Here is a 113648-nt window from a genome sequence, read left to right as displayed (position 1 = left end):
GCGTTGTAGCCGTAGGCCTCGAGCGAGATCCGGTGCAGGCCGAGTCGCTCGAAGCCGTACCCCACGATCAGGCGGGTCGCCTCGGTGCCGAGCCCCCGGCCGCGTCCGCGCGGGCCCACGAGGGTGCGGAAGGTGCAGCTGCGGGCGGCGGGATCCCACTCGTACAGGACGACCTCGCCGACGAGTTCGCCGGTGGCGCGGTCGGTGACGGCGAGGTCGAGGCGGTCGGACCGGTCCGACCGGGAGCCGTACCAGGACCGCAGCCCCTCGGGGGTCGGTTCGTCGGCGGGGGCTCCGGTGAAGTGGCGGACCTCGGGGTCGTCGATGATCTCCCCCATCACCTCGGCGTCCGCCTCCGTGAACGGCCGCAGCACGGTCCGTTCACCGGTCAGCACAGGTTTGACGGAGAAGTCGCTCATGGCCCGACTGTGCCAGACACCGGCTCCTCGCGGCCCGGGATTTTCCGGGGGGGGCGAGGTGCCCGCGGGGGAGCGGGCACCCGGGGTCGTGGCGCGGGTCTGCCGTCAGTCCTCTCTGCGCCCCCGGTTGCCCGGTCTGGACGCGACCCACGTGCGCACGGTGTCCGCGTACCAGAAGGGCTTGCCGCCCTCGACATGGTCGGGCGGCGGCAACAGCCCGTGCTTGCGGTACGACCGCACGGTGTCCGGCTGCACACGGATGTGCGCCGCGATCTCCTTGTACGACCAGAGCCTTCGGTCGGTCATGTGGTGCACCTCCTCGCGCGCACCACGGCGGCGACCGGGAACGGCCGTCGGGGGTACCGGGCGCTGCGCTGGCGATCACAAAGCCTGTGCCCCGTGAACGACACGCGGTGACCGTCGGTCAGGGCCTGTGTGCCGGGTGTGACGGGGAACCCGCGTACACGCGACATGTGTGACACGGAGGGGGCGTTTGTTACAGAGGTGACGCAAAGGCGCACGCGGGCGCGAGGGCGCGGCGCGTTGACTTACGGCCCTGGAGGCCGACCGCGCTGCGCAGTCCGCCGTCCACGACGTGCTTGATCTGCCGCTCGCCGCGCCGGGAACGGTCGGTGAGGCGGGCGAGGAGGTCGGGTGGCACGGGCCGGTCGAAGTGCACACGAAGTCGCCCGTGCCGGAACGCTGACCGCCGCCACTGACATCGCACTTCGCCCGGGTGGGCCGGGCCCGCTGCGTCGGGCCCGGCCCACCGGCCTCCCCCGGACGCACACAGCGTGCGATCAGGCGGGCCCGCCGGTCTTGGAGAAATACGAGAAATCCGCTCCGCCTTCCGTTCCGCCTTCCGCTCCGCCTTCCGGAGCACCGGACGCGAGGACCAGGCTGGTCGCCTCCCCGTCCATCCGGTCCCGGGGCGGTGCGGCGGCGAACGGCAGCCGCCGGGCCGTGGTGAACTCCCGTGGCGTGCACCCCGTCATCGCCTTGAACTCACCACTCAGATGCGCCTGGTCGTAGTACCCGCAGGCCGCCGCGGTGTCCGCCTGCCCGTGCCCCGCGGCGAGCAACCGCCGGGCCCGTTGCAACCGCAGGACGCGCGCCGCCGCCTTGGGCCCCAGCCCGATCTGTTCCCGGAACCGGTTCTCCAGGTGCCGCACGCTCCACCCCACCTCCTCGGCGAGCAGCCGCACCGGCATGGCCCCACCGGTCCGCACGAGCTCGGCCCAGGCCCGCACGACCCGCGCCGAGCAGGGCGTACCGACCTCCCACCACCGTGCGAACACGTCGTCCAGCAGCCGGAACCGCTCCTCCCACGAGGGCAGCACGGCCAGTGCACCGGCGAGTTCACCGACGCGCCGGTCCAGGGCATGGGGGAGCACGTCGGGATCGACGGTCCGGTCGGCGAGCTCGTACTGAGGCGTCCCGAAGAGAGTGAAGGCCGCCCAGGGCGCGAGCATCACCTCGATGCCGGAGAGCCGTCCCCCGTGTTCCCCGACGGCGGGAGTGGTCGTGGGCCCGCAGTAGACGGAGACGAGGGTGTCCGGCGGCCGGCCGGCACGCGTGATGCGCACCGGCTGCTCGAACCCCAGCAGCAAGGTCGCGGCCCCGACCGGCGTCTCGAGCCGCCGTCGAGGCCGGTCCATGGCCAGCCGGACCCCGCGGTAGCTCAACACCCCGGGCCGCAGCCGAGGGTGAGGCGCCCCGAGGGCGAACTCCCACGAACCACCTGGCCCACTCCCGGTACGGACCAACGCCATCGCCCCAGCTTTGCAGCGAAAGGGCCGCACCGACACCCTTCGGGGGTGCGGGGCCGTATCGGCATGCGGCTTGGCCGCGTGGGCGCGACCAGCCCCCACGCACGCGCGGTCCCAGCCCTCACGCACGCGCAGTCCCAGCCCTCACGCACCCGCAGCCACAGCCCTCCCACGCACCCGCAGTCGTTCGACTACGCACCCGCAGTCGAACGACTACGCGCCGCAGGACCTCAGGAACGCCCTGGTCCGCTGAGCGATCGGCAGCGGCCGATCCGGCTCGCACGGATACATGTCCTGCTCGACGATCGCGAACAGGTCCACGTCCAGCTTCTGCGCCGCCTCCAGCACAGGACCCAGCGCGGGCACGCCCGAAGGCGGCTCGCACATCACGCCCTGGGCCACGGCCGGCCCGAACGGCGTCCCCTTGGCCCGCACATCGGCCAGGATCTCCGGATCCACCTGCTTGAGGTGCAGGTACCCGATCCGCGACCCGTACGTCTCGATCAGCTTGACGCTGTCGCCGCCGCAGTACGCGTAGTGCCCGGTGTCCAGGCACAGCGACACCAGGGAGGAGTCGGTCGCGTCCAGGAAGCGGACCACGTTCTCCTCGCTGTCGACGTGGGTGTCGGCATGCGGGTGGACGACGATCTGCAGGCCGTACTCGTCCTTCACCCGCTGCCCCAGCCGCTCGGTCAGCGAGCTGAGGTTGCGCCACTGCTCGGGCGTGAGCGTGTCGGACTCCAGCACCTCGCCCGTCTTGTCGTCCCGCCAGAACGACGGGATCACGACCAGGTGCCTGGCCCCCATCGCCTGCGCGAGCACCGCGTTGTCCGCGACATGGGCCCAGGTCTTCTCCCACACGGCCTCACCGTGGTGCAGGCCGGTGAAGACGGTGCCGGCGGACACCTTCAGGCCGCGCCGGGTGACCTCCTCGGTGAGGACGACGGGGTCGGTGGGCAGGTACCCGTACGGCCCCAGCTCGATCCACTCGTAACCGGAGTCCGCGACCTCGTCGAGGAAGCGCTGCCAGGGGACCTGCTGAGGGTCGTCGGGGAACCACACGCCCCAGGAGTCGGGAGCCGAGCCGATCCGGATGCGGGACAGTGAGGGCTGAGGTGCGGGCGCTGTCATGCCGGTCAGCTTCGGTTCGGACAGCAAGCGCTGTCAAGGTCTCGTCCGAATGTCTGGACAAAACATTGACAGGGCTCGGCGTACGGGGCTACAAACGCCCAGAGAGCCGACGCAGGTACGAAGGGAAGCCGATGGCGTACGACCTGATCACCATGGGGCGGATCGGTGTGGACCTGTATCCACTCCAGACCGGTGTCCCGCTGCCGCAGGTGACGTCCTTCGGCAAGTTCCTCGGGGGCTCGGCGACCAACGTCGCGGTCGCCGCGTCACGCCTGGGACGGCGGACCGCGGTGATCACCCGCACCGGCGACGACCCGTTCGGCACCTACCTGCACGAGGCCCTGCGGGACTTCGGCGTCGACGACCGCTGGGTCACCCCGGTCCCGGGCCTGCCGACCCCCGTCACCTTCTGCGAGGTCTTCCCGCCGGACGACTTCCCGCTGTACTTCTACCGGCAGCCCAAGGCCCCGGACCTGGAGATCGACGCCCACGAGCTGGACCTCGACGCGATCCGCGAGGCGAGCATCTTCTGGGTCACCGGCACCGGGCTGAGCGAGGAGCCCAGCCGTACGGCCACGCTGGCGGCCCTCGCCCACCGCGCCAAGGCGGGCACGACGGTCTTCGACCTGGACTGGCGGCCGATGTTCTGGAAGGACCCGGCCGAGGCCCGCCCCTTCTACGTCGAGGCCCTCAAGCACACCACCGTCGCCGTCGGGAACCTCGACGAGGTCGAGGTCGCCACCGGAGTGCGGGGGCCCCGCGAGGCGGCCCGGGCGCTGCTGGACGCCGGTGTCGAGCTCGCGGTCGTCAAGCAGGGCCCCAAGGGCGTCCTCGCCGTCGACAGCAAGGGCGAGGAGGCCGAGGTGCCGCCCCTGCCCGTGAACGTCCTCAACGGCCTCGGCGCCGGTGACGCCTTCGGCGGCTCCCTGGTCCACGGCCTCCTCGCCGGCTGGGACCTGGAGAAGATCATGCGCCACGCCAACGCGGCCGGCGCCATCGTCGCCTCCCGTCTGGAGTGCAGCTCGGCGATGCCGACCACCGACGAGATCGAGAGCGCGGTCGCGGCGGGAGCGGTCAAGTGAGCGTCGACATCACCGAACTCGTGCGCCTGCGCGCGGAACGCCCCGAGGCGATCGCCGAGGCGGCCGCCCGCCGCCCCCGCAGGCCGCTGCTGAACGACAGCGGCCGTCTGATGATCGTCGCCGCCGACCACCCCGCCCGGGGCGCGCTCGGCGTCGGCGGCAACCGCATGGCCATGGCCAACCGCGGCGACCTGCTGGAGCGCCTGTGCCTGGCGCTGTCCCGCCCCGGCGTGGACGGCGTCCTCGCCACCGCCGACATCCTGGACGACCTGCTGCTGCTCGGCGCCCTCGACGGCAAGGTCGTCATGGGCTCCATGAACCGCGGCGGTCTCCAGGGCGCGAGCTTCGAGCTCGACGACCGCTTCACCGGCCACCGCCCCGAGGACATGGAGCGGCTCGGCTTCGACGCCGGCAAGCTGCTTCTGCGCATCGACTACGACGACCCGGGCTCCCTGACCACCATGGAGTCCACGGCCCGCGCCATCGACGACATGGCCGCACGCAGGCTCCCCGTCTTCGTCGAGCCCTTCATCAGCGGCCGCACCACCGAGGGCAAGGTCAGGAACGACCTGTCCGCCGAGGCCGTCACCAAGTCGATCGCCATCGCCTCGGGCCTGGGCGGCAGTTCGGCCTACACCTGGCTCAAGGTCCCGGTCTGCGACAACCCCGACGACATGGGCGAGGTCATGTCCGCCTCCACGCTGCCCGCCGTGCTCCTGGGCGGCGAGGTCGGGGACGACCAGGACGGCGCGTACGAGAAGTGGCGCGGCGCCCTGCAACTCCCCACCGTGCGCGGCCTGGTGGTCGGGCGCTCGCTGCTGTACCCGGCGGACGGCGACGTGGCCGCCGCCGTGGACACCGCCGTAGGACTGCTGTGAGGGCCGCCGCATGACACAGAACGAGCTGTACGTCCCCAAGGGTGCCTCCACCAACGCCCAGTACGCGGTGGACATCGACCCCAAGCGGGCCGGCTGGACCCACAGCAGCCTGCGCATCGTCGAGCTGGCACCGGGTGGCACCCACACCTTCACCTCCGGTGACAGCGAGTGGATCGTGCTTCCGCTGGAAGGCGGCTGTACCGTCCACGTAGGTACCGAAGAGCTCCAACTCCTGGGCCGGGAAAGCGTGTTCGCCGGAGTCTCGGACTTCGCGTACGTGCCCCGGGACGCCCAGGCATCGATCGCCTCCGGCGCGGGAGGCCGCTTCGCCCTGGCAGGAGCGAAGTGCGAGCGACGACTCCCCGCCCGCTACGGCCCCGCGCCGGAGGTCCCCGTCGAACAGCGCGGCAGCGGCACCCAGTTGCGGCACGTCCGCAACTTCGCCTCCGCCGACGCCTTCGACTGCGACAAGCTCATCGCCGTCGAGGTGGTCACCCCCGGCGGCAACTGGTCCTCCTACCCGCCGCACAAGCACGACGAGCACCGGCCGGGCGTGGAGGCCGAGCTGGAGGAGATCTACTACTTCGAGATCGACGGCCCGAACGGTTTCGGCTATCAGCGCGTATCTCCCTCCCGTGAGGGCGGATCCGACGTCCTCGCCGAGGTCCGCTCCGGTGACGCCGTCCTCGTCCCCGACGGATGGCACGGCCCGTCCATCGCCCAGCCCGGCCACGACATGTACTACCTGAACGTCATGGCGGGACCGGGTGAGACGCGGGAGTGGCGGATCTGCTTCCACCCGGACCACACGGAGGGGTACCGATGACCACCCGCCTGACCGTCGCACAAGCGCTGGTCCGCTTCCTGGCCGCCCAGTACACCGAACGCGACGGCGTACGACAGCGGTTGATCTCCGCTACCTGGGGCATCTTCGGCCACGGCAATGTCGCGGGGCTCGGCCAGGCGCTCGTCGAGTACGCCGACGACATGCCGTACCACCAGGGCCGCAACGAGCAGTCCATGGTGCACGCGGCCGTCGGCTACGCCCGCCAGTCGAACCGCCTCTCCACGCACGCGGTGACGACCTCCATCGGCCCGGGCGCCACCAACCTGGTGACGGGCGCCGCCCTCGCGACCATCAACCACCTCCCGGTCCTGCTCCTGCCGGGCGACATCTTCGCCACCCGCGTCGCCGACCCGGTCCTCCAGCAGCTCGAAGTGCCGTACGCGGGCGACATCAGCGTCAACGACTGTCTGCGGCCCGTGTCGAAGTACTTCGACCGTGTCACGCGGCCCGAGGCCCTGATCCCGGCCGCCCTCCAGGCCATGCGCGTCCTCACCGACCCCGTCGAGACCGGCGCGGTGACGCTCGCGCTGCCCCAGGACGTCCAGGCCGAGGCGTACGACTGGCCCGAGGAGTTCTTCGCCGAGCGCACCTGGGTCGTACGGCGTCCCGGCGCCGACCCCACCGAACTCGCCGAGGCCATCGCCCTGATCAGGTCGGCGCACCGCCCCCTGGTCGTCGCCGGCGGCGGAGTCCACCACAGCCGGGCCGAGGACGCCCTCGCCGAGTTCGCGGCCGCCACCGGCTTCCCGGTCGCCTCCACCCAGGCCGGCAAGGGCTCCCTGCGCCACGACCACCCCCAGGACGTCGGCGGCGTCGGCCACACCGGCACCGCCACCGCCAACGAACTGGCCCGCCAGGCCGACCTGGTGATAGGCGTCGGCACCCGGTACACCGACTTCACCACGGCCTCCGGCACCCTGTTCGCCGACGAGAACGTCCGCTTCCTCAACCTCAACATCGCGCCCTACGACGGCCACAAGCTCGCGGGTCAGCCCCTGGTGGCGGACGCCCGCAGCGGCCTCCAGGAGCTCACCGAGGCCCTGCAGCTGCACGCGCACCGCGTCCCGGGCGGGTACATCGACGAGTACACCCTCGACAAGGAGCGCTGGGAGCAGCGCGTCGACGCATGCTTCGAGGCCGACGAGCCCGACATCAGGCCGACCCAGCCGCAGGTCCTCGGCGCCCTCGACGCGCTGGTCGACGAGTCCGACGTGATCATCAACGCGGCCGGCTCCCTCCCCGGCGACCTGCACAAGCTGTGGCGCGCCCGGTCGAGGGACCAGTACCACCTGGAGTACGGCTACTCCTGCATGGGCTACGAGATCCCGGCCGCCATCGGTGTGAAGATGGCCGCTCCCGACCGCAACGTCTGGGCGCTGGTCGGCGACGGGACCTACCTGATGATGCCGACGGAGATCGTCACGGCCGTGCAGGAGGGCATCGCGATCAAGATGCTCCTGATCCAGAACCACGGCTACGCCTCCATCGGCGGTCTGTCCGAGACGGTCGGGGGCGAGCGGTTCGGAACGGCGTACCGCTACCAGTCCGAGGACGGCACCTACACGGGCGCTCCGCTGCCCGTGGACCTGGCCGCCAACGCGGCCAGCCTCGGTATGCGCGTGCTGCGCGCGAAGACCGTACGAGACCTCCGCGCCGCCCTCGAAGAGGCGCGGGCCGCCGACACTCCCACATGTGTCTACGTCGAGACGCAAACGGCAGACACAGTGTCGGGCGCGCCTCCGGCGCAGGCCTGGTGGGATGTACCTGTGGCCGAGACCGCGACCCGACCGTCCGCGGTGAAGGCCCGAGAGCTGTACGAACGGCACGTCTCTACCCGACGCCGCCATCTGTGAAGGAGTACTCGGTCATGACGAAGATCGTCAACCACTGGATCGGCGGCAAGACCGTCGAAGGCGCGTCGGGGAACTACGGGCCGGTCACCGACCCGGCGACCGGCGCGGTCACCACCAACGTGGCGTTCGCCTCGGTCGACGAGGTCGACGCCGCCGTAGCCGCCGCGAAGGACGCGTTCCAGACCTGGGGCACCTCGTCCCTCGCCAAGCGCACCACCATCCTGTTCAAGTTCCGGGCGCTCCTGGAGGCGAACCGGGACGCGATCGCCGAGCTGATCACCGCCGAGCACGGCAAGGTGCACAGCGACGCGCTCGGCGAGGTCGCGCGCGGTCTGGAGATCGTGGACCTGGCCTGCGGGATCACCGTGCAGCTCAAGGGCGAACTGTCGACCGAGGTCGCCAGCCGCGTGGACGTCGCGTCCATCCGCCAGCCGCTCGGTGTCGTCGCGGGCATCACGCCGTTCAACTTCCCGGCGATGGTCCCGATGTGGATGTTCCCGATCGCCATCGCGACCGGCAACACCTTCGTGCTCAAGCCCTCCGAGAAGGACCCGTCGGCCTCCGTCAAGATCGCCGAGCTGCTGGCCGAGGCCGGTCTGCCCGACGGCGTGTTCAACGTCGTGCACGGCGACAAGGTGGCCGTCGACCGCCTCCTGGAGCACCCGGACGTCAAGGCCGTCTCCTTCGTCGGCTCGACCCCGATCGCCCGCTACATCCACACCACGGCCTCCGCCAACGGCAAGCGCGTGCAGGCCCTCGGCGGTGCCAAGAACCACATGCTGGTCCTGCCGGACGCCGACCTGGACGCCGCCGCCGACGCGGCCGTGTCCGCGGCCTACGGCTCGGCCGGCGAGCGCTGCATGGCGATCTCCGCCGTCGTCGCGGTCGGCTCCATCGGTGACACGCTGGTCGAGAAGATCCGCGAGCGCGCCGAGAAGATCAAGATCGGCCCCGGCAACGACCCGGCCTCCGAGATGGGCCCGCTCATCACGAAGGTGCACCGCGACAAGGTCGCCTCCTACGTGACGGGTGCGGCGGCCGAGGGCTGCGAGGTCGTCCTGGACGGCACCGGCCACACGGTCGAGGGCTTCGAGGACGGCCACTGGATCGGCATCTCGCTCCTCGACAAGGTCCCCACCACGGCGAAGGCCTACCAGGACGAGATCTTCGGCCCGGTCCTGACCGTCCTGCGCGTCGACACCTACGAGGACGGCCTGGCGCTGATCAACGCCTCGCCCTTCGGCAACGGCACCGCGATCTTCACCCGGGACGGTGGCGCCGCCCGCCGCTTCCAGCTGGAGGTCGAGGCCGGCATGGTCGGCGTGAACGTCCCGATCCCGGTCCCCGTCGGCTACCACTCCTTCGGTGGCTGGAAGGACTCGCTCTTCGGCGACCACCACATCTACGGCAACGACGGCACGCACTTCTACACCCGCGGCAAGGTCGTCACCACCCGCTGGCCCGACCCGGCCGACGCCCCCACGGGCGTGGACCTGGGCTTCCCCCGCAACCACTGAGGCTCTTCCGGGCGCCGGGCACGCACACGCGTGTCCGGCGCCCGGCCGTGCTCACTGCTTGGCGGAAGCGTCCTTCAGGGCATCGCTCAGATCACCGGTCTCGGCGGCCGGCGGCGCCTTGACCACGGCCGTCCTCCCGAACTTCTCGAAGTCCATGGTCACGGTCATCGTGCCGATCCTCTGCTTCAGCCGCACCGGCAGGTCCTTGCCGCCGACCCAGATGTCCATGGTCATCGAGGTGGCTCCGCCGGTGATCGAACCGGCGAGGCTGTCCGCGTCGCCGTAGGCGTCCTTGAACTTCCCCAGCTGCGCCTGGTCGAGCTCGGCCCGGTAGTGGGTCGTGCTCTGCCCGTCGACGGTCTCCTTGCCGAGATCCTTGACGTTCTTGGCGTACTTGAGGCTCTTCATGGAGGCCGCCGGGCTCCCGCCGCCACCCCCGCTGAACGCCTGCGCGCCCTTCTCGCCGAACACGGCCGACGCGTCTACCTTCATCCACTCCTTGCCCTTGAGCGGGCCGGAGCGCTGCGGGTCGACGTCGTAGTAGTAGGCGCCGTCCACGAACAGCATGCGCATGGTCGGGGCGTCCTGGAGCAGCTGCATCTGTGCGGCCTTCGTGTCCATCTCGACGTCGAAGGCGTAGCCGGCGCCCCAGGAGTAGGTGCCCTCCATGGTGATCGGAGCCGTGCCCGCGGTCGCCGTGGAGATCCTCACCTCGGCGGACCCGAGGTTCTCCGTCCGGTCGGTCGCCCGCGCGAGCGCCGCCATGATCGCGTCCGACTTGTCGACGACGTCCGCCGCCCGCTGCACGCCGTCCGAGCCGCACCCCGTGACCGCGACCATCGCCGCCGCCGTCAACCCCACGCAGGCAGCGGTGTACTTGAGCTTCATGTGCCCCCCTGTGAACCATCTGTGAGCTGTGACTTTAGCGGTACGTTTTTTCACGCCGCCACTGCGATTCCCGCACCCCGGAAATCGCGGAACCCATAACGCGGAACTGTCGTATTCACCCTTCTCGTGGCTCACGATCTACGGATTTCGCAGCAGGACACCTATTGACGCGCTGGTTTTCGTCGGGGTTCCATGCAGCACCATGACCGACACCCTCCGCCCTGCCGACACCGCCGTCCCAGAGGCGCGGGAGCACGGCCACGCCAGGCTCAACCGCTCCATCGGCGTGGTCGGCGGCACCCTGCTGACCCTGTCCTGCGTGACCCCGGCCTCCACGCTCTTCGTGGTCGTCCCCGATCTCTTCGGCACGCTCGGCACCGCCACCGCCCTGACGATCGCCATCGGCTCCCTCCTCTGCGTCGCCGTGGCGTTCTGCTACTCGGAGCTGGGCACCCTCATCCCCAGCGCGGGCGGCGAGTACGCGATGGTCTCGACGCTGGCGGGACGGCTCGCGGGCTGGCTCGTCTTCGTGCTGTCCCTCCTGGTCGTCATGATCGTCCCGCCGGTGATCGCGATGGGCACCGCGGACTACCTGGCCCCCGTGATCCACCTGGACCCCTCCCTCGCGGGCGCCGCGGTCATGCTCCTGGCCACCCTCGCCGGCCTCCTCGACCTGCGCGCCAACGCCTGGATCACCGGCATCTTCCTGGTCCTTGAGGTGATCGCGGCGGCGGTGGTGGCGCTGCTGGGCTTCACCCACGCGGAACGCGGCCCGGGCAGCCTGCTGTCCATGCAGGTGGCGGGCGCGAACGGCGGCACGGACGCGGTGACGGCCATGCTGATCGTCTCCGGCCTCGCGATCGCCCTCTTCGTCACCCAGGGCTTCTCGACGGCCGTCTACCTCTCCGAGGAACTGGAGAACCCCCGCCGCAACGTGGCCCGTACGGTCCTGGCCACCCTCGCCATCTCCACCGTGATCATCCTGGTCCCGGTGGTCGCGATCACCCTGGGCGCCTCCGACCTGTCCGAGCTGACCGGCGGCGACATCGGCACCATGGTCACGGCCTGGTCCAACTCGGCGGTCGGCACCTTCGTCAGCCTCTGCGTCGCCCTCGCGATCATCAACGCCGGCATCGTCATGGTCATCCAGAACTCCCGGGTCCTGTTCGCCTCGGCCCGGGACAAGGCCTGGCCGTCCCCGGTCAACAGCCTCTTCTCGAAGCTCGGCCGCTTCGGCAGCCCCTGGGTGGCCACGCTGGCGGTGGGCGTCCCGGGCGCCGCCCTGTGCTTCGTGAACCTCGACACGCTGTACGGCGTGACAGGCGTCTCGGTGACCGGCATGTACCTCCTGGTGGCGGTCGCGGCCCTCCTCTCCCGCCGCCCCCACCACAAGCACACCCCGGCCTGGCGCATGCCCCTGTGGCCCGCGATGCCGATCCTGCTGATAGCCGTACTGGCCTACATCCTGACCCAGCAGGAGACGGAGTACCTGCTGTGGACGGGCGGCATCACCGCGGCGGCGACCCTGTACTGGGCCCTGTACCTGCGCCCCCGCAGGGACACGAGGTGGCTGGTCTCGATTCCGAGTGAGTAGACCTGCCCAGGGGCGCGGGGCTGCATCGATGTGCGGCTCCGCCGCGTGGGCGCGACCAACCACAACGGCGCAGCAGCCGGCACACGACAGAAGCCCCCGAGCTCATGGCCGTACCGCACCTGCTGTACGAGACGCGACCGAGTCCACCCCCAGGATGGCCCGGAGTTCAGCCCTCGGTCGACAACTCCCCGACAGTTTCACCCCGTACCGTTGAATCATGGATCTTCGACGCCTCCGGAGGCCGCGGTGGATCGCCGCCGCGGCCTCCGTCGTCGTCCTCGCCGCTGCCGGGACATGGACGGCCGCCGCTTCCGACGACCCACCCCCGGTGCACCGCGACGACCAGATCATGGCGATCGACGGCGTCCGCATAGACACCTCGTTCTTCACGACGAACGGCACCGAAAGGCGCCCGGCGGTCCTCCTGGGCCACGGCTTCGGCGGCAGCAAGAACGACGTACGCCAACAGGCACAGGACCTCGCGAGAGACGGCTACGCGGTCCTGACCTGGTCCGCGCGCGGCTTCGGCAGGTCGACCGGCAAGGTCGGCCTCAACGACCCCGACGCCGAGGTCAAGGACGTCAGCAGGCTGATCGACTGGCTCGCGAAGCAGCCCCAGGTCCGGCTCGACAAGCCCGGTGACCCCAGAGTCGGCGTGGCGGGCGCGAGCTACGGCGGCGCGATCTCCCTCCTCGCCGCCGGCCACGACGACCGCGTGGACGCGATCGCCCCCTCGATCACGTACTGGAACCTCTCGGACGCCCTCTTCCCGAACGGCGTCTTCAAGAAGCTCTGGGCCGGCATCTTCGTCAACTCCGCGGGCGGCTGCGACAAGTTCGAGCCGCAGATCTGCGCGATGTACGAGCGGGTGGCCCAGTCCGGCGTCCCGGACGCGCAGGCCGAGAAGATGCTGGAGGAACGCTCGCCGTCGGCCGTCGCCAAGGACATCAAGGTCCCCACCCTCCTCTTCCAGGGCCAGACGGACTCCCTCTTCCCTCTGAACCAGGCCGACCAGGCGGCGAAGGCCATCCGGGCCAACGGCGCCCCCGTCGACGTCGACTGGATCGCGGGCGGCCATGACGGCGGCGACCTGGAGACCAGCCGCGTCCAGTCCCGTGTGACGCACTGGTTCGACCGCTATCTCAAGGACGACAAGAGCGCCGACACCGGCCCCGCCTTCCGCGTCACCCGCACCCTCGGCACCGGCACCGGCGACGGCGAGACCCGCCTCGCAGGGGTCACCGCCGACACGTACCCGGGCCTGGAGGGCGACGACCGCAGGATCGCCCTGACCGGCCGCGAGCAGGACTTCGCCAACCCGGCCGGAGCGGCACCGCCCGCCGTCTCGGCCCTCCCCGGCCTGGGCGGGGGCGGCCTCTCCCAGCTCTCCTCCCTCGGCGTCGGCGTCTCCCTCGACTTCCCGGGCCAGTACGCCGCGTTCGAGTCGGCACCGGCCAGGGACGACCTCCAGATCACCGGTTCGCCGACCGTCACCGTCCACGTGAAGTCGACCAGCGACGACGCGGTCCTGTTCGCCAAGGTGTACGACGTCGACGCGAACGGCCGGCAGACGCTGCCCTCCCAACTCGTCGAGCCGATCAGGGTCGAGGGAGCCAAGGCCGGCAAGGACGTCACGATCACGCTCCCCGCCATCGACCACGAGATCGAGGACGGCCACCGCCTCAGGCTGGTCCTCGCCTCCACGGACCTCGGCTACGCCTCCCCGACAGCCCCGGCGACGTACACCGTCTCCCTGAAGAGCGACCTGTCCGTCCCGACCGCGCTCAGCGAGAAGAACACGCAGGCCCCCCTGCCTGCCTGGGTGTGGTGGCTTCCACTGGCCGGCGCCGTGCTCGCGCTGATCCTCGTGGTGACCGGCCGCCGCCGTACGACGGCCCCCGCCGCCCCCGAGCCCGAGCTGGCGGAAGTCCCCCTGCAGATCACCGACCTGAGCAAGCGGTACGCCAAGTCCGCCGACCGGTACGCGGTCCGCGACCTCTCCTTCCGCGTCGAGAAGGGCCAGGTCCTCGGCCTGCTCGGCCCGAACGGCGCGGGCAAGACCACCACGCTGCGCATGCTGATGGGCCTGATCAAGCCGGACGGCGGCGAGATCCGCGTCTTCGGCCACGCGATCGCCCCCGGCGCCCCCGTGCTCTCCCGCGTCGGCGCCTTCGTCGAGGGCGCGGGCTTCCTGCCGCACCTGTCGGGCCGGGAGAACCTGGAGCTGTACTGGCGGGCCACCGGCCGCCCGTCCGAGGACGCCCACATGGAGGAGGCACTGGAGATCGCCGGCCTGGGCGACGCCCTGGCCCGCGCGGTCCGCACCTACTCCCAGGGCATGCGCCAGCGCCTGGCCATCGCGCAGGCCATGCTGGGCCTGCCGGACCTGCTCATCCTGGACGAGCCGACCAACGGTCTCGACCCGCCGCAGATCCGCGAGATGCGCGAGGTGATGATCCGCTACGCGGCGGCCGGCCGCACGGTCATCGTCTCCAGCCACCTCCTCTCCGAGGTCGAGCAGTCCTGCACCCACCTCGTCGTCATGGACCACGGCAAGCTGGTCCAGGCGGGCCCGGTCGCCGAGATCGTCGGCTCCGGCGACACCCTCCTGGTCGGCACGGCCGTACCGGTCGAGGAGCCCGTGGCCGAGAAGGTGGCGGCCCTCCCGGGCGTGGCCTCGGCGATCACCACCGACGACGGCCTTCTCGTACGGCTCGACGCGGACGGCAGCGCGGCACACCTGGTCGCCGAACTCGTCCGGCTGGAGGTCCCCGTGGAGTCGGTGGGCCCCCACCGCCGCCTCGAGGACGCCTTCCTCACCCTGATCGGAGACTCCGCATGAGCACGGTGACCGACCGCGCGGCGCCCGTCGAGGTGGCCGACGGCTACCGCGCGGGCCGCACGCTGCCGATCCGGGTCGAGCTGGTACGGCAGTTGAAGCGCCGCCGCACCCTCGTCATGTTCGGCATCCTGATCGCCCTGCCCTTCGTCCTGCTGATCGCCTTCCAGCTGGGCGGCGGCCCCGGCTCGGACAACACCCGGGTCAACCTGATGGACACGGCGACGGTGTCCGGGGCGAACTTCGCCGCGGTGAACCTGTTCGCCTCCGCGGGCTTCCTCCTGGTCGTCCCCGTCGCACTGTTCTGCGGGGACACGGTCGCCTCGGAGGCCAGCTGGTCCTCCCTGCGCTATCTCCTCGCGGCACCCGTGCCGAGGGCCCGTCTGCTGTGGTCGAAGCTCGTTGTGGGCCTCGCCCTCAGCCTGGCCGCGATGCTCCTGCTCCCGCTGACCGCCCTCGCGGTCGGCACCGCCGCCTACGGCTGGGGCCCGCTCCAGCTTCCCACCGGCGGCGCACTGGAACCGGGGACAGCGGCGCAACGCCTGCTGATCACGGTGGCGTACATCTTCATCTCCCAACTCGTCACCGCAGCCCTGGCGTTCTGGCTCTCCACCCGCACCGACGCCCCCCTCGGCGCGGTCGGCGGCGCGGTCGGGCTGACCATCGTCGGCAATGTGCTGGACCAGGTGACGGCCCTCGGCGACTGGCGCGACTTCCTCCCCTCGCACTGGCAGTACGCCTGGCTGGACGCCGTGCAGCCGACGTTGCGGTGGTCCGACATGATCCAGGGCACCTCCCTGTCGATAACGCTCGCCCTGGTGCTGTTCGCCCTGGCCTTCCGGGGTTTCGCCCGCAAGGACGTGGTCTCCTAGGTCAACGGAAGATCACCCACCGGTCTCGACGGGCCGTCTCCGTGCCCCCTTCGATACCCATCCGCAACGCTCCGTGGCGCACGTTCCGGCCCCCCGGCCCGTCACAGTCGCAGAAGCCGACGTCAACGGGCCCAGGGGGTAGGGACGATGGAGCGACAGCGGACACGACAGGTGGTGCTCGCCCTCGCAGTGGCGGGCGGCCTGCTGCTCACCGGCTGCGGCGGGGGCGAGGACAGCGGAGGCAAGAGCAGCGCGGACGGCTCCAGGGGCGGTTCGTACGGCTCGGCCTTCCCGGCCCCGGACCAGCCCCGGGGCGAACAGGACTCGGACGAGTCCCGCGACCACGACTCCCCGGACCGGGAGACACCCGACCTCCTCTCCACCTTCGCCCTCGACGTCGACACCGCCTCGTACGGCTACGCCCGCCGCACCCTCGCCGAGGGCCGCCGCCCCGACCCGTCGACGATCCGCCCCGAGGAGTTCGTCAACAGCTTCCGCCAGGACTACGACCGCCCCGACGGCAACGGCTTCACGGTCACCGTCGACGGCGCCCGCACCGACCGCGACGACTGGTCCCTGATCCGCGTGGGCCTCGCCACCAGGAGCGCCGAGGAGGACTCGGACCGGCGCCCGCCGGCCGCCCTGACCTTCGTCATCGACATCTCCGGCTCCATGTCCGAACCCGGCCGGCTCGACCTCGCCCAGCAGTCCCTCACCACCATGACGGACCGCCTGCGCGACGACGACTCCGTCGCCCTCGTCACCTTCAGCGACGAGGCCGAGACGGTCCTGCCGATGACCCGCCTCGGCGGCCACCGCGAGCGGATCCAGGAGGCCGTCGACAGCCTGGAGCCGACGTACTCCACCAACCTCGGCGCCGGCGTCGAGACCGGCTACCGCACCGCCGTGGACGGCCTGCGCGAGGGCGCCACCAACCGGGTCGTCCTCATCTCCGACGCCCTCGCCAACGACGGCGACACCGACCCCGACTCCATCCTCGACCGCATCGACACCGCCCGCCGCGAGCACGGCATCACCCTCTTCGGCGTCGGGGTCGGCAGCGACTACGGCGACGCCCTGATGGAACGCCTCGCCGACAAGGGCGACGGCCACACCGTCTACGTCTCCGGCGCCGACGACGCCGAGAAGGTCTTCTGCGAACAACTCCCGCAGAACATCGACCTCACCGCCCGCGACGCCAAGGCCCAGGTCGCCTTCGACCCGCGGACCGTCCGCCAGTTCCGCCTCATCGGCTACGACAACCGTCGCGTCGCCGACGACGACTTCCGCGACGACCGCGTGGACGGCGGCGAGGTCGGCCCCGGCCACACCGTCACCGCCCTCTACGCGGTGCGCACCGAGCCCGGCGCCGACGGCCACCTCGCCACCGCGACCGTCCGCTGGCAGGACCCCGACACCCGCGCCCCGCACGAGAGGTCGGCCGCACTGGAGACCATCGACGACTCGCTGCGCGAGGCGAACCCCCGCTTCCAGGTCGACGCGGTCGCCGCCTACTTTGCCGACGCCCTGCGCGACACCTCCACCGACGACCGCCTTCCGGGACGGCCGTCCATGCGGGAACTCGCCGACTGGGCAGACGAGTTGGCGGACCGGACCGAGGACGGCACGGTACGCGGACTCGCCGACACCATCCGGCAGGCCCGGCACCTCGCGGACTGACACCGCACCCATTGACCTTTTCTTACTTGAGAGTAAGTTAGCGGCCCAGTCGGAGCCGACCGGGGAGCCACCATGGGCGTACGCAGGGATCTGAAGAGGGCGAAACACCTGGCGGGCCGCACCAGGGTCGAGGTCGTCAAGGACGAGGGCGGTGTCGTACGGGAGGCCCGCACACCGCCCCTCGCCCCGCCCCCGACCACGGGCAGCATCGCCGACCTCCCGTTCACCAATGCGGCCGAGACACCCGACGCCGTGGTCCTGCACCGCAAGGAGAACGACACCTGGCGGCCGGTCACGGCGGCCGCCTTCGCCCGTGAAGTCACCGCCGTGGCCAAGGGGTTGATTGCGGCAGGCGTCGAACCGGGCGGCCGGGTCGCCGTGATGTCCCGCACCCGCTACGAGTGGACGGTCCTCGACTTCGCCATCTGGGCGGCCGGCGGCCAGACCGTCCCCGTCTACGCCACCTCCTCCGCCCAGCAGGTGGAGTGGATCGTCCGCGACTCCGGCGCCCGCCATGTCGTCACCGAGAACGCCGAGAACGCGGCGACCGTGGCCACCGGCACCGCCGACCACGAAGCCCCGCCCCGCGTCTGGCAGTTGGACGCGGCAGCCCTCGACGAACTCACCGCCCTCGGCCACGGCCTCCCCGACGAGGAGGTCACCAAGCGCCGAGCCGCCCTGACCCCCGACACCATCGCGACCGTCTGCTACACCTCCGGCACCACCGGCCGCCCCAAGGGCTGCGTCCTCACCCACGCCAACCTGCACGCCGAGGCCGCCAACACGGTCGAACTCCTCCACCCCATCTTCAAGGAGGTCACCGACCAGACCGCCTCCACCCTCCTCTTCCTCCCGCTCGCCCACATCATGGGCCGCACCCTCCAGATCGCCTGCCTGATGGGCCGTATCGAGATCGGGCACTGCCCGAGCATCAAGCCCGACGAACTGCGCCCGGCACTCAAGGAGTTCCGCCCGACCTTCCTCGTCGGCGTGCCGTACCTCTTCGAGAAGATCCACGCCACCGGCCGCGCCACCGCCGAGAAGATGGGCCGCGCCGCTTCCTTCGACCGCGCCCACCGCATCGGCGTCCGCTTCGGCGAGGCGTACCTGAACAAGTTCCTGGGCCGCGGCAAGGGGCCAGGACCCGGCCTCTACGCCGCCTGGGGCCTGTACGACCTGCTGGTCTACCGCCGTATCCGCAAGGAGCTCGGCGGCCGCATGCGCTACGCCCTCAGCGGCGGCTCCCCCCTCGACCGTGAGCTCAACCTGTTCTTCGCCGCGGCCGGGATCATCATCTACGAGGGCTACGGCCTCACCGAGACCAGCGCCGCCGCCACCATCGTCCCGCCGCTGAGCCCCCGCCCCGGCACGGTCGGCCAGCCGATCCCCGGCACCGCGATCCGCATCGCCGACGACGGCGAGGTCCTCATCAGGGGCGGGGTCGTCTTCGGCGCCTACTGGAACAACCCGGAGGCCACGGACGCGGTCCTGAAGGACGAGTGGTTCGCCACCGGCGACCTCGGCGCCCTCGACGAGGACGGCTATCTCACCATCACCGGCCGCAAGAAGGACCTCATCGTCACCTCCGGCGGCAAGAACGTCTCCCCGGCCGTCCTGGAGGACCGGCTGCGCAGCCGGGCCCCCGTCGGCCAGTGCCTCGTCGTCGGCGACAACCGCCCCTTCGTCGCCGCCCTGATCACCCTCGACCCCGAGGCGATGACCCACTGGCTGTCGGTGCGAGGGTTGCCCGCCGACACCCCGCACGCCGAACTGGTGCAGGACGAGCGGCTGCGGGCCGACATCCAGAAGGCCGTCGACCACGCCAACCTCGTCGTCTCCCGCGCCGAGTCGATCCGCGCCTTCCGGCTGGTCGAGGGGGAGTTCACCGAGGACAACGGCCTGCTCACCCCGTCCTTGAAGATCAAACGGCACGTGGTGACGGCGGCCTACGCGGAGGAGATCGAGGCGATCTACCGCAAGTGAGCCGACCGTTGGCCCCAGGACATGCGAAACGGCGGGCCACCGGAGAACCGGTGACCCGCCGTCGCGGGGGAGCCGAGGCTCAGCCGTTGCCGGCGCCGTTGCCGGACAGGGCCGAGATGTCGTCCAGGATGTGCGACAGCGGCTCGTCGCCCTTGGCCTGGGTCGAGTTCTCGACGCACTGCTGGTTCTGCGGGGCCGACAGGACGGGGATGTCCTGGACGCCGACGTTGACGAGCGCGAGGATCGACTGGGCGTTGACCTTCGCCGGCAGGCCGACACAGGGCTTGTTCAGCGAGCCCTGGACCAGCGAGAGCTGCGGGCTCATGTCACCGAACGTGGCCGAGTTGCCGAACTCCTGCGAGGCGCCGTTGCCGCTGGCGGACGTGGTGCCCTTGTCGTCACCGATGGCAAGCGCCTGGGGGGCGGCCGCTCCGGCGAGACCGGCGACGGACGCGGCGACAGCCGCGGTTGCCCACAGCTTCTTCATGTTCATTCCCTTCGAAAAGCGGACTCCGGGGAGGAGCTGCATGATCGAGAACGCCCGAACCCCCACCGGGGTTGCGGGCTTTGCCCCGATTGGCCCAGCGCGCGCACGACCCCCCGCGAGCGCCCCTCATCTGCAGGCGTAAGCACTCCCTCGCACCGTGACGGAACGCATCAGCCGCGGCGGGTCGTACGGCTTCGGATGCGCCCCCGCCCTCAGCAGCGGACGGTCCTCGCGCAGCTTCCCGAACATCGCGTCCGCCTTCGCCCGGTCCCAGGCCAGCGTCGAGCCGACGTCCGGCCGGGTCTCGTTGAACCCGGCGACCGGCACCGCCGCGAACTCGGTGTTCCTCGCCGGCACCTTGTTCAGCGCGGCCGCCAGCTCCACCAGGTCCCGGGCGCCGAAGCCCTGGTCGACCTGCCCGGAACCGAGCAACACGCGCACCAGCCGGGCCGTCGCCGCCGGGTCGGTCAGCAGGCCCTTCGCCCGGAGCCCGCGCAGCGCCTGGACCAGGAAGCGCTGCTGCCGCTGGATCCGGCCGAGGTCGGCCGCGCGGTCCACGTGCCGGGAGCGGACGTACTGCAGCGCGGGCCCGCCGGCGAGCCGGTGGGCACCCGGCTTCAGATCCAGCTTGGTGGCCCGGTCCTTCAGGCGCCGCGGAGTGCACACCTCGACGCCGCCGACGTCGTTCACCGCGTCGATGAACCGCCGGAAGTCCAGCTGGAGAAAGTGGTGGATGTTCAGCCCGGTCATGGACTCGACGGTGGCCACGGTGAGCCGGGGGCCACCCTCGGCGTACGCGCCGTTGATCTTCGAGGGGTGCGAGGGGCGCTTCGCGCCGGTGGCCTCGTCGCGGTACGCCGGAATGTCGGCGTAGGAGTCCCGCGGCAGGGCGACGACGCTCACGCGGTCCCGGCGGGCCGACACATGGACCACCATCAGCGTGTCCGTGCAGTCGCAGGCGATGCCGCCGGCGTGGTACTTCCGTTTCTCCGCTGCGGAGATGGTGTCCCGGCCGTCCGTGCCCATCACCAGGATGTTCGTGCCGTGCGGGGCGGAAGTAGCCCCACCGGGGAGGACGGCGGCGCCCCCGAGCAGCAGGGCGGAGGTCGCCAGGACGACCGAGGAAAGGGTTCTCTTCATCGTCACGCGACGAAAAGTAGGTCAGCGGGCCGCCGTGGATACGGCGGCCCGCTGACGAGGGCTCAGAAACCAGCCCCAGGGCTCATCGGCCCGCGGTGAGCGAGGGCTCAGTGGTTGCCGGTGCCGTTGCCGGACAGGGCCGAGATGTCGTCCAGGATGTGCGACAGCGGCTCGTCGCCCTTGGCCTGGGTCGAGTTCTCGACACACTGCTGGTTCTGCGGGGCCGACAGGATCGGGATGTCCTGGACACCCACGTTGACGAGCGCGGCGATCGACTGGGCGTTCAGCTTCGCCGGCAGGCCGATGCAGGGCTTGTTGAGGGAGCCCTGGATGAGCGCCATCTGCGGGCTCATGTTGCCGTACGTGGCCGAGTTGCCGAACGACTGCGAAGCGTGGTTTCCGCTGGCCGACGTGGTGCCCCCGTCGTTGCCGATGGCCATGGCGGGGGAGGCGACACCCGCGACGGAAGCGGCGACCGCGGCAGAGGCCAGAACCTTCTTGATCACTTGCTAGTCCCTTCTGAGGAAACCCCGTCCACCGGAGCGTTCTGGTCAACTGCTGCGGCCCCGCATGGTTCCTGCCATTCACTCCGATGGCCCATAGGGGGTTTTGGTCGATTCCGCACCCGGTGCGGGCCGTTCGGGTGAAGCGTCGAAACCAATCCCCTTGCCACCGGTTGATGCGGAGGCAGGAACAGTGCGTCTTGTGCCCCAGGAAAGGAAAGCGAAATGCTGAAGAAGGCAATGGCCGTGGCGGCGGTCGCCGCGTCCGTCGTCGGTGCCTCGGCGGCGGCTGCCCCGCAGGCGCTTGCCATCGGTGACGACAGCGGCACCAAGTCGGCCAGCGGCAACGGTGCCCACAGCGCGTTCGGCAACCAGGTGACCAAGGGCGACATGAGCCCGCAGGCCACCCTCGTGCAGAGCTCGGTCAACAAGCTCTGTGTCGGCCTGCCGGCGAAGGCCCAGGCCCAGTCGATCCTCGCGCTCGTCAACGTGGGTGTCCAGGACATCCCCGTTCTGTCGGCCCCGCAGTACCAGCAGTGCGCCGAGAACTCCACCCAGGCCAAGGGTGACGAGCCGGCCTCGCACATCCTGGACGACATCTCGGTGCTCGCCGGCAACGGTGCGGCCAACGGCTGACCCTTCGTCATGAAGTCGCCCGGGCGTTCGCCCGGGCGATTTTTTTCGCTGATACACCGTCAAAATGCCTGTGACTAGTCAAATGAAGCGTTTCTTTCAAGGCGTTCGAGTGAATTACCTCGCGACACACGTTCCGTAGTTTCTTCTGCTGTCTATTCCTCGTTCTACAGCCTGCAGGTCATGGTGCGAGCCGTTCCGACTGTGCTCGCTCGGTTTCGACCGTCATAGAGGCATGACCGCAGAGAAGGGAAAGTTCATGAAGAAGACCGCTGCTGTCGTCGCGGGCGCGATCATGGCCCTCGGCATGGCCGCCCCGGCCTTCGCCGACGCCGGTGCCCAGGGTGCCGCGATCGGCTCCCCGGGTGTCCTGTCCGGCAACGTGGTTCAGGTTCCGGTGCACATTCCCGTCAACGTGTGCGGCAACACCGTGAACGTCATCGCCCTGCTGAACCCGGCGTTCGGCAACGAGTGCGTCAACGACTGACGACGTAACGCGCCAGCCGCCCGGCTGTGCCATGGCCGGCCTCGGACGTCTTCCATTCGTTCGGGGCCGGCTTTTCCCACTTCTTCAAGCAGGAAGACAACGAGATTGCGACAGACCCTGAGCAAGGGAATGGTCGCGGCCGCCGCCGCGACGAGCATTCTGTCCCTGTGCGGCAGTCCCGCGATCGCCGACTCGCACGCGGGCGGGGCAGCCAAGGACTCGCCGGGCGCGCTGTCCGGCAACACCGTGCAGGCGCCGCTCCAGGTGCCGGTGAACGCCTGCGGTGACTCCGTGGACGTGATCGCCGCGCTCGACCCCGCGTTCGGCAACTCCTGCGCGAACGCCCCGGCCGCGCACAAGGGCGGCTCCCACGGCCGTCACGGCGGTCACGGTCACGGCTACGGCGATGACCACGGCTACGGTGACGACGAGTGCGACACCGACGGCGGTTACGGCGGCTACGGCGAGGACTGCGGCGGCGAGACGACGCCGCCGACGAAGCCTCCGCACACGGGGCCTCCGCACACGACGCCTCCGACGGGGCCGCCGCACACGACGCCTCCGCACACCACGCCTCCGACGGGGCCGCCGCACACGACGCCTCCGCACACCACGCCTCCGACGGGGCCGCCGCACACGACGCCCCCGCACACCACGCCTCCCACGGGGCCGCCACACACGACGCCCCCGCACACCACGCCTCCCACGGGGCCGCCACACACAACGCCCCCGACAGGGCCGCCGCACACCACACCCCCCACCACGCCGCCGCACCTGCCCCACACCGGCAGCAGTGGTGAGGCCATGCTGGCCGCCTCGGGTGTCAGCGCCGCGATGATCGTGGCCGGCGCCGTTCTGTACCGACGAGGCCGAGCCGCGTCCCGCCGGTAGTACGTCGCCGGGTGCCGGGCCTCGACCGCCCGGCACCCGGCGCCGGTGTTTCCCCTCAGCGACTGCTCGCCTTCTCGTCACCGGGGAGGTCGGCCGGCTCTGCCGGTGGGGTCAGGCCGGTCAGGGAAGCCACCGGCGCTGCCGCCTGGCGCACCACGCGCGCGGCTCCCCGGTTCCCGCGCCGCACGCACAGCCGGCGCAGTCTGCCGAGCAGACGCCGGCACACATGGCGGCCCCACAGCGCCCACATCGCCCAGCCGGGCCCCCGATCGTCGGCCGCGTGCCAGGCCAGCTCGCGCCCGCCGGACGCCGGGCGCAGCGCGGTCAGGGGCGCGTAGTTCTCCACCACGAAGGCCCGCCCGGCCGACGCCACCCCCTCCGGCAGCGCCCGGTGCGTCAGGTCCAGGTGCAGCGCGCGGACGACGTCCAGGCCCGCGCTGTCGGTGAAGAGCCGGAACTGGGCTCCGGGCCGCGGGTTGAAGTCCAGCAGGTGGTAGTCGCCGGTCGTCCCGCAGCGCCGGAAGTCGAGGTCGAGGATGCCGCGGTAGCCCAGCGCCCCAGCGAGCCGCTCGGCGAGTGCCCGCACCTTCGGGTTGGGCCGCCAGTGGCCCACCGCGGTCAGGCCGGCGCCGCGCGGCCAGGACCGCTCCTTGACGCCGGGGCCGCCCGCGCGCAGCACGCCGGCGCGGTCGGCGTACCCGTGGAAGAACCAGTCGTGGTCGGGCCCCGGCGGCAGGAACTCCTGGAGCAGCAGCCGGCTCCCCGCCTCCTCGGTGCGCAGATACAGCTCGCGCGCCTCCTGCGGGGAACGCACGACCACCGTGCTGCGCAGCCCGCCGTCCGTCGGCAGCAGCCAGGGCCGGCTCCACTTCGCGACCACCGGCAGCCCCAGCCGCCAGGCCAGCGCGGCGGCCTGCTCGGCGCTCTCCGGGACCAGCGTCACCGGATGCGGCACGCCCACCGCCGCGCACACCTCGGCCAGTTGCGCCTTGTCCGCGACCCGCTCCGAGAGCGCGGCGGGCTGCTGCGGCAGCAGATAGGAGGGGGCCAGCTCCTCGCGCAGCGCTCCCACCGCGACGGCGCTCGCGTCGTCCATGGGGATCAGCACGGCGGGGTGCGGGACGCGGGCGGCCACCCGGCGCAGCACGGCGGCGATGTCGCGCGGGGACGCGCCCGGGGGCGGCGGGGGGTGCAGCTGCCGGGCGAAGCGGGAGACCCGGACCGGACTGCCCGCGCAGTCGGCGACCACATGCACGTCCACGCCGGCCCGGCCGAGCGAGCGCACGGCACCCAGGGTGCCGTGGTGAAAGGGATTCCGGTCGATCCGCAGCAGCACGGCGGGGACTCGGGTGTCGAACAGCGACACGGGCTATTCCTTCGGGTCGGTTCACTCGTGCGGTCCATCGCGGCACTCGAAAGCCGTAGGCGCGGTGGCAGAACGCATGGCGATATGACTGAGTGTCAGTTAGTCGAAAAGACGTGTCGTAGGACTGTCCGGAAAGCGCATGAGTGGAGAAAGGAGCAGGAATGGACTCACAGCAGAGACGGGCTCGTGCCGGACGGCTGGCGTTCATCGCGGCGACAGTGGCCGCGTCGGCCGCCCTGGCGTCGGGTCCGGGTTTCGCCGTGGGGGCGGTCGGAGATCCTCCCGCTCCGACGCCCTCGGTCACGCCCGTGCCACCCGTTCCGCCCGTGGCGCCGGTCGAACCGGTCGCACCCGTGGAGACGGTGGAGCCCGTCGCACCCGTCGAGCCGGTCGCGCCCGAGGCCATGCCCGCCTTCGGCGCCTACCTCGACTACGGCCCCCGGGGCGTGACCCGCATGGCCGAGCTCAGCCGCTGGCTGGGCAACGCCGACCTGCGCGTCGGCCACACCTATCTGCCCGGCGACCGCTGGAGCAACATCGAGGGCAGGCCCAACTTCCTGGAGACCTGGGCCGGGTGGCGCAACGAACGCGCCGACCGGATGTTCGTCCTCAACGTCCCCATGCTGGAGCGCAACGAGGACCACGTCTCCGACGCCGAGGTCCGTCTCCTGCTGCGCCGGGGCGCGGCCGGCCAGTTCGACGAGCACTACCGCACCCTCGCCCGGCGCCTGGTCGACCTGAAGGTGCCGGACACGGTGATCGTGCTCGGCTGGGAGATGAACGGCATCACGTACACCCATCGCTGCGGTCCGGACCCGGCGTCCTGGAAGAAGTACTGGAACCGGATCGTCACCACCATGCGGTCGGTCCCGGGCCAGAAGTTCAAGTTCGACTTCACCCCCACCCGCGGCCGGGACGCCGTTCCGTGGACCGAGTGCTATCCCGGGGACGACACCGTCGACATCGTCGGCATGGATTCCTACGACCAGCCGTCGGGCCTCACTTTCGACCAGCAGGTCAAGGAGCCCTACGGTCTCCAGGAACACGTCGATTTCGCCAAGGCGCACAAGAAGCCCATCTCGTATCCCGAATGGGGGCTTTTCCGCAACGGCGACAATCCCGAGTACATGAAGCGCATGCTCGCCTGGATGGACGAGCACAAGCCGCTGTACAACACGCTGACCGACTACTGCCCGCACGGTGTGTGGCAGTGCGAGGACAACCCCAAGGCGTCCGAGGTCTACCGGTCGGTGCTCTTCGGCCGCACCGGTGAGCCGACCACGGAGCCGACCAAGCCCACCGAACCGACCACACCGCCCACCGAGCCGACGAAGCCGCCCACCACGCCGCCCGCTCCGACGACCCCGCCGAACTGCTCGCCCGTGGAGCTGGGCGAGTGGGTGGAGTACTGGATCGGCGGGAAGCTGTGCCTGCGCTTCGACTGGTTCTCGCGCCACCGGTAGCCGCCGCGACCGGTGGCGGCAGGCCCTCTCAGGACCTGCCGCCACCGGCACGCTCCCTCCGCTCCTTCCAGCGCAGCAGCAGTTCCTTGCCCCGCCGCCGCGCGGCCACGTCACAGACGACCGCGCCCAGCAGCGGGGCGGTGCGCTTCCGGGCCAGCAACAGCCGCTGGTTCAGGACGGGTTCGGGCCGCCAGTGGTGCTTGTACGGCTCGTTGCCGCGCAGCAGGCTCAGCGTGCCCGGACCGGCCTCGCGGGTGTGCTCGGCGCACGCGTCGAGCAGCATCACCGCCACGTCCGCCTTGCGCTCCCGCAGCCGCGGATGGGCGCCGTACAGATAGCCGCCCGCCAGTCGCCGCGACAGCAGCGTCAGATCCACGGCCACCACGTCGTCGTCCAGCCGGAACTCGGTGACCACCGCGTCCCCGGACCGCACCATCGGCCCGACCGAGCGCACCAGGTGGTCGCAGAACCGCGGCCGCAGATGCTCCGACGTCACCTTCCGCCCCTGCCACTGCAGTTGATGCAGCTCGATGAGCCGCCGCAGCGCCGAGTCCACCTCGTCCGGCCGTACGACATGACGCTCGACGCCGAGCGCGGCCAGCTTGCGCAGCTTGGCGCGCACCCGCTGCTGGGCCTTGGTGGACGGCAGCCGGGCAACCAGCTCGTCCATCGGTACGGCGGGCAGCTCCAGGCACACCGAGTCGCCGACCCGGCGCCGGGGCCCGCTCCAGTGGTCGTAGATCCGCTCGGCCGCGCCGCCCGGGCGCACCTCGCGGAAGTCGACCAGCGCGGTGCGGGCGGCCCGGGCCAGGCCCCCGGTGAGCGCGGCCACCGCCTCCTCGTCGCAGGCGTCGTCCAGCAGCACGTCGCCGTAGTCGGAGATCGCGCCGCCCAGGGGCACGAGGGACGGCACCGGGCGGCCCACCCGCATCAGCGGGGCCGCGGCGACCAGCTCGCCCTCGTGCCGGACCAGCACCAGCCTGAGCCGGCCGGGCCTGCCGTACGACAGCCACCAGGAGTGCAGCCAGGCGTGGCTCTGGAACGGGGTCGCGGCCTCGCACCTGCGGTACAACCCGGCCCACTCCGGGCCCAGTTCGGCGAAGGCCCGCTCGTCGGTGACGAGGTCGGTCGTGTACGTCACAGCTGGCCGTGGGCTTCGGCGGCCGCGGCGGGCGCGGGCACTGACGCCGGACGGCCCCCGTCCCGGTCCGCACCGGACCGTCGCGGCCGGGCCAGCAGCACAAGGCCGCCGAGCAGCCCGCCAGCGCTCGCCCCCACCAGGCCCGTCACCGCGGGGGAGGCGGAGGACGGCTCGGTGGGTTTGGTGGCGCGGGCGAACTGCTGGAGCTCGACGTTGGTGGCGCTCTTGGTGTCGTTCGCGTGTCGGGTCAGGGCGCGCGAGACCGCGTTGGCCATGTCGGCTGCCAGATCCGGGCGCGAGGACGTGGCCGTGATCGAGACCATCGGCGCGTCCGGCGACGTCGCCGTCTGCACACTGGACTTGAGCGTCCGAACCGGCACGCCGGCCCACACCTGGGCGTCCCCGAGCACCGCGACCTGCGTGGCGACCCGGCCGTAGGCCTGCGCGAAACCGAGCGCGGACGCCGAGTCGGACTTCTCGGTCGGGACGGCGACGACATAGGCCGTGGCCGTGTAGGCGGGCGGCTGGGCCAGGCCGTACACCCCGCCGAGCAGCCCGCCGGCGAGGACGCCGGCCGCGATCAGGGACCAGGGCGGAAGGGCCTTGGCGCGGGCCAGCGGGGAGGGGCGGCGGGGGCTGTCTTCGGTTACGGAGGTCATGGGGAACTTGCTCCCTGGGGTGACGGGGACACGGAAGGGGCGGCCACGGCGGCCGCGTACACGTCCATCAGCTGGGCGGCACTGCGGGTGATGCTGTAGTGGTGGGCGGCGTCGGGCGCGGTGCGCGGGCCGCAGCCGCGGGTGCGGGCGGCCGCGATGGCGCGGGCAAACGCGTCGATGTCGCACGGCACTTGACGGGCGGCGCCGCTCGCGCGCGACGGGAGGTCCTCGATCGCCGGGCAGGACGCGTAGAGCACGGGCAGCCCGGCCGCCAGCGCCTCGACGGCCGCGAGCCCGAACGCCTCCTCGGGGGAGGGGGAGGCGAACAGGTCCATCGCGGAGGTCAGGGAGGGCAGATCGGATCCGTGGGAGCCGCCCGCGTCGTAGGGACGTTCACCGGTGAACAGGACCCGGTCGGCGACGCCCGCCTCGTGCGCGGTGCGCCGGAGGACGTACTCCTCGGGACCCCCGCCGACCAGCAGCAGATGGCAGATGTCGGGGAGTTGGGCCAGGGCGCGGATCAGGACGTCGAACCGCTTGCCCGGGTGGAGGCGCCCGATGCCGCCGATGACGTACGCCGTCTCGGGCAGGCCGAGCCGCTGCCGGGTGAGCAGCCGTCGCGCCGGGTCGAAGCGGAACCGGTCCAGGTCGATCCCGTTCGGGACGACCTCGATCCGGGGCTCCGGCACACCCCAGCGCCGCAGGCGGGCGGCGACCGTGGGGGAGACGGCGACCGTGGCCCGGCCCAGGCGCTCGCTGGCCAGGTAGAGCCCGCGCACCCCCTCGGTGAGCCTGCGGCCCTCCATCTGCGAGTCGCCGAGGGAGTGCTCGGTGGCCACGATCGCGCGGACCCCCGCGAGACGCGCGGCGAGACGGCCGTAGACGCAGGCCCGGTAGAGGTGGGTGTGCACCAGGTCGTAGCCGCCGGACCTGATGTGCCGGACCAGCCGGGGCAGGGCGCCCAGGTCCCGGTTCCCGGCCATCCCGAGGTGCGTCACCCGTACGCCGTCGGCGACCAGCCCGTCGGCGACCGCGCCCGGGTTGGTCAGCGTCACGACCTCGCAGTCGACCGGGAGATGCCTGAGCAGCAGCCGCAGTTGCTGCTCGGCACCGCCGACGCCGAGGCCGGTGATGACATGGAGGGCCCTCACCTCAGATCCCCTCCACCGGACGGCGGCGCAGCCGGTGCAGCCGGTACTTGAGAAAGAGGCGTACGGCGGTGTCGCTCTGCCCGATGTGGACGCGGGGGAGCGCGAGCGGGCTGTCGATCGAGCCGGGGTCGATGGCGCAGGCGTAGGCGTACCCGGCGTCCCGGACGGTGTCGACGGCGCGTCGGTCGAGACTGCCGTACGGGTAGCAGAAGCCCTCGACGGGGGCGCCGGTCAGCTCCTCCAGCACCGCCCGGCTCTCGACGACCTCCGACTTGAGCAGGACGTCGTCCGCGGTCGTCAGGTCCACGTGGGTCAGCCCGTGCGAGCCGATCTCGATGCCGGCCTCGGCCGCCTCGCGGATGCCGCCGGCGCTCAGCAGCGGCTTGCGCGGGCCCAGCGGATCCCAGGCGTTGTCGCCGCCGAGCAGACCGGGCAGCACGAAGAGGGTGGCGCCGAAGCCGTGGCTGCGCAGCGCGGGCAGGGCGTGGTCGAGGAAATCGGCGTAGCCGTCGTCGAAGGTGAGCCCGACGAGGCCCTTGCGGCTGGGCGCGGCCAGGAGGTCGGACACGGAGACACCGCGCAGCCCGCGGCGGCGCAGCCAGGCCAGCTGGCCGTCGAGGCGGTCGGGGGTGACGGTGACGCGGTAGGGGTCGTCGGAGCGGTCGCCCACCGAGTGGTACATCGCGATCCACGGGGTGGATTCAATGGGTGCGGCCATGAGCGAGCCTTCGTGTGACGGAGCGGACGGACTGGAGGACGGGGGCGAAGCCCTGGGAGCCGAGAGCCCGGGCGAGCAGGCAGAAGACGATGAGGACGGTCGTCGCGCCGATGACCAGGCCGGTCAGGGGGGCTTCTGCGATGCTCGCGGCACAGGCGCCCGCCAGGGTCGCGACCGCCGCCGCCCGTAGCGGTCTGCTCAGCTCGGCCAGCACCGGCCGGGTGCGGATCGGGACGCTGCGGCGGCGCATCCCGGCGAGCAGCAGGGCGGCCGTGACGGTGATGCCGCAGGCGTTGGCGGCGGCGATGCCGAGGACGCCCCAGGGGGCCACGGTCCAGGCGCCGACCCAGGAGGTCACGACGATCCCGGCGGCCATCGCGGCGACCGGGTACCAGCTGGGCCGGCCCGCCGAGAAGTACGAGCGGACCAGGCAGCCGGTCATGGTCTGGCCGAGCAGTCCGAGGGCGTACACCCGCATCACGTCCGCCGTGGCCGCCGTGTCCCGGGCGGTGAACGCGCCCCGCTGGAAGAGGAGTTCGATGATCTGCGGGGCGCACGCGATCACCGTGGCGGCGCCGAGCAGCACCATGCAGGCCGCGAGCGCCAGGTCCCGTTCGACCCGGTTGCGGGCTCGCTCGACGTCCCCGTCGGCGAGGGCGCGGGCGACCACCGGGAAGGTGACCGTGCACAGCATCAGCGACAGCGTCATCGGGATCTGGGCGACCTTCTGCGCGTAGTTCAGGTGCGAGATGGCGCCGGCGGGGAGGGTCGAGGCGAGGAAGCGCTCGATGAGGACCTGGGACTGGCGGCACAGCGCGAAGAGCAGGACGGTCGCGACGAGGGCGGCGGTCACCGCCCGCTCGGTGCTGGCCACGGGCTCCGTCCGGGTCACCCGCTTGCGACACAACTGCCTCACGAAAGAGGGCAGTTGAATGAGGACCATCAGTCCGCTGCCCACCGCGACCCCGATCGCCGCCGATCGCACGCCCCAGTGCCCGCCGAGGACGAACATCGCCGTGATGATGCCGGTGTTGTACGCCACGTAGATCGCCGCCGGCGCCAGGAACCGGCGGTGGGCGCGCAGGGCCGCGCTGCAGTAGCCGGTGAACCCGAAGCCCAGTACGCACAGGGCGGTCAGGCGTGTGCAGTCGACGGCGAGCGCGGGGTCGGGCAGGCCGGGAGCGAGTGCCGCCACGAGGTAGGGGGCGGTGGCGACGATCAGCGCGGACACTGCGACGAAGGCGAGCGACAGCCGGGGCAGGGTGCTCGCGACCAGCGAGCGGACCGGGTCGCCGGGGGCGCCCTGGGCCCGCCGGGCCAGTGCCAGACTGAACGCCGGGATCAGCGCGAACGCCAGCCCGTCCTCGATCAGCAGCGTCGAGGCGAACTCCGGGACGGTCCACGCGACGAGAAACGCGTCGGTCTCGCTCCCCGCCCCGAACAGCCGGGCCAGCGCCTGGTCCCGGACCAGTCCGAGCAACGCACCGGCGATGGACAGCACGGCGGTGACGAGCGTGGCCTTGGCGAGGAACCCGCGTGAGACGGGGGCGAGCTCGGTGTCCTGCCCGGCGAGCGGGCCGGTCTCGGCGGAGCGGGCGGGGGGAACGGGGGCGAGCACGGAGGACGGGGCGGGGCCGGCGGCGGACGGACGAGCGGACCCGACACCTCGAACGGTGCGGCCGGTCGGCGCAGGCGGTGCTTGGGCGGTCACGTCGGCTGGTTCCCAGGAGGATCCGTGGGCCGGTCCCTGGGAGGTCCCGCGGGCCGACTCCCGACCGGTCCCACGAGGGGGGCCGGCGGCGCTCGGCGCAGTGGGCTCTACGGTCGTACGGGCCCCCGGGGTTGCCCCCGATGCCTGCGTGTTCCGGGGCGGCTGCGAAGCTCGCGGGTCCTGGGCTGGGTGCGAGGCCTGCGCGTATCGGGCTGGATTCGAGGCCCGCGTGTTCTGGGGTGGTTGCGAAGGCTGCGGGTCCTGGGCGGGGCTCGAAAGCTGTGTGTCCGGGGCGAGGTCCGACGCCCGCGTGCGCTGAGGTGGCTGTGCAGCCCGCGTGGCCGGGGGTGCCCCCGATGCCTGCGCGTCCCGGGGCGGCTGCGAAACCCGCCGGTCCCGGGCTGGGTCCGATGCCTGTGCGTCCCGGGCTGGGTTCGAGGCCCGCGTGCTCTGGGGCGGTTGCGAAGGCCGCGCGCTCGGGGCTGCCCCCGATGCCTGTGTGTCCCTGGGTGGCTGTGAAGGCAGCGGGTCCTGGGCTGGGTCCGAGGCCCGACCGTCCCGGGCCGCCTCCGACGCCCGTGTGCTCGGGGCTGCCCCCGATGCCCCCGCGTCCCGCGGCGGCTGCGATGCCCGCGTGTCCCGGGTCGGCTCCGAGGGCTGCGCGTCCGGGGCTGGGACCGACGCTCGCGTGCCCTGGGATGGCCCCGCGTCCCGGGGCGTCCGTGGGCGTGTCACCCTCATCGGAGCGTGGCCTTCTCGGCCGGTTCGCGGAGCGGGGGGCTGGGAGCGGTCCGGGGTGCCGGGGCGGGTGAGGACAGGGACCACCATGCCGTCAGGCCGAGGCACACCGCCGTCAGTACGGTCGAGGGGCCGCCGATGTCGGCGTAGGCGAAGTCGGTCAACTGCCAGACGAGCAGCCCGCAGGCGACCAGCCCGCAGTCCAGGCCCGACCCCGACCGCCGCCGTGCCCGCAGCAGCCGCCGCAGCCCGCACACCAGCAGCGCGAGCCAGCCGCCCGCGAGGGCCAGCAGCCCGATCAGGCCCTGCTCGGCGAGGATCAGCAGGTACATGTTGTGCGGGGACAGCAGCGGCTGCCTGCGGAACGCGGCGCCCGCGCCCTCCGTGTCGCTGCCCGCGGACAGCGCCAGCGAGGCGTGCGCGTCCCGGTGCTCGGGGAAGCCCTTCAACCCCACACCGGTCAGCGGGTGTTCGCGCCACATCCCGACCGCCGCCGCCCACATGGTGTAGCGGTCGGTGACGGACTGGTCGGGCGCGTCGGTGACCTGCGTGATGCTGTCGACCCGCTCCTGCAGCATCGCCGAACCGACCCCGAAACCGCCGACGAGGATCACGCCCAGGGCGGCCACCACGGCCCCCACCTTCAGCGCCCGCCGCAGCCCGGCCAGCACCAGCTGCACCACGATCGTCACCACGGTCGCGATCCACGCGCCCCGGCTGAAGGACAACGCCAGGGGCACCAGCAGCGCGAGCGCGCAGCAGGCGGCAACAATCCGTTGCCGTAGGGGATTGAGGCCGAGCGCGAGACCCACCGCGCACACCAGTCCGAAGGACACGACGGTCGCCATGCCCATCACGTCCTGCGCGCCGAAGGTGCCGACCGCCCGGATCTCCTCGCCCTGGTAGGAGGCGCCGGTCCCGGTCAGGAACTGGTGCACCCCGAGCGCCCCCTGCCCCAGCGCGAGCCCCACGAACGCCCAGGCCAGCAGCCGGAAGTCGGCCCGGCCCCGGATCAGCAGCAGCACGGCCGCGGGGACCAGCACGAAGATCTGGAGGTAGCGGCCCATGCCGGTGAGCCCGGCTCCGGCGGACGAGGCCCCCATCGCGGCCACGGCCAGCCCGGCCACCGGCAGGCCCAGCAGCACCGCGGCCGTACCGGACAGGGGCCGCCGCCGCTCCCGTACGAGCCGCAGCACGCAGTACAGCACCACCAGTGCGGAGACCGCGTCGGCGGGCCCCGCGCCGCCCTCACCGCCAGGACCGAGCGGCAGCGCGAGCAGGGCGACCACCGCTAACACCGGTAGCACCGGGGGCATTTCGCGCACGCGGGACAGCAGTGGCGGGGTTGGGGGCGGGGCAGGCTCGGCCGCTGCCCCGGGCGCGTGGGTCATCGCGGCTCAGCTCCCCGTCGGACGCACGAGCGCTGCCGCGGTGCGCAGCAGGATGCAGATGTCCTGCCACAGCGACCAGTTGTCGATGTAGGCGTTGTCGAAGCGGGCCCGGTCCTCGATGGAGGTGTCCCCGCGCAGCCCGTTGATCTGGGCGAGACCGGTGATGCCGGTCCGCATCCGGTGCCGGGCCGCGTAACCGGGGTAGGTCTGGCTGAACTTCGCCACGAAGTAGGGGCGTTCGGGCCGCGGACCGACCAGGCTCATGTCGCCCCTGAGGACGTTCCACAGCTGGAGCAGCTCGTCCAGCGAGGTCTTGCGCAGGAAGCGGCAGAACCACGACATCCGGATCTCGTTCGCCACGCTCCAACGGGTCGCGGCCTCGTGCTCGTCGACCGGGCGGTGGGTGCGGAACTTCAGCAGCGTGAACGGCTTGCCGTCCTTGCCGATGCGCTCCTGGCGGAACACGACTCCGGGCCCGTCGATCAGCCGCAGCGCCACCGCGCACACCAGCAGCAGCGGACTGACCAGCAGCAGCAGCGTCCCGGACACGGCCACGTCCAGCAGCCGCTTGCCGACGCTGCCGTGTCGCCGTACACCCAGGTCCAGGCGGCGGCAGGAGAAGCCGGCCAGCTGGTGCCGCGTCTCGTACGACGGCGAGTCCGCGTCCACCTCCCACACCGTGCAGCCCGACTCCGCGAGCGCCCTGAGCAGCGGCCCCTGTTCGGACCGTACGGAGGGATGGACGGCCAGGACGTCCCGTACGCCGTTCTGGATGAGGGCGCGCTCGACCTCCTCGCCCGCGGTCAGCACCGGCAGACCGTCGCCGCCGTCCGGCTCGTCGGCCACCACGCCCACCGGCCGTACCCCGCACTGCGGATGGCGCTGCACGGCGGCGGCCACCCGCTGCGCGGTGCGCGCCGGGCCGACCACGAGTGCCGCGCGCGGGCGGGTCAGCCGGGCGATGCGGCGCCGACCGTGCACGATGCCGCGGCCGGTGCACGCCACCACCGACTGGATCAGGAAGCCGGTGGCGAGCGTGGTCGCGCTCAGCGCGTGTTCCGGCGCGTGCGCCGCCACGAGCGCCGCGACGGCGAGCCAGGCCACCGCGATCCGGCCGCAGACGGTGGGCAGTTCGTCCAGGACGCCCGGCACCGGCCGGGACAGGTGCGGGCGCAGCAGCGCCGACACGGCGACCAGCAGCGCCACGAGAAGCGGATGGCGCAGGATCGCGCAGGTGCCCAGCAGGGCGGCGAAGACGTCGGCCGCGAGCAGCGGCACCGGCGAGGCGGGCCGGGCCGGGGGACGGCGCAGCGGGAACCGGAAGCCGGTGGTGGTGCCGCGCGGCGCCATGACCGAGACGGGCGAGAATCTCAGACCCCGTGGCTGCCCGCCGGGCGAGGGGACGGTACTTTCCGCGGTCACGAGTGGATGGACTCCCTGTACTCGGTGGGCGCGAGGCGCCCTGCGTCGCCGCCGAGGAGCTCGCGGTACACGTCCGCCACCGCCCCGGCCGTGTGCCGTACGTCGTGCGTGGCCAGCACGTGCCGCCGCCCCTGATGGCCGAGCGACTCGCGCAGCAGCGGGTCGAGCAGCAGATCGGAGACGGCCCGCGCGAGGGCGGCCGGACTGCCCGGCGGTACCAGGCAGCGCGGCGCGAGACCCGGGGGCAGGCTCTCCCGGGCGCCCGCGACATCCGTCAGCACGACCGGCCGCCCGCACGCCATCGCCTCCAGCGGCGCCAGCGCCATGCCCTCCCAGCGCGAGGGCAGGACGACCAGGTCGGCGGCCTGGTACCAGGGCGCGGTGTCGTGGACGGCGCCCGCGAACACCACGGACCCGGGTGCCCTGGTCCTGAGGGCGTCGGCGTCAGGACCGTCACCGACCAGCACCAGCCGCGCCCCCGGCACCCGCGCCAGGATGGCCTCCCAGGCCCGCAGCAGCAGGTCCTGGCCCTTCTGCCGGCACAGCCGGCCCACGCACATCACGAGCGGGGCGGCCGGATCGACCTCGGGCAGCAGCGCCGCCCGTACGGTGCCGACGGCGGCGGGGTGGAAGCGCTCGGGCTCGATGCCGTTGGGGATCACGCTCCAGCGGCCGGAGATCCCGGCGCGCACGCCGGTGGTGCGCTCCGCCTCGCTGACACACACCACCCGGTGCGCCCAGCGCGCCCCCTCCCGTTCCCACCGCAGCGCGAGTGCCGCGGTGAGGCCGCCGACCGCCTCGAAGGACCAGGCGTGCGGCTGGAACACGGTCGGGATGCGCCCCCGCACCGCGAGCCGGCCCGCGAGTCCGGCCTTCGCGCTGTGCGCGTGGACCAGATCGGGCCGTACCGCGTCGATCAGCCGGGAGATCCCCCGTACCTCCTGAAGGAGCGCGGGGCCCGGGGAGCGCGTCGCCTGCCAGTCCCGCACGTCGGCGCCGAGCGCCCGGAGCGCGGGGGCGAGCGGGCCGCCCGGGCAGCCGACCGTGACGTGCAGACCCGCCGCGAGCTGGGCTCGCGCCAGGTCCGTCACCACCCGGGCGACCCCGCCGTCCACCGGCTGGGTGAGGTGCAGGACCCGTGGCCGAGGGTCGGTGGCTGACTGGTGCATGCGCGGTTTCCTCGCTCACGGGTGGTGCTCAAGAGGGGCGGGAACGCGCCTCACTTGCGGGCGTCGACAGCGGCGAAGAGCACGCCGGCCCACGCAACGTCGCGCTGGGAAACGAGCCGGAAGGCCAGCTGGTCACCGCCCGACCCGGGCGCCTTGCCGGGATCGAACACATCAAAGGAGTGGCCGTGGGCGTTCGAAGCGGAGGGCACACCCCGCGAGGGCGCTGGTCGGGGCTCACCGGTGGTCGAATTCGGTACGCCCGTACGGGGGTTGGCGGCGTCGGCAGGAGCGACACCCACCCGGCGGTCCGTCGAAAGGGTGAGCGAGTCACCCGTGTGGCGGCGGATGCAGGTGGTGGCCATGACCGATGTCGCCCTTCCGGAAAGTGCGGTCCCATGGGTGCGATTTGCTGCCTATAGGGGGGTCGGGAGGCCCGCCACACTAGCCGCTATGCGTATTAATCGGGTGAAAGGCGACAAGTGTGTCGAGTCGCTGAAGCGGCGGCTCTCCCGAGATCACCCCTTTGGGGGCACAACCCGGGGGCGCGTTGCGCGTTGACACAGCGCCGGGCATCCCCGCCCGGGTGTTTGTGTCAACCCCCAAGGAGCACCTCTCCATGTCGCGTATCGCGAAGGGCCTGGCCCTGACCACCGTTGCGGCCGCCGCCGTTGCGGGCACCGCCGGCATCGCCGCCGCCGACGCCGGCGCGCAGGGCGCTGCCGCCCACTCCCCGGGCGTGCTGTCGGGCAACGTCGTCCAGGTTCCGGTCCACGTGCCGGTCAACGTGTGCGGCAACACCGTCAACGTGATCGGTCTGCTGAACCCCGCGTTCGGCAACGAGTGCGCCAACGACTGACGTCGGCGTCACCCCCTTTGCCGGCCGGGCTCCCGTGACTCCATCACGGGAGCCCGGCCGGTTCTCGTTTCCCCGTTACCCCGAACGGGGGGCAGGTGTTCGAAGCGGTCGATCGCGTTTGTCATGGCCCTCACCAGCGGGAACGCCGGGTTGACGCGATCGGGGCGCTCGCGTTCCGTAGTCGATCGGTTGCAGTGCGCGATGGGCGCTTTCACGGTGGGCACAAGATCCTCGTGCATCGAAAGGAACACCCATGCGTGGTCTGCCCGTCCGGCGTATCGCCGCCTCCGCCCTCTGTGGTGCCCTCCTGGTGGGGCTCGCCGGGCCGGCCGCGGTGGCGGCCGAGACCGAATCGGCGCGGGAGCGCGTCCACACGGCCTCCGCGGCGCCCGTCCCCGGCGCCGACGCGCTCCTGGCCCAGGTCCAGGGCCTGGGCAACCTGGGAGCCGTGCTCACTCCGGTCACCGACCTGCTCAACGCCGTACTGAAGGCGGACGACGGCCAGCTCTCGCCCGAGGAGGCGACCAAGCTCGGTGACGCCGTGAAGAGCGCCCTGTCCAAGATCACCGCGGCGGCTCCGGCAGCCCCGGCGACCCCGGCGGTTCCGGCGACCCCGGCGGTTCCGCCGGTCACGCCGGCCCTTCCGCAGGTCCCGACGAGTTCCCTGCCGACGAGTTCGCTCCCCACGGCCGCCCTGCCCACCGGCTCGCTCCCGACGCTTCCCTCCCTCGCGAGGGGCGGGGACGACTCCAAGGCCCTGTCGACCTCCTCCGCGAAGCTCCCGGCCGACCTCGTGGCCGACGCGTACGCCGCCCTCTCGAAGGCGGTCGACACGCTGCTCGAAGCCGTCACCTCCGGCGATGTCGCCAAGGTGGTCCCGGCCGTCACCGGCGTGCTGACCGGCCTGGTCAACGTCCTGGCCGCCACGCTGCTGAGCGGGAAGCTGCCGCTGCCCAACCTGCCAGGACTGCCCGCGCTGCCGGCTCCGCCGGCGCTGCCCGGACTGCCGGCGAGCTCGTTGCCGACCGGCTCCCTGCCGACCGCCGGGGTGCTGCCCGCGTCGTAGCGCGAGCGGGTTCGAGCCGTTCCGTTGTGCCGGCCTTTTCCGAGGCCGGCACAACGGCTTTTTCATGAAAGCCCAATTACTCGCGGCGGGGTTTCCGTACCGGGCGGAGATCGTTGGACAAGTCGCCCGAATTCCCTCTGGCGACGTGAGTTGCCGAAAGAAAGGAACCCGATGAAGTCCCTGAAGGCTGCCGCCGTAGTTGCCGGTTCCCTGGCCCTCGCCGGTGCCGCCGCGCCCGCGTTCGCCTACAACACCGCCGACATCACGCCCACCAGCCTCAACGGTGCCGTGAACACGCTCACCAGCGGCCGGATGCAGCCCGCCGACGTGATGCCGCTCCAGCACCAGTCGGACGCGCTCGACACCGAGAACAAGGACTCCGTCCTCAACACCGTGAAGGGCGCGACCACGACGCTGAACTCCAGCGGTCTGCTCGGCGGTCTGCCCCTCCAGCACTGACGTTCCTTTCGCGCTCTCGGGGCCGGTTCCACCCCGCACGGAACCGGCCCTGTCAGCCTGTTCGAGGCGCTTCCCTCGATCGTGTGGAGCGGGCGCGGGCGCTCGCCCGGTCGGGTGAGAAGGCGGCCGGCGGCCGACCGGCGCGTCGATAAGGTCGCGCGGTGACCTCAACCTCAAGCGAAACCCGCCCCTTCCACGCCCCCGACCTGGGCACGCTCGTCGTGATGGCCTGGAGCGGCGAAGCCCCCGACGGCGACATGCCCTACCTCCTCGCCTACTCCCTCGGGGACGGCGCGGCCGGCCCGGAGGGCTCGACGGCCGCCGTGGAGGCACTGCTGGAGAACAACGACCTGCCGGTCGGCGGCGACCTCGTCGACGGCAAGGCGCGGCCCAGCCTCCCCGTCAGCCTGCTCGTCGAGTCCGGTGCCGCCGTCGTCACCATGCCGGGCTTCAACGCCCAGTGCGTCCCGCCGCAGGAGTGGCTCGACGCGGTCGGCGAACGCGGCTTCGCCTACTTCGTGTTCACCACCCGCCCCTGGCCCGAGGCCGAGCCGGGCAAGCCCGTCGACCCCGAGGCGCTGGCCGCCTTCGCCGGTGCCGAGGAGACGCTGAACGCGGCGGCGCACATCGTGCTGCCGGCCCGCAGCCTGCGCGGCTGATGGAGCGGACCGCAGGCGGCAGTCGCGCGTTCGCCGCGCTGCTGGTGATCACGGGAGCGGCCGGACTCCTCGCCTCCTGGGTGATCACCCTCGACAAGTTCAAGCTGCTCGAGGACCCGGACTTCACCCCGGGCTGCAGCCTGAACCCGGTGGTGTCCTGCGGCAGCGTCATGAAGAGCGACCAGGCATCGGCCTTCGGGTTTCCCAACCCGATGCTGGGCCTGGTCGCCTACGGCATCGTCGTCTGCGTCGGCGTCGGTCTGTGGACCGGCGCCCGCTTCCCCCGCTGGTACTGGGTGACCTTCGACGCCGGCTGTCTGTTCGGCGTCGGGTTCGTGTCCTGGTTGCAGTTCGAGTCGCTGTACCGGATCAACGCCCTGTGCCTGTGGTGCGCCCTGGCATGGGTCGCCACGATCGTCCTGTTCTGGTACGTGACCTCGTTCGACGTACGCCACCGATTCCTGCCCGCGCCGGGCGCGTTGCGGTCCTTCCTCGCCGAATTCACCTGGCTGCTGCCGCTGTTGCACATCGGGATCGTCGGAATGCTGGTCCTGACGCGCTGGTGGGACTTCTGGACGAGCTGATTGGCGTAAGTCCGACTACTGCGGCAGTCGGGGGAATCTTGCGCTGTCCCCGCCCCGGAATCGTTACGAGGTACGGACGTTGAGCTCGCCGATTCCTGAAAGGGACCGTACCTGAGATGAAGTCGACCACCCGAGGAACCATTGCCGCCGTCATCACGGGCGTAGCGGCCGCGGTGGGCGCCGCGACCCCCGCCGCCGCGGTGGACACGGTCCCGGTCCCCGTGCCGCTCGAGGGCGTCGAGAACTCCCTCAACATGCAGCTGCCGAAGCTGGGCGCGGAGCTTCCGCTGCTGACGCCGGGCGCGCCCGAGGGCCCGCAGTACGTCGAGGGGCGGCTCATCCCGGAGCGGGTGCTGCCGCAGGTGCCGATCGGCGGTGCGCTGCCCGGCGCGGGTCTGCGCGCCCCGCTGCCGCACGTCCTCGGTGACGACTTCGACCACGTCGGCCTCGCCGCCCCCGCCTCCGACCTGCGGACCCTGGCGCCGGGACTGAGCGTGGACGCCCCGCTCACCGCGCCCAACCCCGACAACTACGGCCTCCCGGACACCAAGCTCCCCCAGGTGGGCGTCCTGGCCCCCGTCCTCCGGACGGTTCCGGGCGCGGACCTGGTGACGGGACCGGGCCTGTAGAACCCAGTCGCCCCGAAGGGCCCGGGTGCCGTCGCCCCGGGCCCTTCGGCATGCTGCGCGCCGCCCGTTCACCTTCCCGGCCCTCCGACGGTGACCGAGTGGGGGGTGCGGCGGTTACCGGTAGGGACAACCCGAACCGGAGGAGCAGCGATGGTCGTGAGTGTCGAAGTGGCGGCGGTGGGGACGGCGCGCAAGAGAGGCGGGCCCGCACGGGTGAGCCGGCGGGACGTCCTGCTCGGGCTGTTCGGCCCGGCGGCCGTGGCCGCGGCGTTCGTCCCGGTCGTCGCCGCCACCCGCTCGATCCGCGCGGCCGAACCGCCCGCGGACATCGTCTTCGACGAGACCTACCGGGGCCGCCGCATCCGCGGCATCCGCACCTCCGCCAGCTCCGCCGGCCGGGTCCTCGGCGACGCCCAGTGGCAGGTGACCGTCGACGGACGGCCCCTGCATCTGATGCGCCGCGCCGACGGCACCTGGCTGAGCATGATCGACCACTACAGGTCGTACGACACACCGCTCGCCGCCGCCCGGGCCGCGGTCGACGAGCTCGGCCCCGGGCGGCAACTGCGCGAGGGAGGACCGGAACACATGGGGGGAGACCATGGCGTACACGCGTAAAGATGTCAGCACACTGACCGCCGCCGAGAAGCGGCGGTTCGTGAAGGCGATGCTGGAGGTGAAACGGCGGGGCGAGTACGACGAGTTCGTGCGCACCCACATCGAGTACTACACCTCCGACGGCGAGGGCGGCCTGCGTACGGCCCACATGGCGCCGTCCTTCCTGCCCTGGCACCGCCGCTTCCTGCTGGACCTGGAGCGGGCGCTGCGCCGGGTGGACTCGTCGGTGACGGTGCCGTACTGGGACTGGACCCGCGACCGTACGACGACGTCCGCGCCCTGGACCGCGGACCTCCTCGGAGGCAACGGGCGGCGCTCGGACCGGCAGGTGATGTCGGGGCCGTTCGCCTACGCGACCGGCAACTGGACGCTCAAGGAGGGCGTCACCGACGGGGAGTTCCTCACCCGGGACCTCGGCCGCGCCGCCGCTCCCCTCGCGCTGCCCACGAAGAGCGAGCTGGAGGGGGCGCTCGCCGACCCGGTCTACGACGTCTCGCCCTGGGACTCGACGGTCTCCCGGGGGTTCCGCAACCGGCTGGAGGGGTGGGGCAGCGGCCGGGGCAGCGTCGCCTGGCGCAACCACAACCGGGTGCACCGCTGGGTCGGCGGCGCCATGGTCGGCGGCGCGTCCGTCAACGACCCGGTGTTCTGGATGCACCACGCCTTCATCGACCTGTGCTGGTACCGCTGGCAGCGGCGGCACGGGGGCACCCGCTATCAGCCGGCCAGGCCGCCCGGTCCGGCGAGCGAGCAGTACGAGCGGATCGTGGCCCGCCACGAGAAGATGCCGCCGTGGGGCGTGACGCCCGATCAGCTCGAGGACGTCAGCGGGATCTACCGGTACGCGTGAGGATTTGGGCATGGGAAGAGCCCCGGCGCTCGAGGTGCCGGGGCTCTGTGCCGCGTACGGACGATCAGCCGCCGTAGCCGTAGCCGCCGTGTCCACCCGGGCCGGGGTTGCCCTTGTGGCCGCCGTCGTTCACGCACTTGTTGCCGAAGGCCGGGTTCAGCAGGCCGATCACGTCGACGGTGTTCCCGCACACGTTGACCGGGATGTTGACCGGGACCTGGACGAGGTTGCCGGACAGGACGCCGGGCGAACCGACGGCCTCGCCGTGGGCGCCCGCGTCCGCCAGCGCCAGGCCGGCGCCGCCGATGACCACGGCACCGGTGCCGAGGGCGACACCCGCTGCCTTCGCGATGCGAGACATCACGTTCTCCTTTTGACTCGGTGGGTGAAACGGCAGGACGCGCCGTCGCACTCCCCCTTCAACGCGAAGGCTCACTCCTGGTAACGGCGTTCATGTGGGGATCACCCTTTTTGAAGCTGAGGGCCGGGTACCGCCCTGGTGTGCGAGGGAAATTCGCTCGGACCGGTCAGGGGTCCTCGACTAGCCTCCGGCCATGACCACCGACACCGAACCGGTCGACCGAGTGATCCGTCTGTTCGCCGAGGAGAACCGTGTGCGGGCCTTCGCCGCGGTGGCCCTGGGCGCCGGCAGCCCCGCGGAGGTCGCCCGGGCGTCCGGACTGTCCGCGCGGGAGACGGCCGTGGCGCTGCACCGGCTGGGCGAGCAGGGCGTGGTGGCGGAGGGGGACGACGGGACCCTCGGCGTGGCGTACGGCTTGTTCCGGGAGTACGCGCGGGAGGCGGCGCGGCGGGAGCGCTCCGAGGAGGGGCCGGCCTCGGGGGACACCCTCGTCCTGCGGACCTTCGTCCGGGGCGGGCGGCTGGTGCGGCTGCCGGCCCAGTGGAACCGCAAGAAGCTGGTTCTGCGGCACATCGCCGAGCAGACCTTCGAGCCGGGCGTCGCCTACCCGGAGCGGGTCGTCGACGAAAAGCTGCGGGCCTGGTGCGAGGACAGCGACGACATCGACCATGTGACGCTGCGGCGCTACCTGGTGGACCTGCACCATCTGCGCCGCAGCGAGGGGATCTACCGTCGTGAACCGGTGGACGAGGGCTCAGGGCAGCTGTCGTACGGGTGAACCCGCCAGGTAGGCCTGGATGTTCTCGACGGCCTGGCCGTAGTACGTCGTGTAGTTGGCCTGCGAGACATAGCCGAGGTGCGGAGTGGCGAGCAGGCGCGGAGCCGTGCGCATCGGGTGGTCGGCGGGGAGGGGCTCGGTGTCGAAGACGTCGACGCCCGCTCCGGCGATCCGGCCCTCGTGCAGGGCGGCGATCAGCGCGTCCTGGTCGACGATCGCCGCGCGCGAGGTGTTGATCAGGTAGGCGGTGGGCTTGAGGAGGGCGAGCTCGGCGGGGCCGAGCAGACCTCGGGTGCGGTCGCCCAGGGCGAGGTGGACGGAGACGAAGTCGCTCTCGGCCAGCAGTTCCTCCTTGGACGCGGCCAGGCGCACGCCCACCTCCTCGGCGCGCTCCTTGGTGAGGTTCTGGCTCCACGCGCAGACCTCCATGCCGAAGGCGAGCCCGATCCGCGCGACGCGGCTGCCGATCCTGCCGAGGCCGAGCAGTCCGAGCCGGCGGCCGTGCAGGTCGGCGCCGACGGTGGACTGCCAGGGGCCCTGTGCGCGCAGGGCGTTGCTCTCCTCGACGATCCCGCGCGCGAGGCCGAGCAGCAGTGCCCAGGTCAGCTCGACGGGCGGGGTCGACGCACTCGCCGTACCGCAGACGGTGACGCCGTGTGCCTCGGCGGCCGCGTAGTCGATGACGGAGTTGCGCATGCCGGAGGCGATGAGCAGTTTCAGCCGGGGCAGGCGGGCGATGAGGGAGGCCGGGAAGGGGACGCGCTCGCGCAGGGTGACCACGATGTCGGCGTCGGCGAGGGCCTCGGCCAGGGCGTCCTCGTCGGCGAAGTGGGTGTCGTGGGAGACGACTTCGACCCGGTCCGCGAGCGGTGACCAGTCGGCGAAGCCGGTCGCCGCCCGCTGGAAGTCGCCGAGCACGGCGCAGCGCAGACGCATGTCGGTCCTTCCCCCCTGCTTGATCCGGTCGGGCTGGATCTGGTTCAGGTGATCGACTCTACGCCGCGGCACTGACAGCAGGAGCGGCACTGTCAGTAGTGGTTGCGCATGATCTCGGTCGCCCAGGAGGGCTGGTCCTTGCGGCTCTGCGGGCCGAGCTCGGCCAGGTAGGGCTTGACGTCGAGACCGGGGTGCCGTGGACGGCGTCCAGGCCCTCGACGCGGATGTCGAGGCCGTCGGTGCGCAGCAGCCGGCAGCGGGGGATGCCGATGCGGTTGGGGCGGCTCTTGCCGCGCTGGGCGAAGATGCCGACCAGCGGCCAGTCGGTGTTGCCGCGCTGGGCGAAGATGCCGACCAGCGGCCAGTCGGTGTTGCCGCGCGGATGGCGTGCACCGGTCTCGATCCTCTCCACCGGCACCCGGTCGAAGTGGTACGAGACCTCCAGATGGGAGAAGTCGTCCAGCCCACCGACGAGCCGGCCCACCGGAACCGAGACGACCTCCGCCGGACGGCTGCCCGAAGGCGCCTGGTCACATGGTGCCGCAGGGGTCGGACATGAATGGAGCCTCTGTCCGGTACGGGTGTCTTGGCTGAACGACGGCCGCATTGTCGGCCTCTCGGGCTGCTGCGATGGAGTCGCGGTGGCGTTGTGCCGCTGTGGGGAAGAGTGGGCTTCGCCTCAGCCGGTGCGCGTCTTCCGGGTGCCGAACCGGGCGGGGGCGAGCTTGTCGGCGTCGACACCGGTGTGGGTGGGGAAGGGATCCAACGAAGCGCCTCGGGTGCGGGGTTGAAAGGGCCGCTCATCGAGTGAGGCGTGCTGCGGGTGCTCCCGGAGCGCGGTGGTCCTGATGGTTCCCTGAGGAGCTGCGAGAGGTGGCTTCCTGGCCTGGTGCAGTCCGCCAGGCGCCGTACCGCAACCGAGTCCGGTAGGCGAGTCACGCGGCCCGCAAAGATCCTTCTGGCTTGTTCTGCCTGCTCAGAAGGGTTGTGGCGCCCCCGGCAGGACTCGAACCTGCGGCCAAGCGCTTAGAAGGCGCCTGGTGTCTGAGGTGCCGCAGCACCCTGACCTGCCGGGCTGTCAGGGTCAGGACCTCCCGGCCGCCAGCTTCGACACGCATTCGACTCTGGCGGACAGAGAGGCGCACCACGCAACCATGCTCCGTCATCACCACTCCTGGTCCAGCTCCTGCCTCATTTCAGCGAAGAACTCGATCTGATTCTCTTCGAACGCCTCCAGGTATCCCGAGTAACCCGCATGCAGGAGGTGGGCAAGCTTGTGCAGCTCATTGACCTGCTCATAGAAGTTGAGGTTTACCTGGCCTGGTCGCGCCGGCGCACTCCGGGGGCCGTGGCCAACCGTGGCGTACCGGTAGGTCTCGCCGGTCTCGTCTTCGCTGTCCAGCCAGGTCAGTAGGTTCCACGACGCGGTGTCGATCCGGTTGTTCGGCTCTGGCAGATCCAGGAGTTCCATGTACCGGTTGAGTCTGTCAGCCAACTTCTTGATGTTGTGAGTGTGGAGCTTCCTGTTGAGGGTGTCGGCGCTGAGGTTTTCTCCCGTGTACCCGCCACGGATCAGGCAGCGTGCGGCGAGCCGGATTAGCCACTTAAGGCTGAGCTCGATGCTGTGTCGGTAGTTGTAGAGGATCGGTATGGGCAGACCGTCGTTCGGGCCGCGCTCGATCCAGTGCCGTGCCGCGATCTCGGCTACCTCCAAGTAGCCAGCAGCGATGGTGAGGTCGTCCTCGTAGCCACCCAGAACTGCGATCTCGTGGAGCCTCCACCGCGGCCGGGGCAGGTTGAGGAGCTCCTCGTCTTCGTTCATCGCCCCAGGATGCCGCTCGGCGCTGGCATCATCCACTGAAATTGCCCTCCAGCCGTATGGCCGGCTGTGAACTGAAGACGGTGATGGTGATGTCGGCTGGCGGGTCGGAACTTGCGCACGCGACTCCGGAGGGCCCTTCACCTTACGGGAAACGCGCTGCTCAAGGGCTTAAACGCTAAGTTGCGTGGGCCCTGACCTGGAAGTCGAGGCGCTTCAACCAGGCGGCTGCGTGGTCCTTCCCTCCGCTGAACTCGTCGGGAGCCAGTCGCCCCTGGTCCCACTTGTGCGCGACTCCGGCGATGGCCTTCGAGTCGTACTCTCATCCCTCGTGAAGGAGAACGTACGAACGGGCCTTACCGAAGTGGTAGGCCGTCAAGAAGGCCTCGCGGCCCAACTCGTCATGCTCAGCGATGGCCTTGGGTACGGACTCCCGTGTGATTGCTCCTCGATGCATGACCGAAGGCTACGGCCGGCCACCGACCCTGTGAGGCCGGAAGGACCCATCAACTGAGTGAGCTGGCCGGGCGCCAGGCATCGACTCATCGCCAACCTCACCTTGCTTCAATGGACTTGTACTGCACAAACGCCCCATCGCTGAGGTAGGTTGCCGCCATGGCAGATCTCGATGAGCTCGAAGGCATCGCTGAGGACCCGAGCGATCAAGTGGCGGACATCAGCACAGCCGGCATGATTAAGATCGGACAGCAGCCTCAGATAGTCACGCCAGTAACCGAGACGATCCTTTCAGTCCTGTCGTCGGTAAAGGATGGCTCAGTAGTACTACAGCCGCCCTACCAGCGCCGCGCTTTCTGGGACAGGAAAAAGAAGTCGGCCCTCATCGAGTCTGTATTTCTTGGCCTCCCCCTCCCTCTGATCTATCTAGCAGATGCAGAGATAAATATGGATGGCGAGTCGGTGCCAGTTCGCGAGGTAGTTGACGGACAGCAGCGGCTTACATCTTTGAAAGAGTTCTATGATGGAACCCTAACAATTCCCGAGGATTCTGTCGTTGAAGAGCTTCGTGGACGACGATTCGTTGATCTGAAGCCTGGCTTGAAGGCAGGATTCAAGAACTTCAAACTTTCAACCGCCACTATCCCCATAGATGCCCGCGCGGACAAGTTCGAACTGTTTAAGCGACTTAACCAGAAGAGTACGGTTCTATCGGACCAGGAACTCCGGAATGCGGTACACCATAGTGATTATCTCCGGCAAATTAAGGGCCATTCGGAGCGGCTCAGAGAAAAACTGAGGGTTTCTGATGCCGAGTGGAGCCGCATGAAGGATGTTGAGTACTTCTCGCGACTGCTCGCGTACCAGCGTCGAGGATACCTGGACTTCCCGAATAAGCGCCTAAATCAATTTCTTAACGAAGAAATGATTGTAGGGAAGTCAGAAGATCCAGATGTTCGAGAACGTCGATTCAAACTGATCGAAAAGGCCCTAGATCGCGTAATACTTGTGTTTGGTGAGCTTAGGTTCCGGCCGTACCGCATCCCGGATCGCAGTTTCGGTGAATGGGCTAGGACGCTGAACCGGGCACTAATGGAGGCTCAGGTGTGGGCGTTCCTCGATCATTCGCGGTATGGCTTCAAAGACGCCGGGTCTTTTGACCGAGCTATCCGAGAACGGCGCAGCGAAATCATCGACGCTGTGCAGCGGCTGCATGTCTACAATGAGCGTTTCAATGATGCCATCCAGCGAGGTACCACAGGTAAGCCGAACGTAGAGTTCAGGTTTGCTAGATATGATGCTGCTATCCGTATAGCGCTTAGCGATATCCCGGAGGGGCGTCGTCGGCGTTTCTTTACGCTGCAACAGAAGCAGAACATATGGGATCGAACGGCTGCCGAAGATCGCAAATGTTCAGAGTGTGATCATCCAATGCGCTTTGAAGAAGCTGAGGTTGACCACATTAAACCTTTCGCAGAGGGCGGCGAGACGGTCGAAGGGAACGGTCAGCTGCTACATAGGGCCTGCAATAGAGCTAAGGGGGCGCGGTGGGATCCTGTGGATGAAGTGGAAACTGACGTCGCATAGGAAGCCGGGCTGACAGGCGCACCGGCGAAACTGCGAGTCACTCGCTCTCGGCTTCACTTTTCGTTCACATGTGCAGCATGCTCGGCTTATTTGAATTTGAGGGGTCGTGGAGATTCCAAAGGAAGTGCGCGAGGAGGATCCACTCGCCGCTAAAATCAAGACCTGGCTTTCGGAGCAGGGCTACCCTCTTGAAATGCGGGTGGCTAGCGTATTCAAGAGGCACGGCATTCCTGCGGTGCCATCTGATTACTACTTTGACAGAGAATCGGGAAATCAGCGCGAAATAGACCTTGCGGGGAGAATTCGCCTACTCTCCCCCGAAAGTGGATCCCGTCAGATTTCGACGTACCTTTGCCCAATTGTGGAGTGTAAGAGCTCTCCAGGAAAGCCCTGGATCCTGTTTGGCGGGGGACTGCAACTGGCGCCCGCAGCGAAGATCGCTCAAAGGTTTACTCTGAATAATGCGACTTCGTACTGGCTTCGTCTTGCGCGGCAACTTAGCCAGAATCCAGCGATGCGAGGGGAACTGCCTCTATTTGAGGTAGAGGGGAATCCTTCATATTCTGCAGTTAGAAGCAGTCTCGGAAAGAGTCGAGAAGACGTGGCGTACTCGGCAATGACAAGCGTTTCCAAAGCGGCATTCGGTGTGGCGAACAAATACAGCGCGCCAGGAAACTTGGCGCTCCAGATTGCGGTTCCGATTATTGTCGTGGACTCGCCCATGTACAAATGCGTGCTCGATTCCTCCGGGAGTCCAGACCTGACAAGAGTCACTTCAGGGACTATTGTGTGGCGCAATAGGGTGTCTGGGTCAAGTCTGCCGCACTCGATTTTGCGCGTATATTCAGAAGAGGCGCTACCTGAATTGTGTCAGGACATATTGAAGACCGCGGAAACTCTCCGTCGAGTAATTGGAGAAGAACCGTGGCTTGGGGAGTCTGGAGAGTAATCGAATCGGCCGTCTGATGGCCACCAGGTCGGCGTAGCGACTTTGGCCGGGAGCTGCTTTGGCGCGAGTGATCATGGCCCCGTAAGCTTCCGGCGCGTCGGGCAGTCTGTGGACCTGCCCGTTAAAGCACGACGTTGGGGCCATGATCTTCGAGGCTCGCGCCAAAGTGGCTGGCTAAAGTCGTGGAGCCGACCGCCCCAGCCACAGCGGGTTCTCCCCTCTTATGGCCGCGCCCGCCCTCCGGCCGGCGGCCTGGCGCGCAGTGGGCCGTATGAACGCCCGTGCATCTGGCAGCGTCGGCCCGCATGTCACCGCCACCACGATCCGGCCTCATTCGGTAAACACAAAGCGTCTTTGACCTGCACCATTGGGGATCAACGTTCGCGCCTGTGCCCGTGTTGGAATGTGGCCGCTGCGTGCGGCGACGGGCGGGCGGCGACGTGCGCCGGTGGCGAAGACATGGAGGCGGCGCGGCGGCGACCGACCGTCGCCGCCGCGCTTGACGCGGCCCTCGGTTGGTCCGATCTAACGGTGTTAGGCAACCGGGTGGAAAGAGGTGCGGCGTGGCCCCGGAAGCGGGGCGTTGAGGTCTAGCCGCGGTTGGAATTCTCCTCCTGAGGCCGGATCGTGGTGGCGGTGACATGCGAGCCGCAAGCGGCCGTTGATGCGCCAGGGCGGAGTGTGCGGAGGTCGGGTTGGCGATGATTGACAAGCGCCGCCGGCTGACGAGCGAGCGAAGCGAGCCTTGATGAAGTAGGGAAAGTTCTACCGCGCATGATCCGGAGCGGCTGGTGCCGGGCTGTCCGGATGTCTGCCGAGTCGGCTACCGTGCGATCTATGCCCTCAGGACTGGACACGCCCCAAGGTGCGGCCGAGCTGGCCGAATCGCTCTTGCCCCCGCTCGGGAACCGTTGGCTGCACACTCAGGCGGTGGCGGCGCGCGCTGGCGAGGTTTCGGGGGCAGTGTCCGAAGAGGAACGTGATTTGCTCGTCGCTGCTGCTTGGCTGCATGACATTGGCTACGCCCCGCAGCTGAGAGATACGGGCTTTCACCCCCTCGATGGTGCGCGGTACCTGGAGACGCTTGGAGCGCCGTCCCGGCTCGTTCGCCTGGTCGCCCACCACTCCGGCGCTGTATATGAGGCCGAACAACGCGACCTGACAGCCGAGTTGGCGGCATACGAGCGCGAAGACTCCGCCGTCCTTGACGCGTTGATCTATGCGGACATGACGACCGGGCCGGCTGGTCAGACCTTCGACTTCGACCGACGGATCGACGAAATCTTGGAACGGTACGAGCTCGGTAGCGAGGTGCACAACGCGATCAGTAAGGCGCGTCCGTACCTCGAAGGTGCTGTTGCACGCACACGCGCTCGCCTTAGCGATCAACCGATGTAGGGCTCAGCCTGCTTGGTCAACCCTCGATCGATCCGCATCCGCATCGACGGATGGATGTTGAGGTCGTCGAGTCGACTCGGGTGCACGAATGCCACTTCCTTGCTCTCGCTGCTGGTGCGTCGCTCGCCGCCGATGATGCGCGCGTGGAAGCAGATGGAGAACTGCTGGCGTACCTCGCCGTCGTCGTAGGCCATGACATGGGCTGGGTTGGTGTAGATGCCGATCAGGCCTGTCACCTCGACGTCGAAGCCGGTCTCTTCTTTGGTCTCCCGAACAGCGGCATCGGGTGCTGACTCGCCGACGTCCACCCCACCACCGGGCAGTGCCCATAGGTTGTTGTCCGTCTTGTGGATCAGCAGGACCTCCCCAGCCTCGTTCAGCGCGACGGCGGTAACGGACGGCACGATGCTGTTTGCTTTCGGAGCGTTCGGATCGTTGAAGTAGTCGACTCGGGCCATGTCTCCAGCGTCGCACGTTCAGTTGCCGGGTCGAGCCTGCCGGGGCTTGGACGCTGGTTCCGTTGGCGCCCGCAGCTCCGGCCTCGAAGGTGTCGGCGCTCACCTACGCGGGGCGGCCGCGCTCCCATGCGTAGTCGAAGCTGCGCATGTAATGCCGGAACGTCCGGGCTCCCGGGATGTAGCGGAAGTGCAGGACTGGGTTCTGCCCTGCGGGTGCGCCGAGGACGTGTGGGTTCACCAAGATGTCGTCGTCGAACCGGTAGATCGAGTTGTAGAGGATCGTGTCGTGCATCTTGATCTCGATTCCAGGCGTTTTAGCTGCTGGTTCGAGGTAACGGCGGGTGATCCGGGCACGTGCTGCCAGATCGTCGCCAATGCCCTCCTCTTCGCCGCGCTGGCGCACCATCTCGGAGTCAGGGTCGCCGAGCATGACGCGCACCTGGGCGCCCGCCTTCGCCTTGTCGGCCAACTCGTACGGGAGATCAGGGAACCCGTCGAACAGGAACGTCCCTCCGTAAACGAGGATGTCGACCTGGTCCTTCGCTTTCTCGATGAGCGATGCCCATAGAGCCGTCGGGACTGCTCCGCGGTGGGGGTAGTACGTGATGAGCTCGGAAGTACTTGCTGTCTCAGACTGCTTCTGGACTGTGGGCCAGAGGTAGACCTCATCAACTCCGAGGTAGCTTGCGGCCTTCCAACGATGGCCGCGGTGCGGGGTGCGATCCGTCGTGATCCAACGTTCCACGCTCTTCGGGTCGATTCCGACGTGCTGAGCGACTGACTGGATCGTCTCACCCTTGGCTGAAATCGCTGCGCGTAGACGCTCGTTCGCCATGACGGACCCTCCCGTGGGACGTCTCGGGGACGTTTTGACGATAGCTCAGACGTCCCCAAACGTCCATACGGACCGTGATGCGTCCGCCACCTTTCGCGGTTTTCTGATTTCACCGACGAACCGTCGGGCTCAACTCCCCGCAAGATCAGGAGAACAGACAATGCGTCAGATCCCCGTCGACACGTCCGCGATGACGGTCATGCTGATCCAGGTTCCGGAGAAGAAGGTTAAGAACCGCGAGACCGGTGAGATCGCCGTCGACAAGACGTCGGGCAAGGTGCTCTACAACGTCAACGTCGCCGTGATCGTGGACGGTCGTCCCGACGCCGTGACGATCGTGGTCGCCGAGGACGGCATCCAGACCGACCTCATGCCGGGCATGCCGGTTGAGCTGCCGGGGCTGGTGGCCCGCCCGTGGGAGAACGACTTCGGGCACGGCATCTCCTACCGCGCGATCGCGGTCGCCGCGAAGCAGCTCACACCGGCCGGCTCCAACGGTAAGGGCTGATCGCCGTGGCCAAGCTGCCGCTGATCGCGTTAGCGGTCCTGGTCGCGCTGGCGCTGCTGCTGAAGTGGCGCCGCCCGGTCTGGTACTGGCTGAGCTTCGGCATCGTCCTCGCCGTGGTGCGGGTGCGCTGGCGGTACGCGTCGGTCATGGAAGCCTGCCATCTGACGGTGCCCGCTTCGCGGATGCGTCGGGCGCTGGCCCGGTGGATGAAGAAGCCGGTTCCGCAACAGCGGGTGCCGCGGCTGCTGTGGATCCGCCCGACCCGGACCGGTCTGCGGCTTCGGATCAAGATGTGGCCCGGACAGGATGCGTTCGAGTTCGCCGCCGCCTCCGATCGGCTGCGCCACTCCTTCGGCGTCCATCAGGTCACCTCCCGCGAGATCAAGCCGGGTGTCATCGAGATCGCGCTCACCGGCTACGACGTCCTCAAACGGGTGCAGATGCCGGCCACGACGGAGCGTGATCTGTTGAAGATCCCGCTTGCGCTGGTCGAGGACGGCAGCGTGCACTACCGCGACTACCGACAGGTGCCCCACTCGATCACGGTCGGTGCGATCGGCACTGGCAAGTCCGTCACCCAACGCACCCTGATCAAGGAACTCGCCCCGCAACCGGTCGCCCTGGTCGGCATCGACTGTAAGAAGGGCGTCGAACTCGGCCCGCTCGCACGTCGGTTCTCCGCTCTGGTCGACAACCCCGACGATGCCGCCGATCTCCTCGAAGCCCTGATCGCCCGGATGGAAGTCACTTACGACGTCATCCGCCGCGCGCAGCGCATCAGCGCGGACACTCCGGATGCGGACATCGCCGCGAACATCTGGGACCTGCCCGAGAAGCTGCGTCCGGTGCCGATCGTGGTCACCATCGATGAGATCGCCGAACTTGCGCTGAGCACGAAGAAGAACGACCCGCGCCGCGACCGCATCGTCAAGGCTCTCGTCCGCCTTGCCCAACTCGGCCGTGCGGCCGGCATCTTCCTCGACATCTACGGGCAGCGCTTCGGCTCCGAACTCGGCGACGGCATCACCATGCTGCGTGCCCAGCTCACCGGGCGGATGGTGCACCGCGTCAACGATGAATCCACCGCCAAGATGGCGTTCGGCGACATCTCCCCGCACGCCGTGTTCGCCGCGATTCAGATCCCCAACGAACGGCGCGGGATGGCCGTGGTCGGCTACTCCACCGGTGAATGGGTGCGCATCCGTACCCCGCACACGACCATGCGGCAAGCCGTGGCGGCCTGCAACAAGTACGCGCATCTGGTCCCGGATCTCCCGGAGTTGGCCCGCTTCCGCCCGCTGCTCGACCTCGCGCCTGTCGAGGCGCCCGCGGTAACCGAAGCCGCCTGAACTCTCCCCGCTCCACGGCCGGCGCGACCGCCCTCGCGCCAGATCCCTACCCGAGCCATGCCTGAAGGAGGGAGAGCCTGTCATGTGCCCCCGCTGCGATGACTTCGCCCGCACCGTGCGGATGCTCGGCTCCCTGGCCCTGTACGCCGACGCCGACGGCTCCGACCTGCTGTTCGTGGAACTCGTCGGCCCCTCGCTCGCCGCGTCCCTGCCGGAACCCCCACCCGGCTTCCTGCCGCCCGGCTACGACCCCAACGAGGGCCCCGACTACCCCGGCGAGGGGTGGACCCCGTGACCGCCGCGAAAAGGACGACCGCCCGCCGTAAGGCCACCGCCCCGAAGCCGGAGCCGGCCAAGTGCCCGGACTGCGACGGCAAAGGCGAGATCACCGAAACCGTCCAGGTCGGCGGCCGTAAGAAGCGCCTCACCGACGACCAGCAAGCCGCCCTCTGCGTGACGTGCTGGGGCTCCGGCCAAGCCCCCACCGACTGAACCCGCCAGGACGGGGCGGCCGGACTCGATCCCCGCCCCGCCCTCGCCCAACCCCTTGAAGGAGGTGAAGACATGACCCGCTCGATCCGCCCGGACGCCGTGCTCGTACAGGCCGTGATCGCCGGCGCCCTGTCCTTCGCCCACCTGCACGACCTCGCCGCCGCTGCCGGACAGACCGGCTGGAAAGCCTGGGCCTACCCGATCAGCGTCGACCTGCTCTTGGTGGCCGCATGGCGCCGGCTTCGCGCCGATGGGCCGTCCCGGCTGGCCTGGTGCTGGTTCCTGATCGCTCTGATCGCCTCGCTGGGCGCCAACGTCGCCACGGCCGGCTTCCTCGACCTCGCCCACCCGCCCGCCTGGCTGCGCTTCGGCGTCGCCGGCTGGCCCGCCCTCGCCTTCCTCGGCGGCACGCTCCTCGCCCACGCCCCCGACCACCCCGCAGACACAACCGAAACGACCCCGGTCGCTGCTCCGGCAGGTCTCGATGTGGAACGCGAAGCCGTCCCCGCCTCGACCCCGGAGCCGCGGACAGCGGTGCCCGCGACCGAGGAACCTCCAGCCCTGCCCGTCGCCAAGTCAGCGCCAGCTCCTGTCTCCTCTGTGCCGGTTCCGGCCGCTCTAGTCGAACACGCCCGCAAGATCGCCGCCGACCACACGGCCCGCACCGGCACCCCGATCGACACCGACACCCTTCGCACCCGCCTCGGCGTACCCGCCCCCATGGCGGAGGCCATCGCCGCCCAACTCGCCTGAACCCGAAAGGAGTTGACCCCTAATGGGTCTCTATCAGATCTGGAATGAGATGCACCGCATCGGTACCACCGCGATCGGCGGCGGACCCGACCGCCGTACCGGCGAGATGAAGTACGTCGCCGCCTGCGAGGCCGAGGACTGCGGATGGTCGTCCGCCTACGACTCCTACGAGGCTGCCATGGTCGCCGCCCGCGGCCACCGCTGCCCCGTCCGCTGACCTGCTGAAGGGAGACCGCTCATGTCCGTGCCGCTGTGGTTCTTCATCGCCTGCCTGGGCCTGGTCGGCGTCAAGCTCGTCCGCCCGCCCTGGTGGCTCGTCCTGGTCCTGCTGATCGGCGGCTATCTCCTCGCTGACAGCTTCCTCGCTCCCGCCATCGACACCGCAACCAAGTAAGGAGAACCCGCCATGATCCGACCGAAGGTCCCGGTCAACCCGACCCCGTCCGGGCTGAGCACCCCGCCCGCCGTTATCCAGCCGACCAGCATCACCCCCGGCGCCCCGACTCCGCCGCCCGCGCCGATGGCGCCGGCTCCGACGCCCTCGCGGCCCACCGTCCAGCTCACCCCCGGCGCCGTCGTCGCTGTCGCCGGAATGGGGACCGCGGTCGTGCTCGTGGTCGGTGCCGTGCTGGTCTCCATGCTGCTCGCCGTTGCTGTCACGGGTGCTTCGGTCGCCGTGTGCGCCCTGGTCGTCCGCTCGATCCTCAGCACGGACACCCGACGTTGACCGGCCCCCGGAGCGGCCTCTGTCGCCAAACTTCGTCCGCTCCGGGCGCCGTCCCACTCCGAACCAATGATCCGGAAGGAACCTCCATCATGACCGGCCACATCCCGGCCTCGCACACCCCGGCGCGAATCTGCCCGAACTGCGACGGCTTCGCCACCGTCGCTATTCCCTCTGGCGCCCGTCACCGCGACGGCACCCGCGTCCTGCTCCACGTCGACTGCGGCATCTGCCATGGCACCGGCACCCTGCCCCTGCGCCCCCGCCTCACCGCCGCGGGTGTGGAGGTGGCCGCATGACCACACTCGAGCGGCCCGAAGTGCGGGCACTGACTCTGTGGCAGCCCTGGGCCTCCGCCATCGCGTACGGCACCAAGCGGATCGAAAACCGCCGCTGGTCCACCGACTACCGCGGCTGGATCCTCATCCACGCCGGCGTCACCATCGACCCCGCCGCCAAGTACGCGGTCATGGCCCGCCCCTTCCTCAACCGCCCCCAACCGATCGGCGCCGTCCTGGGCTGGGCCCGCCTCAACGACTGCCACGCGGACGACGGCATGTGCACCCTGTGGTCCGTCCGCGGACAGTGGCACTGGCACCTGTCCGACGTTCACCGCCTGCCGCGACCGGTGCCCTGCCCCGGCGCCCGCGGCCTGTGGACCCCTGCCCCCACCCTCCTCGACTCGGTGCGGGAGGCGGCCCGTGCCTGACCTCCTCATGGACCCGGTCACCCTCAACGACCTGTTGCGGGTGGCCTCCGCCCCCGACTTCGAGCGCTGGCAGCAGCAGATCCACCGCACCGGAGGCTGTGCCGACCCCATTCACTTGCAAGGTTGGACCACCCACACCGACAAGAGCACCGGTGAGGTCCTGCACCACTACAACACCCAAAACGAACCCGGGAGCCGGCTGCGGATCGCGTGCGGCAACCGCCGCGCTTCTCGCTGCCCCTCCTGCGCGTACACCTACGCCGGCGACACCTATCACCTCATCCGCGCCGGCCTCGCCGGAGCACCCGACCGGAACATCCCCAGTGCCGTCCGGGATCACCCGCGGGTCTTCGCCACCCTCACCGCACCCAGTTTCGGGCCCGTCCACAACCAACCCGACCACGCACGATGCCGCTGCGGCCAACGCCACCACGACGACGACCCCGCGATCGGCACCCCGCTCGACCCCCACACCTACGACTACGCCGCCGCCGTGCTGTTCAACAACCACGCAGGCGAGTTGTGGCAGCGCTTCACCAACCGGCTCCGCCGCGAGATCGCCGCCCGCGCCGGCCTCTCACAGCGCGAACTCAAAGAGGCCTGCCGGCTCTCCTACGGCAAGGTCGCCGAATTCCAAAAGCGCGGCGCCATCCACTTCCATGCCGTGATCCGCCTCGACGGACCTGATGGACCCGACTCCCCGCCGCCCTCCTGGGCCAGCACCGAACTGCTCACTGACGCCATCCGCGCCGCCGCCACACACCCCTATACCAGCGTCAGCGTCCCGGCTCGCGGCGACCAACCCGCCCGCACTTTCCAGTGGGGCACGAAGCTCGACGTACAACCCGTGAAGGCGTTCGGCGACGATGACGACATCACCGAGCAGAAGGTCGCCGCTTACATCGCCAAGTACGCCACCAAGGCTGCTGAGGAAACCGGAACGCTCGACCGGCGCATCGGCGAACTCGCCGAACTCGACCGCCACGGCGTCTCCGACCATGCCCGGCGTCTGATCACCGCATGCCGCGACCTCGATCCGCTCTACCCCGACCGTCGCCTGTGGGCCTGGGCCCACATGCTCGGCTTCCGCGGCCACTTCAGCTCCAAATCCCGCCGCTACTCCACCACTCTCGGCGCACTACGCCAGACCCGAGCCGACTACCGCGCCGCCCAAGAACGCGCCGCCCTCGGCCTCCACGTCCGCGAGCCTGACACCGTCCTGGTGCTCGCTGACTGGCAGTACGCCGGCCACGGCCACACCCCCGGCGAATCTGCCCTCGCCGCCAGCATCGCCCACGACCTCGCACTCAACCGCGAAACAGCCCGCGAAGTTCTGCGCAGCGAAGGGAGCGCAGCATGACCACGGCCCTCCGAACACGCAACATGCTCACCCTCGCTGAGGTGTGTGAAGAGCTGAAGATCTCGCGCTCGACCTTCTACGACTGGCGGGCCAAGAGGCGTGCGCCGCGCTGCATCAAGCTCCCGAACGGGGATCTGCGGATACGGCGGAGCGACCTCGACAACTGGCTCGATGACCGTGAGGACGCCGCCTGATGGAGACGACATACGACGTCAAGATCTACAAGATCCTCACGTACAAGGGTGCCCGCAAGACGACGTACACGGTGCGCTGGGTGGTCGCCGGCAAGCGCTGGCGCGAGCCCTTCGACACCGTCGCGCTCGCCGAGGGCTTCCGCTCCGAACTGATCCAGGCCACGGGCAAGGGTGAAGCCTTCGTCATCGCGACCGGGCTGCCCGTGTCCCATCGCTCCAAGTCGGCGGCGATGAGCTGGTACACGTTCGCCGTTCAGTACGTCGATGCCCGCTGGTCCCAACTTGGAGGCAACAGCCGCAAGAACACCGCCAAGACCCTCACAGCGGCCACCATCGCCCTACTCCGCACCCAGCCCGCCCAATTCGACGCCATGGCCGTGCGCACGGCGCTGCGCGAGTGGGCGTTCAACTCGGGTCGCCGGCCGGATGCTCCGCGGGACGTCGTGACCATCCTGCGGTGGGTTGAGCGGAACTCCCTTCCGGTCTCTGTCTGGGAAGACCCGGAGAAGGTCGACGACGTCCTACGGGCCATCGACACCCGGCTCGACGGCAAACAGGCGGCAGCTTGGTCCCGCAAACGCCATCGCCGCATCCTCAACGTCGTCATGAAGTACGCCATCAGGCGGCGGATCCTGCGGGGCAACCCCCTCCCCAAGGGCAAGGAAGGGATGACTGCCACCAAGACGAGCAACGCCGTGGACAAGCGCAGTTTGATGAACTCCGACCAGGCGGCCTCGCTCCTCGACTGGATTCGCCGGCGTCCCCGGGGAGGCAAGCGACTGCACGCCTTCTTCGCCACGTTGTACTACTGCGGACCGCGCCCCGAAGAGGCTGTCGCCATGCATGTGCGGGACGTGCACCTGCCCGACATCGACGCTGACGACCAGTGGTGCGAACTGATGATCCACGCCGCGACTCCCGAGGTCGGCAAGCAATGGACCGATACGGGTGAGATCCACGAACGGCGCGACCTCAAGGGCCGGGCTGAAGGCGACACACGGTCCGTGCCGGGCCATCCCGCCCTGACTCGCATCCTGCGGCAGCACATCGAAGACGAAGGGCTCAAGCCGGGTGAACTGCTGTTCCAGGGCGAGAACGGCGGCATCCTCGCGGGCTCCGTGATCCGCCGTGCCTGGCGTAGTGCTCGTCAGGCGGCCTTGGCTCCGCACGTCTTCGACTCGCCGACCGGGAAGCGCGTGTACGACATCCGGCACACCCGCCTCACCAAATGGCTGAACAACGGGATCCCGCCCGCGCAGGTTGCCGAGTGGGCCGGCAACAGCGTCCCCGTGCTGCTTGCCACCTACGCCCGGTGCGTCGACGGGCAGCTGCCGGACTTGAAGAAGCGTCTCGAAGCTGCCGGAGACCTCCCCGAGCTGCCCGACGCTGGTTGATCTTCGGCCAAAGAACTTCGACACGTATTCGACACAGCCACCCGCAAAAATCCGGTGACAGCCGGACAGCCCCGGAGTCCTCCCTTGATCGTCAGGGGAGTGCCCGGGGCTTCGTCGTACCGAGCGATACCCGCTCTGAGCAGCAAAAACGCCCTCCCGATGGGAGGGCGGAGACTTGCGCCCCCGGCAGGACTCGAACCTGCGGCCAAGCGCTTAGAAGGCGCCTGCTCTATCCACTGAGCTACGGGGGCCGGGTGTGGTGGCCTCTGTCTTGGGTGCCCGGGTGTGGGCCGTTCCGTGACGTTGCCGGGGACAAGGATAGGGCTCCCACGACCTTGTCCCTGTTGCTTCGCCTCCGTGGCTCGATGTGGAGGTTCAGTGAAGCGGTCCTGATAATCGCAGGCAGGTACGAATCGTGCATCGCTTTTGGCGCCTCGCGCACCGGGTGTTGTGCACTCGTTATGCCTGGACTATGCCTGCGTCCCAGTCATCCCTTCCGCCCCTTGTGTCCGGTCGGCGCGCAGACATGCTCATATGCTTCAGAATTCCCCTAAAATTGGGCATTCTTCACATGTGGTGACCTTGGACGTACGGCCTCAGCTGCTCGACGCACTCTCCGCCCTGCGCGACCGTGTCGCCGCCGCACGCTTCCCGCTGCCCCTGGCGGGGGCTCCACGCGCGCGTGCCAACCGCGACGAACTGCTCGCCCAGCTCGACGACTATCTGGTGCCCCGGTTGAGAGACCCCGAAGCGCCGCTGCTGGCCGTGGTGGGCGGTTCCACCGGGGCCGGCAAGTCGACCCTCGTCAACTCCCTTGTGGGACGGCGGGTGAGCGAGGCGGGCGTGTTGCGGCCGACCACGCGGACACCGGTACTGGTCTGCCATCCGGAGGACCATCACTGGTTCAGCGGCATGCGCGTGCTGCCCGACCTCACGCGCGTGTGGGTGCCCCACCAGGAGCCGGGGGACGAACTCCTGCTGCCCGGTGAGAACCCCGCGCGCGTGCTGCGCATCGAGACCGCCGACACCCTCCCGCCGGGCCTCGCGCTCCTGGACGCGCCCGACATCGACTCCCTGGTCGCCGACAACCGCGTCCTCGCCGCCGAACTGATCTGCGCGGCCGACGTCTGGATCATGGTCACCACGGCCGCCCGCTACGCCGACGCCGTTCCCTGGCATCTCCTGCGCACCGCAAAGGAGTACAAGGCCACACTTGTGACCGTTCTCGACCGGGTGCCGCACCAGGTCGTGTCCGAGGTCTCCCGGCAGTACGGCGCCCTGCTCACCAAGGCGGGCCTCGGTGAAGTGCCCCGGTTCACGGTGCCGGAACTGCCCGAGTCGGCCTGGGGCGGCGGGCTGCTGCCGGCCACCGCCGTGGCATCGCTGCGGACCTGGCTCGTCCACCAGGTGCAGGACCCCGCGGCGCGGCAGCACACCGTCGCCCGAACGGCCCACGGTGTCCTCGACTCCCTCAAGTCCCGGATGCCCGAGCTGGCCGGTGCGGCCGCCGCCCAGTACGCGGCCGCGCTGCGACTCACCACCGCCGTCGAGGGGGCGTACGACAGCGAGTACGCGCGCGTGCGGGGCCGGCTCCAGGCCGGTGCTGTGCTCGCCGGTGACGCCCTCAAGCGCTGGCGGGCCTTCCCCCTCGACTGCACCGCCGCAGAGCTCCTGGACGCCCTCGTGGAGAGTCTGGGCGCGCTCCTGCTGTGCGCGGTCACCGCCGCCGACGAGCGTGTCGACGAGGCCTGGCGGCGCGAACCGGCCGCGGCCGCGCCCGAACTGACGGACCGGGATCCGACCCCGGAGAGCGCCGAGCACCGGATCGGGATGGCCGTACGGCGCTGGCGGCGGGAGCTGGAGGAGTACGCCGAGGAGGAGATCCGCGACCTCGATCGCGGGGTCGCGCCCGATCCGGAGACGGTCGCCGCCCTCGTCGCCACCGCGCTGCTCGGTGGCCGCCGGGCACGGGTCGCGGGCGAGGGGCTCGCCGAGCGGATCGGCGCCCACGGGGCCCTGCGGCTGCGCGACCGGGGCGGACGGTTGCTCACCGAGCACCTCGACCGGGTGGTGCACGCCGAACGCGAGCGCAGGCTCGCCCCGCTCGACGCACTCGACGTACACCCCGAACCCCAGGCCGAACTCATCGCCGCGCTGTCCGTACTGCAGAAGGAGAGGTGACCGATGACCGCCGTCACGGATCAGGACCACACGGAGCGGGCGGGGGACGCCGTATCGGGGGACGCCGTACCGGGCGAGGTCGCGTCCGGGGGCGCCGTATCGGAGGACCAGCAGGGGCGGGTCGAGGAACCCGAGTCGGAGGGTGAGGCGGACTCGGGCGGGGAGGCGGAGCACGCGCGCGTGGAGGGTGTCGAAGGCATGGGGGACGTGAGAGGCGCGAAGGACGTGGAGGGCGCGGAGGGCGGTGACGGACGTTCCGACAGGGGTTCCGGGTCCGGGCGGGCGGACGCCGGGCACGCGCGTGAGGAGGCCGCTCGTGTCCGGGACGAGGCCGGTCGCGCGCGTGGGGAAGCCGGTCGCGTGCGGGAGGAAGCCGGTCGCGTGCGTGGGGAAGGCGGTCGCTTGCGGGAGGAAGCCGGTCGCGTGCGTGGGGACGTCGTGGAGGCCCCCGGTGGGCCGGCCGACGGCGACTCCGCGGATTCCTGGGACGACGGGCTGATCGCGCGGCGGGTGACCGCCGAGACCGAGCAGGCCGCCGTCGTGGAGGCCCGCGGCCACAACGCCCCGCCCGCCGCCCCGCTCGCGTACGACGGCTCCCTGCGCTCCCGCCTGGACGCGCTGCGGGAGCTGATCGGGCTCTCGCGGACCCGGCTCGACAGCCGGACGCTCGCCGAGGCCGGCCAGGTACTGGACGAGGCGGCAGCCCGGCGCAGGCTCTCCGGGCAGCACACCGTCGTCGCCATCGCCGGCGCGACGGGCAGCGGCAAGTCGCAGCTGTTCAACTCGCTCGCCGGGGTGGCCATCTCGGAGACCGGCGTCCGCCGGCCCACCACGGCCGCGCCGATCGCGTGCAGTTGGAGCGACGGCTCGGCCAGTCTCATCGAACGGCTCGGCATCCCGCCCCGGTTGCGACGGCGGCCGCTGCAGAGTGCCGAGTCGGAGGCCCAGCTGCGCGGGCTCGTCCTGATCGACCTGCCCGACCACGACTCGGCCGCCGTCCAGCACCGCGAGCACGTGGACCGGATCCTGGCCCTCGTCGACGCCGTCATCTGGGTCGTCGACCCCGAGAAGTACGCCGACGCGATCCTGCACGAGCGCTATCTGCGGCCCATGGCGGGCCACGCGGAGGTCATGTTCATCGTCCTCAACCAGATCGACCGGCTGCCCGGCGAGGCTGCCGAGCAGGTCCTCGACGATCTGCGGCGGCTGCTGGACGAGGACGGGATCGCCCTCGGGGAGTACGGCGAACCGGGTGCCACCGTGCTCGCGCTGTCGGCGCTCACCGGGGACGGCCTCGGGGAACTGCGGGAGGCGCTCGGTCAGTTCGTGGCGGAGCGCGGAGCGCCCGCGCGGCGGATCGCGGCCGACGTGGACGCGGCGGCATGGCGGCTGCGGCCCGTCTACGCGACCGGCCGGCGTACCGGTCTGAGCGAGGAGGCGCGCGACGACTTCGCCGCGCGGCTCGCGGACGCGGTCGGTGCCACCGCGGCGGGCGAGGCGGCCGAACGCGCCTGGCTGCGCAACGCCAACCGCGCGTGCGGGACGCCCTGGCTGCGGCTGTGGCGCTGGTACCAGGACCGGCGCGAACCTCCCACGGGACGGCTGCCGTTGCGCGCCCAGCCCGACGAGGAGGCGACCGCGCGCCAGCGTGTCGAGCAGGCCGTACGGACGCTCGCCGACCGGGCCTCGGCGGGGCTGCCCGCGCCGTGGGCGCAGGCGGTGCGCGAGGCGGCCGTACGCGGCTCCCAGGGGCTGCCCGAGGCGCTCGACGAGCTGACCGCCCGGGCCGGGCTGCCACCGGGCCGTCCGCCGCGTCCGGGCTGGTGGCCCGCGGCCGTGCTGGCGCAGGCGTCCATGACGCTGCTCCAGGTCGTCGGCGGGCTCTGGCTGGTGGGCCAGATCGTCGGCGTCATGGCACCGAACCTGGGTGTTCCGGTGCTGCTGATGGTGGCAGGCATCATCGGCGGCCCGCTCGTCGAGTGGAGCTGCCGGATGGCGGCGCGGGGGCCCGCACGGCGGTACGGCGTGGAGGCGGAACGGCGGTTGCGGGAGGCGGCGTCCGGGTGCGGGCGGGCCCGGGTGCTGGATCCGGTGGCGGCGGAGCTGCTGCGCTACCGGGAGGTCCGGGAGCAGTACGGGCGGGTCGTCGGAGTGGGGTGAGGGCGTGGCGGCGGTGGGGTGACGGGTGTTCCTGTGGACCGGGTCCCTCGTTCGGGTGGTGGGGTTTTCCACAACCCGTGGACGGTCCACAGGGCGCAGCGGGCTCGGCCCGGCGGAGGCAGTCTGGCTTCGCGGCGATCGCGGTGACGTGGTCGGCACGCAGACAGCAGCGGCCGTACGGGACGGGCCCGTACGCATGTCCGGGAGGGATTCCAGCGATGAACGAGACGATGATCTGCGCGGTGGGCAACGTGGCGACACAGCCGGTGTACCGGGAGTTGGCGACGGGTGCGTCGGTGCGGTTCCGGCTGGCGGCGACGGCGCGCTATCTGGACCGCGAGAAGAACGAATGGACGGACGGGCACACCAACTTCTTCACGGTGTGGGCCAATCGCCAGCTCGCCACGAACGTGTCGGGGTCGATCAACGTGGGTGATCCCGTGGTCGTCCAGGGGCGGCTGAAGGTGCGTTCGGAGGTGCGCGAGGGCCAGCCGGCCTGGACCTCGGCCGACATCGACGCGGTGGCGATCGGGCACGATCTCGCGCGCGGCACCTCGGCGTTCCGGCGCACCCAGCGGCCGGAGAGCTCCGTCGCGGGGGCCTCCGCGCAGCCGGAACCGGCCTGGGAGACACCGCCGGGCGAGGCCGCGGACCGACAGGAAGCCGTCGCGGTGACGTGACGTCAGCCGAAGCGCGACGGCTCCGACCGAAGCGCGACGACGGCTCCGACCGTAGCGCGACGGCTCCGACCGAAGTGCGGCTTATCGGCGAATGCGCCCCGGACATCTCCGGTCGATTTGTCGATAAGCCATACGGATGAAGGGTCTGCGCGATAACGATTCCGAGTCGGATCGATCTTCCGACCGCATCCCCGGGAAGAGCGGGGCGGCCGCGTCCCTAGGATGCCGAACACAGCTCCCGGGGCTATTGATTCCGCTGGTGGGACCGCCACCCCGCTCGTCAACGGGTCCTGTTCGAAGGGGAATTCCGTGTTTTCTGCGTTCTCTGCGCTGTCCGTGCGCGGACGGGGGGCGGCTCGCCTCGCGGCCGTCACGTTCGTCTCCGGCCTGCTCGCCGCCGGTGCGACGGTGGCCGTCGCCGACACGGCGTCGGCGGACGAGGCGGCGCAGAACCAGAGAGGGGCGACCGCCACCATAGGGGGCCTGAAGACCTACGGTGACGCGGTCATACACGACACCGACGGCGATCTGCAGGTGCCGGCCGGGCTGTTCGAGATGTCCGTCGAGGGCGGCGGAACGCTGCAGACGTACTGCGTCGACCTCTACAACCCCACGCAGAAGGACGCCAAGTACCACGAGACCGACTGGAGCGGCACCTCGCTCGGCACCAACAAGGACGCCGGCAGGATCCGTTGGATCCTGGAGAACTCATACCCCCAGGTCAACGATCTCGCTTCCCTCGCCGCCAAGGCCGGTATCGCGGCCGGCCTGACCGAGCAGGACGCGGCGGCCGGCACCCAGGTGGCGATCTGGCGCTACTCGGACCACGCCGACGTCGACGCCGCCGACCCGCAGGCCGAGAAGCTCGCGGACTACCTGCAGAAGAGCGCCCGTGACGTCGTGGAGCCGGCGGCCTCGCTGACGCTCGACCCGCCCGCGGTCTCCGGCCACCCCGGCGAGCTGCTGGGCCCGGTGACGGTGCACACCAACGCGGCCGGTGTCACGGTCACGCCGCCGGCGGACGCGGCCACGAGCGGCGTGCGGATCGTCGGCAAGGACGGCAAGCCGCTGACCTCGGCAAGCAACGGCAGCGAGCTCTACTTCGACGTCCCCGAGGACGCGGCGGCGGGTTCGGCGGACCTCACCGTGCAGGCCTCGACCACCGTGCCGGTCGGCCGGGCGTTCGCCTCCGAGAGCCGGAGCCAGACCCAGATCCTCGCCGGCTCCAGCGAGTCGACGGTCTCGGCTGCGGCGAGCGCGACCTGGGCGAAGCAGGGTGCCGTACCGGCCCTCTCCGCCGCCCGGAACTGCACCGAGGGCGGCCTGGACATCACGGCCGTCAACCAGGGCGACGAGGAGTTCGCGTTCGAGCTGATGGGCACGGAGTACGCCATCGCGGCGGGCGAGTCCCGCACGGTGACGGTCCCGCTGCAGGAGGACCAGGCGTACGACTTCACGATCACCGGACCCGACGGTCTCGCCAAGCGCTTCACCGGCGTCCTCGACTGCCGCACCCGCAGCAGCGAGACGGGCGCCACGACCCAGACCCTCAGCGAGCCCAGCCCCGCCACGGTGGCCGTGCCCACCACCGACGTCAACCTCGCCGAGACCGGCGGCTCCGCCACGACGCCGCTGATCGCCGGTACCGCGATCGCCCTGGTGGTGATCGGCGGCGGCTTCCTGGTCCTCACGGGCAGGAAGCAGAACCGGGCGCAGGACTGACCGTGGCGCGTCGGTGACGGGCAGAATGGCGTCATGACCAAGCGATCCGCATCACCGGCGCGTCACAGCTCCTCGGACTCCGTGCTGTCCCTGTGGTCACAGGACTCGGTGCTGTCGATCGGGTCGGTGGGTTCGGTGCTGTCCATCGGCTCCGTGGGCTCGGCCCTCTCGGTCGGCTCGATCGGCAGCGCCCTGTCCGTCGGCTCCATCGGTTCGGCGCTGTCCCTGATCTCGGCGGGCTCCTGGCTGAGCACGGGGTCGCTGCTGTCGGCACAGTCGAAGTGGTCGGTGCTGTCGTGGCGGACGTCCGGCGGGCTGATGCGCTCCGCGGGGGCGGCCGGGGCGGTGGCGGTGGGCGCCGCCGTGTGGCTGGCGGTGCGGAGCGGAGCCGACGACTAGAGGGCGCTCGCCGCCGTCGGGGCCGGTAGCCCGCCAAGGCTGCGGAGGGTTCGAGGTCGCGGACCGGCCTGGTCCCGGGGCGGCAGGCGGGCGGGCCGCGCCCGACAGGGGCTCGCGGGTGCGGGCGTCGACGTGTTCCGGGTCCCGAGAGGGTCGGGTGCTCCGTTCGGGGCCGCTCAGAGGTCGCGGCTGCGGTGATCCGCGCCGTTCAGGAGGTCGGCGTAGCTGCGGGCCTGTGCGGAGGCGTTGCGATGCCAGTCGCACTGGGTGCGGTGTTCCTCGGCGAGTGAGGGCTCGGCGGTGACGAGCTGGTCGTAGACATTGGCGATCTCGCTGTGCACGGCCGCGATGGCGAGCCGGTTGGCGCGTACGGCGTCCGCGTGGCCCCGGTGGGCGTCGATGGCGAGGGGATCGTCACCGATGGGGGAGTTGGCGGGGCCGTGCGCGTGCAGCGCGCTGTAGGCCTCGTTGAGCTTCGTGGCCCGTGCGTCCAGTTTCGTGCGCCGGGTGTGCAGAGCGGCACCGCGGACCCGCAGGCCGGCCTCGTAGGCGTGCGAGCCGGGAAACCGGACGGCGTCCAGTCCCGAGGTGACCGCGTGCGGCCGGTCGGGGCGCAGCGCGGCGTACCGGGCGTCGGCCTCTGCCGCCACCTCCAGTGTCTTCAGGTGCGGCGGCAGGGCGCTGCGGCCGATGGCCGCCCAGGCGTGCACATCGCTGTACCACTTCTCGTGGGCGGACTGCCGGGTGACTCCGGCGACCTCCCCGATCTCGGCCCAGGTGGTTCCCCGTTCCCGCTCGGCCACCACGGCCTCCCGCACCACGTCCTCGGTCCGGCGCTGGAGCTTCAGCGCCGTACGCAGGAGTTCCCCGGGCTCGGCCTCGGGCTCGACGGGCACGGCGTCGAGCACGGCGTCGGCGAGCTGGCGCAGCGTGAGGGCGAGGGCGACCCGGGACTCGTCGCGGGGGGAGAGCCGGTGGAGATCGGGGGCGGCCGAGGAGGGCGAGTGGTCAGAGGCATCCGGCATGGCGTCAGGCTATCCCTGACGGCGTTCCGGTGGAGGGCTGTTCGTCCCGGTCACGAGTGCCGGACCGGGCTGCCCGGGCTCACCGGTCGCCGGGTGGTGGGGCGTTGAAGGTGATGCCGGAGAAGTCGCGCCCCTGCACGACCGGTCCGCTCTGGGTGCCGCCGCTGACGGTGTTGTGCGTGTCCCCGTCCCCGGTGCGCAGCAGGTGCGCCTGCTGCTGCCAGTGCGTCAAGTGCGCACGGAACGAAGGGTCCTGCTCGGCACGGCGGTTCAGGGCCGCACTGAGCGCCCGCGCCCGCTCCATGTCCTGCGGGTCCTCAGACAGGGCGGTCAGTTCGGCCTCGCCGGTCGCCGGGCCGGTACGCACCAACCCGCGCAGTGCCGACCAGAGTTGACGCCCCATCTCACCGCCCGCTCCGGTCGCCGCCGCCACGAGAAGGCTCGCCGAGATCGGATCCATGCCAGTACCCCCAGTCGCGCAACGGAGTCGAACGCGTCGGCAGGTACGTCATCGTCCCAGAGCCGGCGCCGACAGGAGCGATCACCATCGGCCACATCCGGGGGCCGGTGCCCGGTACCGATCCACGAGACGGGTACCGGACACCGGGCGGATCATATGCCGTAGTACGCCGTACCGTGACTGCTGGCAATCACGTATGCAATGCAGGTCAGTACCACGACATGGTGCAGGTATCTCACGAAGCCTTTTACCTTTCGTTCTTTCAAGGAGCGCCGGGCTGTGCCTGAAGTGCGGGCAAGGCACAACAGCGGCCAGGAGTGGCAGCGGAAGTGCCTCGTCGCACGCAGGAACATTAGCGTGTCGATCGAGTGTGTGTGCGCCTGATGGCAGACCGGGTCGAACGACGCTCTGGTTTACGCGCGTACCCCTATACCCGGCAGCGCCCCGACGGGAATTGGCTAGGCCGGGACTTCGCCACGCAGTTCGGCGAGGAGACCCGCGGCCCGGACCTCTTCGGCACCGGCTCCGATGCTCCGGCTCACCGCCAGGCTCTGTTCCAGGTGGGCCAGGGCCCGGGTGGTGAGCCCGGCGTCCCGTTCGGCCAGGGCCAAGTCGTAGAGCACCTCGGCCTCCTCGCCCGCCGCCTGAATGGCACGTGTCATCTCAAGTGCGGCGATGTGCTGGCGGAGGGCCTCCTCGGTGCGGCCCGCCTTGCGGTGCGCCCGGCCGATGCGCGTGAGCGCGATGGCCTCGGCGCGCCGGTCTCCGACGTCGCGCAGCACCGGGAGGGCCAGGCCGTACAGCGTGAGGGCTTCATCGGCTCTGCCGAGCGCGTCCAGCACGGACGCCATGTTCATCTGGAGTGTCGCCCGGTCGCGCGGATTCCCCATCCGCTCCGCCACAACCACTGCTTGCCGATAGGCGAGCTCCGCCGCCTTCGGGTTTCCTGCTCTTTTGTGGAGTTCCGCGATGTTGTTCAGTGCGCTGTATTTTCCCCGCTCGTCTCCTATCTCCGTGAAATCGCTCAGTGCCGAGGTGAAGTGCGCCAGGGCCTTCTCGTTCTCGGCCAGGTGGAGGAGATTTATTCCAAGTAAATTGCGGCAGCGCGCGATGCGGAGCGGATCGCCTGTTTGCGAAAGGAAATTCAGAGATTCCTGCAGGAGGGATCGGGCAGACCTGTACTGCCCTGTCTGCCACAGGGGGATCGAGAGCTGGTGCACACACTCGCACTCCAGGTCCCGGTCCCGCAGTGACCGCGCGATACCGAGCGCCTCCTGTGCGGTCGAGATCGCCCGGTCGTAACGGGAGCCGTGGGTGTGCACCGCGCAGAGGTCGAGCAGGGCTCGCACCCTGGCTGGACTGTCACCTGCGGCGTCCCAGTGAGCGGCGGCCCGTATCAGCAGCGGCTCGGCTGCCGCGAGGTGTCCCTCCATGTCCAGGAATCCCGCCAACACATGGACGGAAAGGGCGAGTTGCTGTTCGGTGCCATGGTGTACAAGCCAGTTCAAAGTGTCCAGAAGATTGGCCGACTCGGTGATCAGCCATTGTTCCGCCGACTGTGCGTCGACGATTTCCGGACAGGGTGCGGGGGTGGGATCACCGTCGTCGAGATCGGTGCGCGAACGGAAGGGATAGGCCAGCCGGTCGGCCCGGTCCGCGGTGTGAAGGTAGTGCTTCACCAGGCTTTGTACGGCCTGTCGGACATCGTCCTCGGATTCGGTGCCGCCCGATTCGATCAACGTTCTGGCGTAGTCCCGTAAAAGATCATGCATGGTGAAACGGTGGGGAACGGGCTCGGCCACGAGGTGATGGGCCAGCAGTTCCTCGAGTACGTGTTCAGCCGTCGTCTGGGGGAGTCCGGTGAGGGCGGCGATCGCCCCAGGCCCGAAATCCACCCCCACGTGCAGCCCGATCCGGCGGAAGACCAGCTGCTGCTCGGCGTTCAGGGCCTCGTAGGAGATCGCGAAGACCTGGGTCAACGTCCGGTCGAGGTCGCGGAGTTGCGTCAGGTGGCCACGGCCCTCGCCCAGCTGGCGCAACAGATCGGACGTGGTCCACGAGGCGCGGGCGAGCAAGCGGCTCGCGGCGATCTCGATCGCCAATGGGAGGTGTCCGCAGATCCGGACGATCTCCGCCACCTCCGCGGGATCCGTGTCGCGTGCTCGGCCCAGTCGCTGTGCGAAGAGCTCCGCCGCGTCCTCGGGGGGCAGTACGTCGAGCGAGACCGGCCGTACGCCCGGCAGTCCGGGCAGCCTTCGGCGGCTGGTCACGACGACCGCCGTGGGGGACGCCCCCGGCAGAAGGGGGCGGATCTGCTCGGAGGAGGTCGCGTCGTCGAGGATCACCAGCATCCGGCGGTCCCGGGCCATCGAGCGCCACAGCGCGACCAACTCGTCCAGTTCTTTTGGTAGTTCCTTGGTGGCCAGGCCGAGCAGCCGCAGCAGTTCGGTGAGGGCGCGAGCCGGGGTCGGCGGTGTCCGGTCGGTGGAACAGCCGCCGAGGTGAAGGTGGATGCGGCCGTCCGGGAAGCGGTCACGTAATCGATGGGCCAGGTGGACGGCGAGGGCGCTTTTCCCGACCCCGCCCATTCCGTGGATCGCCTCGACGGTGACGACGTCCGAGCCTCCCCGTCCCTCGCAGAGCGCTGCCGTGAGCCGCCGCAGTTCATCGCGCCGTCCGGCCCACGGGACATCGCGCGGCAGGTTGTCCGGGACCCGGCGGGTCGGCCGCGGGGGGCGTCCGTCCTCGGCCCCGGCGCGGGGGAGGAGGTCCCTGGCAGGGGTGCCTGCCAGGATTCCCTGGTGGACCCGGTGCAACCCGTGGCCGGCGTCGAGGCCGATGTCGCGGACCACGCGCTGCCGGGTCCGTTGGAGCAGCCTGGTCGCCTCGGCCGTACGGTTGCTGCCGTGCAGGGCGACGGCGAGCCGTTCGGCCAGGGCCTCGTCCACGGGGTGTGCCTCGGCGAGTGGCAGCAGCACGGGTACGGCGTCGCTGAACTTCCCCGCGTCCAGCAGGATTTCGGCTCTGGTCATGGCGGCGACGAGCCCGGTCTCGCGCACGGCGGCGCGCAGATGCTCGGCCCAGGACCCGGTGATCCCGGCCAGCGGCTCGCCGTGCCACAGCGCCTCCGCCCGGTCCAGCAGGCGCAGGCCGGACTCCTCGTCGCCGTTGTCCCGCAGCGAACGGGCTCGCTCCACGCAGCTCGTGTAGCAGCGCAGGTCCACCCGTTCCGGATCGACCTCCAGGGCGTACGAGTTCGTGCGGCTGACGATCGGGGGTGCGTCGCCCCCGGCCATGCGCAGGGCGCCCCGGATGCGGGAGATGTGGGCATGGAGCGCTTCCCGGGCCTTGGCGGGCGGATGCTCGTCCCAGATGCGGTGGATCAGGGTGTCCACGCTCACCGTGCGACCCGCGTCCCAGGCCAGAGCGGCGAGCGTCAAGCGTGTCTTGGTCGATCCGAGATCGCTGCGGCGGCCCGCCGTTCGGATCTCCACCGATCCCGAAAGCCTGATCTCGAACTCCACCAGCGTCCTCCCCGCCGGTAGAACCTGTGCTTGCCGAGCATTCGAGAGTGTCATGGACCTGGCGCGAATGACCATAAGGGGGCGCTATGAGCTCAAAGTTGACTGATAAATAGCCGTATTGGTTCACATCTTGTCCGCGGTGGGGAGGGGGCTCCCGTGGGGCCGGAAGGAGTTGTGTACGTGCGTGCTTTCTCCTCGGACGAACCGGAGGCGTTGCCGGCGGCCATGGCCGCGTGCGGCGCCGACCCGGAGTCACCCGCTTGGCGCGAACTGGCCAGGGTGTTGGACACCGCGATCCGAGTGGACCCTTCACTGACACGCCTCTGGCCCCCTCACCGGGTGCGGGGGCGACCGGTCGAGGCGGCGCTCTGGCAGAAACTGGCCGAGGAACTCAGCGAGTTGGCGGCGCGCGACCGGGCGACAGGGCAGGCGCTGGCCGAGTGGCTGCACGACCACCCCGGCCCCACGCCGACGCCACCGGTATCGGCCTCCACGCCACCCGCGTCCGAGCCGATGTCCCCCGCGTCGGCTCCTGTGGCATCCGCGTCCGAGCCGATGTCCCCCGCGTCGGCTCCTGTGCCGTCCGCGTCCCAGCCGGCCTCCCCGGCATCGGCTCCCGTGCCACCCATGTCCCAGCCGCCGTCCCCCGCATCGGTCCCCTCACCACCCACACCCCTGGGGACACCGCCCGCATCCGTCCCCGCACCCCTCGCCCCCGCGGCGACCTCCAACGTCATCGGCGGCAGTTCCGTGGTCCACGGCCCCAGCGTCCAGGCCCGGGACATCCACGGCGGCATTCACTTCCACGCGCCCGCCCCCGCGGCGCCGCCCCACCGCCCCGTTCCCCGTCAACTGCCGCCGGTGACCGCACGGTTCATCGGTCGGGAGGCGGACCGGCGAGCACTCGACGCCCTGCGTGCCCAACGGCCCGCGCACGCGGCGCAGGTCCTGGTGGTCAGCGGGCTCGCGGGCGTCGGAAAGACGACCTTCGCCGCCCACTGGCTCCACGAGCACGCCGACAGTTTTCCCGACGGCCTCCTCTACGCCGACCTCGGCGGCCGGAGCACCCTCGGCGAGAGCGGACCCGTCTCCCCGGCCACCGTCCTCGAAGCCTTCCTGATCGCACTGGGCGCCTCCTCGGTGCCGGCCGGAACTGCGCAGCGCAGCGCGCTGTGGCGTTCCACGACCTCGCAGCTGCGGCTGGCCGTCCTCCTGGACAGCGCGTTCACGGCCGCTCAGGTACGCCCGCTCCTGCTCGGCACACCGACCGGACTCACCGTGGTGACCAGCAGGAACAACCTGACCGGACTGCGCGTGGACGGCGCCTTTGTGCACCGGCTGGAGGGGCTGCCCACCGCGTCTGCCGTGGAGCTCCTCGCCGTCGGCGGCGGGACCCGCGTGGCACGGGAGCCTGCCGCCGCGCGTGAGGTGGTCAGACTGTGCGGCCGCCTGCCCCTGGCTGTGGCCCTGGCCTCCGCCCAGCTGGCCCTGCGCCCCCACCGCTCCGTGTCCGCCCTGGCCGACAGCCTCGCCCGCGGGCGGGGCGCTGTCGACGCGCTGCGCGTGGACGGGGAGGCCGTGATGCGCACGGCGCTCGATCTGTCGTACGCCGTCCTCCCGGACGAGAGCCGTGCGCTCTATCGCCGGATGGGACTGCTGCCCGCCGACCGCCACGACCTCTCGCTGCTGATCGCCCTCGCGGGCGACGGGGAAGGACAGGACGAGGAGGGCGACACCGCCGAGGCCGCCGACATCGCCGTCGGCGCGCTCGTGGAGTCGAACCTGCTGGAGGAGACGGGTCCGAGCACCTATCGCTTCCATGACCTCGTCCAGCCGCACGCCCGCCGGCTCGGCGAAGAACGAGAGGACCCCGGCCCGCGCGAACGCACCCTGCGGCGGTTCGTCGACTGGTGTCTGGCCACCGCCGCGTCGGCGGAGGGCATCCTCACCCCCAGCCACCGGCTGCCCGGGCACGACCTCCCCGCGGGGACGGCGCCCGCGACCCCGCTCGACGGCCCCGAGGCGGCACTGACCTGGCTGGACACGCACCGCCACGGACTGATGGGCGCCGTACGCCTTTCGGCCCGGCTCGGCTGGGACTCCTCCTGCTGGCGTCTGACGGACCTCATGTGGCCTCTTTTCCTGCGGCTGCGCCCTTCGGAAATGTGGATCGAGGCGCATCGCCTCGGCCTCGAAGCGGCACGCCGGAGCGGATCGAGGCAGGGCGAGGGCCGCATGCTCACCTCCGGCGCGATCGGGCTGCGCAACGCGGGCCGGTACCCGGAAGCGGCCCAGTGGTACCGGCAGGCGCTGGAGCTGGCCAGGGCGGACGACGACGTACGTCAACAGGCGCAGGCCCTGAGCGGACTGGGACACGTCGGACTCCTGGCCCACCGGCTCGACGAGGCACGCGAGCACTTCGAGCACGCCCTGCGGCTCAGGGAGTCGATCGGCTACCGGCGCGGCGCCGCCCTCTCCCGGCGGCGCCTGGGCGAGACAGCGCTCGCCGCCGGCGACCTGGCCACGGCCGCCGAGCAACTGCGCCGGGCAGGTACCGAGCTGGACGGGATGGGAGAGACGTACGAGGCGACCCGCGTCCTGGCCCTTCTCGGCCATGTCCTGGAGCGTGGCGGGGACATGGACGGCGGGGAGCGGCGGCTGCGGGAGGCGCTCGCGCGCTTCCGGTCCGGAGACGCCCGGTCCGAGCACTGGGAGGCACGCTGCCTGGAATGGCTCGGCCAGGCCGCCGAGGCGCGGGGTGATCAAGAGGAATCGATACGCCACTACGAGGCCGCCCGCGCTCTGTTCCGCCGTCTGAGCCCCGAGGACGCGCAGCGCCTGGACGACCGGCCGCGGCAGCGGTGATCACCGCCGCGGCCGGCTGTCCCACCGGTCAGCGGGATGGCACCGGAGCCAGGGAGAGCAACGCGCCCGGTGATCTCCCGGAGACCGTCCACGCGTGCACGACCGAGACGACCGCGTGCGGCGGCGGAGCGTCGGCCCTGCCTCGTGTCGGCCGCACGAAGGACACGGCGCCCGTTCTCTCCCGTACCCCGACGACACAGGTCGTGGCCGTGTCGGGCACGGCGGCGGCAAGGCAGCCGGGACGACCGTCCAGCAACGCGCGCACCCGCCGACGTGCCGCCCCGGTCGGCAGCGGTTCCCGGCTCACCAGTACGTCGGCGTGCATCACGAGCTCGGCCCGTGCCGGGCTGTCCGCGTCCACCCACAGGTGCACGTCGCAGGGAAACGGGCCGTTGGGACCGTGCGCGCAGGGCACGGGATACGGATGTCCGCGGTCCCCCGTGGACGGGGACAGCGGATCGGACCGTACGAGAACCGCACCGTGCGCCGTGTCCGAACGCCAGACGAGGAGAGACGACCGCTCGTGCGAGCCGTCATGAGAGAGAGCCGGAGCGGGCGAGCCGCCACGGCGATGTGTCCCACCTGACCGTGCCGCGCGGAAGCACACCGTGGACCACCCGGCGTCCGGAATCGGGCGCGGGGCGCTCGTCATGCCGCACCGCTGCCCGCGCGGATCTCCCACCTGGTCAGCGGCGGTGGCGGCGGAGGTGCCGCGACAAAGGGCGGACGAGCGGGTTCCCCCAGCCCGAGCAGGCCGTAGAGGACCGAGCGCATCCGCCGGTGGAACCGGCCCGGCGCCGACGAGAGCGAGGCGGCGACATGGTCGTACTGCCCCGGGCGGTGCAGCTGTGCCGCGTAGTCCAGCTGCTCCGCGAGCGGATACCCCGGGGAGACCACGGGCGCCACGGCCGACAGCAGGGCCGCCGGGGAGTGGGCGGACACCTCGCGGCGGGGCCCGGCGGTCAGCAGCAGCGTCGCGTCCGTGAGGGTGCCGTACGCGGTCAGCGATCCGTGGTCCCCGATGATCCAGTCGGCCGCGATCAGCAGTGCCTGCCAGTCGGCCTCCGGCGGGACGACCGCGAGCCCTCGGTCCCGGCAGCAGGACAGCCAGCCGTGCACCTGCCGGGTGCCGTGGCCCGCGAACACGTTGGGATGGACCAGCATCGCGACGCGGTGGCCGTCGCCCGGCAACTGGCCGAGCAGCTGCGGCAGCAGGGAGTCGAGCCGCCCGAACGTCGAGGCAGGTCCCCAGGTGGACGTGACGACCACGAGCCGCTGCCCGTCCTCGATGCCGAGCGCACGGCGGTAGACATCGCGACGAGGTCGGCCCGCCATGATCCGGTCGACGCACGGATCGCCCGCCACATGGGCCACGGCCAACGCCTCCGGGCAGGACCGGGAGAGTTCGTCCAGGTCCCGGTCGTGGGCGTAGACGATCGCCGCCGGGACCAGCCGTCCCTCGTGCAGCAGATGCCGGCGGCTCAGCATCCCGGGCGGCCTCGGCTCTCCCGGCGCCAGCGCGGTGACGTCGGTGAGCAGTTTGATCTGGCCCGCCCCGTGCGAGATGCGTACGACGGGAGCCCGCAGTTCGTGCACTCCGCGGGAGCCCGCGGCGAGCGCCAGGTCGAACTCGGCCCGCAGTGCCTCCTCCCAGGGCACCGCGCTGATGCCCAGGCTCTCCAGGAACTCGGTGGTCCCGTTGCCGAAGGCGTGCGGTGCGACCGTGAAGACCAGTTGGACGCGCAGGTCGGTCTCCAGGAGTTCGAAGACCTCGCGCAGCCGTTGGGCGAAGGTCACGGTGTGCACGACGACCAGGACCCGCTTGCAGTCCCGTACGGTCAGCCAGTGCCCCTGCTCGATCAGTGCTGATCTCGTCGTTCCGACAGACACGCGATCCCCCATCGCTCGTCGCGACGTACAACGGACGGCAGGGGAGTTCCCGGCGCACACAGCGCTTTCCTTGCATGTCTCTTGCAGCACCCTTGCGCGGGTGGGCGGGGTACGGAGGGCCGGGGCGGACACCGCACCGCCGCCCCCGACGAACCCCCAGGTCACAGCCCCCCGACCAAACGGGTTACCACCCGAGGGTGGACCTCAGGCAAGATGGGGTGTATCTGCCCACTGCCAGATTTCAAGCTGCCGGACGGTTTCTCTTGGCTGAGTACATCTACACCATGCGCAAGACGCGCAAGGCAATCGGCGACAAGGTCATCCTTGACGACGTCTCGCTGAACTTCCTGCCTGGCGCGAAGATCGGTGTGGTCGGCCCGAACGGTGCCGGTAAGTCGACCATTCTGAAGATCATGGCGGGCCTGGAGCAGCCGTCGAACGGCGATGCCTTCCTGTCGCCCGGGTACACCGTGGGGATCCTGCTGCAGGAGCCGCCGCTGAACGAGGAGAAGACCGTCCTGGAGAACGTCCAGGAAGGTGTCTCCGAGGTCAAGGGCAAGCTCGACCGGTTCAACGAGATCGCCGAGCTGATGGCGACGGACTACTCCGACGCGCTCCTCGACGAGATGGGCAAGCTCCAGGAGGAGCTCGACCACGCCAACGCGTGGGACCTCGACGCGCAGCTCGAGCAGGCCATGGACGCGCTCGGCTGCCCGCCCGGCGACTGGGCCGTCACCAACCTCTCCGGTGGTGAGCGCCGCCGCGTGGCGCTGTGCAAGCTCCTGCTGGAGGCCCCTGACCTGCTGCTTCTCGACGAGCCCACCAACCACCTCGACGCCGAGTCGGTGAACTGGCTGGAGCAGCACCTCGCCAAGTACGACGGCACCATCGTCGCCGTGACCCACGACCGGTACTTCCTGGACAACGTGGCCGGCTGGATCTGCGAGGTCGACCGCGGCCGCCTGCACGGCTACGAGGGCAACTACTCCAAGTACCTGGAGACCAAGCAGACGCGTCTCAAGGTCGAGGGTGCGAAGGACGCCAAGCGCGCCAAGCGGCTCAAGGAAGAGCTGGAGTGGGTGCGGTCCAACGCAAAGGGCCGCCAGGCCAAGTCCAAGGCCCGTCTCGCCCGCTACGAGGAGATGGCCGCCGAGGCCGACAAGATGCGGAAGCTGGACTTCGAGGAGATCCAGATCCCGCCGGGCCCGCGGCTCGGCAGCATCGTCGTCGAGGTCTCCAACCTCACCAAGGGCTTCGGCGACAAGGTGCTCATCGACGACCTCTCCTTCACGCTGCCGCGCAACGGCATTGTCGGGGTCATCGGCCCGAACGGCGCCGGCAAGACCACCCTCTTCAAGATGATCCAGGGCCTGGAGGAGCCGGACTCCGGCACCATCAAGGTCGGCGACACCGTCAAGATCTCCTACGTCGACCAGAGCCGCGCGAACATCGACCCGAAGAAGACCCTGTGGGCGGTCGTCTCCGACGAGCTCGACTACATCAACGTCGGCCAGGTCGAGATGCCGTCCCGTGCGTATGTCTCCGCCTTCGGCTTCAAGGGCCCCGACCAGCAGAAGCCGGCCGGCGTGCTCTCCGGCGGTGAGCGCAACCGCCTCAACCTCGCGCTCACCCTCAAGCAGGGCGGCAACCTGCTGCTCCTCGACGAGCCGACCAACGACCTCGACGTCGAGACCCTCGGCTCGCTGGAGAACGCGCTGCTGGAGTTCCCGGGTGCGGCCGTGGTCGTCTCCCACGACCGCTGGTTCCTGGACCGGGTGGCCACGCACATCCTCGCCTACGAGGGCGAGTCCAAGTGGTTCTGGTTCGAGGGCAACTTCGAGTCGTACGAGAAGAACAAGATCGAGCGGCTCGGCCCGGACGCGGCCCGCCCGCACCGCGCCACCTACAAGAAGCTGACCCGGGGCTGATCTTGCGGCACATCTACCGCTGCCCGCTGCGCTGGGCGGACATGGACGCGTACGGCCACGTCAACAACGTGGTCTTCCTCCGCTACCTGGAGGAAGCCCGTATCGACTTCCTGTTCCGCCCGGAGAAGGACTTCCAGCAGGGGTCCGTGGTGGCACGCCATGAGATCGACTACAAGCGACAGCTCGTCCACCGGCACGCGCCCGTGGACATCGAGCTGTGGGTCACCGAGATCCGCGCGGCGTCCTTCACCATCGCCTACGAGGTGAAGGACGGCGACGAGGTCTACGTCCGGGCCTCGACGGTGATAGTGCCGTTCGACTTCACCGCCCAGCGGCCGCGCCGGATCACCGCGGAGGAACGGGAGTTCCTCGAGGGGTACCGGGACGACGACGAGGAGGAGGCCGTCGCCGCATGACGGTGCTCCACCTTGCCGACGAGGGGGAGGCAGCGGATCTCGCCGCCTTCCTCTCCCGGCTGCTCCGCTACGACCGCTCGGCCGCGGTGCGTCTTCAGGTCACCGGGACCGCGCTCGCCGTCTTCGGACGCCCGCCGTCCTTCGAGGTGCTGGCGATCCGGGCGGTACGCCTGGCCAAGCCGTACGAGAACGGGCTCGACGTCACGCTCGACGTGACCGTGTCCGCGGGTGAGCTCCTGGAGTCCGTCGACGAGAGCGCGGGTACGGCTGTCGTGCCGGCGGCGGTGACCGGGCCGCCGTGGGCCGGGGTGCTGCCGCCGCGGGGTGGATGGCAGGCGGTGACCGGGCTGCCGGAGCCGGAGGCGCTGCGGGCGCTCGTGCACTCCGGGGTCGCCGAATTCCGGTCCCGTACCGAGGAGTTGAGCGCCGAGGAGCGTACCCGGGCCGAACTCGACCGGATCGGGCGGGAGATCTGGTCCCGGACCGTGGGTCCGACGCGGCTGCCCGTGCGGGCCGTGCACGCGGCCCAGTCCCTCGGATTCCTGCGGCCCGGAGGGCAGTTGGCGCTCCTGTCGGCAGGGGCCTGGCTGCGCCTGCGAACCCCCTACGGCTCAATCGCCGTACGCCAGGCAGGACTCGGGACCCTCGACGTCAGCGTGCGCTGACCGTCGCCGGGTGGCCGGGTGGCCGGGTGGCCGGGTGATCGGGTCGCCGGGTGATCGGCCCGGGCGCTCGTCCTGCGTCGGGCCGGGTTTGGATTCGCCGGTATCAGGGTGTGCCTACCCTCGCCGAGCCGCCGAGCCGCCGAGCCGCCGAGCCGCCGAGCCGCCGAGCCGCCGAGCCGCCGAGCCGCCGAGCCGCCGAGCCGCCGAGCCGCCGAGCCGCCGAGCCGCCGAGCCGCCCATTCGCCGAGCCGCCGGGCCGCCCATTCGCCGGGCCGCCGAGCCGCCGCCGGAGGCACCCCGCCCCGTCACCCGTTGCGCTCGCTGTCGTCCGGCCATATGCCGATGTGGTCCGGCTCCAGTTCCAGCGCCACCCTGTCCCGCATGCCCAGCGCCTCGGTGTACTCCTTCGGGAGCTGGAGGCGGCCCGCGCGGTCGAGCATCGCGTACTCCCTCGCCACCAGGGTCTCGTGACCCGTCGCCGCGTCCACCTCGCTGCGGCGCAGGACCTCCGTGGAGGTACGGCCGTCCCTGATGGCCACCGTGCGGCGGACCTCTCCCGCCACGGCCTGGTCGTGGGTGACGATGACGATCGTCGTGCCGAGCTGTTCGTTGGCCTTGCGGAAAGCGGCGAAGATCTGTTCCGCGGTGTGGGAGTCGAGTTCGCCCGTCGGTTCGTCGGCGAGGAGCACAGCGGGGTTGTTGGCCAGCGCGACCCCGATCGCCACGCGCTGCTGCTGGCCGCCCGACATCTGGTGGGGGCGACGGTTGCGGCAGTCCGCCACCTCCAGCAACTCCAGTAGTTCCAGGGCGCGTTCGGTCTGGGCACGGCGGGCCGTCCGGGAGCCGGAGAGCTGGATGGGCAGGGTGATGTTCTGGGCCGCGGTGAGGTAGGGCAGGAGATTGCGGGAGGTCTGCTGCCAGACGAAACCCACGGTCGTGCGGCGGTAGGCCAGTCGGTCCTTCGAGGTCATCGTGAGGAGGTCGTGGCCCGCGACTCTGGCCGCCCCGGCGGTGGGGGTGTCCAGGCCCGCGAGGATGTTCATCAGGGTGGACTTGCCGCTGCCGGACGCGCCCACCAGCGCGAGGAGTTCGCCCTCCCGGACGAGCAGGTCGAGGCCCTGCAGCGCCTGGACCTCCACGCCGTCCGTGGTGAAGATGCGGACGAGCCGGTCGCAGGTGATCAGGGCGTCGTGGCCGTAGGTGGGGCGGTTGCGGGCGGCGGTCGCCTTCTCGGCCAGGTCCGTGAGGGTGGGGTTCGTCGTCATGGGCCGTCTCCTGGACTGTGGTCCGTGGTCATGAGCCGTCTCCTGGACGGTGGTCCGTCGTCATGGGCGTCTCCCGGACGGTGGTCCGGTGTCGGGGCCGGCCGGGGAGTGGGTCTTCGGCAAGGCGGTCACCGGGTCTCACCCGCTCTCAGTTCCCGCACCGACCCCCGTCTCCCCGACCACCACGCCTGTCCGACCCCCACTCCCACCGCCAGCAGCAGCACCGCAAGCGCCGGCACGGCCAGGGACAGGGCGTCCATGCGCAACTCCACGGCCCCCGCGTCGGGTTGGGCCGAAGGGAGGGCGATGGCGGTCAGGTCGATTCCGGGGGAGAGGAGGCGGATCGTGGCCCAACCCGTGAGGGTGCCGCCCACGGCGGCCAGGACCGCCTGGGGCAGGGACTCCAGGATCAGGAGGCGGCGGCCCGCCGCCCGGGTGAGGCCCATCGTGCGGAGGCGGGCCAGCAGCGCCGTGCGTTCGGGGGCCGTGCGGAGCAGGGTGAGGAGGAGGGCCAGGACCGCGTATCCCGTGCCGGCCGCCACCGCCGTCGTGTAGACGCGTTCCGCGCCGGTCTGGAGGGGGGAGTCGACGTAGCGTTCCCGCTCCTCGGACTTCAGGCGCACGGACGCGTCCTTGGGGGCGGCCTTGCGCAGCGCGGCCCCGTCCAGGTTCTCGCCCGTCAGCAGCAGCGCGGTCGGCCGGGCCACCGCCGCGCTCAGCGCCGCGCGGTTCACGACCAGGAAGTCCGTGCCCGCGACTGCCGGGGTGCGTTCGAGGACTTCGTCGATGCGGACGGTGAGAGTGCTGCCGTCCGGGAGCAGGACCGAAAACGGGCGGGTGCCGTAGGTGCGGGCGGTGGCCTCGGAGGCCAGGGCGGGGATCGCCCCGCCGGAGGCCTGCGCCTTCAGCCGGGTCTGTGCGAAGGGGCCCAGGCCCGTCCGTGTCGACAGGGCCGCGTAGTCGCCTGGGTTCACCCCGACCAGCGGCACCGACTGTGCCCCGTCGGTCGGCTTCGCCTCGAAGCTGACGCTCACCGCGGACACTTCGCTCACGCCGGGAGTGCGGCGCACCCGGTCCGGGAGCCCGGACGGGAGCGGGGCCGCCGTCTCCACGCGGGCGTCGGCGCCGACCGACAGCAGGGCCGCGTGGTCGCGGGCCTCCCGCACTCCGGCGAGAACGGAGCCGCCGAAGGCCGCCGTGGTCAGGGCGGTCAGCAGCGCGAGGAGGGGCAGCACGGCGGAGGCCGAGGTGCGGCCCGCGCGGGCCAGGGACAGATGGGCCACCGCCCCGCGAAGGCGGGCGGCGGGGCGGGCGAGGCCCCGCAGCGGCAGCGGGTACAGGCGGACCAGGATCAGTGCGGCGATCACCCCCACCAGCACGGGTGCCAGGGAGACGAGATCGCCGGCCGAACCCGAGGCGCCTCGGCGGCGCAGCGACTCCACCGCCCCGGCCGCCAGCACCAGCAGTGTCAGCTCGGCGACCGTACGGCGCGGGGACGGTCGTACGGCGGAGACGTCCTCGCGGCCGGTGTGGACGCGGACCAGACGGTGGGCGGCCGCGGCGCGCAGGGGGAGGGCCACGCAGGTGACGGCGGTGACCGCGACCGCGGCCCAGACGGCGTGGCCGGTTCGGCCGCCGGGGATCGCGAGCACCGCGGCGGCCAGGCCCAGCGCCCCCGCGGGGACGGCGGCGGCCGCCGTCTCGGCGCAGAGGCGGGCCGTGAGCCCCCGCAGGGAGGCGCCCCGGGCGCGCAGCAGGGTGAGTTCGGAGCGGCGGCGGTCGGCGGTGAGGCCCCCGGCCATCAGCAGGACGACCGCGGCGACCGTGCCGGTGCCGACGGCGGCGACGGCGACGAGCGGGGCCACGCCCGCACGGAGCCGGTCGTAGGCGATGAAGACCTCGTCGAGGTCGGTGGTGACCTCGGTGCTGCCGTACATCTCCGCGAACTCCGTCGACGGACCGTCGACCTCCCGGCGGATCTCCCGCAGCGCCGGACCTGCCTCCAGGGAGGCGATCGCGGACCGCAGGGCCGTCAGGTCGCGGGCCCGCAGGTTCCCCATCTCGGGGGCCAACTGCCAGTAGCGCTCCGGCTTTCCGGAACCGGCGAGCAGGGCGGGGGCGGCCTTCGGGGAGAGCAGCAGGGCGCCGACCCAGTACATGTCGGTGGACGGTATGGGTTCGCGGAGCAGGGCCGGGGTGCGCAGGATGGTCTTCGTGGACCAGTACGCGCCCCGGGGGTCGCGCGGGGTGACGATGCCGGTGACCCGGACGGTGTAGCTGCCGGCGTGGATCACCGAACCGACCTTGATGTGCAGGGACTTGGCCGTCTCAGTGGTGACCGCCGCCTCCAACTCGCTCGTCCCGGAGGTCACTTGGTCGTCGGCGCGCGGCAACCGTCCCTGTGCGACGGAGGAATGGCCGGCGAGATCCGACTGCGCGATCAGTGTCATCCGCGCGGGCTTGCCGGTCGGCATCGGCAGCCACGGGTCCGGCGCCTCGAGGTTCTCACTGGTGCGCACACCGTACGACGACTGGTCCCGGTCGATGACGAGCGGGGCCGGGACCTGTGCGCGGATCTCGGTGTACTGCGAGAGCAGCGCATCGGGGCGCAGGGCGTCCTCGCGCATGCGGGTGGTGTCCAGCGGCGAGGGCGGCGGGGCGTACACCTCGATGCCGGACCGGTCGGGGCGGGCCTGCTCGGCGGCCCGGCGCAGCCCGGTGTCCTCGTAGCGGTCGACCGCGCGGGGGAACGCGGCCGCGAGGCACGCGGTCAGCGCGACCAGCAGTGCGAGCGCGCACGCGGCGCCGGGCGCGGTCCGCAGTCGGGTGCGGACCCAGGGCACGCTCACCCGGGCCCCGGCCCCCGGCGCCGTGCTTCCGGGGCTCTTCGCCTCACCCCTCCTGAAGAACCTCATCTCACTCGACCCCCTCACGCAGCGCCCGCGTCGGATCCGCCCGCCGCAGCGCCAGCGCCGCCGTCACCAGGAGCGGGGTCAGTGCCACCGCCGCCAGCAGCGCGGCCACCCGTGTGAGCGGGAGCTGGATCAGGACCGTGGGGACCGGACGGGTCGCCTCGTCCGTGAGCACGATCAGAGGGACCACCGCCCGGGTCAGCACCGTGCCCAGCAGGGCGCCCACCAGCAGGGCCAGCGCCACCAGGACGCTCTGTTCCAGGGCCACCGCCCGGGCCACCCGCCGACGCGGGGCCCCCAGCGCGCGCAGTACGGCGAACTCGCCGCCGCGCTCGCGCAGCGAGCCCGCCGCGCTCACCGCGAACCCGACCGCGGCCAGCGCCGCCGCCACCCCGGCCGCCGCCGTGAACGCGGCCTCGGGGCCCGCGCCGAACGGGTCGTCGCGCAGCTGCCCGGCGAGTTCGTCCCGCGCCACGATCTGCGCGGGGTCCATGTCGGGCCAGGCCCGCAGCGCCGCGGTGACGCGGTCCGTGGCGCCCGGCGCGGTGGTGAGCCACCACTCGGTCGGCTCCACGCCCTGGGAGTACTGCTCCTGCAGCAGCCGGTTCACGGACCGCAGATCGATCAGCAGGGCCCCGCCGTTCTCCGCGGCGGTCGGCAGCTCCCGCACGGTCCGCACGATGCGCACCGGCAGGTTCTCGCCGCCCAGCGGTACCTGCAGGCTCTCCCCGACCGAGGCGCCCGCCGAGGTCAGGAAGCGCTCGGTCGCGACAGCCGTGATGCCGACCGCGCTCGGCTGCGGGGCCTTCATCCGGACGGTGACCACCCCCACGCTCCAGGTGTCGTCGAGCGGGATGAACCCGGTGCCGTAGTCCACCGACAGCCTCCCGGATTCCGAACTCATGCGCGGTGGGGCGGGTTTGTTCTTGTCGTCGGGAGTCGAGGTCACCCCTTCGCTCTGCGAGGTGACTTTCCAGGAGGTGGGCAACGGCAGTCGGCGCACCGTCCCGTCGGTGCTCCGCGCCGTCAACTCGCTCACGGTGAAGCGGTGTCGCTCGGCCTTTCCCCTGGGGACGGGCACGGACAGCTCCAGGTCGGTCAGGGTCAGCGGGACACCGGGCAGCTCGATGTTCAGCGCGTGGGCCCGTCCGTCGCCGGGGAGTTGGCCGAGCGGGACCCGGTAGGGGGTGCCGTAGTGGTCCACCAGCGTGACGGTGGCCGACGCCGTCATGCCCTGGACGGGACTGCGCAGGGTCGCGGTCAGCCGCAGCCTGGTCGTGCCCGCGGGCACCTCGACGCCCGCTGTCGCGCCGTTGGGGCCGAGTCCCTGGAGGAACGGCCCGGAGTGCAGGTCGGAGCGGATCAGCATCGAGGCGCGCGAGGTGTCCAGCGCCAGCACCGTCGCCACCCGGCCGCCGGACAGCGGCAGTTCGGACCGGGCGGCGGGCGCGGTCCGCGTCACACCGGGGACGGCCGCGAACTGCTCGGTGCGGCCGATCCCCCCGTCGCCGGAGGCCAGGACCCGCACCGGCACCCCGGCGCGGAAGTCCGCCTGGTCGGACTGCGAACGGTTCCAGGAGGCGCCCTGTCCGATCGCCAGCATGCCCAGCGCCACCGCGAGGACCAGGAGCAGCACCGGGCCCGCGCCGCGCATCGGGCGGCGGGCGATCTGCCAGCCCGCCAGGGCCGCGCTCAGCCCGCGCCCGCCCGCCGCCCGGCGTTCGGCGAGCCTGGCCAGCGGCGGCAGCAGCCGCAGCGTCAGCACGGTCCCGGCCAGCAGCGCCAGCGCGGGTGCCGCCACCAGCAGCGGGTCCACGCCCAGCACGCCGGAGCTGTTGTCGTTCACGGCACCGGAGGTCTGGCGGCTGAGCTGGAAGTACGCCACCCCGGCCACGGCGAGCAGCCCGATGTCCGCGCCCGCGCGCACCGCACCGGGCAGGGCCCCCGCCCGGCCGCGCGCGAAGGAGGAGGTCAGCGCGGGCAGCGTCACCGCCAGCGCGCACCCGAGCGCGATGCCCGACGCGACCAGCCACACCCCGGGCCGCCCGTCCCACGGCACCTCCAGACGCAAGCCGATCCGGGCCAGCGGGCCCCGCCCGGCCAGCAGCCGGGTCAGCGGGCGCGCCAGCAGCGGGGCACAGAGCAGCGCGGGCAGCGCGAGCAGCAGCGCCTCCAGGGCGGCGAGGCCCGCGATCCGGCCGCGGGAGGCGCCGCGCGCCAGCAACAGCCTGCTCTCACCGGTGCGTTCACTGCTCAGCAGCCCCGCCACCAGCAGCAGGGCGCAGCCCGCGAGCAGCACCAGTTGGAGGGCCACGATCAGGAGGGTGGAGCGGGACAGCAGCAGGGAGCGGTCGGTGCGGTCCAGGACCTCGGGCAGCGAGGTCGACGCGGTCGTGGCGCCGCCGAGGGAGGGCTCCTTGCGCAGCGCCGCGTTCCCGGCGAGTGCCGTCTCGCGCAGGGCGTCGGTGCGCGCGGTCGTCACCGTCCCGAAGTCGGCGGAGGCCAGCCAGCCCGCCGACCCGGCGCTCACCGTCCCGTCGGTGAGCACGCCGGGATCGGCGAGCAGCGGGCCGTACGTCGTGAAGTCGAGCTTGTTGATGCCCCGCCCGTGCAGGTCGTCGAGGAGCCAGTACGGGTCGTCGACGCGCACGGGCCGGTACACGCCGGTCACCGTGACCTGCACCGAGGGGCCGCGCAGCCGGTCGGTGAGGGTGAAGCGGGCGCCGGGGGCGAGGTGGAGGGTGCGGGCGGCGGTCTGCGGGAGCGCCACCTCGACGAGCCCGTCCGCCGCGCGCGGCAGCCGCCCCTCGACCAGCCGCACCCGCCCGCGGTCCAGCGCCGCGAAGTGCGTCAGATCCGGGTCACCGGACCGCCGCGACTCGGGCTGGAGCGACCGCGGCAGCGCGTACGGGCCCGACCTGAGCAGCGTCCGCACGGTCACCGGCAGCCCGTCGAAGGTCTGTCGCGCCACGGTGCGTACGGCGTTGTCGGCGGCCCTACGACGTTCCCCGGGGACGTCGGCCTTGACGACCAGCGAGGTGTCGGCGGCGTTGCGCCGGTCCTGGAGGGCGTGGCGCAGGGCCGCGTCGCCGATCGCGCCCGAGTAGGCGGTGAGTGTCGCCAAGACCGCTGTGGTCAGCAGGACCGTGAGCAGGGCGGCCGCGAGCAGCAGCCGGTGCGCCCGCGCACGCAGGAACACCAAACGTGCGATTCCCCCGAACCCCGTCACCCGGCCCCCCCGCCGTGTTGTGCAGATCTCCGGCGAGGATGTCAGAGGCGATGGTCGCGAGTAAGCGCTTGTAGCCCGGACTTGACCTGATTGTGACCGGAATCCGGCGCAGTGCGACCGGAATCCGGCAATCAGTGAGCCATGGTCACGGAGGGGTGATCAGTCGGCGGTGTTCACCATCGAAGCGGCCGCGTAGGTCAGGTAGTTCCACAGCTGGGTCTCGTGCTCCTCGGACAGGCCGAGTTCGTCGACGGCGTCCCGCATGTGCCTCAGCCACGCGTCGTGCGCCTCGCGGTTGACGGCGAAGGGCGCGTGGCGCATCCGCAGCCGGGGATGGCCGCGGTTGTCGCTGTACGTCGTGGGGCCGCCCCAGTACTGCATGAGGAACAGCGTGAGGCGCTCCTCGGCCGGGCCGAGGTCCTCCTCGGGGTACATGGGCCGCAGGACCGGGTCCTCGGCCACCCCCTCGTAGAAACGGTGGACGAGGCGGCGGAAGGTCTCCTCCCCGCCGACCTGCTCGTAGAAGGTCTGCGTCTGAAGCGTGCCGCGCCGGATCTCTTTCACGTCAACCATGGTCTCAGACGGGGTGGACCAGGACTCAAGGCTTAGGACCTCCGGGGCGCAGGGTGCAGAGTGGAGGTATGGGCGCGCACGCTCTCGACCGGGACCTCGCCGAACTCGCCGACTCGGCGCGGGCCGCGCTGGTGCGGGAGATCGACGCGAGCGGGGCCTGGGCCGCCGACCCGGGATGGCGCGAGGCCTTCGAGGCGGTGCCCCGGCACCTGTTCGTGCCGTACTACTACGTCGGTGTCATGGGGGGCTACGAGCGGCGCTGGGGCGAGAGTCCCGACCCGCGCGCCCGGGAGAAGTGGGTCCGCGGAGCCTACGCCGACGCCCCGCTCGCCACCCGGCTGCGCGACGGCGAGCTGGTCTCCTCCAGCAGCCAGCCCTCGCTGATGGCGATGATGCTGGCCGAACTGCGGGTACGAAACGGCGACCGGGTCCTGGAGATCGGCGCCGGCACCGGCTACAACGCGGCCCTGCTCGCGCACCGGCTCGGCGACGACCGCGTCACCACCGTCGATCTGGAGCCGGAGATCACCGAGGCGGCGCGCGGACATCTGGCCGCCGCCGGCTACCACCCCGCCGTCGTCACCGGCGACGGCGCGCGCGGGGTGCCCGAACGCGCCCCCTTCGACCGGATCATCGCCACCTGCACCCTGGCCAAGGTCCCGACCGCCTGGCTCGCCCAGTGCCGCCCCGGCGCCCTCATCCTGAGCCCGCTCGCCACCGGCCTGATCGCCCTGACGGTCCGGGACGCGGGACATGCGCAGGGGCGCTTCCTGCACACGCCCGCCTACTTCGTGCCACTGCGCGGCACCGGACGGCCGGACCCGGAGCCCGCGGAGCTGGGCGGCGTCCCGCGCCCGGCCCGGGAGAACGAACTGTTCCGCTTCCTGCTGGCCCTGAGCCGCGGCAGCCTCGAACCGGAGGAGGCTCACGCCCTGTGGAAGCGCGAGGGGCAGCCGCGTCGGGAGCGGTACGGCATCACGGTCAGCGGCGACCGGGAGTGGGCGTGGCTGGACGACCCGGAGGGACCGTATGCGTGGCCCCTCCGGTGACGTGGCCGTTCTCCGCCGTGACGGCTAGCCGCGACGGATCGTGATCGTCGTCCAGGCGCCGACGTGCACCCGGTCGCCGTCCTGGAGCGGCACCGGCACGAACGGTGTGATGGGCTCCTCGGCGCCGTTGACCGTGGTGCCGTTCGTCGAGTTCTGGTCGACGACCGCCCAGGAACCGTCCGGCTGCTGCACCAGCACCGCGTGCTGGTGCGAGACGCCCGGGTCCTCCGGCGGCACCGACAGATCGACGTCGGGGGTGTCGCCGGTGGAGTGCCGGCGGCGGCCGATGGTGACCTGGTTGCCGGTGAGCGTGCGCTGCTGCTCGGGGGAGTACGCGGGCAGGTTCAGGCCCGCGGCCTCGGGGCCGGAGCGCTGCATCATCGCCATGAAGTAATCGCGGTCCGGGCCGATGGTCGCCGTCCAGGTCGCCGGCTGCTGCGGGAAGGACGGGCCGGGGGGCGCAGGCGGGGCCTGGGTGGAGCCGGGCTGCGGGTAGCCGTAGCCGCCAGGACCGCCAGGACCACCGGGCCCGCCGCCGGGACCGCCGGGGGCGGTGGGACCGGGAGGGGAGATGACCCAGTCGTCGGCGCCGCCGCCGAAGGACGGACCGCCCTGCTGCGGACGGTTGGTCTCCTGCGGGAAGGCGGGCGGGGCGCCCTGTGCCTGGAAGCCCTGCGGGGCACCGCTCGTGGCGCCGGGGCCGGCGGGCGGGGTCGGACCCGGGGGCGGCGGGACCGGACGGGAGGGGTCGGCGCCGAAGTTCGGCGGGCCACCAGGTCCTCCGGGACCACCAGGTCCCTGCTGGCCGGGGCGTCCCGAGTCGCCCGGGAAGCCCTGCGGGCCGCCGGGGCCGGACTGCGCGGGACCGCCGCCGAAGCCCTGCGGGGCGCCCGGGCCACCGGGACCCGAGGGGCCGGGTTGCGTGGGCGGGCCGCCGAAGCCCTGCGGGGCACCGGGACCGCCGGGGCCGCCGGGGCCGGGCTGGGTGGAGCCGGGCTGCGGATAGCCGTAGCCGCCGGGGCCACCGGGACCACCAGGGCCGCCGCCCGGACCACCGGGCCCGCCGGGACGCGACTGGTCACCCGGGAAACCGGAGGAGCCGGGGCGTCCCGGGTCACCGGGGAAGCCCTGGGAGCCGCCGGGTCCGGACGGGCCGGGCCCGCCGGGACGGGACGGGTCACCCGGGAAACCGGAGGAGCCGGGACCGCCCGGTCCACCGGGGCCGCCGGGGAAACCGGAAGGGCCGGACGAGCCGGGTCCGCCGCCGGGGCCGGGGCGCGAGGGGTCACCGGGGAAGCCGGACGGACCTCCGGGGCCACCGGGACCGCCCGGACCGGTGCGGCCCGACGGTTCCGAGCCGAAGGGGATCGGTTCCGCAGGGCGGTTCACCTGGGACGGGCGGGAGCCCTGGTACTCGTAGGAGTCACCGCCGCCACCGAAGGACGGACCGGGTCCGGGGCCCGACTGCTGCTGGAAGTGCGAGGGCGGGCCGCCGGAACCGGCCGGCGGGCGCGGGGCGGCCGGGGTGTAGGAGGTCGCGGTGTTCGTCAGGAAGTTCCACCGGCACTCCTCGCAGAAGGGCGCACCGCCCTCGCGGGGGGTGCGGCACTGCGGGCAGAGCTCCGGCTCGGCGTCCGGTACGGCGGACAGATGCGGACGTCCGCCGGGCTGGCCGGCGGGACCGCCGGGCGGCGGGAAGCCGTAGCCGCCTCCACCCGGACCGGGCGGCGGCGGAGGGGGCGGAGGCACGGCACCGGCCATGCGGTGACCGCAGACCTCGCACCAGTCGTCGGAACCCGACTGGTGTCCGTTCGGGCAGGTCGGCATGTCGGCGCTTCCCCCTCTCGGATCAGGGAACTATTACGTCACTTCTTTACACGAACAGTCTTTGTCGACCGGGTCTCGAGAGTCATCTCGTCGGCCTCCTCGACCTTCGCCTTCAGTCGCACAGTACCTGTCGTGGCGTCGACCACGTCGACCACCTTCGAAAGCAGTTTCGCAGTATCGGCGTTCCCCGAGTCGTTCGCGAGCTGGACGGCCCGGCCCAGTTTGGCCGTTGCTCCATCGATATCGCCCGCTTTGCGAAGATCGAGCCCCTGTTGGATGGCCTGCGCCAGTTCCGCCTGGCCGGTGTAGTGGGCGACTTGGGGGTTGATCGACGTCGAGGCGACCATGTCGTCCGTCCACACGGCCCTCACGAGACCCTGGGCGCCCAGGTTCTGCGTGCCGCCGTCGGGCTGCGGGACGACCAGCGACACCCGGGCGGCGAGCATCTCCTGGCCGATGTTCGCGACCGGGACCTCGACGCAGACGTGGTAGTCACGGGACTCGTCGCCCCAGGAGCCGGTGGGGTAGTCCCCGGCCCGCGGACCGGCCTCGGTGCGGCGGTCGGTGAGCTCCTCGACGGTGGGCGCGACCTGCTTGACGAACTTGATGGTGGTGCCCACCGGGGTCCACACCCTGAGCGCGACGTCGGCGACCTCCTTGCCCATGGCCGTCTCCATCATCTGCGTGAAGTCGGTGGCGAGAGCGGCCGGGTCGGCGACGATGTCGGCGGTGCCGAGCAGGGCGGAGGCGATCCCTGTGACTTCTTTCACTTCCCAGTCGGTGCCCACGCCCCGGGCGTCGCAGGTGAAACGCCCCGCGCAGGCGTCGAGGGACGCCTTGAGGTCCTCCGGCGACTCGTGTTCGTTGCGGCCGTCGGTGAGCAGGATGCCGTGGCGGATGGCGACCTCCGCCGAGGACAGCAGCCGGTCGGCGAGGCGCAGCCAGGTGCCGATGGCCGTACCGCCGCCCGCGTTGAGCTTGCGCAGCGCCTGCTTGGCCTGATCACGGGTGGTGGCGTCGGCGACCGCGAGACGGCCGCCTCCCGGATACACCTCCTTGGCCACGTGCGTGCCGCCGATGACCGCGAAGTGCACACCGTCGCGCAGGGTGTCGATCGCTGCGGCGGTGGCGTCGCGGGCGTTGCGCATCTTGGTCGGCGGGTAGTCCATGGAGCCCGAGCAGTCGACCATGATCGCGACCGCCGCCGAGGGGCCCTGTCCCGCCGACCACAGGTGCGGGGCCGCGACCGCGCTTCCGATCGTGCCGCCACCGGTCGCGGTCACCGTCACGATCGCGTTGACCTCGCGGCCGCCCTCGGGCAGGTACTCGTTCTGGTAGACGTCCATCGCGAACTGCGGCACGTTCGACTTCGAGAAATTGGCCATGCCTACTCAAATCCCCCTCGCGAACCCCACATGCGTGGGGCGATGACTGAAGTGCGGACCGGTCCCCTCCGGTCCGCTGAGGCGTCCCCGTTCGTCCGGCCTCAGGCCGATCCTGCCCCCTGCGGAGGGGTCGGGAACGGTACGACGGCCACTGTTACGTTGTCGTGGCCCCCGCCGTCCAGGGCATGACCGACCAGGACCCGCGCGCAGTGCAGCGGGCGGACGGCGGCGTCGGCCGGGACGGCCTGCGCCATCTCGTCGGCCGCTTCCGCGTAGTTCCACAGGCCGTCGGTGCACACCACCACCACACCAGGCCGGTCCGGCTTGAAGGAAGCGGTGTGCGGGTCGAGTTCGTAGGCGTCCGCGCCGAGCCAGCCCGTGATCGCGTGGGCCCGCTCGTCGGCGTACGCCTCGGCCTCGTTCATCAGGCCCGCGGCGACCATCTGCGCGGCCCAGGAGTCGTCCTCGGTGAGCCGGGCCGGGGGTGAACTGCGGTCCGTGGGCACCCAGTAGACCCGGCTGTCGCCGACCCAGCCGACGACCAGCAGACTCGGGGTGACGACCGAACCGACGATCGTGCACGCGGGGGCGTTCTGGTGCGGCTGGTGCTCGCGGGCCGTCGCGGGCTCCGCGGCGAGCGAGTTGACCGCGCGGGAGGCGGCGACGATCGCCTCGTGCATGGCCTGCTGGGGGTGGGTGCCCTGCGGCAGCGCGGCCAGCAGCGCCTCGGCCGCGGCCCGGGAGGCGGCCAGGGAGGCGTCGTCGGGGCGGGTCGCGGAGGACACGCCGTCGCAGACGATCGCGAAGGTCGCGGGCTGCCCGTCGGGGAGCACGCCGGTGCCCAGCGTGAACGCGTCCTCGTTGCGGTGGTGGCGCAGGCCGCGGTCGCTGACGGCGGCGATCGGGCCGGCCTCCTGCTCCATGTGGTCGCGCTCGCGGGGCTGCGCGTGCCCGCAGTTCTCGCAGTAGCCGTCGTCGTCGACCCGGCCGGCACGGCAGGCCACGCACACTTTGGTGCCCTCGGCCGGAGTGGGTGGGCCGGCGGCCACTCGCGGGTCGGGCGCCTGCAGGGGGTACTCGTCGGGCTCCGGCGGCCGGTCGAAGCGCACGCCGGAGGCGGGGGAGACCGGCGACCCGAGCACCGGCCCCGACGGGGGCGGCACCGGGGGCAGTTCGTGCTCGCCCGAGGCCGCGGCCCGGAGGTCGGTGGGCAGATGGAGCTCGGCCGGGGGGTGCGGGGCCTGTGGCCAGGGGCCGCCCGGGGGCGCGCCGTTCAGGGCGATGGTCGGGCTGTCGTCCGGCCGTGCCGGGACGGCGGACAGGTCGTATCCGCACGCACCGCAGAAACGGTCGCCCGACTCGAGGGGTTCCTCGCAGCTCGGACACCTCGACAGGGCGGTCTGCTGGGGCATCTGGGACATCAACTACACCCACGTCCGGGGGCGGTAACGGTTGGCTCGTTCCACCAGGTCGATCCTCTCCTCGCCGCCCTGCGCGAGCCGGGCCAGCGTGCGGTACGAACGCTCCAGGCCGAAGCGCAGTCCTCGCTCGTCCAGTCCGCTGCCGAGCAGCGCCCGTCCCCCGGTGGCGGGGGCGACGGAGTCCTGGCCACCGGAGAGTATCCAGTCCAGGGCCGCGCCCAGCACCTCGGCCGACAACTGCTCGCGACGCGCCGGGTCCAGTCCGTACGCGTCCAGCGCCTCGACCTGCCCGGCGGCGGCGGTCAGGTCGTCCAGGAAGGGTACGTCGCCCGCGGTCGCGGTGCGTCCACGCAGCCGCGCGCGGACGGCAGCCACGCGGGCGGCGGTGTAGTGGATGGAGGACTCCGGCACCGACTCCAGCGTCCTCACGGCGCTACGGCGGTCCCCGGTCGCGAGCTGCACACGCGCGAGGCCGAACGCGGCGCTCACATAGCTCGGGTCGGTCGACCAGACCAGCCGGTAGTACTCGGCGGCGTTGTCGAGCTGGCCGAGCACCTCCGCGCACAGGCCGAGGGCGAGCTTGGGGGCGGGTTCGCCGGGGAAGGCGTCGTAGATCGCGTCGAAGGCGAGCGCGGCGGCCTCGTGGTCGCCGGTCCCCAGCGCGGCCACGCCCCGGTACCAGACCACCCGCCAGTCGTCGGGCCGTTCGTTCTCCAGCCGCCGCAGCGCCTCGTCCGCGGTGTGCGCGTCGCCGTTCTCCAGCCAGGCCCGCACCTGCCTGAGCCGGGTCTCCGCCGACGGGGCCGGCGCGGCCGCGAGGGCGCCGAGCAGCTCGGCCGGTGCGGTCGTCATGAGCCCGGCGAGGAAACCGGCGTTGGGGTCGGCGGGGTCGACGTGGGGGACGGGGAGCGCCAGCGCGGCGACGGCGGCGTCGGGCGGCTTGACGAGGGAACCGGCGGCATTGAGGGCGCCGCCGGGCCGCACCGCGCCTGCGGTGCCGACGGGGGTCCTGCGGGAGGGCACCATCCGTCCGCCCAGCCGCGACACCTCCCCGTCCAGCTTCGGGAACAGCTCCGTGTCCGTGACCCGGACCTCGGGCCCGAACAGGGTCGACAAGGAGGGCCTGGCGCGGCCCGTCTGCAGCGAGACGACCTCGCGCAGGACGCCCGTCAGCTGCTCCGACATCTCCTGCGCGGAGGCGAAACGGCGGGCCGGGTCCGGGTCCGTGGCCCGGACCAGCAGCCGGTAGAACGACTCGTACTGGCGGAAGACCTCGATGTTGTCGGGGTCGGGCAGCGAGTCGACGAAGACGTTGGTGTAGCCCTGGAAGTCGAAGGTCAGCACGGCCAGGGTGCGGCCGACCGTGTACAGGTCGGAGGCGATCGAGGGGCCCACATCGGCGACCTCGGGGGCCTGGTAGCCCACCGTGCCGTAGATGGCCGACTCCTCGTCGTCCATCCTGCGCACCGCGCCCATGTCGATGAGTTTGAGCTGGTCCTCGGTCTGGATGGCGTTGTCGACCTTGAAGTCGCAGTACAGCAGGTTGCGGCTGTGCAGGTGGCCGAGCGCCTCCAGGGCCTCGATGCCGTAGGCGCAGGCCTGTTCCACCGGCAGCGGGTCCCGCTTGCCGTCCGTGGAGCGGCGGCCGTTGGCGATCTCCTTCAGCGACTTGCCGCCGACGTACTCCATGACGATGTAGCCGTCGAGCGAGCCGGTGCGCTGGTCGAGGTGCTCCACGAAGTTGTAGATCCGCACGATGTTGGCGTGCTCGATCTCCGCGAGGAAGCGCCGCTCGGAGATCGCGGCGGCCATCGCGTCCTGGTCGCCGGTGTCCAGCAGGCCCTTGAGGACCACCCAGCGGTCGGACACCGCACGGTCCACGGCCAGATAGACCCAGCCGAGCCCGCCGTGCGCCAGACAGCCCGCGACCTCGTACTGCCCGTGCACGATGTCGCCGGACTTCAGCTTCGGCACGAACGAGTACGGGTGGCCGCACTTGGTGCAGAAGCCCTCCGTGCGCCCCTTGTGGTCCCCGCGCGAACGCCCCACCGGCGCCCCGCAGTCGGAGCGCGAGCAGAACCGCTTGCGCTCGGGTACCTCCGGGTTCTCCAGGACCATCCCGCGCGGATCGGGCCGCGGCACCCCGGGCACCTCCACCAGGCCCGCGCCGAGCCGACCGCGCCCGGACGAGCCGGTCGAGGAGCCGGAGCTGCGCACCGACACCGAACGGCCCGTGGACTTCCCGGACACCGACCGCGAGAGCCGTCCCGACACCGAGCGCCGTGACTTCGCCGAATGGGAGGACGTGCGCGAGGAACCGCGGCCGGTGGAGCGCGAACCGGCGCTGCCCTGCGAGTCCCTGCCGCCGCCGGTGGGCACCGAGCCGGCCCGGCCCGCCCCGAGCGAGGCACCCCCCGAGACGACCGGGGCGAGACCGCACGTGTCGCAGTACAGCTCGCCGCCGCCCATGTCCTCGTACGTGCCCTCGCAGCCGGGCCGCTGACAGGGCTGCTGTTCCTGGCTCATGGTCGCCGCACCCCCTTCGTCACTCACGTTCCGGGCCCCCTCCGGTCCTCGGGGCCGCTCTGCGGCACCCGCGGGGCGCCCAGCAGTTCGGCGGCCGCGTGCTGGTAGCGCAGCACGGCCTGTTCGGCGACCCTGAGGTCGCAGGGCGCGCTCCACAGCATCCGCCGGGCCGCGTCGTACCGCTCGATCAGGAACGGATCCTCGGCCAGACCGTGCCGGGCGACCTTCGCCTTGTACGCGTCGAGCCGGCCCCGCAGCTCCGCGCGGACCGCGAGCGGCGCGGTGACCGCCGTCAACGACTCGCGGGCGCGCAGCAGTTCGTCCTCCGCCTTCTGCTCCAGGGACTCCAGAAGCGGGGACAGACGGTGCCACTGGGCGTGTCTGCGGTACTCGGCGGCCGTCGCCAGCTGCTCCTGCAGCGCGGTCGGCGGACCACTGACGACCGGCACCTCCGTGGCCGCGATCTTCGCGAGGACCTCGCCGCGCGCGAGGCGTGCCTCGGCGAGCGTGCGGTCCGCGCGGGAGAGCACGTCCCGCAGCTTGACCAGCCGCGCCTCCGCGTCCTGCCGCACCGTGAGCACCGCGTCGATCTCCCGGCGCACGTCCTCCAGGGCGCGCGCCTCACGGTCGTACGCCGTGGTGTCCGGCTTCCCGCCGCCGGGCGCCGAACTGCCCTGCGCGCGCTGCCAGAAGGCGAGCGGGTCGGAGATCACCTGCTCGCGCAGCGAGGTGAGGGTGCGGGTGATGCGCTCCAGGTCGTCGCCGGCCGGGTGCTCCCCGGGGCGTACACCGACGGAGTGCGCGAGCTGCCGGGTGCGCTGGAGCTCGGCGGCCAGTAAATCTATCCGCGCGGGCAGCGCCGACCACACCGCGTCGGCGGCGACGACCATGTCCAGGCTCGTCGCGTACAGCTCGTTCATCCGCTCCACGAGCGTCACCAGCGAGAACCGCTCGCTGAGCTTGCCCGAACCGCCGTGCAGGGTGGGCGCGTTGGCCGTGGCGGTCGTCGAGCCCGCGACCGTGACCGACTCGCCGCGCAGCAGCTCGGTCAGCTCCGCCAGGTCCTCGCGGCTGGACCAGCGGCGCCGGGAGCGGATCTCGCGGGCGGAGCGCAGCGCGTCCGCGTACGCGTCGAAGTACGCCCACAGCAGGGTGATCGAGGCGTCGGCGGACTCCCAGCGCTCCTTGGTGAGCCCGGTGAGCTCGGCGCCTTCCAGGAGTCTGCGGCCCGCGTGGTCCTGCAGGGCGAGGAGCGAGGTCTCGATCGCCTCGTGCTCCGCGCCGAGCCGCGCCAGCGCACGGTCCACCTCGTCCCGGTCCATCACCGGCCCGGGGGGTCCCGTGACGCCCATCGATCACCTCTCGCTGCTGAAGGGTTGCTGGGGGTTGTGCCCTGTGTGGTGGTGCCGGTGTTCCTCTGAGGATGCGTCAGCTCGTGCGCAGGTACTTGGGCGGGGGCGGTTCGGACTTCGCCGAGTCCTTGTTCAGTGTGGCCGACAGCCACTTGTCGTACGACGCCTGCCAGCCGGCGGTGGTGTCCTTGCGGTAGTCCACCAGGATCTGGTTGACCCGGCGTACCAGATCGTCGGCGTCGCTCTTCATCGCCACGCCGTAGTACTCGGTGGTGAAGGGGGAGCCCTTCAGTTCGACCGTGGGGTCCTGGGCGGCCTGGCTGGCGGCGAGGGCGCCGTCGGTGACCACGGCGTCGACCTCACCGAGCTGAAGCCTGACGAGACAGTCGAGCTGGTTGGGGACGGGGGGATAGATGATCGCGGAGGAGACGAGTTCCTTGGCCTTCTTGTCGTCCACCAGCTTGGTGTTCGCCGTGGAGCCCTCCGCCGTGCAGATCTTCTTCTTCGCCAGCGTGTCGTCGTAGCCCTTGATGTCGGAGGACTTGGGGGCGAGGACCTGCTGGCCCGTCTTGAAGTAGGGCGCGGAGAACGCCACGTCGGCCAGGCGCTTGCAGTTGATCGTCATGGTGCGGACGACCATGTCGACCCGGTCGTTCTGGATCGCCGGGATGCGCTGGTTGGTGGGGATCGCCTTGAACTGCACGGCGTTCGCGTCGCCGAGGATGTCCTTCGCGATCCGGTGCACCAGGTCGATGTCGAAGCCCTCCAGATCGGCGTGCGGCCCGCCGTTGGGGTTGCGGTAGCCCCAGCGGTAGCTGTTCTGGTCGACGCCCACGATCAGTTTGCGCTTCTCGCCCTCGCGGGCCTTGATCTTCTCTATGGTCGGGCCGTCCGCGCTCGACGGGGACAGTGTCTGCTCCTCGGGGTGCGTCCTGATCGCCGGGTTGTCGCACGGATCGTCGTCCGCCGCCTGCTCGGCACGGGTCACGCCCGGGCCGCCGAGGCCCGTGCTGCCGTCCGTGGGCGGCTGGGTCAGCGGCAGCAGCAGCGCGAAGGCGAGCACCAGGGTGCAGACGGCCGCCATCGCCCCGACACCGCCCCAGCCCCTGAGACCGGCCCGCACCCGTCCACGTATCCGCATCCGCATCGTCACGCCCCCTCTCACCGGTACTCCGACAGCCTGCGCCCGATGCCGAGCACCGCGCCGGCCGCGCCCAGCACCGCCAGGACGGCGGCGCCCACCGACAGGCCGGTCATGGCGCCCAGACCGTCACCGGCCGAGCGCTGGAACTCGGCCTCCTCGTGGGTCAGGGCGATGGCGAGGTTCCGGTCGACGCTGTCGAAGCACTCGCCCGTCGCGTCCTTGTCGCCTATGACCCGGTTCAGTGCCGCTTCGTAGTTGCCGTAGTCGTCCTGCTCGCGGGCCGCGGTGTGGCGCTGCTTCCACACGGTCATGTTGCCCTCGGCATCGGTGACCGGCTTCTTGCCGCTGCTGTCGTCGGCGAGCTTCGACGCCTCGGCCAGGCCCTTGCCGAGGGTGTCCATGTCCTTGTTGAAGTCGTAGTCGTAGGCGTCGTAGGTGACGTCCTTGCCCTGGGCGTCCTTCTTGACGACCGTCTCCGCGCCGCGGGCCACCAGCGTGAGGTTCTCGTTGCCGCGCGCCTTCAGAGAGGCGATGCGGGCGTCGTGCAGGACGTTGAGCGAGCGCACTCCGTGGTCGTAGGAGTCGTTGAGCCCCGCGCGCGCGACGGTGTGGCCGACGACCAGCCACAGCAGCACCACGGTCGCCGTCGCGGTGGCCGCGACCAGGCCGTGGTTGAGGACCCGGTTGGTGCGCCGGTAGTTGCGGTGCTGGGCCCAGGCGAGCCCGGCGAGCGCCAGGACGCCGAGGCCGATCGCCGCCCACGGGTAGGGCGTGGCCTCGGCGTAGTCGGCGCGCAGCCGCCGGTTCTCGCTCGTGTAGAGGTTCTGCGCCTTCGGGAGCATCTCCTCCTGCATCTTCTCGTTGGCGTAGCGCAGATACGCACCGCCGACCGGGAAGCCCTGGCGGTTGTACGTACGGGCCCGCTCCACCAGGCCCTTGTACTCCGGCAGCAGGGTGTTGAGCTCGGCCACGGTCCTCGCCGCGGGGGAGTCCGGGTCGGAGTTGGAGGCGGCCTCCACCAGACCGGCCGCGGCCCGGTCGATGTCCGTCTCGTACCGGTTGCGGGACGCGTCCGTCTCCTGGCCGCCGGCGAGGAAGCCGCTGGAGGCCGCGGTGTTGGCGTCGGCCAGGTAGCGGTAGATGTCGGCGGCGGCGCTGCTGAGCGGCTGGCTCTTGTGCAGCACGTCGTCCGCGGCGGCGGCCCGGTCGTTGGTCTGCCAGGCGGTCACCGCGCCGAAGAGGACGACGAGCAGGGCGAGCGCCGCACCGATGATGCGCAGCCGGCCGGGCTCGGTGGTGGCGGCCGCGCGCACCTGGTCGAAGCCCTCGGCGAAGGCCGTACGGCGGGCGGGCGCCCTGTCCGGCGCGGAGGCGGGCGGGGGTGCCTGCGGGGCCGGGGGACCCGGCTGCGGCGGCACGGCCGGCATCGTGGGCACCCCGGAACCCGGTGGCGCCGTGCTGCTCTTCGGCGGGTGTGTCACTGTTTGACCTCCCCCATGGTCATCCGTCGCCGCAAGTATCGCTGCCGGGACCGACATCCGCACCGGGCTTCACTCGATCTTGATCGGATCGCAGTGCTTCGCCCGCCCGGCCGCGCCCCCCGCACCACCCCTTGCCCATGAATACGCCACCGGAATCGGTTCGGTTCCCCCCGGGGGCGCGTAGGGTCGCCGTCGTGCGCGGGGTACGAGTGCTGATGATCGGCGGAACGTCCCATACCGGCAAGTCCACGGTCGCCGCGGCGATCGCCGAACGGCTCGGCTTCGAGCACCGGTCGACGGACCTGCTGGCGAGACATCCGGGGCGGCCGTGGCGCACGCCGGAGCGTGAGGTGCCGCCGCATGTCGCCGAGCACTACGCGACGCTCGGCGTCGACGAGTTGATCGACTCGGTCCTCGCCCACTACGCGCGGCTGTGGCCCCGCATCGAGGAACTCGTCAGGGCGCACGCCGACGGGCCGGGCCTCGTGCTGGAGGGCTCCGCGCTGTGGCCGGAACGGGTGGCGACGCCGGACGTGCCGCGCGCGGCCGCCGTGTGGCTCACCGCCGACGAGGACGTCGTACGCGCCCGGATCCGTGCGGCCGGGCGCTACGACGAGGCGTCGCGGGCGGAGCGGGCGTTGATGGACACGTTCCTGGCCCGGAGCGTGCGTTTTCAGGAGCTCATGGTGGAGGCGGTCGACCGGCTGGGGCGGGCCCGCGTCGACGTCCGTGACGGCATGGCCGTCCCCGAGGTCGCCGACGCGGTGCTCGCTCAGGTCTCGTAGTACGCCCGCGTCCTCGCCTGCACCTCGGCGGGCGCCCCCGCCCGGTCGAGGCCGAGGAGCGCGGCGCCCAGGACCGGACTCGCCGTCACCACCCGGGGTACGGCCTTGGGGGCGCGGGCGGCCAGCAGTTCCCGCACGCCGTCGTCCAGTTGGGGATGGCGTGCGGCCAGGACGCTGCCGCCCAGCAGGACCGGGGTCTCCTCGTCGAGGAGGTCGAGGCGGGTCAGGGCCACCGTCGCCATGGACACCACCTCCTCGGCCAGGCGGTCGACGATCGAGCGGGCCACGGGGTCCTGGGCGGCGGCCGTGGCGAAGAGCACCGGCGTCAGTTCGTGGCGCCGGGCGGGCGCGATGTCCTCCATGTGCAGGGCCTCGATGAGCGCGTACATCGTGGGCAGCCCGAAGTGGTGCGGGAGCACGCGCGCGAGTTCGGTGTCGACGCCCCGCCCGTCCTCCGCGCGGGCGGCGTGCCACAGCGCCTCCTCCGCGAGGCCCCAGCCGCCGCCCCAGTCACCGGAGATCCGGCCGAGCGCGGGAAAGCGGGCGGTACGGCCGTCGGGCCGCATGCCGACGCAGTTGATGCCCGCGCCGCACACCACGGCCACCCCGCGCGGTTCGGTGACGCCGGCCCGCAGGATGGCGAAGGTGTCGTTGCGGACCTCCACGTCCGGGCCCCACGCGCGCGTGCCCAGCGCCGCCGCCAACTGCTCCTCCTCCACCGGGAAGTCGGCGTTGGCCAGACACGCCGAGACGTGCTCCACGGAGCTCACCCCGGCCGCGGCGAAGGCCCTCCCGACCGCGTCGGCGACCGTGTCCACCGCCTTCTCCACGCCCACCACGGGCGGCCGGAACCCGCCGCCGCGGGCCGTGGCGAGGACGCTTCCGTCGGCCGCCACGACCGCGACGTCGGTCTTGCTGTTGCCCGCGTCGACGGCGAGGACGCATGCGGTCAGGCCCACGCGAGATGCTCCCGGTTGTGTGCGATCAGTCGGTCGGTGAGGCCCTCGGCGTACTCGTACTGGCCGACGAGGGGGTGTGCGAGCAGCGCCTTGAGGACCCGGTCCCGGCCGCCCCGCAGGGCCGCCGCCAGCGCCAGGTCCTCGTACGCCGTCACGTGCGCCATCAGGCCCGCGAACAGCGGGTCCACGGCCGGTACCGCCAGCGGGGTCGGCCCCTTCGGGCCCACCGCCGCCTGCACCTCGATCACCGCGTCGCCGGGCAGGAAGGGCAGGGTGCCCCGGTTGAGGGTGTTGACCACCTGGTAGGGGCTGCCGCCCCCGCCGAGCAGCCCGGCGGCCAGGTCGACCGCCGCCTCCGAGTAGTAGGCGCCGCCCCGCTTGGCGAGCAGCTCCGGCTTCTCGTCCAGGGCCGGGTCGCCGTACATCGTGAGCAACTGCCGTTCCATCGCCGCCACTTCGGCGGCCCGGGACGGCTTGGTGCGCAGTTCCCGCACGACCTCGTCGTGCGCGTAGAAGTAGCGCAGGTAGTACGACGGGACGACGCCGAGCCGGTCCAGGAGCGGGCGCGGCAGGTGCAGGTCGCCGGCGATCGCGTCGCCGTGCTCGGTGAGCAGCTTGGGCAGGACGTCCTCGCCCTCGGGGCCGCCGAGGCGTACCCCGGTCTCCCAGGTGAGGTGGTTGAGGCCCACGTGGTCGAGATGGACGTCGGAGGGGGTGAGGCCGAGCAGTCCGGCGAACTTCCGCTGGAAGCCGATCGCCACGTTGCACAGCCCGACCGCCTTGTGCCCGGCCTGGAGCAGGGCACGGGTGACGATCCCGACCGGGTTGGTGAAGTCGATGATCCAGGCGTCCGGGTTGGTGCGGCGGACCCGTTCGGCGATGTCGAGGACCACCGGGACCGTGCGCAGCGCCTTGGCGAGGCCGCCCGCGCCGGTCGTCTCCTGGCCGACGCAGCCGCACTCCAGGGGCCAGGTCTCGTCCTGCTCGCGGGCGGCCTGGCCACCGACGCGCAGCTGGAGCAGGACGGCGTCGGCGCCGTCGACGCCGGCGTCCAGGTCGGACGTGGTGACGATACGGCCGTCATGGCCCTGCTTGGCGAAGATGCGCCGGGCGAGGCCGCCGACCAGCTCCAGACGTTCGGCGGCCGGGTCGACGAGCACCAGCTCCTCGACGGGCAGGGTGTCCCTGAGGCGGGCGAAACCGTCGATGAGTTCGGGGGTGTAGGTCGAGCCTCCGCCGACCACGGTGAGTTTCATACGCGGTTAACCCTTCACTCCGGTCAGCGTGACGCCCTCGACGAACGCCTTCTGCGCGAAGAAGAACACGAGGATCACGGGGGCCATGACCAGCACGGTCGCGGCCATGGTGAGGTTCCAGTCGGTGTGGTGCATGCCCTTGAAGGACTCCAGGCCGTAACTCAGCGTCCAGGCGTTCTGGTTCTCCGAGGCGTAGATCTGCGGGCCGAAGTAGTCGTTCCAGGCGTAGAAGAACTGGAAGAGGGCGACGGCCGCGATCCCCGGCTTGGCCATGGGGACGACGACCTTCAACAGGGTGCGCAGATCGCCGCAGCCGTCCACCTTCGCCGCGTCCACGTACTCGTTGGGGATCGTCATCAGGAACTGCCGGAGCAGGAAGATCGAGAAGGCGTCCCCGAACGCCATCGGGATGATCAGCGGCCACAGCGTGCCCGACAGGTCGAGCTGCTTCGCCCAGAACAGGTACATCGGGATGATGACCACCTGCGGCGGCAGCATCATCATCGAGATCACCAGCATCAGGGACAGATTGCGGCCCCGGAAGCGGAACTTGGCGAGCGCGTACGCCACCGGGATCGACGAGACGACGGTGAGGACCGTTCCCAGTCCCGCGTAGATCAGTGTGTTCCTCCACCAGGTCAGGAAGCCCGGAGTGTCGAAGACCTTCCGGTAGTTGCCCCATTCCCAGGTGTGCGGGACGAGATCGCGGCTGAGTGCCTGGCTGTCGCTCATCAGCGAGGTCAGGAACACGAACACGAAGGGCAGGGTGAAGAACAGGGCGGCGGCGATGCCGAGGGAGTGGATCGCGACCCATTCGAGGAGTGCCTTGCGGCGGGCGGTGCGTTCGGCGGGGGACGCCGGGGTCTTCAGCTCCACCGGCCGGTCCAGTACTTGGGTCATGGTCAGTCACCTGCCTGGATGAGACCGCCCCGGCGCCGCATCAGGAACGCGGTGAACACCATCGACAGGGCGAAGAGGACGAGGGCGACGACACACGCGGAGCCGTAGTCGAAGCGCTGGAAGCCGAGGTTGTAGACGAGCTGGGGCAGGGTCAGCGTGGACTTGTCCGGGTAGCCGGGCTCGAACTGCGTGCCCGCGCCCTGGATCACCCCGGAGGCGACCTTCCCGGCGATCAACGGCTGTGTGTAGTACTGCATGGTCTGGATCACGCCGGTGACGACGGCGAACATCACGATCGGCGAGATGTTGGGAAGGGTGACGAACCGGAACCGCTGCCACGCCGACGCCCCGTCCAGCTCGGCCGCCTCGTACTGCTCCGTGGGCACGTCGAGCAGCGCGGCCATGAAGATGACCATCAGGTCGCCGATGCCCCACAGGGCGAGCAGGGTGAGCGCCGGCTTCGACCAGGTGGGGTCGTTGAACCAGCCCGGCGCCGGGATGCCGACCTTCTCCAGGATCGAGTTGACCGGGCCGGTACCGGGGTTGAGCAGGAACGCGAAGGCCATCGTGGCGGCCACCGGCGGGGCCAGGTACGGCAGGTAGAACAGGGTGCGGAAGACACCCGTACCCGTCTTGATCTTCGTGATCAGCATGCCGATCCCGAGTCCGAAGACGACCCGCAGCGAGACCATCACGACGACCAGCCACAGGGTGTTGCGCAGGGCGGGCCAGAAGAAGGGGTAGTGCTCGAAGACGTAGGTCCAGTTCTTCGTCCCGCTCCAGGTCGGCGGCTTGAAGCCGTCGTAGTGCATGAAGGAGAAGTAGAGCGTCGACAGCAGCGGGTACGCGAAGAAGACCGTGAAGCCGATCAGCCAGGGCGACATGAAGGCGGCCGTGCGAAGCGCCGACCTGCGGCGCTTCGACGCCAGGGTGAGGGTGCTCATCGCTACTTCGCCTGCGCGATGTCCGTGTCGATCTGCTTGGCCGCGTCGGCGAGGCCCTTCTTCAGGTCGGTGACCTTGCCGCTCTCGTAGGCGTAGCCGAGCTCCTGGATCGTCGTCAGGTACACACCGCCGTTGATCGAGGACGGGGCGGTCGTCGAGTTCGGGTTGGCGGCGATGTCGAGGAAGGTCTTGAAGCGCGGGTCGTACTTGAGCTTCGGGGACTTCAGGGCGTCGAGCGTCGAGGGCACGTTGTGGATGGCGTTGGAGAAGCCGACCACCGCGTCCGTGTCCGTGGTGATGTACTTCAGGAACTCCCAGGCCGCGTTCTGCTTGGTGCTGTTGGCGGCGATGCCGGCGATGGTGCCGGTGATGTAGCCCTTGCCGTACTGGTCCGCCTGGTCGTCGGGGACGGGCAGCGGGGCGACACCGATCTCGAAGCCGGGCTTGGCGTCCACGGCCATGCCGAGCCGCCACTCACCGTCCAGCTGCATGGCCACCTGGCCGGTCTGGAAGGGGTGCTTGGGGCCCCACTCGTCTCCCAGTCCCGCGCGGTACTTCTCCAGCTTCCGGTAGCCGCCGAGGTCGTCGACGAGCTTCTTCTGGAGGGTGAAGGAGGCGGCGACGGCCGGGTCGCCGGCGATCGTGGACTTGCCCGCCTTGTCGAAGTAGGTGGGCGAGAACTGGCCCATGTAGTGCTCGGTCGTGGTCTCCCAGCCGTGGTAGTTCGGCATGAACCCGAGCTGCTTGAACGAGTCGCCCTGGGCGATCGTCAGCTTCTTGGCGTCGGCCTCGAACTCGGACCACGTCTTGGGCGGCGAGGTGATGCCGGCCTTCTCGAACGCGGTCTTGTTGTAGTAGAGCCCGTACGCGTCGCCGAGGAGCGGCGCGGCACAGCGGTCGCCGTCGAACTGGGTGTACTCGTTCATCGCGGCCGGGAAGGTCTTGTCCGGGTCGATGGCCGACTTCTTGAAGAACGGGTTCAGGTCGACCAGCGCGCCCGAGGAGCAGAACTTGCCCACGTTGTTCGTGGTGAACGACGAGATGACGTCCGGGGCCTTGTCACCGCCCGTGCGCAGCGCCTGGTTGATCTTGTCGTCCGTCATGTTGCCGACGACGTTGACGTGGATGTTGGGGTGCGCCTTCTCGAAGCCGGCGACCAGGGCCTTCACTCCCGCCACCTCGGAGTCCGCGCTCCAGGCGTGCCAGAAGTTGATGGTCGTCTCCTTCGACGCGTCGTCGTCGGCGCCGGAGGAGGACTGGCCGGTACAGGCGGTGGTGACGAGCACCGCGGACACGGTCAGGGCAAAGGCCGCTTTTCGGGCGGCTGAGGGTATGGCGGAGGAGATGGCTGTGCGCATGACGGGGTCTCCCAGGGACGGGCGGTGAGATGAGGGGTGTGGGGGAGTACGGGGGTCAGCGCGAGGTGTCGAAGACCTCGTCGCGGGTGGCCGCCAGCGCGCTCTCCAGCGCGCCGCGCAGCACGGGGTGTTCGTGGACGTCGCCGACGACCAGGCGGGGCCGGGAGGCTGCCAGTTCCTCCAGTTCGGCCTGGACGAGCGCGCGCAGGGTGTCGCCGCCGGCGGTGAGCGAGGCACCGCTGAGGACGACGAGTTCGGGGTCGAGGACGGAGACGAGGGAGGCGAGACCGGTGGCCAGACGGGTGGCGTAGGTCTCCAGGAGCAGCCGGTGCAGGACGGTGTCCTCGGTGGCGGCCCGCTCGACGAGGGCGGCGGCGACCTCGGCGTACGGCCCCGACGGGATGTCCGTCATGCCGAGCTCGCGGGCGAGGCCCGGAATGGCCTGGGAGCCCGCGAGCTCCTGATAGCCGCCACTGTTGGCCTTGGTCACCTGTCGTACCAGGGGTGCTCCGGGAACCGGCAGGAAACCCACCTCTCCCGCGCCCCCCGTCCAGCCGCGGTGCAGTCGGCCGCCGAGGACCAGGGCGGCACCGAGACCGCCCTCGTTCCACAGCAGCACGAAGTCCTCGTGTCCGCGGGCCGCCCCGAGCCGCTGCTCGGCGACGGCGACGAGGTTGACGTCGTTCTCGTACTCGACCGGCATCGGCAGCGCGGCGGCGATCTCGTCGAGGAGGGTCGGGGTGTGCCAGCCGGGGAGGTGGGAGGCGTAGCGCAGCCGGCCCGTGCCCGGGTCGAAGGCGCCCGGGGTGCCGATGACGAGCCGGTGGACGTCGCCGCGCGCGAGCCCCGCCGCCTTCACCGCGCCGTCGAGGGCGTCGGTGACCTGCCGGACGACGGGCTGGGCGGGTCGCCTTCCCGGGGTCGGCAGTTCGTAGGAGCCCACCTCGCGGCCGGTGATGTCGGCGACCGCGGCGAGGATGCGCTCGGGTGTGACGTCGAGCCCGGCGGCGTACGCGGCGGTCGGGTCGACCTCGTACAGCTGGGCGTTGGGACCCGGCCTGCCCTCGCTGGTACCGGTGGCGAGGACGAGCCCCGACGCCTCCAGGCGGGCCAGGAGCTGGGACGCGGTCGGCTTGGAGAGGCCGGTGAGCTTGCCGATCCGCGTACGGGAGAGGGGGCCGTGCTCCAGCAGGAGGTCGAGCGCGGCACGGTCGTTCATGGCGCGGAGTGTGCGTGGTGTGCCTGCCATGGGTGCCCCTCTCCGTGACTGCCGGACGACTTTACTGTCCGGCGACTGTTAGGAAGGTTTCCTATCGGATGCAGGGAACTTAGGTCTGGACCACCTGTCCGTCAAGAGGGAAACGACAAACCGCCCCCACAGGAAACTGAGTCGTTACCTGTGGGGGCGGTCGGGGAGGGGTGGGCGGTCAGCGCACGTCGACGTAGTCGCCGGCGGCCGTCGCCGAGCCGGTGGTGGCCGTGCCCGCGAAGACGTAGCGGTAGTAGCCGTCCTTGGTGGCCTTCGTCGTGGTCCTCAGGGCGCCACCGGTCCCGGAGGTCACCGTCTTGACGGTGGTGTAGCTGTTCGACGCCTTGGCGCGGAACTGGAGGGTGGCCTTCTGGGAGACGTAGCCGGTGTACTTGCCGCTTCCCCAGTCGGCACGGGTCAGCTTGCCGGTGACCGTGATGGTCGCGCCCTTCTGCACCGGCTCGGGCGAGGCGTCGGCGGTGAGCTTCGCCGCGCGCTTGACCTGGACGCCGCTGCCGAGGGGCCCCCACATGTCGTAGTTGTAGCCGAAGCTGATGTGGCCGTCGGAGTCGTCGTCGTCCTGGTCGATCTGGCTGTAGAAGCCGGCCGCCCGCCAGGTGGTGGCGTCCGCGGTTTCGAACAGGGAGTCCTCGGGGGTCACGGTCAGCGTCTCCGTGCAGGCCTGGGTCACCGTCGTGGCCGTCGTCGCGGTGGTGGTGCAGGAGGGCGCGGTCTCCGGCTCGACGGTGTTCTCGGGCGACGCGAGCCGGCCGCGGTAGATCGTGACGCCCGCGAAGGTCGTCTTGTAGTCGAGGGTCAGGTCGGACGGCCGGGTCAGCGTGTAGGAGACCGGCACCTTCACCGTGGCGGTCGTGCCCACCACGATCGCCTTCCCCTTGTTCACGGTCACCGCGGAGAAGGACAGATCCGGGACGGTGGCGGCCGAGGCGGCGGGTGCGACCAGGCCGGTCAGGGCCAGGGCACCGGACGCGGCGATGCCTATGGCGAGCTTTCTCATGTGTTCCCCACATTCGAAACGGGCCCCTGGGCGTTGCGCTCCAGAACAAGGGCCCGTCGTGCGGGTGACGTTAGATGATCATGCTTGTAAAGGGAATGTGCCCTTCACGTGGAAGTGGTGAGAGTTCGGCTACTTCGGCGCCGGACGCTGGATCGGTGCCGCCGCGAGCGGGGAGGCCGCCGCCGACTGCGGGGACTCGGAGTTGGAGTAGACCGACGGGGCCGCGACCGCCGAGGTCGGGTCGGCGGCCTCCTCCTCGGGCAGCACGGTGGCGCCGCCGACGATCCGGATGTCCGCCGCGTCGAAGGCCCGCTTGATGCGCCAGCGCAGCTCGCGCTCGACCGTGAGGGACTTGCCGGGCATCGTCTTGGCGGAGACCCGCACGACCATGGAATCCAGCAGGACGCTGTCCAGGCCGAGAACCTCGATCGGGCTCCACAGGAGCTCGTTCCAGGGCTCCTCCTTGCTCATCTTCTCCGCGACCTCGCCCAGCACCCGCTTGACCTTGTCCAGGTCCTCCGAGGCCCGCACGGTCACGTCCACGCCGGCCGTCGCCCAGCCCTGGGAGAGGTTGCCGATGCGCTTGACCTCGCCGTTGCGGACGTACCAGATCTCGCCGTTGTCACCGCGCAGCTTGGTCACCCTGAGGCCGACCTCGATGACCTCGCCCGAGGCCACGCCCGCGTCGATGGTGTCGCCGACGCCGTACTGGTCCTCCAGGATCATGAAGACCCCGGAGAGGAAGTCGGTGACGAGGTTGCGGGCGCCGAAACCGATCGCGACACCCGCGACACCGGCCGACGCCAGCAGCGGGGCCAGATTGATCTCGAAGGCGCCCAGGACCATCAGGGCCGCGGTGCCCATGATGATGAAGCTCGCCACCGAGCGCAGCACCGAGCCGATGGCCTGGGAGCGCTGCCGGCGGCGCTCGTTGTTGACGAGCAGACCGCCGATCGCGGTGCCGTCGACCGCCTGGGCGGTGCGGTTCATCCGGTCTATCAGCTTCGTGATGGCCCGCCGCACGACCATTCTCAGGATCCCGGCGATCACCAGGATCAGCAGGACCCTCAGACTGATCGCCAGCCAGGTCGACCAGTTCTGCTCGACCCAGCTCGCGGCGTTCGTCGCGCTCTCCTGGGCGTCCTGGAGACTCGGCACGGCCGGCGTCGAGGTGTCCGAGGGGGACGGCGACGGCGACGGACTCGCGGCCAGTAGGACGGCGGACAAGGACACGGCAGGTACCTCCAGGTGCTGCGTCTGCCTTCCGGTACGGCGGTCAAGGTCACGAAAAGGTCACCGGTAAAGCAGGCTCACCACACTAACGGTGCATCGTGTGTGGATCGTTGCAATGTCCGGGGGAGAGACCGCTCTCACCTGGGGATGAAGAATGGTGTGGTCGAAAACACTCTCAGCCCGTTACCGGCACATGGTGGCGTTTCTCCCGGCCGAGAGGGGAGACTGACTGCAGATCGTCCCGGCGCGAGCCACGCGCCGCCGACGCCCAAGGAGGCATCCGTGCCGCATGTCCTGGTACTCAACGCGTCGTACGAGCCTCTCGGCGTCGTACCGCTCCGCCGCGCGCTCGTCCTCGTCCTGGAGAACAAGGCGGTCTCCCTCGAGGAATCCGGCGCCTTCATGCACAGCGCGACCGTCACAGTCCCCGCACCCAGCGTGGTCCGGCTCAAGAGGTTCGTCAGGGTTCCTTACCGGGGGCCCGTCCCCCTCACCCGCAGGGCGCTCTTCGCGCGCGACGGGGGCCGGTGCATGTACTGCGGTGGCGTCGCAACCAGCGTCGACCACGTCATCCCGCGCAGCCGCGGGGGCAAGCACGTCTGGGACAACGTGGTGGCGTCCTGCCGCCGCTGCAACCACGTGAAGGCCGACCGCCATCTGTTCGAGATCGGCTGGCGGCTGCGCCACAAACCCGCTCCGCCCACCGGTCTGGCCTGGCGCATCATCGGCACCGGGCATAGGGACCCGCGCTGGCTGCCGTACTTGCAGCCGTTCGGCGCGGAGGACGCCATGGCCCGGATCGACGGCATCTCAGCCTGACGACGATCCGGGCCTTTGTGTTGCCGTACGCGGCTCCGTTCCGGCCCCGGAGGCCCCCCGTACCTCCGGGACCGGACGCTCATGGGCTCACGTGTACCTGAGCTCCGCCGGCCGGACCGAGCGGCGCAGCAGGGGCAGTGAGGCCGCGGCGGCCAGGAGACAGGCCGCGTACACCCCGAGGGGGACCAGGAGGGCGGCGTACGGCGTGACGGGCGAGCCGTCCGCGGTGAGCCGGGCGTACCAGACCCCGATCGCCATGCCCCCGGCCCCGCCCAGCAGCAGCGCGGGCGCGAGCGGCAGGGCGGTCTCCAGGAGCAGCGCCCGCCCCAGCACCGACCGCGGCACCCCGGCGGCGGTCTGCGCGGCCAGGCCCCGGCGCCGGGTGGCCAGGGACTCGGCGGTGCCGACGGCGAGCGCGCCGAGAGTGATCGCGAGGGCGACGAGGACGGCGGCGGCCGTCAGATCGAGGCCCGCCGTGTAGAAGGAGGGGTCCGCGGCGAGATGCTCCATCCGGCCCAGGCGGGCGGTCATTGCCTGCCGGACGCCCACGAACCCGGTCCCGACGACCGTCACCAGCAGCACCGCCGCATGGGTGCGGGCCGCCGCCCACGGGTCCTCGCGCAGCCGTTCCGCCGCGATCAGCGTCGCCGCCGTACGGGCCCGGCGCGCGAGCACGTGCCCCGTCAGCGCGGCCGTCCCCCCGGCGAGCCCCACGGCGGCCGCGCCGACGACGACGAGCAGACCGGCCACGGTCAGCGGCAGCCCTCCGTACGGCGGCCTGCTGCCCCGCGGCGCACCGCTGGACGTGACGGCCACGGCGACCGCCGCGAACGCGGCCAGGAGCAGCGCACCGCCCGCGAGCAGCAGCCCCGAGACACGTCCCGACCGCGGCCGCACCCGCCGTACCCACCCCAGCGGCGAGGCCACCACCCGGCGCAGCGCCACCGCGCCCGCGCACGCGCCCAGCACCGGCACGCCGACGCCGACGACCGCGATCCCGGCCCAGGCGAGGGGGGCCGGGCTCTGCCACCGGCTCAGGATCACCACCACCGCGCCGGCCGTCGCGAGCGCCGAGCCGAGCAGACAGGCCAGGCCCGTCTCCAGCGCGGAGATCCGCCGCACCTGCGCGGACGACGCGCCCGCCAGCCGCAGCCCCGCGAGCCGCCGGTCGCGGTGCACGGCGCCGATCCGGGCGCACTGACCGAGGAAACCGAGGACCGGCACCAGCAGGAGCAGCAGGGCGACGACCACGCCGGAGCGGGTGCCCGGCTGGTCGAGCAGGCCCGCGCCGAAAGAGATGGCGTACTGCCCCCGGAGCGCGGCGAGACACACGGCGGCCAGCGCGAACCCGGTCGCGAGCGCCGCGCCCACGGCCGTGAGACCCACCCGCCACCACTCCCGCCGGTCGGAACCGCGGGTGAGCAGCCAGGCCATCCGGAGATCGGCGAGCAGAAGGCTTGCGGTGCGTGCCGTGCGTCCGGTGCTCATGCCGTCACCTCCGCCGGGACCACGGCGCCGTCCGTCATCCGGACCTCACGGTCGGCGTAGGCCGCCATCTGGGCGTCGTGGGTGATCAGCAGGATCGCCGTGCCGGACTCGCGGGCCGCGTGGACCAGGGCCGTCATGACCTGCTCGCTCGCCAGGGAGTCCAGCGCGCCGGTCGGCTCGTCCGCGAAGACGGCCTTCGGGCCGGTGATCAGGGCCCGGGCCAGCGCGGTCCGCTGGGCCTGGCCGCCGCTCATCTCGCCGGGGCGCAGATCCGCCTGGCCGCGCACGCCGAACCGCTCCAGCCACTCACCGGCCCGCGCGTGGGCGTCCGTGCGGGAGGTGCCCGCGAGCAGCAGCGGCAGCGCCACGTTGTCGAGCGCGGTCAGCTCCGGGATCAGCTGGCCGAACTGGAAGACCACGCCGAACTCGGTGCGGCGCAGTTCGCTCAGCCGCTTGTCGGCCATCGCGTCGAGGCGCTCGCCGCCGTAGGACACCGAGCCGGTGTCGGGGCGGACGATCCCGGCCAGGCAGTGCAGCAGCGTCGACTTCCCGCTGCCGCTGGTGCCGGTGACGGCCAGGATCTCTCCCGCGTCCAGTCGCAGCGAGGCGCCCCGCAGGGCCTCGGTCCTGCCGTAGGTCTTGCCGAGGCCGCGCCCCTCGAGAAGTGGCATCGGTGTGTTCCCCCTGGTGCTCATGCCGAGTCGACCTCCGCGGTCAAAGTGGTGAGCCGGGCCGCCGTGGTGGTCATCCAGCGGAGGTCGGCGTCGAGGTGGTTGAGGGCGTAGTCCGCCGAGAGCACGGTCGCGAGGTCGGCCCCGCCGGCGGTCTTGACCGCCGTGAGCTCCCGCATCCGCGCCATGTGGGCGGCGCGCTGGGCCCGGAGATAGGCCTCCGCGTCGCCGCCCGACAGGATCGAGACGACGACCTTGGCGAAGATCTCGTTGGTCACGAAGGGCGCGGGCGGGGCGACCTGGCCGGCCCACTCGGCCAGTTCACGTGCCCCGGCCTCGGTCGAGCGGTACCTCGTGCGCTCGGGACCGCCGTCCGAGTCCGTGCCGTCGACCTCGGCGAGACCGTCCCTGACCAGGCGCTGAAGGGTCGTGTAGACCTGCCCGTAGGCCAGCGGGCGGGCCTCGGGGAAGCGGTCGTCGTGGCGTCGCTTGAGGTCGTAGCCATGGCTCGGTCCTCCGGCGAGCAGCCCCAGCAGGATGTGACGGGTGCTCATGGCGATCAGTATGCACCACGTATATGTACTCAGTGAATAGTGAGCGCCGGCGAGTGGTCGGACGACATTCGGTGGACGGGGGCGGCGGCGACCCGGAACATGACGAACAGCACGTTCTCCCCTCCCGCACGTCTGCCGTCGCGTGCACTGGGTAGGGCTGCGGTAACCCCCGTCGTCGTACTCGACAAGGAGGCCCCCGTGGCCGCATCGGCACCCGTTCTGCTCCCGGCCCTGTCCAAACCCGAGGCGCCCGCTGAACACTTCTGTGTCTTCAGCGCCGAAGGCGCCTGCACCGAGACCCCGCTCACCAGCGAACCGCCCCTGCCCGACGCCGAGCCCCTCACCAGCGAGCCGCCGCTCGCCGACGCCGCCCCCCTGACCAGCGAGTCCGACGCGTACCTGGAGCCCTAGATGGCGGTGCCCCCCGGTCCGGAGCTGTCCCGGCTCGCCGAGTCGTACGGCATCGCCACCTCCTACCGCCCCTCCCCGGACCGTACGGTCGCCGCCTCCGCCACCGCCGTCACGCTGGCCCTGGCCGCCCTCGGCGTCGAGGCGGGCGACCCGGCCGCCGCCCTCGCGGCCCGCGAACGCGAACTGAGCGAGCGCCTGCTGCCGCCGACGGTGGTCTGCTGGAGCGGCAGCCCGCCCGCCTTCCTCGCCGGCCTGCCCGAGGGCACCCGGCTGCGCATCGCGACCGAACAGGGCGAGCTGCGCGCCGCCGCCGACCAACTCCCGCCCGGCGTCCACCGGCTGACCGCCACCGCCCCCGACGGCCGCACCGCCCAGGCCCACCTGATCGTGGCCCCGCCGCGGCTGCCGGCCCCGCCGAGGCGGTCGTACGGACTCCTCGTCCAGCTCTACTCCCTGCTCTCGCACCGCTCCTGGGGCATGGGCGACCTCGGTGACCTCGCCGAACTGACCGCCTGGGCGGGGCGTGCCCTCGGCGCCGGCTTCGTCCAGGTCAACCCGCTGCACGCGGCCGTGCCCGGCGCCCCCACCGACCCGTCCCCCTACCGCCCGTCCTCGCGCCGCTTCCCCGACCCCGTCCACCTGAGGATCGAGGACATCCCCGAGTGCACCCAGGTCACGGACCCCGACCGGCTGCGGACCCTGTGCGAGCGGGCCGAGCGGC

Annotated in this window: 104 protein-coding genes and 2 tRNA genes (2 of these 106 cut by a window edge); 52 read left to right on the top strand and 54 right to left on the bottom strand. The window is 71.2% G+C overall.

Annotated features, from left to right (window positions below):
- From IOD14_RS38085 to IOD14_RS38065, 5 genes are all read right to left on the bottom strand, one after another.
- Nucleotides 1-419: the 5' portion of a GNAT family protein gene (locus IOD14_RS38085; RefSeq protein ID WP_212672690.1), read on the bottom strand. The gene continues 148 nt to the left of window position 1, outside the view; 419 of the gene's 567 nt are visible here — the first part of the coding sequence; its start codon is at nucleotides 417-419; the stop codon falls past the left edge of the window.
- Between the two features lie 105 nt (nucleotides 420-524).
- Nucleotides 525-725 (bottom strand): MerR family transcriptional regulator, encoded by a 201-nt coding sequence (locus tag IOD14_RS38080; RefSeq protein ID WP_123989353.1) that lies wholly within the window; start codon nucleotides 723-725, stop codon nucleotides 525-527.
- Between the two features lie 190 nt (nucleotides 726-915).
- A complete protein-coding gene (locus tag IOD14_RS38075) occupies nucleotides 916-1080 on the bottom strand; it encodes a hypothetical protein (protein WP_160160138.1) in 165 nt (54 codons plus the stop codon).
- Nucleotides 1081-1219: 139 nt separating this feature from the next.
- Nucleotides 1220-2077, bottom strand: a complete 858-nt coding sequence (locus tag IOD14_RS38070) for a helix-turn-helix domain-containing protein (protein ID WP_249126174.1) — start codon at nucleotides 2075-2077, stop codon at nucleotides 1220-1222.
- A gap of 324 nt (nucleotides 2078-2401) precedes the next feature.
- Nucleotides 2402-3319 carry a sugar phosphate isomerase/epimerase gene (locus tag IOD14_RS38065; RefSeq protein WP_123989351.1) on the bottom strand — a complete coding sequence of 306 codons (918 nt, stop codon included), beginning with the start codon at nucleotides 3317-3319 and terminating at the stop codon, nucleotides 2402-2404.
- A gap of 131 nt (nucleotides 3320-3450) precedes the next feature.
- On the opposite strand from IOD14_RS38065, the gene iolC reads away from it, so the two are divergent.
- The 5 genes from iolC to mmsA are packed head-to-tail and all read left to right on the top strand — an operon-like array spanning nucleotide 3451 to nucleotide 9496.
- Complete coding sequence (iolC, locus tag IOD14_RS38060) at nucleotides 3451-4401, top strand: 5-dehydro-2-deoxygluconokinase (RefSeq protein WP_123989350.1); 951 nt, start codon at nucleotides 3451-3453, stop codon at nucleotides 4399-4401.
- Nucleotides 4398-5279 (top strand): deoxyribose-phosphate aldolase, encoded by an 882-nt coding sequence (locus IOD14_RS38055; protein WP_212672689.1) that lies wholly within the window; start codon nucleotides 4398-4400, stop codon nucleotides 5277-5279. Before iolC ends, IOD14_RS38055 begins: the two co-directional genes overlap by 4 nt.
- A gap of 10 nt (nucleotides 5280-5289) precedes the next feature.
- Complete coding sequence (gene iolB / locus IOD14_RS38050) at nucleotides 5290-6105, top strand: 5-deoxy-glucuronate isomerase (protein WP_212672688.1); 816 nt, start codon at nucleotides 5290-5292, stop codon at nucleotides 6103-6105.
- Nucleotides 6102-7979 (top strand): 3D-(3,5/4)-trihydroxycyclohexane-1,2-dione acylhydrolase (decyclizing), encoded by a 1878-nt coding sequence (gene iolD / locus IOD14_RS38045; protein WP_123989347.1) that lies wholly within the window; start codon nucleotides 6102-6104, stop codon nucleotides 7977-7979. Before iolB ends, iolD begins: the two co-directional genes overlap by 4 nt.
- A 14-nt stretch (nucleotides 7980-7993) precedes the next feature.
- Nucleotides 7994-9496: a CoA-acylating methylmalonate-semialdehyde dehydrogenase gene (gene mmsA / locus IOD14_RS38040; RefSeq protein ID WP_123989346.1), complete on the top strand. Its 1503-nt coding sequence runs from the start codon at nucleotides 7994-7996 to the stop codon at nucleotides 9494-9496.
- A gap of 51 nt (nucleotides 9497-9547) precedes the next feature.
- On the opposite strand, the gene IOD14_RS38035 is transcribed toward mmsA, so the two are convergent.
- Complete coding sequence (locus IOD14_RS38035; protein WP_123989345.1) at nucleotides 9548-10384, bottom strand: hypothetical protein; 837 nt, start codon at nucleotides 10382-10384, stop codon at nucleotides 9548-9550.
- Nucleotides 10385-10586: 202 nt separating this feature from the next.
- Between IOD14_RS38035 and IOD14_RS38030 the strand changes: the two genes are divergently transcribed.
- The 5 genes from IOD14_RS38030 to IOD14_RS38010 all read left to right on the top strand — a co-directional run bounded on the left by IOD14_RS38030 (nucleotide 10587) and on the right by IOD14_RS38010 (nucleotide 19352).
- Nucleotides 10587-11978, top strand: a complete 1392-nt coding sequence (locus tag IOD14_RS38030) for an APC family permease (protein WP_212672687.1) — start codon at nucleotides 10587-10589, stop codon at nucleotides 11976-11978.
- Between the two features lie 217 nt (nucleotides 11979-12195).
- The gene (locus IOD14_RS38025) at nucleotides 12196-14820 is read left to right on the top strand and encodes a CocE/NonD family hydrolase (protein WP_212672686.1); all 2625 of its coding nucleotides are present in this window, start codon (nucleotides 12196-12198) and stop codon (nucleotides 14818-14820) included.
- Nucleotides 14817-15689: an ABC transporter permease gene (locus IOD14_RS38020; RefSeq protein WP_212672685.1), complete on the top strand. Its 873-nt coding sequence runs from the start codon at nucleotides 14817-14819 to the stop codon at nucleotides 15687-15689. Before IOD14_RS38025 ends, IOD14_RS38020 begins: the two co-directional genes overlap by 4 nt.
- Before the next feature lie 147 nt (nucleotides 15690-15836).
- Nucleotides 15837-17369: a VWA domain-containing protein gene (locus tag IOD14_RS38015; RefSeq protein ID WP_212672684.1), complete on the top strand. Its 1533-nt coding sequence runs from the start codon at nucleotides 15837-15839 to the stop codon at nucleotides 17367-17369.
- Nucleotides 17370-17441: 72 nt separating this feature from the next.
- Nucleotides 17442-19352 (top strand): AMP-dependent synthetase/ligase, encoded by a 1911-nt coding sequence (locus IOD14_RS38010; protein WP_212672683.1) that lies wholly within the window; start codon nucleotides 17442-17444, stop codon nucleotides 19350-19352.
- 79 nt (nucleotides 19353-19431) lie between these two features.
- Here the strand turns inward: IOD14_RS38010 and IOD14_RS38005 are convergent, their stop codons facing one another.
- The 3 genes from IOD14_RS38005 to IOD14_RS37995 all read right to left on the bottom strand — a co-directional run bounded on the left by IOD14_RS38005 (nucleotide 19432) and on the right by IOD14_RS37995 (nucleotide 21485).
- A complete protein-coding gene (locus IOD14_RS38005; protein ID WP_123989339.1) occupies nucleotides 19432-19839 on the bottom strand; it encodes a rodlin in 408 nt (135 codons plus the stop codon).
- Between the two features lie 126 nt (nucleotides 19840-19965).
- Nucleotides 19966-20979 (bottom strand): LCP family protein, encoded by a 1014-nt coding sequence (locus IOD14_RS44815; RefSeq protein WP_212673491.1) that lies wholly within the window; start codon nucleotides 20977-20979, stop codon nucleotides 19966-19968.
- Nucleotides 20980-21086: 107 nt separating this feature from the next.
- Nucleotides 21087-21485, bottom strand: coding sequence for a rodlin (locus IOD14_RS37995; protein WP_123989337.1), 399 nt, complete (start codon nucleotides 21483-21485; stop codon nucleotides 21087-21089).
- A gap of 222 nt (nucleotides 21486-21707) precedes the next feature.
- Here IOD14_RS37995 and IOD14_RS37990 point away from each other — a divergent pair, with 222 nt between their 5' ends.
- From IOD14_RS37990 to IOD14_RS37980, 3 genes are all read left to right on the top strand, one after another.
- Complete coding sequence (locus tag IOD14_RS37990) at nucleotides 21708-22118, top strand: rodlin (RefSeq protein ID WP_123989336.1); 411 nt, start codon at nucleotides 21708-21710, stop codon at nucleotides 22116-22118.
- A 256-nt stretch (nucleotides 22119-22374) separates the two neighbouring features.
- Nucleotides 22375-22602 carry a chaplin ChpD gene (gene chpD / locus IOD14_RS37985; RefSeq protein WP_123992654.1) on the top strand — a complete coding sequence of 76 codons (228 nt, stop codon included), beginning with the start codon at nucleotides 22375-22377 and terminating at the stop codon, nucleotides 22600-22602.
- 105 nt (nucleotides 22603-22707) lie between these two features.
- Complete coding sequence (locus IOD14_RS37980) at nucleotides 22708-23493, top strand: chaplin (RefSeq protein ID WP_249126173.1); 786 nt, start codon at nucleotides 22708-22710, stop codon at nucleotides 23491-23493.
- Between the two features lie 55 nt (nucleotides 23494-23548).
- Here the strand turns inward: IOD14_RS37980 and IOD14_RS37975 are convergent, their stop codons facing one another.
- Nucleotides 23549-24859, bottom strand: a complete 1311-nt coding sequence (locus IOD14_RS37975) for an ATP-grasp domain-containing protein (RefSeq protein ID WP_212672682.1) — start codon at nucleotides 24857-24859, stop codon at nucleotides 23549-23551.
- Nucleotides 24860-25020: 161 nt separating this feature from the next.
- Here IOD14_RS37975 and IOD14_RS37970 point away from each other — a divergent pair, with 161 nt between their 5' ends.
- Nucleotides 25021-26322, top strand: a complete 1302-nt coding sequence (locus IOD14_RS37970) for a glycosyl hydrolase (RefSeq protein WP_212672681.1) — start codon at nucleotides 25021-25023, stop codon at nucleotides 26320-26322.
- 28 nt (nucleotides 26323-26350) lie between these two features.
- Here IOD14_RS37970 and IOD14_RS37965 read toward each other — a convergent pair whose 3' ends face one another.
- The 8 genes from IOD14_RS37965 to IOD14_RS37930 all read right to left on the bottom strand — a co-directional run bounded on the left by IOD14_RS37965 (nucleotide 26351) and on the right by IOD14_RS37930 (nucleotide 36422).
- Complete coding sequence (locus tag IOD14_RS37965) at nucleotides 26351-27463, bottom strand: GNAT family N-acetyltransferase (protein ID WP_212672680.1); 1113 nt, start codon at nucleotides 27461-27463, stop codon at nucleotides 26351-26353.
- Nucleotides 27460-28122 (bottom strand): lipopolysaccharide biosynthesis protein, encoded by a 663-nt coding sequence (locus IOD14_RS37960; RefSeq protein ID WP_123989331.1) that lies wholly within the window; start codon nucleotides 28120-28122, stop codon nucleotides 27460-27462. The genes IOD14_RS37965 and IOD14_RS37960 overlap by 4 nt, the downstream gene beginning before the upstream one ends.
- Nucleotides 28119-29273 (bottom strand): glycosyltransferase, encoded by a 1155-nt coding sequence (locus tag IOD14_RS37955; protein WP_212672679.1) that lies wholly within the window; start codon nucleotides 29271-29273, stop codon nucleotides 28119-28121. Before IOD14_RS37955 ends, IOD14_RS37960 begins: the two co-directional genes overlap by 4 nt.
- 1 nt (nucleotide 29274) lies before the next feature.
- A complete protein-coding gene (locus IOD14_RS37950) occupies nucleotides 29275-29991 on the bottom strand; it encodes a polysaccharide deacetylase family protein (protein ID WP_212672678.1) in 717 nt (238 codons plus the stop codon).
- A complete protein-coding gene (locus IOD14_RS37945; protein WP_212672677.1) occupies nucleotides 29975-31702 on the bottom strand; it encodes a lipid II flippase MurJ in 1728 nt (575 codons plus the stop codon). Before IOD14_RS37945 ends, IOD14_RS37950 begins: the two co-directional genes overlap by 17 nt.
- Before the next feature lie 737 nt (nucleotides 31703-32439).
- Nucleotides 32440-33756: an O-antigen ligase family protein gene (locus tag IOD14_RS37940; RefSeq protein ID WP_249126172.1), complete on the bottom strand. Its 1317-nt coding sequence runs from the start codon at nucleotides 33754-33756 to the stop codon at nucleotides 32440-32442.
- Between the two features lie 81 nt (nucleotides 33757-33837).
- Complete coding sequence (locus tag IOD14_RS37935) at nucleotides 33838-35253, bottom strand: sugar transferase (RefSeq protein ID WP_212672675.1); 1416 nt, start codon at nucleotides 35251-35253, stop codon at nucleotides 33838-33840.
- Nucleotides 35250-36422 (bottom strand): glycosyltransferase, encoded by a 1173-nt coding sequence (locus IOD14_RS37930; RefSeq protein WP_212672674.1) that lies wholly within the window; start codon nucleotides 36420-36422, stop codon nucleotides 35250-35252. The genes IOD14_RS37935 and IOD14_RS37930 overlap by 4 nt, the downstream gene beginning before the upstream one ends.
- Nucleotides 36423-37038: 616 nt before the next feature.
- Between IOD14_RS37930 and chpG the strand changes: the two genes are divergently transcribed.
- The 8 genes from chpG to IOD14_RS37890 all read left to right on the top strand — a co-directional run bounded on the left by chpG (nucleotide 37039) and on the right by IOD14_RS37890 (nucleotide 42143).
- Entirely contained in the window at nucleotides 37039-37278 is a 240-nt protein-coding gene (gene chpG, locus IOD14_RS37925) for a chaplin ChpG (RefSeq protein ID WP_123989324.1), read from the top strand.
- 253 nt (nucleotides 37279-37531) lie between these two features.
- Nucleotides 37532-38344, top strand: a complete 813-nt coding sequence (locus tag IOD14_RS37920; protein ID WP_212672673.1) for a hypothetical protein — start codon at nucleotides 37532-37534, stop codon at nucleotides 38342-38344.
- 171 nt (nucleotides 38345-38515) lie between these two features.
- Entirely contained in the window at nucleotides 38516-38803 is a 288-nt protein-coding gene (locus tag IOD14_RS37915) for a hypothetical protein (RefSeq protein ID WP_123989322.1), read from the top strand.
- Between the two features lie 161 nt (nucleotides 38804-38964).
- The gene (locus IOD14_RS37910) at nucleotides 38965-39462 is read left to right on the top strand and encodes a DUF5949 family protein (protein ID WP_123989321.1); all 498 of its coding nucleotides are present in this window, start codon (nucleotides 38965-38967) and stop codon (nucleotides 39460-39462) included.
- On the top strand, nucleotides 39462-40046 hold the full coding sequence (locus IOD14_RS37905; RefSeq protein WP_123989320.1) for a vitamin K epoxide reductase family protein: 585 nt from the start codon (nucleotides 39462-39464) through the stop codon (nucleotides 40044-40046). Before IOD14_RS37910 ends, IOD14_RS37905 begins: the two co-directional genes overlap by 1 nt.
- A 116-nt stretch (nucleotides 40047-40162) precedes the next feature.
- On the top strand, nucleotides 40163-40675 hold the full coding sequence (locus tag IOD14_RS37900) for a hypothetical protein (protein ID WP_123989319.1): 513 nt from the start codon (nucleotides 40163-40165) through the stop codon (nucleotides 40673-40675).
- 150 nt (nucleotides 40676-40825) lie between these two features.
- Nucleotides 40826-41293, top strand: a complete 468-nt coding sequence (locus tag IOD14_RS37895; RefSeq protein ID WP_123989318.1) for a tyrosinase family oxidase copper chaperone — start codon at nucleotides 40826-40828, stop codon at nucleotides 41291-41293.
- Nucleotides 41277-42143, top strand: a complete 867-nt coding sequence (locus IOD14_RS37890) for a tyrosinase family protein (RefSeq protein ID WP_212672672.1) — start codon at nucleotides 41277-41279, stop codon at nucleotides 42141-42143. The genes IOD14_RS37895 and IOD14_RS37890 overlap by 17 nt, the downstream gene beginning before the upstream one ends.
- A 64-nt stretch (nucleotides 42144-42207) precedes the next feature.
- On the opposite strand, the gene IOD14_RS37885 is transcribed toward IOD14_RS37890, so the two are convergent.
- Complete coding sequence (locus IOD14_RS37885; protein ID WP_123989316.1) at nucleotides 42208-42504, bottom strand: chaplin; 297 nt, start codon at nucleotides 42502-42504, stop codon at nucleotides 42208-42210.
- 193 nt (nucleotides 42505-42697) lie between these two features.
- On the opposite strand from IOD14_RS37885, the gene IOD14_RS37880 reads away from it, so the two are divergent.
- Nucleotides 42698-43282 carry a DUF2087 domain-containing protein gene (locus IOD14_RS37880; RefSeq protein WP_212672671.1) on the top strand — a complete coding sequence of 195 codons (585 nt, stop codon included), beginning with the start codon at nucleotides 42698-42700 and terminating at the stop codon, nucleotides 43280-43282.
- On the opposite strand, the gene IOD14_RS37875 is transcribed toward IOD14_RS37880, so the two are convergent.
- The 4 genes from IOD14_RS37875 to IOD14_RS37860 form a co-directional block, all read right to left on the bottom strand.
- Nucleotides 43259-44218: a D-2-hydroxyacid dehydrogenase family protein gene (locus IOD14_RS37875; protein ID WP_212672670.1), complete on the bottom strand. Its 960-nt coding sequence runs from the start codon at nucleotides 44216-44218 to the stop codon at nucleotides 43259-43261. The two genes, IOD14_RS37880 and IOD14_RS37875, sit on opposite strands and share 24 nt — an antisense overlap.
- A 58-nt stretch (nucleotides 44219-44276) precedes the next feature.
- On the bottom strand, nucleotides 44277-44702 hold the full coding sequence (locus tag IOD14_RS37870; protein WP_349252446.1) for a TrmO family methyltransferase: 426 nt from the start codon (nucleotides 44700-44702) through the stop codon (nucleotides 44277-44279).
- Nucleotides 44703-45206: 504 nt separating this feature from the next.
- A tRNA-Arg gene (locus IOD14_RS37865) sits at nucleotides 45207-45281 on the bottom strand.
- A 102-nt stretch (nucleotides 45282-45383) separates the two neighbouring features.
- Nucleotides 45384-46040, bottom strand: a complete 657-nt coding sequence (locus tag IOD14_RS37860) for a hypothetical protein (protein ID WP_212672669.1) — start codon at nucleotides 46038-46040, stop codon at nucleotides 45384-45386.
- Between the two features lie 612 nt (nucleotides 46041-46652).
- On the opposite strand from IOD14_RS37860, the gene IOD14_RS37855 reads away from it, so the two are divergent.
- Together IOD14_RS37855 and IOD14_RS37850 are read left to right on the top strand one after the other, a co-directional pair.
- Complete coding sequence (locus IOD14_RS37855; protein ID WP_212672668.1) at nucleotides 46653-48080, top strand: DUF262 domain-containing protein; 1428 nt, start codon at nucleotides 46653-46655, stop codon at nucleotides 48078-48080.
- A 1786-nt stretch (nucleotides 48081-49866) separates the two neighbouring features.
- The gene (locus IOD14_RS37850; protein WP_212672667.1) at nucleotides 49867-50427 is read left to right on the top strand and encodes an HD domain-containing protein; all 561 of its coding nucleotides are present in this window, start codon (nucleotides 49867-49869) and stop codon (nucleotides 50425-50427) included.
- Here IOD14_RS37850 and IOD14_RS37845 read toward each other — a convergent pair.
- Nucleotides 50415-50885 (bottom strand): NUDIX domain-containing protein, encoded by a 471-nt coding sequence (locus IOD14_RS37845; protein ID WP_212672666.1) that lies wholly within the window; start codon nucleotides 50883-50885, stop codon nucleotides 50415-50417. The genes IOD14_RS37850 and IOD14_RS37845 overlap by 13 nt on opposite strands.
- Before the next feature lie 103 nt (nucleotides 50886-50988).
- Nucleotides 50989-51720, bottom strand: coding sequence for an XRE family transcriptional regulator (locus tag IOD14_RS37840; RefSeq protein WP_212672665.1), 732 nt, complete (start codon nucleotides 51718-51720; stop codon nucleotides 50989-50991).
- A gap of 160 nt (nucleotides 51721-51880) precedes the next feature.
- Between IOD14_RS37840 and IOD14_RS37835 the strand changes: the two genes are divergently transcribed.
- The 13 genes from IOD14_RS37835 (at nucleotide 51881) to IOD14_RS37775 (ending at nucleotide 59203) form a co-directional block, all read left to right on the top strand.
- Entirely contained in the window at nucleotides 51881-52228 is a 348-nt protein-coding gene (locus IOD14_RS37835) for a hypothetical protein (protein WP_212672664.1), read from the top strand.
- A 5-nt stretch (nucleotides 52229-52233) separates the two neighbouring features.
- The gene (locus IOD14_RS37830; RefSeq protein WP_212672663.1) at nucleotides 52234-53577 is read left to right on the top strand and encodes an FtsK/SpoIIIE domain-containing protein; all 1344 of its coding nucleotides are present in this window, start codon (nucleotides 52234-52236) and stop codon (nucleotides 53575-53577) included.
- 82 nt (nucleotides 53578-53659) lie between these two features.
- Nucleotides 53660-53872, top strand: coding sequence for a hypothetical protein (locus IOD14_RS37825; protein WP_212672662.1), 213 nt, complete (start codon nucleotides 53660-53662; stop codon nucleotides 53870-53872).
- Entirely contained in the window at nucleotides 53869-54069 is a 201-nt protein-coding gene (locus IOD14_RS37820) for a hypothetical protein (RefSeq protein ID WP_212672661.1), read from the top strand. The genes IOD14_RS37825 and IOD14_RS37820 overlap by 4 nt, the downstream gene beginning before the upstream one ends.
- A 72-nt stretch (nucleotides 54070-54141) precedes the next feature.
- Nucleotides 54142-54822: a DUF2637 domain-containing protein gene (locus IOD14_RS37815; RefSeq protein WP_212672660.1), complete on the top strand. Its 681-nt coding sequence runs from the start codon at nucleotides 54142-54144 to the stop codon at nucleotides 54820-54822.
- A 22-nt stretch (nucleotides 54823-54844) separates the two neighbouring features.
- Entirely contained in the window at nucleotides 54845-55039 is a 195-nt protein-coding gene (locus tag IOD14_RS37810; RefSeq protein ID WP_249126171.1) for a mobile element transfer protein, read from the top strand.
- A gap of 21 nt (nucleotides 55040-55060) precedes the next feature.
- Entirely contained in the window at nucleotides 55061-55216 is a 156-nt protein-coding gene (locus IOD14_RS37805; protein ID WP_212672659.1) for a hypothetical protein, read from the top strand.
- Between the two features lie 12 nt (nucleotides 55217-55228).
- Nucleotides 55229-55549 (top strand): SpdD-like protein, encoded by a 321-nt coding sequence (locus IOD14_RS37800; RefSeq protein WP_212672658.1) that lies wholly within the window; start codon nucleotides 55229-55231, stop codon nucleotides 55547-55549.
- An 89-nt stretch (nucleotides 55550-55638) separates the two neighbouring features.
- Nucleotides 55639-55845: a hypothetical protein gene (locus tag IOD14_RS37795; RefSeq protein WP_212672657.1), complete on the top strand. Its 207-nt coding sequence runs from the start codon at nucleotides 55639-55641 to the stop codon at nucleotides 55843-55845.
- Nucleotides 55842-56255, top strand: a complete 414-nt coding sequence (locus tag IOD14_RS37790) for an ASCH domain-containing protein (protein ID WP_212672656.1) — start codon at nucleotides 55842-55844, stop codon at nucleotides 56253-56255. Before IOD14_RS37795 ends, IOD14_RS37790 begins: the two co-directional genes overlap by 4 nt.
- A complete protein-coding gene (repSA, locus tag IOD14_RS37785; protein WP_212672655.1) occupies nucleotides 56248-57615 on the top strand; it encodes a replication initiator protein RepSA in 1368 nt (455 codons plus the stop codon). Before IOD14_RS37790 ends, repSA begins: the two co-directional genes overlap by 8 nt.
- Nucleotides 57612-57809, top strand: a complete 198-nt coding sequence (locus IOD14_RS37780) for a helix-turn-helix domain-containing protein (RefSeq protein ID WP_212672654.1) — start codon at nucleotides 57612-57614, stop codon at nucleotides 57807-57809. Before repSA ends, IOD14_RS37780 begins: the two co-directional genes overlap by 4 nt.
- Complete coding sequence (locus IOD14_RS37775; RefSeq protein WP_212672653.1) at nucleotides 57809-59203, top strand: site-specific integrase; 1395 nt, start codon at nucleotides 57809-57811, stop codon at nucleotides 59201-59203. The genes IOD14_RS37780 and IOD14_RS37775 overlap by 1 nt, the downstream gene beginning before the upstream one ends.
- 178 nt (nucleotides 59204-59381) lie before the next feature.
- Here IOD14_RS37775 and IOD14_RS37770 read toward each other — a convergent pair.
- Nucleotides 59382-59454 (bottom strand) — tRNA-Arg (locus IOD14_RS37770).
- A gap of 322 nt (nucleotides 59455-59776) precedes the next feature.
- Here IOD14_RS37770 and IOD14_RS37765 point away from each other — a divergent pair.
- The 5 genes from IOD14_RS37765 (at nucleotide 59777) to IOD14_RS37745 (ending at nucleotide 66345) form a co-directional block, all read left to right on the top strand.
- Entirely contained in the window at nucleotides 59777-61384 is a 1608-nt protein-coding gene (locus IOD14_RS37765) for a dynamin family protein (RefSeq protein WP_123989313.1), read from the top strand.
- A 3-nt stretch (nucleotides 61385-61387) separates the two neighbouring features.
- On the top strand, nucleotides 61388-63544 hold the full coding sequence (locus tag IOD14_RS37760) for a YfjP family GTPase (RefSeq protein ID WP_212672652.1): 2157 nt from the start codon (nucleotides 61388-61390) through the stop codon (nucleotides 63542-63544).
- Between the two features lie 218 nt (nucleotides 63545-63762).
- On the top strand, nucleotides 63763-64224 hold the full coding sequence (locus IOD14_RS37755; protein ID WP_123989311.1) for a single-stranded DNA-binding protein: 462 nt from the start codon (nucleotides 63763-63765) through the stop codon (nucleotides 64222-64224).
- 309 nt (nucleotides 64225-64533) lie between these two features.
- Nucleotides 64534-65946 carry a TQXA domain-containing protein gene (locus tag IOD14_RS37750; RefSeq protein WP_212672651.1) on the top strand — a complete coding sequence of 471 codons (1413 nt, stop codon included), beginning with the start codon at nucleotides 64534-64536 and terminating at the stop codon, nucleotides 65944-65946.
- A gap of 33 nt (nucleotides 65947-65979) precedes the next feature.
- Nucleotides 65980-66345 (top strand): hypothetical protein, encoded by a 366-nt coding sequence (locus IOD14_RS37745; protein WP_212672650.1) that lies wholly within the window; start codon nucleotides 65980-65982, stop codon nucleotides 66343-66345.
- A 176-nt stretch (nucleotides 66346-66521) separates the two neighbouring features.
- Here IOD14_RS37745 and IOD14_RS37740 read toward each other — a convergent pair whose 3' ends face one another.
- The 4 genes from IOD14_RS37740 to IOD14_RS44940 form a co-directional block, all read right to left on the bottom strand.
- Nucleotides 66522-67370: a hypothetical protein gene (locus IOD14_RS37740; protein ID WP_212672649.1), complete on the bottom strand. Its 849-nt coding sequence runs from the start codon at nucleotides 67368-67370 to the stop codon at nucleotides 66522-66524.
- Nucleotides 67371-67449: 79 nt separating this feature from the next.
- Nucleotides 67450-67830, bottom strand: a complete 381-nt coding sequence (locus IOD14_RS37735) for a hypothetical protein (RefSeq protein ID WP_123989307.1) — start codon at nucleotides 67828-67830, stop codon at nucleotides 67450-67452.
- A 458-nt stretch (nucleotides 67831-68288) separates the two neighbouring features.
- A complete protein-coding gene (locus tag IOD14_RS37730; RefSeq protein ID WP_212672648.1) occupies nucleotides 68289-71354 on the bottom strand; it encodes a tetratricopeptide repeat protein in 3066 nt (1021 codons plus the stop codon).
- A gap of 332 nt (nucleotides 71355-71686) precedes the next feature.
- Nucleotides 71687-71983 (bottom strand): hypothetical protein, encoded by a 297-nt coding sequence (locus tag IOD14_RS44940; RefSeq protein WP_349252445.1) that lies wholly within the window; start codon nucleotides 71981-71983, stop codon nucleotides 71687-71689.
- Here IOD14_RS44940 and IOD14_RS37725 point away from each other — a divergent pair.
- Nucleotides 71982-74219, top strand: coding sequence for a tetratricopeptide repeat protein (locus tag IOD14_RS37725; RefSeq protein ID WP_349252444.1), 2238 nt, complete (start codon nucleotides 71982-71984; stop codon nucleotides 74217-74219). The two genes, IOD14_RS44940 and IOD14_RS37725, sit on opposite strands and share 2 nt — an antisense overlap.
- A gap of 28 nt (nucleotides 74220-74247) precedes the next feature.
- On the opposite strand, the gene IOD14_RS37720 is transcribed toward IOD14_RS37725, so the two are convergent.
- Nucleotides 74248-74592: a hypothetical protein gene (locus IOD14_RS37720; protein WP_123989305.1), complete on the bottom strand. Its 345-nt coding sequence runs from the start codon at nucleotides 74590-74592 to the stop codon at nucleotides 74248-74250.
- 275 nt (nucleotides 74593-74867) lie between these two features.
- Nucleotides 74868-76121, bottom strand: a complete 1254-nt coding sequence (locus IOD14_RS37715) for a hypothetical protein (RefSeq protein ID WP_174269140.1) — start codon at nucleotides 76119-76121, stop codon at nucleotides 74868-74870.
- Between the two features lie 251 nt (nucleotides 76122-76372).
- On the opposite strand from IOD14_RS37715, the gene ettA reads away from it, so the two are divergent.
- The 3 genes from ettA to IOD14_RS37700 are packed head-to-tail and all read left to right on the top strand — an operon-like array spanning nucleotide 76373 to nucleotide 79118.
- Nucleotides 76373-78037, top strand: a complete 1665-nt coding sequence (gene ettA, locus IOD14_RS37710; protein WP_118082639.1) for an energy-dependent translational throttle protein EttA — start codon at nucleotides 76373-76375, stop codon at nucleotides 78035-78037.
- A 2-nt stretch (nucleotides 78038-78039) separates the two neighbouring features.
- Nucleotides 78040-78453, top strand: a complete 414-nt coding sequence (locus tag IOD14_RS37705) for a thioesterase family protein (protein WP_123989304.1) — start codon at nucleotides 78040-78042, stop codon at nucleotides 78451-78453.
- Nucleotides 78450-79118, top strand: coding sequence for a hypothetical protein (locus IOD14_RS37700; protein WP_123989303.1), 669 nt, complete (start codon nucleotides 78450-78452; stop codon nucleotides 79116-79118). Before IOD14_RS37705 ends, IOD14_RS37700 begins: the two co-directional genes overlap by 4 nt.
- Nucleotides 79119-79423: 305 nt before the next feature.
- Here the strand turns inward: IOD14_RS37700 and IOD14_RS37695 are convergent, their stop codons facing one another.
- The 4 genes from IOD14_RS37695 to IOD14_RS37680 all read right to left on the bottom strand — a co-directional run bounded on the left by IOD14_RS37695 (nucleotide 79424) and on the right by IOD14_RS37680 (nucleotide 87097).
- On the bottom strand, nucleotides 79424-80383 hold the full coding sequence (locus IOD14_RS37695) for an ABC transporter ATP-binding protein (RefSeq protein WP_212672647.1): 960 nt from the start codon (nucleotides 80381-80383) through the stop codon (nucleotides 79424-79426).
- Between the two features lie 128 nt (nucleotides 80384-80511).
- Nucleotides 80512-83232 carry an ABC transporter permease gene (locus IOD14_RS37690; protein WP_212672646.1) on the bottom strand — a complete coding sequence of 907 codons (2721 nt, stop codon included), beginning with the start codon at nucleotides 83230-83232 and terminating at the stop codon, nucleotides 80512-80514.
- Between the two features lie 67 nt (nucleotides 83233-83299).
- Complete coding sequence (locus tag IOD14_RS37685; protein ID WP_249126333.1) at nucleotides 83300-86494, bottom strand: FtsX-like permease family protein; 3195 nt, start codon at nucleotides 86492-86494, stop codon at nucleotides 83300-83302.
- 189 nt (nucleotides 86495-86683) lie between these two features.
- Nucleotides 86684-87097: a globin gene (locus IOD14_RS37680; RefSeq protein WP_174269139.1), complete on the bottom strand. Its 414-nt coding sequence runs from the start codon at nucleotides 87095-87097 to the stop codon at nucleotides 86684-86686.
- A gap of 68 nt (nucleotides 87098-87165) precedes the next feature.
- Here IOD14_RS37680 and IOD14_RS37675 point away from each other — a divergent pair, with 68 nt between their 5' ends.
- Nucleotides 87166-88146, top strand: coding sequence for a methyltransferase domain-containing protein (locus tag IOD14_RS37675; RefSeq protein WP_212672644.1), 981 nt, complete (start codon nucleotides 87166-87168; stop codon nucleotides 88144-88146).
- 24 nt (nucleotides 88147-88170) lie between these two features.
- Here IOD14_RS37675 and IOD14_RS37670 read toward each other — a convergent pair whose 3' ends face one another.
- From IOD14_RS37670 to IOD14_RS37640, 7 genes are all read right to left on the bottom strand, one after another.
- Complete coding sequence (locus tag IOD14_RS37670; RefSeq protein WP_212672643.1) at nucleotides 88171-89973, bottom strand: FHA domain-containing protein; 1803 nt, start codon at nucleotides 89971-89973, stop codon at nucleotides 88171-88173.
- Nucleotides 89974-90011: 38 nt separating this feature from the next.
- Nucleotides 90012-91358 (bottom strand): VWA domain-containing protein, encoded by a 1347-nt coding sequence (locus IOD14_RS37665; protein ID WP_123989296.1) that lies wholly within the window; start codon nucleotides 91356-91358, stop codon nucleotides 90012-90014.
- Nucleotides 91359-91459: 101 nt separating this feature from the next.
- Nucleotides 91460-92782 carry a PP2C family serine/threonine-protein phosphatase gene (locus IOD14_RS37660; RefSeq protein ID WP_174269138.1) on the bottom strand — a complete coding sequence of 441 codons (1323 nt, stop codon included), beginning with the start codon at nucleotides 92780-92782 and terminating at the stop codon, nucleotides 91460-91462.
- The gene (locus tag IOD14_RS37655) at nucleotides 92783-95305 is read right to left on the bottom strand and encodes a serine/threonine-protein kinase (RefSeq protein WP_212673487.1); all 2523 of its coding nucleotides are present in this window, start codon (nucleotides 95303-95305) and stop codon (nucleotides 92783-92785) included.
- A 23-nt stretch (nucleotides 95306-95328) separates the two neighbouring features.
- Complete coding sequence (locus IOD14_RS37650) at nucleotides 95329-96657, bottom strand: hypothetical protein (RefSeq protein ID WP_123989294.1); 1329 nt, start codon at nucleotides 96655-96657, stop codon at nucleotides 95329-95331.
- Nucleotides 96658-96733: 76 nt separating this feature from the next.
- Nucleotides 96734-97798: a glutamate ABC transporter substrate-binding protein gene (locus tag IOD14_RS37645; protein ID WP_123992649.1), complete on the bottom strand. Its 1065-nt coding sequence runs from the start codon at nucleotides 97796-97798 to the stop codon at nucleotides 96734-96736.
- A 20-nt stretch (nucleotides 97799-97818) separates the two neighbouring features.
- On the bottom strand, nucleotides 97819-99228 hold the full coding sequence (locus tag IOD14_RS37640) for a hypothetical protein (protein WP_123989293.1): 1410 nt from the start codon (nucleotides 99226-99228) through the stop codon (nucleotides 97819-97821).
- Between the two features lie 248 nt (nucleotides 99229-99476).
- On the opposite strand from IOD14_RS37640, the gene IOD14_RS37635 reads away from it, so the two are divergent.
- Entirely contained in the window at nucleotides 99477-100067 is a 591-nt protein-coding gene (locus tag IOD14_RS37635; RefSeq protein ID WP_249126170.1) for an AAA family ATPase, read from the top strand.
- Here IOD14_RS37635 and IOD14_RS37630 read toward each other — a convergent pair.
- The 8 genes from IOD14_RS37630 to IOD14_RS37595 all read right to left on the bottom strand — a co-directional run bounded on the left by IOD14_RS37630 (nucleotide 100055) and on the right by IOD14_RS37595 (nucleotide 108984).
- On the bottom strand, nucleotides 100055-101026 hold the full coding sequence (locus IOD14_RS37630; RefSeq protein WP_123989292.1) for a BadF/BadG/BcrA/BcrD ATPase family protein: 972 nt from the start codon (nucleotides 101024-101026) through the stop codon (nucleotides 100055-100057). The genes IOD14_RS37635 and IOD14_RS37630 overlap by 13 nt on opposite strands.
- Nucleotides 101017-102282, bottom strand: coding sequence for a 6-phospho-beta-glucosidase (locus IOD14_RS37625; protein ID WP_123989291.1), 1266 nt, complete (start codon nucleotides 102280-102282; stop codon nucleotides 101017-101019). The genes IOD14_RS37630 and IOD14_RS37625 overlap by 10 nt, the downstream gene beginning before the upstream one ends.
- A 6-nt stretch (nucleotides 102283-102288) precedes the next feature.
- Nucleotides 102289-103182 (bottom strand): carbohydrate ABC transporter permease, encoded by an 894-nt coding sequence (locus tag IOD14_RS37620; protein WP_123989290.1) that lies wholly within the window; start codon nucleotides 103180-103182, stop codon nucleotides 102289-102291.
- A 2-nt stretch (nucleotides 103183-103184) separates the two neighbouring features.
- Complete coding sequence (locus tag IOD14_RS37615; protein WP_123989289.1) at nucleotides 103185-104126, bottom strand: sugar ABC transporter permease; 942 nt, start codon at nucleotides 104124-104126, stop codon at nucleotides 103185-103187.
- Between the two features lie 2 nt (nucleotides 104127-104128).
- Entirely contained in the window at nucleotides 104129-105484 is a 1356-nt protein-coding gene (locus IOD14_RS37610) for an ABC transporter substrate-binding protein (RefSeq protein ID WP_212672642.1), read from the bottom strand.
- A gap of 55 nt (nucleotides 105485-105539) precedes the next feature.
- A complete protein-coding gene (locus IOD14_RS37605; RefSeq protein WP_123989287.1) occupies nucleotides 105540-106733 on the bottom strand; it encodes an ROK family transcriptional regulator in 1194 nt (397 codons plus the stop codon).
- Nucleotides 106734-106911: 178 nt separating this feature from the next.
- The gene (locus IOD14_RS37600) at nucleotides 106912-107751 is read right to left on the bottom strand and encodes a hypothetical protein (RefSeq protein WP_123989286.1); all 840 of its coding nucleotides are present in this window, start codon (nucleotides 107749-107751) and stop codon (nucleotides 106912-106914) included.
- Between the two features lie 129 nt (nucleotides 107752-107880).
- Nucleotides 107881-108984, bottom strand: coding sequence for a mechanosensitive ion channel family protein (locus tag IOD14_RS37595; protein WP_212672641.1), 1104 nt, complete (start codon nucleotides 108982-108984; stop codon nucleotides 107881-107883).
- Nucleotides 108985-109266: 282 nt separating this feature from the next.
- Here IOD14_RS37595 and IOD14_RS37590 point away from each other — a divergent pair, with 282 nt between their 5' ends.
- Nucleotides 109267-109803 carry an HNH endonuclease gene (locus tag IOD14_RS37590; protein ID WP_093908392.1) on the top strand — a complete coding sequence of 179 codons (537 nt, stop codon included), beginning with the start codon at nucleotides 109267-109269 and terminating at the stop codon, nucleotides 109801-109803.
- 87 nt (nucleotides 109804-109890) lie between these two features.
- Here the strand turns inward: IOD14_RS37590 and IOD14_RS37585 are convergent, their stop codons facing one another.
- Genes IOD14_RS37585 through IOD14_RS37575 form a run of 3 tightly spaced genes read right to left on the bottom strand, consistent with a single transcriptional unit; the run spans nucleotide 109891 to nucleotide 112516 of the window.
- Complete coding sequence (locus IOD14_RS37585; RefSeq protein WP_212672640.1) at nucleotides 109891-111291, bottom strand: ABC transporter permease; 1401 nt, start codon at nucleotides 111289-111291, stop codon at nucleotides 109891-109893.
- The gene (locus IOD14_RS37580; RefSeq protein ID WP_212672639.1) at nucleotides 111288-111986 is read right to left on the bottom strand and encodes an ABC transporter ATP-binding protein; all 699 of its coding nucleotides are present in this window, start codon (nucleotides 111984-111986) and stop codon (nucleotides 111288-111290) included. The genes IOD14_RS37585 and IOD14_RS37580 overlap by 4 nt, the downstream gene beginning before the upstream one ends.
- Entirely contained in the window at nucleotides 111983-112516 is a 534-nt protein-coding gene (locus IOD14_RS37575) for a PadR family transcriptional regulator (protein WP_123989282.1), read from the bottom strand. The genes IOD14_RS37580 and IOD14_RS37575 overlap by 4 nt, the downstream gene beginning before the upstream one ends.
- 198 nt (nucleotides 112517-112714) lie before the next feature.
- On the opposite strand from IOD14_RS37575, the gene IOD14_RS37570 reads away from it, so the two are divergent.
- Together IOD14_RS37570 and malQ are read left to right on the top strand one after the other, a co-directional pair.
- Entirely contained in the window at nucleotides 112715-112927 is a 213-nt protein-coding gene (locus IOD14_RS37570; protein WP_123989281.1) for a hypothetical protein, read from the top strand.
- Nucleotides 112928-113648, top strand: the start of a protein-coding gene (gene malQ / locus IOD14_RS37565) for a 4-alpha-glucanotransferase (RefSeq protein WP_212672638.1). 1331 nt of this gene lie beyond the right edge of the window; the window shows 721 of its 2052 coding nt (coding positions 1-721); its start codon is at nucleotides 112928-112930; its stop codon lies beyond the right edge, outside the window. It begins immediately after the preceding gene.

Source organism: Streptomyces sp. A2-16 (assembly GCF_018128905.1).
Lineage (GTDB): Bacteria > Actinomycetota > Actinomycetes > Streptomycetales > Streptomycetaceae > Streptomyces.
This window is presented reverse-complemented; position numbering and strand designations above follow the sequence as displayed.

Coding starts and splice junctions, on each gene's coding strand:
- IOD14_RS38080 (WP_123989353.1), bottom strand. CDS start 725: ATGACCGACCGAAGGCTCTGGTCGTACAAGGAGATCGCGGCGCACATC.
- IOD14_RS38070 (WP_249126174.1), bottom strand. CDS start 2,077: ATGGACCGGCCTCGACGGCGGCTCGAGACGCCGGTCGGGGCCGCGACC.
- IOD14_RS38065 (WP_123989351.1), bottom strand. CDS start 3,319: ATGACAGCGCCCGCACCTCAGCCCTCACTGTCCCGCATCCGGATCGGC.
- iolC (WP_123989350.1), top strand. CDS start 3,451: ATGGCGTACGACCTGATCACCATGGGGCGGATCGGTGTGGACCTGTAT.
- iolB (WP_212672688.1), top strand. CDS start 5,290: ATGACACAGAACGAGCTGTACGTCCCCAAGGGTGCCTCCACCAACGCC.
- iolD (WP_123989347.1), top strand. CDS start 6,102: ATGACCACCCGCCTGACCGTCGCACAAGCGCTGGTCCGCTTCCTGGCC.
- mmsA (WP_123989346.1), top strand. CDS start 7,994: ATGACGAAGATCGTCAACCACTGGATCGGCGGCAAGACCGTCGAAGGC.
- IOD14_RS38035 (WP_123989345.1), bottom strand. CDS start 10,384: ATGAAGCTCAAGTACACCGCTGCCTGCGTGGGGTTGACGGCGGCGGCG.
- IOD14_RS38030 (WP_212672687.1), top strand. CDS start 10,587: ATGACCGACACCCTCCGCCCTGCCGACACCGCCGTCCCAGAGGCGCGG.
- IOD14_RS38025 (WP_212672686.1), top strand. CDS start 12,196: ATGGATCTTCGACGCCTCCGGAGGCCGCGGTGGATCGCCGCCGCGGCC.
- IOD14_RS38020 (WP_212672685.1), top strand. CDS start 14,817: ATGAGCACGGTGACCGACCGCGCGGCGCCCGTCGAGGTGGCCGACGGC.
- IOD14_RS38015 (WP_212672684.1), top strand. CDS start 15,837: ATGGAGCGACAGCGGACACGACAGGTGGTGCTCGCCCTCGCAGTGGCG.
- IOD14_RS38010 (WP_212672683.1), top strand. CDS start 17,442: ATGGGCGTACGCAGGGATCTGAAGAGGGCGAAACACCTGGCGGGCCGC.
- IOD14_RS38005 (WP_123989339.1), bottom strand. CDS start 19,839: ATGAAGAAGCTGTGGGCAACCGCGGCTGTCGCCGCGTCCGTCGCCGGT.
- IOD14_RS44815 (WP_212673491.1), bottom strand. CDS start 20,979: ATGAAGAGAACCCTTTCCTCGGTCGTCCTGGCGACCTCCGCCCTGCTG.
- IOD14_RS37990 (WP_123989336.1), top strand. CDS start 21,708: ATGCTGAAGAAGGCAATGGCCGTGGCGGCGGTCGCCGCGTCCGTCGTC.
- chpD (WP_123992654.1), top strand. CDS start 22,375: ATGAAGAAGACCGCTGCTGTCGTCGCGGGCGCGATCATGGCCCTCGGC.
- IOD14_RS37970 (WP_212672681.1), top strand. CDS start 25,021: ATGGACTCACAGCAGAGACGGGCTCGTGCCGGACGGCTGGCGTTCATC.
- IOD14_RS37960 (WP_123989331.1), bottom strand. CDS start 28,122: ATGACCTCCGTAACCGAAGACAGCCCCCGCCGCCCCTCCCCGCTGGCC.
- IOD14_RS37950 (WP_212672678.1), bottom strand. CDS start 29,991: ATGGCCGCACCCATTGAATCCACCCCGTGGATCGCGATGTACCACTCG.
- IOD14_RS37940 (WP_249126172.1), bottom strand. CDS start 33,756: ATGCCCCCGGTGCTACCGGTGTTAGCGGTGGTCGCCCTGCTCGCGCTG.
- IOD14_RS37930 (WP_212672674.1), bottom strand. CDS start 36,422: ATGCACCAGTCAGCCACCGACCCTCGGCCACGGGTCCTGCACCTCACC.
- chpG (WP_123989324.1), top strand. CDS start 37,039: ATGTCGCGTATCGCGAAGGGCCTGGCCCTGACCACCGTTGCGGCCGCC.
- IOD14_RS37920 (WP_212672673.1), top strand. CDS start 37,532: ATGCGTGGTCTGCCCGTCCGGCGTATCGCCGCCTCCGCCCTCTGTGGT.
- IOD14_RS37915 (WP_123989322.1), top strand. CDS start 38,516: ATGAAGTCCCTGAAGGCTGCCGCCGTAGTTGCCGGTTCCCTGGCCCTC.
- IOD14_RS37905 (WP_123989320.1), top strand. CDS start 39,462: ATGGAGCGGACCGCAGGCGGCAGTCGCGCGTTCGCCGCGCTGCTGGTG.
- IOD14_RS37900 (WP_123989319.1), top strand. CDS start 40,163: ATGAAGTCGACCACCCGAGGAACCATTGCCGCCGTCATCACGGGCGTA.
- IOD14_RS37895 (WP_123989318.1), top strand. CDS start 40,826: ATGGTCGTGAGTGTCGAAGTGGCGGCGGTGGGGACGGCGCGCAAGAGA.
- IOD14_RS37890 (WP_212672672.1), top strand. CDS start 41,277: ATGGCGTACACGCGTAAAGATGTCAGCACACTGACCGCCGCCGAGAAG.
- IOD14_RS37885 (WP_123989316.1), bottom strand. CDS start 42,504: ATGTCTCGCATCGCGAAGGCAGCGGGTGTCGCCCTCGGCACCGGTGCC.
- IOD14_RS37880 (WP_212672671.1), top strand. CDS start 42,698: ATGACCACCGACACCGAACCGGTCGACCGAGTGATCCGTCTGTTCGCC.
- IOD14_RS37875 (WP_212672670.1), bottom strand. CDS start 44,218: ATGCGTCTGCGCTGCGCCGTGCTCGGCGACTTCCAGCGGGCGGCGACC.
- IOD14_RS37860 (WP_212672669.1), bottom strand. CDS start 46,040: ATGAACGAAGACGAGGAGCTCCTCAACCTGCCCCGGCCGCGGTGGAGG.
- IOD14_RS37855 (WP_212672668.1), top strand. CDS start 46,653: ATGGCAGATCTCGATGAGCTCGAAGGCATCGCTGAGGACCCGAGCGAT.
- IOD14_RS37850 (WP_212672667.1), top strand. CDS start 49,867: ATGCCCTCAGGACTGGACACGCCCCAAGGTGCGGCCGAGCTGGCCGAA.
- IOD14_RS37845 (WP_212672666.1), bottom strand. CDS start 50,885: ATGGCCCGAGTCGACTACTTCAACGATCCGAACGCTCCGAAAGCAAAC.
- IOD14_RS37840 (WP_212672665.1), bottom strand. CDS start 51,720: ATGGCGAACGAGCGTCTACGCGCAGCGATTTCAGCCAAGGGTGAGACG.
- IOD14_RS37835 (WP_212672664.1), top strand. CDS start 51,881: ATGCGTCAGATCCCCGTCGACACGTCCGCGATGACGGTCATGCTGATC.
- IOD14_RS37825 (WP_212672662.1), top strand. CDS start 53,660: ATGTGCCCCCGCTGCGATGACTTCGCCCGCACCGTGCGGATGCTCGGC.
- IOD14_RS37815 (WP_212672660.1), top strand. CDS start 54,142: ATGACCCGCTCGATCCGCCCGGACGCCGTGCTCGTACAGGCCGTGATC.
- IOD14_RS37810 (WP_249126171.1), top strand. CDS start 54,845: ATGGGTCTCTATCAGATCTGGAATGAGATGCACCGCATCGGTACCACC.
- IOD14_RS37805 (WP_212672659.1), top strand. CDS start 55,061: ATGTCCGTGCCGCTGTGGTTCTTCATCGCCTGCCTGGGCCTGGTCGGC.
- IOD14_RS37800 (WP_212672658.1), top strand. CDS start 55,229: ATGATCCGACCGAAGGTCCCGGTCAACCCGACCCCGTCCGGGCTGAGC.
- IOD14_RS37795 (WP_212672657.1), top strand. CDS start 55,639: ATGACCGGCCACATCCCGGCCTCGCACACCCCGGCGCGAATCTGCCCG.
- IOD14_RS37790 (WP_212672656.1), top strand. CDS start 55,842: ATGACCACACTCGAGCGGCCCGAAGTGCGGGCACTGACTCTGTGGCAG.
- IOD14_RS37780 (WP_212672654.1), top strand. CDS start 57,612: ATGACCACGGCCCTCCGAACACGCAACATGCTCACCCTCGCTGAGGTG.
- IOD14_RS37775 (WP_212672653.1), top strand. CDS start 57,809: ATGGAGACGACATACGACGTCAAGATCTACAAGATCCTCACGTACAAG.
- IOD14_RS37760 (WP_212672652.1), top strand. CDS start 61,388: ATGACCGCCGTCACGGATCAGGACCACACGGAGCGGGCGGGGGACGCC.
- IOD14_RS37755 (WP_123989311.1), top strand. CDS start 63,763: ATGAACGAGACGATGATCTGCGCGGTGGGCAACGTGGCGACACAGCCG.
- IOD14_RS37745 (WP_212672650.1), top strand. CDS start 65,980: ATGACCAAGCGATCCGCATCACCGGCGCGTCACAGCTCCTCGGACTCC.
- IOD14_RS37740 (WP_212672649.1), bottom strand. CDS start 67,370: ATGCCGGATGCCTCTGACCACTCGCCCTCCTCGGCCGCCCCCGATCTC.
- IOD14_RS37735 (WP_123989307.1), bottom strand. CDS start 67,830: ATGGATCCGATCTCGGCGAGCCTTCTCGTGGCGGCGGCGACCGGAGCG.
- IOD14_RS37725 (WP_349252444.1), top strand. CDS start 71,982: ATGTCCCAGCCGCCGTCCCCCGCATCGGTCCCCTCACCACCCACACCC.
- IOD14_RS44940 (WP_349252445.1), bottom strand. CDS start 71,983: ATGGGTGGCACGGGAGCCGATGCCGGGGAGGCCGGCTGGGACGCGGAC.
- IOD14_RS37715 (WP_174269140.1), bottom strand. CDS start 76,121: ATGGGGGATCGCGTGTCTGTCGGAACGACGAGATCAGCACTGATCGAG.
- IOD14_RS37700 (WP_123989303.1), top strand. CDS start 78,450: ATGACGGTGCTCCACCTTGCCGACGAGGGGGAGGCAGCGGATCTCGCC.
- IOD14_RS37695 (WP_212672647.1), bottom strand. CDS start 80,383: ATGACGACGAACCCCACCCTCACGGACCTGGCCGAGAAGGCGACCGCC.
- IOD14_RS37680 (WP_174269139.1), bottom strand. CDS start 87,097: ATGGTTGACGTGAAAGAGATCCGGCGCGGCACGCTTCAGACGCAGACC.
- IOD14_RS37675 (WP_212672644.1), top strand. CDS start 87,166: ATGGGCGCGCACGCTCTCGACCGGGACCTCGCCGAACTCGCCGACTCG.
- IOD14_RS37670 (WP_212672643.1), bottom strand. CDS start 89,973: ATGCCGACCTGCCCGAACGGACACCAGTCGGGTTCCGACGACTGGTGC.
- IOD14_RS37665 (WP_123989296.1), bottom strand. CDS start 91,358: ATGGCCAATTTCTCGAAGTCGAACGTGCCGCAGTTCGCGATGGACGTC.
- IOD14_RS37655 (WP_212673487.1), bottom strand. CDS start 95,305: ATGAGCCAGGAACAGCAGCCCTGTCAGCGGCCCGGCTGCGAGGGCACG.
- IOD14_RS37650 (WP_123989294.1), bottom strand. CDS start 96,657: ATGGGCGTCACGGGACCCCCCGGGCCGGTGATGGACCGGGACGAGGTG.
- IOD14_RS37645 (WP_123992649.1), bottom strand. CDS start 97,798: ATGCGGATACGTGGACGGGTGCGGGCCGGTCTCAGGGGCTGGGGCGGT.
- IOD14_RS37640 (WP_123989293.1), bottom strand. CDS start 99,228: ATGCCGGCCGTGCCGCCGCAGCCGGGTCCCCCGGCCCCGCAGGCACCC.
- IOD14_RS37625 (WP_123989291.1), bottom strand. CDS start 102,282: ATGAAACTCACCGTGGTCGGCGGAGGCTCGACCTACACCCCCGAACTC.
- IOD14_RS37620 (WP_123989290.1), bottom strand. CDS start 103,182: ATGACCCAAGTACTGGACCGGCCGGTGGAGCTGAAGACCCCGGCGTCC.
- IOD14_RS37615 (WP_123989289.1), bottom strand. CDS start 104,126: ATGAGCACCCTCACCCTGGCGTCGAAGCGCCGCAGGTCGGCGCTTCGC.
- IOD14_RS37610 (WP_212672642.1), bottom strand. CDS start 105,484: ATGCGCACAGCCATCTCCTCCGCCATACCCTCAGCCGCCCGAAAAGCG.
- IOD14_RS37605 (WP_123989287.1), bottom strand. CDS start 106,733: ATGGCAGGCACACCACGCACACTCCGCGCCATGAACGACCGTGCCGCG.
- IOD14_RS37600 (WP_123989286.1), bottom strand. CDS start 107,751: ATGAGAAAGCTCGCCATAGGCATCGCCGCGTCCGGTGCCCTGGCCCTG.
- IOD14_RS37585 (WP_212672640.1), bottom strand. CDS start 111,291: ATGAGCACCGGACGCACGGCACGCACCGCAAGCCTTCTGCTCGCCGAT.
- IOD14_RS37580 (WP_212672639.1), bottom strand. CDS start 111,986: ATGAGCACCAGGGGGAACACACCGATGCCACTTCTCGAGGGGCGCGGC.
- IOD14_RS37575 (WP_123989282.1), bottom strand. CDS start 112,516: ATGAGCACCCGTCACATCCTGCTGGGGCTGCTCGCCGGAGGACCGAGC.